The following is a 115,343-nucleotide window of genomic DNA, read 5'->3' on the forward strand; positions in this document are numbered from 1 at the left end:
TCGCGGGCTTTGACTCACTGCCTTAAGCGACCAGCTTTGTGTATTCAGCGTCAGGCTGAGCGTGAATTTCTGTTTGCCGCTGATGGCATCTAAAGGTAACAGCAGCGTCTGATCGGTAGCGCTTGCGACCGAGTAATAAGGCCCCTGATTGGCCGGGGTGCCTTTGAGTACAAAACCATCATAGCTAAAGTTGCGTACCCGATGCTTTTCCAGCAGTTCAGCGACCTTCAGCATTTCCTGCTGTGCCGTAGTCAACTCGGCACGGCGGATATAAACCTGATAACCCGGGATCGCGACCGCTGCAATAATTGCAACCATCGCAACCGTAATCATCAGTTCAATAAGGGTAAAACCCGCCCGCCCGGTACCTGCCGGATCACAGCCCGGCGCATGGACAGAACGGCCGGTAGTCGCAGCCGATGCCCTGATTTCAAATAATCGGCTGCTATTCATTACGTTCATACCAGGTCAGCGGAACCAGTTGGCGACGCATGGTATTTGCCGACAATTTACTATTTCCGATTTTATCCTTGGCATTCGGATTGAGTAACTGACGGGTCATACCATTCTTGTCATTGAGTCCAATACCTGCCCCCACCATCGATTCAACAATTCCATGTCCGGCCCCAAAACTCATCGGGCTGTCTTTTACGTCCTGTTCACAGACTCCGAAAGGCAGGCAATAACGTTGCACGGTGGTGGCCCCATTGGCTTGAATCTTACAACCATTCCCAGCAGTAGTATTTGGGTTATAGACACTGACATAGAGGCTCTTGTTCATCACCACCATTTCACCCAGAACCTTACTTCCGCTCTGGCTGCTTAAATCAGTCTCGTTGCCTTGGGCATCCAGTTCTTTTCCAATCACGCTACTGGCCTGTACATACCAGCCATTTGGCATCATGGTTCTGACTTGGGCCAGATTTTTGCCTTTTAGATCACTGGCCGTCAGCATCAGTTTAAGGTCAGCCGGTAACAGTTTCGGTGTGCTGTTATTGCCGTTGTCTTGGGCAGTGAAGTTACGGCGTACTACATCCTGATCAAAAATATTGTAAACGGTGCTGCCAGAGCTCTTGTCACTATAGGGCAGGCTACGGTTGCCTGAAGCGATACTCACCACAGCCAGAGGTTGTTCATAACCGTAGACACTAAAATTGGGAGCTTCATAGAAACGGCTACTGCTATCTTTAAACAGCATGGTGTAGCTGCCACATCCGCTATCTTTGGTTCCAAGATCCTTATTCAAATCGATCCGCCAGACTTGTCCTCCCAAATCACCAAAATAAAGATGATCAGCCAGTCCATCCCCGTCTCGATCCACTGCATTGATCCGGCTCACCACACTATATAAGTCCTTCATTTTCATGCCATGGTTGCTATCACCCGCTCCACATGATGTACTTTGGTTATCGCCCCCGGCATACCAGATCAGCTCACCCGTCTCTGCATCAAACATATACACCATACGGCCTTTGGTCGCATTTGAAAGGCTTGGAGTGATTTTTTCATACTCCATATCATAGCCGCCACCCACCACCATCACGCGTCTGGCAGCACCGTTATACATAATGCTGGTAATGGTCGGCTTAGACCAGCTCTGCCCCATAAGCGCCAAAGCGGTATTGGTGGTGGTCTTATACGTTCCGTCTGCCTGAAGGCTGATAATACGGTTGTGATCTGGATCAATATGAAATTTCAGTTTGGGCTGGTTAATATCACTCAGGTCCAGGGCATAGTAACTGCGGCCTCCCATACGCAAGCCGCCATACGCAATCTGCTTGCCTTTGGCCACAACTTTACCATCGCTTCTGATCTCGCCCACAGTCGCAACAATTTCACTGCTGGCGCTACCACTACTGAGTGCTTTCATCCCGTAGGCATATTCACTATAAATGGTCCAGGCACCATCAACGCCATACGCCATATCTGCTTTTACACCAGATGGCTTTTCCAGAAATGCCTTACTCTGTTTTGCATTTTCAAGCATTTCATTGGGCACAAATGCAAAACTTTCTTCACCGGTTTTGGCATCAACCACATGTAACATCCCTTGTGTGGTACCAAACAACATATAGTCCTTGCGTTCTTTGACACTGTTATCGGCATTAAAGACCGCTTCCTGAGTCAATTTTACCGGCGTCGAATGCAGGTTCATGCCCACTTTCCAGTTGGTCCGGTTCGCCTCTGTCAGATCTGCCGTGGTTGCCGCATTACCCACGTTATATCCCAGCACATTCATGAGCAGATAGCCTTTGTCATCTGGGCGGGCTGTTGTACCGGAGCCACATTTGACATCCAGATACGTATTGTTAATGGTCTTTAAGGCGCCCACCTCAGTGAATTGATAGGCAGTGCTATTGTCAATTTGCTGACAGTCGCGATTAACCAGAACCTTACGTTCTGTAATAACCGGCTTGGCCGGATCTGAATTATCGGTTTTATTCTTCAGATTTCTAAGTCTGGCCAGTAAGCCGCCTTTGTCCCAGTCCTGTACATCATAACTGCTTGCTGAAATATCCCAGGCATCTTTGAGTTTGTTTACCGAGTTGTCTGTTTCAACATAGTATTTTTTGAAGTTACCGATCCAGCTGGCTTTTTCAGTCGGTTCAAACATGCTTTTATAGACATCGTTACTCATCCGGTATGGGGTAAGCGGATCTTCAGGAATGGTTTGCAATCCGATCGGGTCACCATCGGTTACGCCTAAATTGTCATGAAAATCCTTGATGCTTTGCGCAATATTCTGGCTATTGGCCGCGTTATACCAGCCTCCCCCGCCAATTACGCCCCAGCGGGCCATATTCTTGATGTCTTCGGGGTTACGCGGTAATAAACGGTCTAACAGACTGGTAATACTTGTGGTCAACCCGCTTCCAATCAGGCTGTTTGGCAATAGGCCGTCCAGAAGTGAGCCTGTTGCCCCCAGCAAGTCCCTGACCGCTTTGGGTACAATCCCTGTCAGTAACTGATCCTGTGCGACATTGGTGGTTGCAATCTGGTTCAGCCCCTTGGTATCACTACTATTTTCCTGTCCGGCGATATATTGCGGAAGTTGCAGGAAAGAGCGATCCAGACCAATCACAGCGGTTTTGATCGGATTGGTTTTTAATGCCCGGATGTCTCGTGCATAGGCACCAATACATTGCCAGGTTGCAAAGTCGGTATTGTCATTTGCATTTTTATTGTTGCCTAAGGTTGTTGCCCTCAATTCTGTTGAATTACATCTGAATCCCCAATTATCATTCAAACGGCCATCCTTATATTGAATATTCAGGCTTTGGCTATTATCCAGCGAACGCGCCATTAAACGCTCTATCGCCACCTTGGTTGCATCGGACTGGCTTCCCTGTGGCTGCAACAAGGCATCGGTTAAGGTTGGGGCAATGGTTGGCACACCGCCTGCAATCACCATTAGACCATTGGCATCACATTGGGGAGCAGTAGAGGGAGCCTGATAAAAATTACCATTGCTCTTAATCAATGGATTAATTGTACTGTTATTCTTTTGGCTATCTGTAAAACCGCTATATTTCGCATTAACATCGGCACGGTATTCATAAAATATTTCTTGTTTGCCGACCTGTAAAATCCCCAGCAGATTTAATAAATTTCCATCGACCTTTTTATATCCGGAAGTATTTACTCCTAATAAACCGGCATAGTCCCAGTTATTACAGGTCATCCCGTCCGATTTCCAGCCCTTACACTCGTAATCGGTCCAGATCAGCGATATGCCGCCAATTCCCAGTAAGGCATTACGTTTTGCATACTGCCGCGCCCCCGTGCCTTTGGTGGTATTGCCTAACAAATATGCACCCGTTTCCGCATAGGTACTGGCCATCGGATTATTGCCGCCCAGTCCCAACATATTCAGTACATCGTTTAAGGCATTATTGGTATTTTCCAGATTTAATAGTTCACTTACTGCATCCAGCGGATTACTTAAGATTTTTCCGAGGGTTGCGACCACATCGTTGAGCAAGCCGCCCACCAATTTTGGCACGATGGTCAATAAACCCTGCAAATTAAACTCCCCTTTCGAGTCCATATTGGCACTGGCAATATAGTCAATCATATGCTGCCGATGGGTCTGGGTTTTACCATTATAGGTATAGACATCACTCAGTAGCTTGGGCTCAAAAACAATGGCGCCAGCACGATCATTCGCTATATGGTTATAAGGAGAAATTGATAAACCGACCATGGTGTTATCGGGAATCTGTTCCATATCTGGCAGACCCGCTTCACCTTTCTTGCCTTTCAATACATCTGTCAATGCCATCCGGACACGGGAATTTTTATCATAACAACGATAGATGCCGACGGTAGAAGAGTTGGTAATGGATTTGAGCAAGCTGATGTCGATCAGCGGATCACAGGTTTCACGAATGTACTGTTCTGCCGACAAGCCTGTTTTTACCCCTAACAGCCCATTCAGCAAATTATCCAATAGCTTGACGGTTGCATCTGTGGTCACAATCGTACAGGATTGACGCGGAAATGGATAAGCTGTGCTTGGCTGTTCAGTCTTGATCTCGGCAATAGAATCCAAAATTCCTTGCCCCTGCCCATTACCGAGTACCCCTTTTAAAATGGCCTGGTTAATCAGATCCGTGGCTTCTTTTGTGACATTGATGAGATCGGTTTGATCTGCAACCTTGATACCGAGGTTTAGGCCGTTTTTACCCAGTACATCGGTAACCCCCTGATCAACACAAAGCGGATAATCTTTCACCAAATCCAGCAGTCCTGCCCCGCCCATGCTACGAGACTGGTCCACCATCAGCATCAACCGTTTTTTATTACCGGAGGCCGGCTGATAAATCTCGATATCGCTGGCAGATGCAGCAGAGCAAAGAATGAAAATACCGGACAATACCGTACAGCTGAACCACAAGCCTTTGCCTTTATTGTTCTGTTGCTTTGCAAAGCGGTTAAGTTTCTTCATCTTGTTATTATTCATGGCATTTCTCCCTTATGAACCGGCCGGTTCAAAGTCAGACAAGAAACGATATTCTGCGACTTGTATGTTATATATCGGTTTTTCAGTATTTTGTTTAAGGCAGTTGGCTACATCATTGATGCCATTGTTGTCTATGCTTTTTGTCAGGCATCCTTTGCCCGGATCATTGTCTGCTTTAAATAACGCATCTGCGGTCAGTAGCCCCTGCATCACCGACACCACATAGACACGCAAGCGGATATTGTTTTCAGTTTTTGCACCCAGCACTTCTGTTCCACGTGATAGATCGGCAAACGGTTGGGTCGGTGTTAACTGTCTTTTGATATAAACCTGGGTCACCACCTGTTTACGGCCACTTGAGGTTTTGGACGAAGTTTCAGTACAGGCCCCGGCACCGGAGCTATTGATATTAAAAGACTGGCTATTTAGCCGGTAACCCGCTTTACTTAATGCAAAGGGATCTGCACCTGAAAAACAGAACACCAGCTCGGCATTTTTATTATTTTCATTTTTAAAGAATCCCACTATACCATTGGCAGAAGCCAGATTTTGCTGGGTATTGGGGTCTTGAAAATACATCAGGGCCGCATCGGCATTTTGTGCCAGCAAGGTCTGAATCTGGTGATTACTGACCAGTTTGAGTGAACTCACACTTTGCCGTATTGCCAGTGTCCCGATAATCGTAATCATTAACAAGATCATCAGTACTACAATCAGTGTCGCACCACGTTGAGCCTGAATCATGAGCCAGCCTCCCCATTTGTACAGGTTTTGCTTTTACTGCTATCACATCCTTCTGCAACCCAGCCCATTGCATTCCTTAAAGACACGGTCTGATTCACGACCTGACGCAAATAATTGTCCTGATAGGCGGGTGTCAGCTTGACCGAAGTCCCCAGAACCTGAAAGGGTTCCTTATTGCGTTCTTTGATAATCGACTGGTTACCTGTCTTGTCATCAGAACGTACCAGCACCCCGATCTGGATTGCATGCACATGTGGCCGGACCGTTTGCGTAATGCCATCAATATTTTTTACTGCTGCCTTTAAGGCCATATAGTTTTTGATATCGGCATAAGCCAGGGTACTGTTGGCACTGTTGAGATCACCATCCATATAGCCAAAACGTACCTGAAAGAAATCGACATTGGGTAAAATCACCTGACTGTCTTGCCAGGCAAGTTTTAAGCGATCGGTCGGTGTTTTTGCATCAAGTGCCGACGGGCTATATTGAGCCGCCTGACAGCGTAGAGACTGGCGTGCATCCTTTTCGGTTGAACCCACATAATAACGCTGTACCACAAATGTCCCGCGACTCACATCCTTACCCGAACAGTCCAGTCCGCCTTGTGGCGCCTGATAACGGATGAGCAACTGATCGTTGGTATAACCGGTCACATTGGCATTGCCAAAACTGGTGATCTGGTTATTGGCAAAACAGTCTGCACAATTCAGGTCAATTTTTTCACCGACATTGTTTGAGGTCAGTAAAATTCCGGCATACCCGATCTGGTCATTGACCGCAGGTACAGGCGAACTCAGGTTGGCTTTACGGATATCATCGACAATAAAATTCAGGCCTAGACTGGCATTGTCCTGAATATGTGCCATGGCTTTTTGCAGTTTGTAACTGGTAATTCCGGTAATAAACAGCTGTATGGCCGCTGCAACAATCAATAGCCCTAAAGTGAGCGAGATCATCAGCTCGATCAGGGTAAAGCCGGATTGGCTGTTGCTATAAGGTTTGCAGGCTGCAAGGCTTTTATCCATTTTAATAAGCCTCCAGAAACAGGCAATGTGATCCGGAAACGTAAGCCCCATCCTTGATACATGAGGCAATTCCCTTCTCTCCTGCCAGATTGGTCTCATCCCAGGCGACATAAATACATTGCCGGTTAGTGCCTGTCGGGCATTGATCTACAGCCAGGTTCATCCCGCTGTCTTTGGCTTGCAGGGCTGCATTTTGCAAATCCTGTATTGCAATCTTTTCCGGTTTATCCGCTACATTTGATACTGTGGTTGCCGGGACCTCTACCGCGGCAACCTTATATTTTCCGGCCCGGGTCGCCTGTGGATTGGCACGCATTTTCTCTGCCAGATCACGCGCAATCGTTAAGGCGATCACCTGTTTATTGGCTTCCAGACTGGAGTCCACCGCCCGCAGCTGCAAGGCCGCAAAGCCCAATACCCCGATGGCCAGTAAAACCAGGGCCACCAGTACCTCGACCAGCCCAACGCCTTGCTGTTTTAGCTTCATGGACAGGCTCCTTCCGTGACGATAGTGTCACCGATCACGCCTACCCGGATACAGTACGTCAGGCCCTGACTTGCCAGCATAAAGTCTTTTTGTGCAGCAATACTGCCATTGCTTCTGAAACTCAGGCTGGTCGCTGATGTACTGGTTTTGGATACCCCGCTTTCTAAAGCGACACTAAAAATCCGTTGTGTTTCCGTTTTGGGAATTGCAACTGCAGTTGCACAGTCTTCGATGGATAAGGAGGCCAGACATAAACCTGTACTTTGACGTAGCAAAACGGCCTGGCTTCTGGCTTCTGACACCTTCATCACCAGCTCTCGCGCCGAGGACTCCAGCTTTTGGCGGTTATACATGGTGGCAAATGAGGGTGCGGCCATTAATGCAATAATGGCTAAAACGGCGATGGTAATGATCAGTTCAACCATCGTGAATCCGGCGCAATGTCGCGCCCGGCTGTATGGATTGTGGCAAGACGATATAGCGCACTGCCCGATGTCATCATGTGCTTGTTGCATACAGTCCTCCATATGCACAAATCTTTTTGTTGTAATGTGAATCTCAGTTATTTTAAGTAAGTAAAATCAATTGATTATATAAGTGAGAGACGCATTATTTTTCGTGATTGTTTTCATGTTTAGCTATCAATTTCTACCTAAAATACACAAAAATCTACCATTAGGGGATAAAAGGTATAGAACAGCAGATAAGTGTTAATTTGATCACATTCACTTGTTATTATTGTTAATAATGTTAAATAGTTACTTCCAATTTCCCATAAAAAAAGCAAACCCCGAACAGGTTTGCTTTTTTTATCACTCCAGGAAGGTTATCGGCTTAACGGCCATCCCAGTTGCTGGTTGCAGATGGAACACATGCCCTTCCGTTGTTTTTATCAGAGCCTTTGGTCCAGCAGCGCTCTCCGCGATGGTTTAAAACCAGATGTCCGTCTCCGGTTTGCGCTCCCGTTGGAGTCGCCGTGAGCGTCCAGGTACCTGCAGTAACATTGGATAGTGCCAAAGTATATAACGCTGTCCCACCCGAAGTTGGCAGTGTCCCCGTGTGCCCAACATCAGCAATTGCGATCGGTGTGCTGCCATCGGATTTTAAAAATGTAAAATTCGCTATTCTGTAGCGTTGCAAACGTCCGGCAAGCTCGATCATATCTGCCTGCGCATCCACACGTTTGGTTCTCCGGACATAATCCTGATACGAGGGGTAAGCCACAGCCGCCAAGATTGCAACAATCGCGACCACGATCATCAATTCAATTAATGTAAATCCTGCATTTTGTTTTACCATGTTCGTTCGACTCCGGCCCCGGAACAGTCCAGGGCAATCGTGGTATCCTGCCTTTTACAGCGTAGACCATTACTGTTCAGAACAAAACTCCAGTTTTTTGCGTCAGTTGCCTGGGCACGAATGATCCAGCTCTGTCCATTAACGTCACTCGCGAAGAGCGTTTTGGTCGGATCATCACCATCTTGTACCGTGATTGTATATTTGATTGCCGAACCTGTAGCACCAGCAGGTAAAACCACCTGATTCGTGGCTGGAGACGCGTTAGGTATGGTCGAAAAGTTAATATAATTAAAATTACGGCTTTTATGTTTTTCCAGCTCTGTTGCTAGCCGCTGTACTTCTTGTTGCGCTTGAGAAGCCAGCGCCCGGCGGGCATAAACCTGATAACTCGGTATCGCTATTGCCGCCAGAATGGCGACAATTACCAGCACGATCATCAGTTCCACTAACGTAAATCCCTTCGGTGGAGTGAATCTATTGTTTAACATGACTCATTCCTACCTTGAACGTTCATACCAGCGCTGAGGAATCAGGCACATTTTACTACTGCCTGCCGAGATAACGCCATTATTTGTCATCGCGCCACGGTTACCGGTTGAAACACAGTAATTTTTATTGTTTTTTCCATCTCCTGGCCCAGGTCCACCGTTTCCGCCCCCACCACCGCATACTTGTTTGGTCGGATCACAATCAGCAGTATCATCCACAATAGCAGTGTACTGAATGCCTGCGCCTAATGAACAGCCATCCCCCGTACTACAAGGAATAGGAGGATCTCCAACTGTCTGGTTACATTGTCCGTAAGGCATACAGAACTGGTTTAAGAAACTCTCGCCTTTGACACCAGCACCACAATCCCCCGACAAACCCGGTTTACTTCCATCAAACGTCGAGACAAATAAACGATTATTTAACGCAATCGGTGTGGCAAAAACTTTAGCACTTTGCAACTTATTGGACTGGAACCGATAAAACCATCCCTTTTTGCTGTATGGAGCAACCAATGTTGTATTGTCATTTCGATTGCTTGCTTTAACTTCACCTAAATTACCATTGTCCAGATCTGCTGTCGTCACTGTTGTCGTTGTATAACTATAACCGGAATTATATAAATCACGGGCTGCTACATCTTTGTCATAAACATTATACACAGCATCATAATCATATCCTGTGGTACCCACCGTATAGTCCTTTAACGGCATACTTCTGTTTCCGCTACCAATTGAAACGACTGCAAAAGTGGTTCCTGCATAATCATAAATCGAGAACGCTGGCATCTCATAGAAACGGGGACTGGTACCTGTTGTGCCTGAGGCTTTATGTAAATTCAACAATAAACGCGGTGCTTTGGCAAAACTTGCATTTGTACTGGCTTTATTATCCAGGTCAATACGGAATAATTGCCCACCTAAATCACCAAAATAAAGGTGATCTGCCAGACCATCGCCATCACGGTCTTCGGTACGGATCTGGCTGACTACACTATATTTCAAGTCATCCGACTTTAGACCAATTACCCCAGTTGTCGTATTGGTGGCATTGGCACTGGCCCACCACAACGGCGTACCATCATCAGCATCAAACATATAGACGCCACCTCCAATCTGGTTGGTTTGATTATAGGTATCACTTTCATAACCACCATTATTGGCATTGCCATCGGTTCCACCAGCGTCATATCCTCCTCCCACGAACATCACGCGTTTGCGCTTGCCAGCCCAATTTACCCAGGCAATTGTCGGTTTTGACCAGCTCTGCCCCATTTTTGCCAGTTCAGAATATGCCTTACCTGTTGGATTAGTATTGTTATAGACTTTTCCTTCTGCCGGGGAAATATGAAACTTCAATTTAGGATCGTTTATATTTTGAAGATCTAAAGCATAATAGCTTCGTCCCCCCATGCGTAAACCACCATAAACAATTTGCTTCCCTTGCTGATTGATGCCTTTGCCAGAACCGACAGTCAAGTTACCAGAAGCATCAATCACATACTCCGTATAAGCCGTCCAAGGTCCATCAATCCCATAATAAAGATTCGCCATACCACGTGTTGTCGTATCATATTTCTGGAAGGCTTCTTTTTGGTTTTCAATCATTTCATTAGGAACAAAAGAGAATTTCTCCTCTCCTGTTTTGGCATCCACAACATGTAATAAGCCTTGGGTTGTACCAAACAGGACATAATCTTCACGGTTTTCTGAACCGACCACCCCCTTGGTATAAGTCACCTTGCCTTTATTGGTAACCAACAGTGGCGATGAATGCATCACTGCACCAATCTGGCGTAACTCAGGTGCAGTGCTAAGAGATGTAGTTGTAATCGTATCGGGTCTGGCCGGATCAACGGCGTAGCCCAACAGTAGCATCAGATAACCACGATTTGCATCATTTCGATAAGTTGTATCTGTGAGATCGGCACTTGTCACACGTCGTAAACTTGAACCCGTGATAAATGTTGTAGACGTTCCTGACCCACTGGCAACACGGTTAGTCAATAACTTACGGTTTTCTGTCGCTTCACCCGCAGCGATTTTTAATTTCAGCTGAGACCATGCACCTCCTTTTAGGGCAAACTTATTACTGCCGGGTGTATTTTCATCTGCATCCTTAATCGCCTGTTCAGAGCTTACCAGCTTAGACCACAGGTCATAGTTATCAACGATTCTTCCGGTAGTATCCGTAATTCTATTACCGCTTTTATCTTTTAAAATGCCGCCAATAACATTGTATTTTTTCAGGTTACCCGCCCAGAGTTGATACGGCTTATCAGGTGTCGGTTGAAACTGGGGAAAATAAGCCTGTTTTTGTAATACAGCAGGGTTCAAGCTATCTTTAGGAATAGTAGGTGAACCCGTCGTGACTGCAGGAATGTCGGTGCCTAACTCGCCCAGAAAAGCATTTACACTATCGACCACATCTTGAGAGCTGTTCCCCGAATACCAGCCACCTTCGCCAATAATCCCCCAATAAGCTGCTCTCTTTACATTGGTATTAATGCTTCCTAAAGCATCAATATTCTGTTGCTGGGTTTTGGTTTTGTCATAAGAGGCAACATTATTAAAGCTACTCCCAAAACCGACCACCGCTGTTTTGAATTTTAGACCGGATGGGTTCTTGCTTGGATCAAGCAGTGTTAACGCCAGTTTATTCAAACAATCATAACTATTGGTTGCATCATTGGTTCCGCTCGTTGTACAGGTGAAATCAGTCCCTTTGTCTCCTAAAGCCCCTTGTATTAATGGCAGGGAATCAATATCCCGTGTTGGATCACCATCTGTTAAGACATAGATCCCTTGCCCACTACATTTCTTAATTTCATCATTTTGGGTCAAAGAAGAAGGAATTTGATATAAGGTTTTATCTGTATTTTTTGTATCAGTCGCGGAGTAGGGGAAGCCCGTATTATTATTGGCAATACTAATCACACCAGAATAATCATAACAGGCCTGGTTCCGGTAAGAACCAGAAATATAACATGCCTTTTCAGTTATCGAGTTACCTGAAGGCACTGAATCTGATACAGTTTTCCATGTATTACAACTCGAATAGCTTGAGTTCCACGATGTACATTGCTGTACAAAAGTTTGCCAACCGTAATAATAAGAATATGCTTCATAACTGCGATAATATGGCATATCGGAAACTGTGCGATATCTTGAAGCAGTGGTCTGTCCAAGTAAATATGCCGCAGTTTCTGCGTAAGAACGTGATGTCGGCGTCCATGTGCTAGCGCTTAATCCATTAATTTTTTCAGATAAAATCTGACGTTGGGTTTTGGTTCCAATCACGGCATCCAAGCGGCGCGCAGGGACTAAAACAGCACCCGTATCATAGGCCCTACCATTCTGATAAGCACCAAGGGTAGATAAACCGATCACCTTGTCATCGCTCAGTTTGGTAATTTTCTTTGTTGCATTCCCGTTTAGTAAATCTTGCATTGCCGTTTTTAAACGGGCGATACGTTCCTGTCCCGTACCATCATATGAGCCAGATCCCCCCATACTCCCCGAAATATCCAGCATAAACATCAGGGTAATCTCACCTGACTTGGCTTCCTGATAGATATCAATATCGCTGGCTTGAGTAATACTGCTACTGACCACTCCCGTAAACAACCCTGCAATACTCATGGCAAGTAATTTTTGACGATAAAATGTGGTTTTACGATTCTGTTTCATATTTTTATTCATCTAGTTTTACTCCCCATTCAAGAGAAATTCTGCGTAATGTCGTATTCACTCACTTGCGTTGTGAAGGGCACATTTAAGCTGGTTAGACATTCTGTAACATTTTTCAAAGGATTATCTTTTACTGCCACGGCATTTTCATCAATTACAGGCGTTGTCGTTCCATCTGGAATAATGACTTCACTCATATGTTCCTGTAAGCAGTTATTAATCTCTGAACGATCAACATTGGTTAAACTTGGCATAAGTGAAACAGCAAAAACCTTGACTCGTTTCGCAGCTTCAATTTGTCCGGTTTTCTCATCCGTTCCCCGTTGACGCCCATAAAAAGGAAAACTCTGCGTTGCTGTTGAAAACTTCACCGCAACCTGCGTCATGACGGTCTTACGGCCACTGGTAAACCAGTTACCATTTGTTGTAACGGCATCACAATAACCATCCGTCCCCAGACTGTTATTAGTCGGCTTCTTCGCCCCATCTTCCCAAATCATCAGACTTGCACGATTCAAATCAAAGAAACTGGTCTGATCACCACGAAAACAAAATACCAGCTCTTTATTCTTATCATTTGCACCGCTGATATAACCAAACATTCCATTGGCACTTAAACTCTGAATCAGTTGACTCGCCTCTTCGATATTAAAAAAAGTGGCATCCGAGTTCTGCATGACTAACTGCGAGACCTGGCTATTGGTTGCAATATTCAGTCCCACCATACTTTGCCGGATCGCAAGTGTTCCGATCACGGTAATGGCCAGTAAAAAGATCAACACAACAATCAAGGTTGCGCCAGTTTGTTGCTGCCTCATTGTCCACGCTCCCCAATAACGTTACGTAAAGCAATCGTTTGCGCTACGACCTGTCTGATATATTTGGGACTACCAGCTTTTGGTTTTTTAACTGTAATCTCTTGATCAAGTACCGTAAAAACCTGGTCATCATTGATACTGTTTTCGTTATTAACAGCTTGAGCCGAGCGCGCCAATATACCGATTTGTACTGCGACAATACGAGGACGCGGAGAAGGTAGAGCCATATAATCTTTAAAGCTCATATATCTACGACTAGCCCCCGGTGCAGTCACACTATCATCTTGAATGTTGAGTAAAACTCTAAAATGATCAACACGTTTCATAATGATTTCACCGGCATCCCCATATCCGGTAATTGCCATGGCTGGAATTGGATCTCCCGGGTTGAGCGGCTTTGCCTGATCAACGGGGTAATGTCCGGCATCACACGCCAGTGCCAATGGCTGATTCGGTTCATTCTCACTTTTATTATTATCAGCCCTTAAAAAATAACGCTGAACCACAACTTGCTGCCCAAACTCCCCTCCCTTGGCGGGCTTGGTCACCGGAAAATTCAGAGCATTTCCTTCACAGTCGTATCCGCCATTCCAGATTGTCCCTGCCGGATTGAGTACATATTGCGGTATATACTGGATCACCAATTGATCACTTAAAATATCAACACCAGAGAGCTGAACATTGGCAGGAGCCAAACTGCTTCCAGACAGGAACTTGGCAGCGACATTACTGCCGCTAACTTGCCAGTAAATATTACTTAACAGTGTGCCCTGGGCATCCTTCTGGGCATTTGCTGAAGAGCTCAGTACCACTCCACCATAAGCAGTCTGATCATTAATCACTGCATTAGGGTTATTGAGATTGGCTAAACGGATATCTTGCGTTAAATAATTCAGACCAAAGTTGGCATTATCCTGTATATCAGCCACTCCCTGTTGCATGGATAAGCTTTTCTGACCGGCTAAAAATAACAGGATCGCTGCAGCTGTAATAATCAGCCCCAGTGTCAAAGAAAGCATCAGTTCAATTAATGTGAAACCTGTTTGTTTTATCATATTAGTAGGTCTCCATAATGATGCAGGTTGAGACCGGGTTATATGCACTTCCATTGGTACAATCCCCGGTACCTGTACCGTCGGTTGCACTAGAATCTCCCCAGGCAACATATATACATTGACGGTTATTGGTATTTTGACACCCCATAATATTGATGCTCATACCTAAAGAAGCAGCTCTGGCAGAGACCTGGGCAATATCAAAGTCGGCCAGCTCTTTATCCGTACAGACTGTAGCGCCTATACACGTTTTAGCCGCGGTCTTCTGTTTTACAGGATCAGATAACTCTGCCTGATAAACGCTAAATGAATTACGGTTAACCCGGATCCGTTCAGCCAGGTCTCGAGCAAGTGTTACGGCCTGTACACGGGAAGTACTCTCTGCACTAGCCTCTAGTGAACGATATTGCAAAGTCACAAAGCCGAGAACACCAATGGCAAGTACCAATAAGGCAACCAGGATTTCAACAAGGCCGATACCACGCTGATCAATTAATCGACTCATCAACATGTCCCCTCTGTTAACTGCTGAATGGTTCCCATACGTGAAATACTGACTATTTTTGACTTATCGCCAGAACTCTTGTTACAGATTTCAATACGTGTATCAGCATTGACAGGAAGACACCTTGCTGGGGTATTACCATCTAAAGCACATACCCCACCCGCCAGATTAAAATAAACAGAAGTTGTAGCCCCCGATTTTAAAATGGCTTTTCCTGCTGGCATCCAGTTCATGCGCGTACTGGTATTTGCAACTGAACCAGATGTAGAGTTGGGTTTTAATAAAACTTCTACTTCTCTTCTTTCCAGTACTGCTTTTGCTCTTGCCTGATTTAAAGTCAGAATCAATTCTTGTGTACTTTTATTAAAGTTCTGGGCAAGCATCATATTGTTAAATACGGGCGCGGCCATCATCGCAATCACCGCCAGCACCGCAATCGTCACCATCAATTCAATTAAGGTGAATCCCCGAGTTTTCCCCATTTCCCCAGCACCTAATTTTAAAAATTCACTACTCTATCTTAATTTTTATTTTTACAGAACCAATACAAAGCAGATGAGCACCAAAAAAAAACGGATGGAGTGTCATCCATCCGTTTCCAGTTCACATTTTTCTAATAAAATTAGGCCTGTATCACCTGTATACGCAACTCTTTTGGTAGACTAAAAGTGATATTTTCCTCACGTCCCTGTAGTTCTTTTGGTGGTGTTGCACCCCAATCTTGTAAACGCTGAATCACCTGTTTGATTAAAATCTCGGGTGCAGAGGCACCCGCCGTCACCCCGATTTTACTGTCTGCATTAAACCAGTCTTTTTGCAGCTGGTCGGCATTATCAACCAGATAAGCCGATTTCCCCATGCGCTCTGCCAGTTCGCGTAAACGGTTTGAATTGGATGAATTTGGCGAACCGACCACCAGCACCACATCACACTGTTCAGCCAGATCACGTACCGCATCCTGACGGTTTTGCGTGGCATAGCAAATATCGTCTTTACGCGGCCCCTGGATTTTTGGAAATTTGGTGCGTAAGGCATCAATCACTTTGGCCGTATCATCAATTGAAAGGGTCGTCTGGGTCACAAATGCCACTTTATCGGGATGGTTGACCTGCAAAGCCTCGACATCCGCTTCATCCTCAACCAGATAAATGGCACCCCCTCTGGATTTGTCATATTGTCCCATAGTCCCCTCAACCTCAGGATGACCTTCATGACCAATCAGGATGGCTTCGGTTCCTTCACGTGCGTATTTGGTAACTTCAATATGGACCTTGGTGACCAGCGGGCAGGTGGCATCAAATACTTTTAAGCCACGGCGCTCGGCTTCTTGCTGTACTGCCTTCGATACTCCATGCGCACTAAAGATGACAATCGAATCATCAGGAACCTGATCCAGTTCATCTACAAAAACCGCCCCACGCTGGCGCAGGTCATCCACCACAAACTTGTTATGTACCACTTCATGGCGGACATAAATAGGCGGGTTAAAACACTCCAGCGCCCGATTGACGATTGCTATAGCACGGTCAACACCAGCACAAAAGCCTCGTGGATTGGCCAACACGATTTCCATAACATCCTCTCTCATCAACTGAATATTTACGCCAGACTATTTCGTTTAATGGCACGCTACACTACAATAGCCAAGATATTTTATCATATTCGGGAAAAATATCATGTCGGGTCTCTTGTTTGTCGTTTCTGCTGCCTCAGGAACAGGCAAAACATCTCTGGTCAAAGCCCTACTCGATCGAGTCAGCAACCTGCACGTTTCTGTCTCACACACTACACGCGGTCAACGACCTGGTGAACTTGACGGTGTTCACTATCATTTTACCAGCAAAGAAAGCTTTTTAGCACAAGTCCAGGAAGGCGGTTTTATCGAATATGCAGAAGTATTCGGTAACTACTATGGCACCTCCCAGGCGAAAGTAAAAGAACAGCTTGCCCAGGGCCATGATGTTTTACTTGAAATTGACTGGCAGGGCGCTGAACAGGTTCGCCGTCTTTTTCCTGAATCGAAACAGATTTTTATTCTTCCACCAACCCAGTACGACTTAAGACAGCGCCTGTCGAACCGGGGTACAGATTCAGTCGATGTGATCGAGCACCGTCTAAGCTGCGCAGTGGAAGACATGCGCCACTTTGCCAGTTTCGACTATGTCATTATCAATGATGACTTCAACAAGGCCGTGCATGATCTGGAAGCCATCATCACGGCCAACCGTCTGGTGACCTCACAACAAAGCCATCGTCATCAGCAATTAATTGAAAACTTGATTACCCTTAATCGCGAATAACTTGAGTCTTGTATAAAAGCCTTTTATACTATTTAGTCTTTCAAATGTGATGTTCAAACGAGACAACTTATGGCACGTGTAACCGTTGAAGATTGTTTAGACCATGTAGATAACCGCTTCGAGTTGGTACTGGTAGCGAGTAAACGTGCACGTCAGTTAGCACGTCAAGGTATGGAACCAACTGTAGAGTGGGATAATGACAAACCAACAGTGGTTGCATTACGCGAAATCGCAGTCGGTCATGTCACCAAAGAAATTTTAAAACAACGCGACCAGGACTACCAGACATCAAACCTTGATATGGTATTGTCTACAAATTCATTAAATTTAGAAGGTTTCACTTTCTAAGTCGGATTTGCTTTGCGGAAAAGCCCATTGTGAAGACACTGGGCTTTTTTGTTTGTTGAAAATTTCAGGACAATATTGGTAAAAACAATATTCTTCATTGAAAAAATTTACGAGTTTTTATACTGAACAAATTGACAAGTTTCTCAATTTGCTTTTCATTAGGAGATAGGCGCAATATTTGGTAAGGCCTGCATTTAAACGCAGGATAAAGCCATTAGACCTGATTGATGGAAGCGGGCTTCGCCCCAAAGCCCTAGATCATGGTGCCCTTCCTCGTTGAAGTTTCAACAGATATATCTTTACTGAATTTAGGTTATAAAAGGTGTTATATGCCAGGCGAAGAGGTCAGCCAAGCCAAGCAACAGCTCAAAGTGATCATTGAAGCCTATCTTAAGGATAGTGACGTTCAACGTGTGCTTGCGGCCTGCGATTTTGCCGATTTAGCCCATAGCGGTATTACCCGTAAAAGCGGTGAACCGTACGTATTACACCCGATTGCGGTCAGTTGTATCCTCGCGCACATGCGTCTGGACGCCGATACACTGATGGCAGCCCTGTTACATGACGTGATTGAAGATACCGAATACACCAAAGATGAAATCGGCCAGAAATACGGCCCGATTGTGGCCGAACTGGTCGATGGTGTCACCAAACTTAGCCATTCCAGCGATAAAGAATATAACAAAGCCGCATCCTTCCGGAAAATTTTACAGGCGACTCTACAAGACCCGCGTGTCATTATTATTAAACTGGCTGACCGCTATCACAACATGACTACGCTGGGCGCCCTTCGTCCTGATAAACGTGCCCGTATCGCTCAGGAAACCTTTGATATTTTTGTGCCGATGGCCCGTCTGGTCGGTATGAACGAGATGGCAGATAACCTTGAGCATCTCTGCTATCAGAACCTTGACCTGGATATGTTCAATGATGTGCAAACCGCCCTGTTGGAAACCAAGCCAAAACGTTGTGAATATCAGGCCATCTGGGAACAAAAACTGACCGATCTGCTAAAACAGCTTCATTTGGCAGGCCGCATTAAAAAGAAAAACAACAATATCGAATTACTCCGGCACTTTGTCAAAAATGAAATTGACCTGAATGAGCTAAGCCATAGCCATGCCTTTGAAATTATCCTGCAAAGCATTGCAGACTGTGACCGTCTGGTTGAGGCCCTCAAGGATAATTTTCAGGTTCTTCAATATAACGACCATATCCGGCGCCCATTACCTGGCGGTAACCAGTCCTTAATGATCAAGCTGAAAGGCGAAAAAACCACGCTGTCCCTGACCATTCAAACAGAACTGATGCGTAAAGCTGCCCGTTTCGGTGTGGTACTGGGCGAAAATGCGCCGCAAGCCTGCCGTTCAGCCATTCAGGCATCAATGCAAAACCTGAATACGCTGATCGATAGCAGCTGTGCGAAAACCACATTTAGCGATCTCCTCGATTACTTGCATCAGGAAAAAATCTGGGTCTATACCCCTCATGGACAGTTACATGAGTTACCTCAAGGCGCCACTGTGGTGGATTTTGCCTACTCCGCCAGCCTGTTTCTGGGCAACCACGCGGTCGGAGCAAAAGTAGATGGCGAAATCCGTCCTTTGTCTACGCCGCTGCATAGCGGACAGGTCGTCGAGATTATTACCGATGTGCTGGCCACACCCAATCCGGACTGGCTCAGCTTCATCAATACCCAGAAAGCGCGCCGTGCCTTGCAGAATATCCTGCGAGATCAGGATATTGATGAACAGCGTCTGGTTGGACAACAGGCGCTGAACCGTGCCTTAAAACTGTTCCACCGTTCCATCAATGACCTATCGCCAACAGACTGGGTTAATGTACTGGAATGGCGACATTTAAGCAGTAAAGACACCCTGTTTGAACAGATCGCGGTTGGTGATTTACTGCCCCAGCTGGTCGCCAATCATTTATTTTCACAAGACTATCATTCTCAGCGTCGGGAAGCCTCTGACCGCCTGATCGTCGGGACAGAAGGCGTTGATGTAAAATATGCCCATTGCTGTAATCCGGTATTGGGCGATCCAATCCAGGGACATTTATCGCGACGCGGCCTGATTGTGCATCGTTCACGTTGCCGTAACTTGTTGCATGAGCAGCATCTGCATCCGGAAAATATCATGCCATTAAACTGGCAATCTGAAGAAATCGATGATGTCCGTTTCAGTGCCTACCTGTGCATTCATATGGAAATGAACGATGAACAGATCTCAGACCTGATCTATCAATGCCGTAAGGCCAAAACAGGGGTAGAGATGGTTCATTCCCAAGAGCAGAAAACCTATGTCAATATTGTGGTCAGCAACCGTAACCAGATTGCCCAGATCATTCGTGACCTGCGCATGCATTTTGGTTTCCCGCGTATCGAACGCCTGAACATGCCTATCGTACAACCTGAAGTCGCCAAGGTCGCAAACGCCAATTAGGCTATATCCGGATGTGCAGCCCTCATTTAAAGCCAGCGGTACCATAAAACTCAGCAATAGCAGCAAACGATCGCGACTTCACAGTATTCAGCGCTTTCGTAGTGGCACTTTTGTGTTAAAGTCTCATTGTTTAAGATAGACCATATGACTTAGGAGAGCTTAATGTCACGTCAAGTTATTCATACTGAACACGCCCCTGCTGCTATCGGAACATATTCTCAGGCAATTCTTGTTGGCAATACGCTCTATCTTTCAGGCCAGATCGGTTTAGATCCGTACAGTATGGAACTTGTAGAAGGCATTGAAGCGCAAATCCGCCGTGTATTCGACAACCTGAAGGCGGTATGTACTGCGGCGGGCGGTAGTCTGGCAGATATTGCCAAACTGAATATCTTTTTGACTGACCTGTCGCATTTTCAACTGGTGAACCAGATCATGGGCGAATATTTTGCACAACCTTATCCTGCACGTGCAGCATTGGGTGTAGCTAGCCTGCCAAAAGGTGCTTTAGTTGAAATGGATGGCATTGTGATCATCCCGTAATATTTTCTTAATCAAATTCAAATAGCTAAAATAAATTTAAAGTCCAGATGATGGATACCACTTGCGTAGAATGCTGACCAGCACTCAGATTTCCGCTCAAGTGGTATTTTTTTATTCAAATTCCCAATAGATTTAGCCCCGACATCAGAATGAAATTCATTGACAAACGATAACAATTATCAATAATATCAATTATCGCATTTATATTTGTGGATCACTCCCATGTATGTCTGTTTATGTCGTGGAATTACAGATCAGGATATCAAGGATGCTGTTGCAAACGGCGCTGAGAGCTATCGTGAAATCCGTGAGCTACTCGACCTGGGTACATGTTGTGGTCGTTGTGCTCCTGAAGCACGTGCAATCATCAGCGAAGAGCTTGCCGAAATTGCAGCACGCATCTCGATTGCAGCCTGATCTATTTTAAATATTATTTCTCGATTCAACTGATCTGTTACGACTCCACCGCTTCTTGCAGAACCCCAAAAGTTCCTCATCCAGCGGTTTTTTTATGGATACTCTCCCCCCTTCCAATCAGATCCTAAAGTGCCTGTAGCATTTCTTATGATTGTGATTTTCATTTGCCGTTCTATAAATTACTCGCCAGAATATTATTTGTTGATTAATATAATATAAATTGCCTTATCGACTAGGGCATCGACATGTGGTGTTTTTGGAGTAAACGCAATGAAAGGCAATCGTGAAGTTATCAATCAACTGAATCAGGTGCTTTACCACCATTTAACTGCCATCAATCAATATTTCTTACACTCCCGTATGTTTAATGACTGGGGCATTGAGCAATTGGGTTCGGCTGAATATAAAGAATCAATCCGCCAGATGAAACATGCGGATAAAATCATTGAGCGTATCCTGTTTCTGGAAGGCTTACCGAATTTACAGCATCTGGGCAAACTCTATATTGGCCAGCATACCGAAGAAGTCTTAAATTGCGATATTCGCAAGGTTAAAGAGAATATTGAAGCGCTCAAGCAAGCCGTTGAACTTGCTGAAATCCAGCAGGATTATGTGACCCGTGACCTGGTACAGGAAATTTTAGAGAAAGAAGAAGAATATTGGGACTGGCTCGATACACAACTTGATCTGGTTGAAAATGTCGGCATTGAAAATTATATTCAAAGCCAACTCTAAACAGATTTAAAGCCACAATTTTTCTGGCTTTAACCCTAAAAAAAGCCCTATATAGGGCTTTTTTTATTTTGTGCGATTATTCAGTTCGATAACTTCCGCCAGACTCAGCTTTTGCTGATACAGACTTTGCAATAAAAAGAGCTGTTGCTCGGCCTCACTCATCTTATGATTATAAGCGAGTAATTGCGCATATTTTTTCAGGTTATACGGCGTCGCTTTATTCCTGACCATGGCATCAATCTGCTTGAGATCAGCATCAGACATTAAGGTTTGAGGTTGCAATGCAATCCAGTCAAGGCGTTGCTGAAACTGGCTCAACAGTAAAATTCTAGAACTTCCCAAAATTTCAGTGGTGGGCTGCTGTTTTTTAAAGATCTGCCGACTATGCTGCTGAAACAGCTTGTAATCTCTCCAGACCAGTAACATCATCACCACAGCAAGCAACCAGATCAAACGAATCACATTTTTATATAAGGTGATGCCTTTCAGATTTGGCGTTTGTGCCTGAATTAGTCCCAGCAAGAAGCCCATGGGCAGCAAGAAATAGGCATAACGTTGCGGAAACTCCAGCATGGCATGTATCAGGATTGCAGATACCATTAAAATGGCAATGACAGAGGTGGTGTCCTTGGCATTTCGGTCTAGCCAGAACAACCAGGCGGCCATATAAGCAATGATCAGGCCACCTAAAGGTAAGCCATTCCATACCAGAATATCTAGAAGCACATTGTGGGCACTGATTACCCATTCAAGATTAGGGTGCAAATTAAAAACGCTTATCTGGGCAATACTGGTCTGATTCCAGCCATAGCCAAACCATGGTTGTTGCTGCAATGCCAACAACATTTGTGTCCAGATTTCAAAACGCAGATAGCCTGAGCTGGCGCGTTCTACCAAGCTGTTGGTTTGTACCAGCTCTGAACCGGATAAGGTTTGAATAAGGCCTTCAATGGCAGGTAAACCCCAAGCAGCAAGGATAAAAAAGCCTGCACACCAGCACAATAATAGAGGAAACTTGAAACGCGGTTGCTGCCTGTATTGTTTATAGCCCCAGTAAAACAGGACAAAGAGACAGACCACCCACGGAGTTCTGGACTGGCTTAAGGCAATGCTAAATAAAATCAGCAAACTGGCAGGAACGAGATACCAAGCAGATATCCTGTTTTTTTCATAAAGATATAATGCGCCCAGCAAGCCCATAATCAGAAAGGTCGCCAAATGGTTGGGCTGACCAAAATTGGCATAAGGGCGATCCCCTTTTAGTTGCATGACCCCATTCATTACTCCTCCAAGCCCACACCATTGTAGAATTGCCATCACACTACAAATGATGGAAACACCCAGCACCAGCTTGGAAAACTCACGCATGATCAGTTCACGGTTTTCAGGCTTGAGAGATAGGTTAAAGCCCAGCACAATCATGAACCAGAAGGCAAATACATAAACCGAGCTTAAAAGAGCGACACTGAAATCATTGACCAGCCCAAAACCCCACTGAATCAAAGGGACAATGATTACCGGAGCTATTAAAAGCTGAGGACGGGCAACCTGAATTTTTTTATTGAGGAAAATCGCCAGTAACGCCAAAGCGGCGCCAAAAGCGGCCAGATCACCAGAAAAAGTCACCCAGGGATAGGTATGGAACGGGGAGAGCCAGGCAAAACTGATCAAAATGCCGGCCAGAAAAAAGCATATAAATTGCATACTTTGTACATGTAAAAAAGGCTTAGGAGATTATATCGCTAAGCCTTAACCGACAAATCAAATATAAGATAAAAACTACAATTTACTTCCACGGACGTAAGTCGACAATCTTCACCACTTCGCCTGTTTCTTTGTTAATGAGAACGGTCATATCAACAGCATTTGCTTCCCAAAGAACAAAAGCTATGACTTTAGGATAACACACTAGACGAAATACTAACCACGCTAAATCGCATGGAGAAACCATTCAAAACCTAAAGAATCATATTCAAATAAAAAAAATTCCTTTTTGCATCCACACTAATAAATTTAGTAATAGTTAATAAATAAAATCATTCTTATAATTTTTATTTTTCCAGTAAGTCATTATATGAAACATCAATCCCATACAGAATATTTAAAATTTTTAATTGTCTATCTGCCTCATCCTTGTAGCCATTAAATGCTAGTAATTGTGCGTATTTATGAATATCATAGGGTTTGAGGTAAGTTTTTACCATCTTTTCTCCTAACATTAGTTTCTCTGGAGAAACTTTCATTTTAGGGTATAATGCTAGCCATTTAGCACGATCATCAAAAAAATCAAAAAAGTATAAATGATAGGGTAATTTAACCTCATCTCTTAAATCACCCATAGCATGTAAACGGCCTGAAAATAAATTATCTTCTATTTTCAAATATTCCTTAAAAATTACAGCCCCTAAAAAAAAACTACTAAAGAATATAAATACGATTAAAATTTGATTTAAAAATATAAATTTATTTTCACTTTTTAATAAAACACCAAAAATCAAACCAATTGGCATTAAAAAATATGAAAAATACAGAGGGAATTCTAAAAAACTATGGATCAACACTGATGACACAACCAAAAATAAAAAAATATCTCCAACACCTTCTATACTAAAATAAGCCCTAACATATAAATAGACAAAATAACTAGAAATTAAAAAACCTAATGGTATACCACACCAAACCAATATATCTAATATTAAGTTATGCGAGCTTGTCGCCCACTCTTTTCCAGGAAATTGATCAATAACTTCAAATTGTGCAGCTGTCGTCTGATTCCATCCATATCCAAACCAAGGTTTCTGTAAAATTGCATGAAAAATTTGATTCCAAATTTTAAACCTTTCATAACCACTGGATACTCTTTCCACTATTGAACCAGTATCTATTATATTAAAATATTGGCCAATAAATTCGTTTATTAAGGGCAAAATAAAAATACATAAAACAAAAAAAGTACCTCCTGCCAATAGATTTATTTTCGAAATCCTCATATTATATTTTTTATTTATGAGAAACAAAAAAATCGAAGAAAATAAAATAATTAACCATGCCGTTCTCGACTGTGTTAATGCAATTGAAAAATAAAAAATAGAACATAGAACATAAAAAAGACCCTTACCGATCTTCTTATTTTCAAAAAAATGCCAACAAGAAAAAAGACCCGTACATAAAAAAGTTGCCAAATGGTTTGGTTGAGCCATATTTGCATAGGGTCTAGAACCTACCAAATTCATAATAAATCCAGAATCCTTAGATAGACCCAACCACTGTATAATTGCAAAAAAACTTGAAAGTATACTAATACTTAAGAAAAATGCAGCTAAAAAAAGTTTAATATCTATTATATTATTTATTTTTAAATTATACCCCAATACAATCATTAATAAAAAGAATAATAAGTATATAAAAGAAAAAAAAGCATTAAAAAAGAAAAAAACATAACCCAAAGAAAATTGAATTAATGGAATAAGTAAAATTAAAAATAATGGAAGAATAATTCTAGGAACTTCTATTTTTATTTTAAATAAAAATGGAAGCAAAGTCAGGCAACCTATAAAACAAAAAAATTCTGAAAAAAAGCCCACCAAAGGTAAAGCATGTACAGGATTTAAGATCGACAAGGTAAAAAATAAGAATGAAATTGTAATCAATGGGCGATATGATATATACATTCTATTAAAATTCCATTTTTCAAAAACTAACATAAAAAAGTTATATTTAAATCTATGCTTATTATATCTCAAAATTTAAAATTAATTACGACAATTTGCAGGTACGTATCTAGCATTATTTGTAAGATCATCAACCGAACAAACCCAAGTTATTTGATTCTGTGCAACTGTTCCAGCTGATATAGGTATACTATTTTCTGCTCCATCATATGGTGTTAACTTTAGTTTTATATTTTTCACCTTTGCAGTATAAGTAATCACTATTTCTCCATTATTAATATTAGGTGTAATACTTGTAACATTTGTAGTTGCCGTAAAGAAACTAGGAATCCCTAATGTTAAATTAGATGCACCATTGCTCGCATTTTCTACAACTATTGTTTTATAAGGAAACGCTAAATTCAGCCCTTCTGTTACTTTAGCACGTATCATATAGTCCTGATATGCTGGAATTGCTATAATAGCCAAGATACCAATAATCGCAACTACTATAATTAATTCAATTAGTGTAAAACCTTTTGCAGCTTCCATTTGTTCATTCTCCCATTTATCATTACTTTAATAAACAAGAATCATGCCAAATTACAAATATATGTTTTTTATAATTTTTATATATTAAAAAATACTTCCAAGGCACAAAAAGACCTTTTTCGTCACTTTATGAACTTAATATTACTTATAAAAATGCCAGCTATAAAAGCTGGCATTTTCATTCTAAAAATAAATTAGATACGGCAATTTGCAGGAACGTATTTAGAATTAGCCGCACTATCTACTGCACAAACCCAAGTAATTTGATTTACAGGAACTTTGTTATTAGCAATTGCGTTACCATTTTCTGCACCATCTTTTGGTGTTAAAGTAATTACTACATCTTTTACCGTAGGTTGATAAGTAATTGTAATAACACCAGTTGTTGCCGCTGCCACAATAGATTTTACATTTTTCGTTGCAACAAAGTTAGGAACACCAAGAGTTAAATCAGATGCAGCATTACCCGCATTTTCAGCAATCACTGTTTTGTAAGAAGATGCCAAGTTTAAACCTTCCGTTACTTTAGAACGAACGATGTAATCCTGATACGCAGGAATCGCAATTGCCGCCAAAATACCAATGATCGCCACAACGATCATCAATTCGATAAGAGTAAAACCCTTTTGCATTGATTTCATAACATTTCTCCAATGGATATTTTTATAAGCTTTTTTCAGCTACTTAGTATTTAGCATGTTTTATGCCAGTCCTTAGCTTAGCCAATTTTACTCTAAAAAAACAGGGACTTAAAAAAAATTCATGTTGGCTAAAAGCAGCGCAATTTAGACATTTTAAGAAAAAAAATGACAATTAGCGTCAGCTTTAATGCTTTATTATGCGTTTTTCTAGATATCAAATTTGATTATTTTCGAATTGTATTTAAATTGAGCGACCTGAATCACACAATATTTATCTGAATTATTTTTTTATTTTTGTTGCCGTTTATCGGAAGCCTGTAGAAAAGCTTGCTATCCAGAAAACCAACTATACAGACTCGTCTGCACAATAATTTATTTTTTCTAAAATAACAAGCATGATTTTGATGTTAAATTAAAAGCCGGCTCTAATTTAAAATGATCGGTTCGTTTGGTAGTTCATTGTGGTCATTTACATCAGATTTTACATAATACTGATCCAGAATCTGTCCGATCTCGGCAACACCCTGGGTGACTGCATGTAGATATTGCTTCTGAGCCAGCAACAGCACCATACTTTGACAAATCCTATGCCAGGTTTCGGTTTGGGTCGCGTTCTTCAATCCCCGATCAATCACGATTTCAACTTTACGTTCGCACAGGTTCAAATACAGCAGCACGCCACTATTTAGCTCAGTATCCCAGACACCGAGCTCAGCAAAGAGCTGCTGTGCCCGTAAGCGGGTATTCTGATGATAGGCTTGCGAACAGGGAATGTGCCCTTCAATCACCACCTGAATCTCACCCACATGGCCCTTTTCTGCCTGCTGTACCGCTTTGGCAATCTCGGACCGGTCCTGCTTGCTAAAATAACGATGAGCAGATGAAACATAGAGAAAATGCCTGAACCAGCGTTTTACACTCGGTTGCACATGATCATCCAGTTTCGGCTGGGTAATAATCTGTGTTGTATCTGTCTTTGTTACCATGAGCCTGATGCTCCTCCCCCACCAAAGCTACCGCCGCCGCCGCTATAACCACCGCCGCCGCCAAAACCTCCACCTCCGCCACCGCCGCCGCGCCCGCTGCCAGACAAGAACATCTGGAAAATCAGTTGTGCAAGTGAAGTAATCAGTAAAAAGAAAATTCCCACACCGAGCAGCAAGCTCATGACCAGCCCGGCTCCATTGACCAGCCCTGCAGCAGTTGCCGCCACTGCTGCTGTTGAGGCACTCAAACGGTTACCCACAATAAATGAGCCAATCACACCTGCAATCAGGATAAACAGGGCCATGGTCAAGGTATTTTCCCTGGCCTGCTGTGCGTGTAAGGCTTGCTCATGGCGTTCTTTCAACTCTTGTGCTGCCTGTTGTGCAACTTCAGGGTCCAGGTTCACAATACGGCTAATTTCGTCCAGACCGGCTGAAATCCCTTGCGCGTATTGTCCCTGTTTAAAAGCAGGCGTAATCTGATTGCGGATAATCCGGCTGAGGACCAGATCAGGCAGCACCCCTTCCAGACCATAACCGGTCAGAATCTGGATTTTGCGGTCATTGACTGCAATTGCCATCAACAGCCCATTATCACGTTTTGCCGAGCCCAGTTGCCACTTTTCTCCGGCACGTAATGCAAAATCGAAAATCGCTTCCTGACCCGTGGTCGGCACGATAATCACACCCACTTGGGCCTTGCCCTGCTGGTAAAGACTCAGGATTTTCTGGTTAAGTTGCTGTAATTCTGCATCACTTAAGATTTTGGCCTGATCAATCACCGGCTGGTTTAAACTCGGCAAGTCACGGATAGACTCACCCTCGGCCATGTCATCGGCGACTTTAGGCAATACTGATGTTTCAGTATTCGTGCTGCTTGCAGGTGCGGTTTTATTGGTTTGCTGTTCCTGAATAATTTTACCTGCAACCACCAGATCACTCTGATCTGTTGCGGTTGCAACCTCGGCCCAGACCGTATGTTGAAAACAAAGTGTGGCAAAAAGCAGTAATAGCCCAGCTAAAACAGGCTGTGTTCGCTTCTGCTGTAACGCTCCAGACATACGGTCACTCCCCACCATTCAAAAACAATTTCAAAACTTAGTTAAATGAAACTGTTGGTGCTTGTTGAGCAGACTGCTCCGCCTTGAAGTTTTCTTTGGTTTTCATACCAATTACTTTAGCCGTCAAGGCCTGAGGGAACTGGCGTACATAGCCATTGTAGTCCTGAACCGTGGTAATATAACGGTTACGGGCAACTGCAATACGGTTTTCGGTCCCTTCAAGCTGGGCCTGCAAGTCACGGAACTGTTCATTGGCCTTCAGGTCAGGATAATTTTCCGATACGGCAATCAGACGTGACAATGCACCGGTCAGCTGGCTTTGAGCCTGTTGGTATTTTTCAAATAACGCAGGGTCTTCCAGTACTTCCTTGTCAACTTTTAAGCCCGCCACATTTGAACGTGCCTGTGTCACTTCCGTGAGCACCTGTTCTTCATGTTTGGCATAGCCTTTCACCACATTGACCAGATTCGGTACCAGGTCAGCACGGCGTTGATATTGGTTCTGTACCTCAGACCAGGAAGCATTCACCGCTTCATCTTTCACCTGTAAAGTGTTATAGCCGCAGCCTGTAAACAGAAGTGTGCTAGCCAATACAGTTGCGAGTGCAGTTTGTTTCATAACTTTCATAAAAATTTATCCTCAAGTTTTTCTTTATATTTTTGCGATAGTTCATTGTAATGGGATTTTTTGCTGGCTGTGTAACATTTATTAAATTTGCTTGATGACTCTTTAAATAAAAAAAGCATTACCCCCACTTGTTGAGTAATGCCATGCTAAGCAAACCTTTGGAAAAACCATATTTATTAACTGTAAAGCCGTGAAGCAGCCTCCTCCTGAAAACTTGCCATACCGTATTCATCTGCCATGCGTGCTTTCCAGTAATTGACCAGCACCGTGTAATCATGTTTGGCCGGATGAAAATCGGCTCTATAATAAGACAGATACTCGGGAACAAGTTGCACCAGCATTTTGGCAAGCAAATACACCCCAAACAGGTTGCCTCCCACTTTTGGCAGACTTTTCCATTTGTCCTGCCAGATCAGCCGGGAAGTCGCATAAAAAGTCAGGCTGGCAAAGCCTGTAGTGACACTACGCATCAGCAGACGGCGAATCCGGTCATCACCATAGACGTGCTGATAAACGTCAAAAGCGACGGAACGATGCTCAATTTCCTCAATCGCATGCCACACCCACAGTTTCATGGCATCTTCATCCAGTGTACTGAGGATTTCCGGATGTTTCAGGATATAGCCGCCTAACATGGCAGTAAAGTGCTCAAAGGCACAGGTCAGCGCCAGTTGTAATTTGGGATGGATGTTCCGGAGCAAGTCATCGCGCTGCGCCAGCCATGCCTGAAAGCGGTCAAGGTTATAATCATCCCGTCGCCATGCATCATTAAATTCGGTATGCGCTTTGGAGTGCATGGCCTCTTGCCCGATAAAAGCAGCGATTTGTGCCTGTAATTGCGGGTCTTGAACTTTATCCCTGACATTACGCACGCTATTGACGAAATACTGCTCACCAATCGGGAAAGTAGAAGAAAGTGCAGTCAGCAGATGCGACATGACGGGGGAATTGGCAAAATAATGCCGTTTGATTTTGGCAGGATTAAACTGTAAGCGACGTACGGTAATCCCCAATGCCTTGGGGCGATTTAAATAGCTTTTTTCCACCTTCACATTTGCAAGTGCCATTGTGATTACCTTGTGCATATTCGGGATCTGGTTCGAGTATTGCGCCGGACACCCGGCTCGGACAGGGCAAAAAAGCTTAGAAAGTTTGCCAAAACTACCAAAATGACCAGTGGAAAAAACAAAGCCTGCATCAAGCAGGCTGTGTTTAAACGATATTTATGCAGGCAGAGTTAGACCCCGAGATAATCCAGAATGCCTTCCGCAGCTTGTCGGCCTTCCCAGATGGCAGTAACCACCAGGTCAGAACCCCGCACCATATCGCCACCTGCAAAGATTTTTGGATTTGAGGTCTGGAACTTGAACTGTTGCTGTTCAGCCGCAATCACACGACCAGAACCATCCAGACTCACATTGGCATGACCGAACCAGTCTGCCGGACTTGGACGGAAACCAAAAGCAAGCAAGACCGCATCTGCTGGCAAGATTTCTTCAGAGCCCGGAATCGGTTCCGGACTGCGGCGGCCACGGCTGTCCGGCTCACCCATTTGTGTGGTGACCACTTTAACCCCCGTCACTTTGCCATTTTCACCCACAATTTCAACAGGCTGACGGTTGAACAGGAATTTCACTCCCTCTTCATAGGCATTTTTAACCTCACGTGCAGAACCCGGCATGTTGCTTTCATCACGACGATAGGCACAGGTCACATCATGTGCACCCTGGCGTAATGAAGTCCGGTTACAGTCCATCGCTGTATCGCCACCACCCAGCACGATGACTTTTTTGCCATCCACACTGATGTATTCGCTCGGGTCTTTTTCCCAGCCCTGACAACGGTTCACATTTGCAATCAGGAAATCCAGTGCATCATATACGCCATCGAGCTCTTCACCCGGGAAACCGCCTTTCATATAGGTGTAGGTGCCCATTCCCATAAACACGGCATCGTATTCGGCAAGTAACTGCTCAATGGTAACATCCACACCAATCTCGGTATTTAAACGGAACTCGATGCCCATACCGGTAAAAATTTCGCGACGACGTTTCATCACATCTTTTTCCATTTTAAATTCTGGAATACCGAATGTGAGCAGGCCACCAATTTCAGGACGCTTATCAAAGACGACCGGTTTGACACCACCACGTGCCAGAATATCTGCACAGCCCAACCCAGCCGGGCCGGCGCCGATGATCGCCACTTTTTTATTGGTCCATTTGACGCTGGACATATCTGGACGCCAGCCCAGTGCAAAGGCAGTATCGTTGATATATTTTTCAGCATTACCAATAGTTACGGCACCAAAACCATCGTTTAAGGTACAGGCCCCTTCACATAGACGGTCCTGCGGGCAGACACGGCCACACACTTCCGGCAAGGTATTGGTTTGATGGCAAAGCTCGGCCGCCTGGAAAATCTGGCCTTCTGCAATCAGTTTTAACCAGTTTGGAATGTAGTTATGTACCGGACATTTCCATTCACAATAGGGATTACCGCAACCTAAACAGCGGTGGGTCTGGTTAGCAGCCACTTCTGCAGTAAAAGGTTTATAAATTTCCACAAACTCTGCTTTGCGGACAGTAATATCTTTTTTCTCTGGATCTTGACGTGCTACATCCAGAAATTGAAAGTCATTATTGAGGCGTTCTGCCATGTCTCTCTCCGTGGGTAGGCGCAGCGATGTCCTTCATCTTTCTGCGCCAGCCTATGTCTTTGCAGTCGTGGAATTATTGTGGATCGGCTTGAGTTGTTTTTAAAAGCGTTTGCAAATTAGCAGCTTTTGGTTTTACAAGCCAGAACTTACGGCTATAGAAGTCAAACTCGTTACGGATCTTGTATGCCCAGGCACTACCCGTTTCCTTGATATGTTCATCCAGGATACGTAACAGGTTTTCCTTGTGATCTTCCATCGACTCGGTAGAGATACGGTTCAGGTCAATCAGTTCATGGTTGTAGTAGTCTACAAAGTCATTATCCAGATCAAGGACATAGGCAAAACCGCCAGTCATGCCCGCACCGAAGTTATGCCCGACTTTACCCAATACCGTTACTACACCGCCAGTCATGTATTCACAGCAGTGATCGCCTGCACCTTCAATGACAGCAAATGCACCCGAGTTACGAACAGCAAAACGCTCGCCCGCGGTCCCGGCAGCAAATAACTTACCACCCGTTGCACCGTATAAGCAGGTGTTCCCGATAATGGCCGTATTTTGGGTCTGGAATGGTGAACCTTTTGGTGGGAAGATCGAGACACGACCGCCCGCCATGCCTTTACCGACATAGTCGTTGGCATCACCCTCAAGCTTGATATGCAGACCGCCTGCATTCCATACCCCCAGTGACTGGCCAGCCGTACCTTCCAGATTCATGATGACAGGACTGTTTTCCATGCCAAGGTTGCCATAGCGACGGGCAATTTCACCCGAGATACGCGCACCGATCGAACGGTCGCAGTTACCGACAGTGAAGTTGAATGAACCACCTGTACCCGCTTCAATTGCCGGCAACATTTCTGCCACCATCTGTTCTGCAAGAACACCTTTATCAAATGGTGCATTGCCCTGAACCTGACAATATTGCGCCTTACCTTCGGCAGCAGGATGTGAAGTCAATAGTGCACTCAGGTCAAGATGGGCATGTTTGTCGGTTTCGCCCGGCAACACTTCAAGCAAATCTACACGGCCAATCAGGTCTTTCAATGAAGCAACACCTAATGCAGCTAGCCACTCACGGGTTTCTTCTGCAATAAACTTGAAGAAGTTGATCAGCATTTCAGGTTCACCAATATAGTGTTCCTGACGTAAATGATCTTGCTGTGTTGCAACGCCGGTTGCACAGTTGTTCAAGTGACAGATACGCAGGTATTTACACCCCAGAGCAATCATTGGAGTAGAACCGAAACCAAAGCTTTCTGCACCTAAAATCGCAGCCTTGATCACATCCAGACCGGTTTTCAGGCCACCATCGGTCTGTACACGCACCTTGCCACGCAGGTCATTGACACGTAAGGCCTGATGCGCTTCGCTAAGACCCAGTTCCCACGGTGAACCCGCATGGTGAATCGATGACAGTGGGGATGCCGCTGTACCACCGTCATAACCAGAAATGGTAATGAAGTCGGCATAAGCTTTTGCAACACCCGCAGCAATGGTACCCACTCCCGGCTCAGAGACCAGCTTGACCGATACCATGGCCTGAGGATTGACCTGTTTCAAGTCAAAGATCAACTGTGATAAGTCTTCAATCGAATAAATATCATGGTGTGGTGGTGGTGAAATCAGGGTCACACCTGGCACCGAGTAACGTAAACGGGCAATCAGGCCATTGACCTTACCACCCGGTAACTGGCCACCCTCACCCGGTTTTGCACCTTGGGCTACCTTGATCTGCAACACTTCAGCAGAGGTCAGGTAAGCAGGCGTTACCCCAAAACGACCTGATGCAATCTGCTTGATTTTGGAGTTACGAATCGTGCCATAACGCGCAGGGTCTTCACCACCCTCACCCGAGTTGGAACGGCCACCAATGGTATTCATGGCAATCGCAATTGCTTCATGTGCTTCTGGTGATAATGCACCTAAAGACATACCCGCAGAGTCAAAACGTGGCAGGATGTCTTCAATACTTTCAACCTGATCCAGCGCAATGGCTTCTGTGGTTTTTAACTTGAATAAATCACGGATGGTCGCCACTGGACGGTTATTTACCAGTTCTGCGTATGCTTTAAAATCCTGATATTGGCCTGAACGTACCGCTTTATGCAAGGCATTGATTACGTCTGGATTAAACGCGTGGTACTCTTTACCAAAGACAAACTTGAGCAAACCACCTTGATCAATCGGCTTGCGGTTCTGCCAGGCAGTCGTTGCCAATTTCTTCTGGTCATTTTCCAGATCGGCAAAGGTTGCTCCCTGAATACGGCTCGGTACGCCAAGGAAACATTTGTCCACGACTTCTGAAGATAACCCTACCGCTTCAAATAGCTGACCGCCACGATAAGAAGCAACAGTCGAGATACCCATTTTAGACAGTACTTTCAGCAAGCCTTTCTCAATCCCTTTACGGAAGTTGGCCTGTGCCTGAATCGGGTCGCCAAGCAACTCGCCTTTTGCAACCAGATCATTGATCACATCATAAGCAAGATATGGATAGACTGCAGTGGCACCAAAGCCTAGTAATACCGCAAACTGATGTGGATCACGGGCAAAACCGGTTTCGACCAGAATGTTGGCATCGGTACGTAGACCCGTTTTAATCAGATGGTGATGCACAGCTCCAGTTGCCAATGCAGCATTTGCAGGCAAGAACCCTTCACGGAAGTTTTTATCGGTTAATACAATTAACGTTTTCCCATCGCGAACCGCTTGCGCCGATTCCTCACAGATCCGCTCAATTGCCGCCTGTAAGCCTTCGGCTTCAGCATAGTTCAGGTCAATATCCACCACGCCATAGCCTTCACGCTCTTTTTCCACATCGCGAAGCTGCTGCATTTTTGAATTTGACAACACCGGACTGGAAATGATGATACGGTCGGCATGTTCCGGGCCTTGCTCAAACACATTCTGTTCACGACCTAAACAGGTTTCCAGCGACATCACGATCGATTCACGTAATGGATCGATTGGCGGGTTGGTCACCTGAGCAAACTGCTGGCGGAAATAGTCAGACACATGACGTACCTGACGGGACAACACCGCCATTGGAGTATCATCACCCATTGAGCCAACCGCTTCCTGACCGCTTTCTGCGATTGGACGTAATAGCTGGTCACGCTCTTCAAATGTCACCATAAACATTTTTTGTGCCGCTTTCAGCTTGTCGCCTGTCAGACCCTGATCGACCAGTTGCTCTTCAAGCTGTGGATTGGCCTGTAAACGGATCGCATGATCACGCAACCATTCGCGATATGGGCGCATGTTTTTAAGGTGATTGCTGACATCTTTGGTATCTAGTACCTTGCCTGTCAAGGTATCGACAACCAAGATTTGACCCGGACCGACACGGCCTTTGGATACTACATCTTCCGGCTCGTAGCCCCATACCCCGATTTCTGATGCCAGGGTAATGTAATCATTCTTGGTGATGACCCAGCGCGCTGGACGCAAGCCATTACGGTCAAGCATACAGATTGCATGACGACCATCCTGAATTACCAGACCAGCCGGGCCATCCCATGCTTCCATATGCTTTGAGTTAAATTCGTAGAAAGCACGCAGGTCGGCATCCAGTGTTTCCACGTTTTGCCATGCAGGCGGTACCAGCATGCGTAGCGCACGGAACAGGTCCATGCCACCACCGACTAGGATTTCAAGCATGTTATCCAGACTGGATGAATCCGAACCGGTCCGGTTAACGATCGGGTTGAGCTCGGTTAAGCCCGGCAATAACGGGTTTGCAAATTTCGGGGTACGTGCCAAGGCCCAGTTACGGTTTGCAGTAATGGTATTGATCTCACCATTGTGCGCAAGGTAACGGAAAGGCTGGGCCAAAGGCCAGCGTGGCAAGGTATTGGTCGAAAAGCGTTGGTGGAACACCACAATATGTGATTTCAGGCGCTCATCAGCCAGGTCGGTATAGAAGTCAGCAATGGCTGCCGGCATCATCAGGCCTTTATAGCTGATCACGGTCGAGCAAAGTGTGGTCACATAGAAAGAAGGATCATTTTGTAATTGTTGTTCGGCACGACGGCGCGCCAGAAACAGCTTACGGTTAAACTCAATCTCGGTTACCCCCATCGGGCAGTTTACAATGACCTGTTCAAACACAGGCAGAGATTGAAGCGCAATTTCACCGAGTACATCATTATTGGTCGGGACAACACGCCAGGCCAGCACACGTAAGCCATCTGACTCGATTTCTTTGGTTAAAATATTTTTAGAATGTTGCGCCAATGCCGGATCAGTATTTAAAAATACCGTACCTACAGCAAAAATTTCACTGAGTGTAATATCACTGAGTTTTTTTGCTTCATCACGGAAAAATTGCTTTGGCATCGCCAATAACAATCCGCACCCATCTCCTGTCTTGCCATCTGCGGCAATACCACCACGGTGCGTCATGCAACTTAAACTGTGAATCGCAGTTTCGACCAGATGATGGCTTGACTCACCCTTCATATGGGCAATCAGACCAAAACCACAGTTATCCTTAAACTCGTCAGGCTGATATAAACCTTGAGCGGGAGCTACAGTATTAGGCGATGGCATGTGCATAGCGTACCCTTCTTTCAACATGGCTCTTTCGAGCAACAAACATTCAATTCATTTTCTGCGATATTGCCGATCAACTCATTTAAAGTTCAATGCTTCGCGAAAACATTTTTACAGGCGGATTTGCAATATACGCCTTTCTTTTGCAAGAAACAGCGCACTTCGCCTTCTAAAGTGTTTTCAGTTATTACACCCTCAAAAAAGTTTGTAAAGCACAAAAACTTTCCATTTCACTAAAAGAATGAATCAATTAGTGCCAAAAGGGGCAATGAGCAGACAAATTAGCACCACAACAATGCAAAAAACATGCCATGAGAAATAGGATTTACTAAATCGTTAAAAAAATTAAAATAACTTTAAATTATAAGGAGCAAAGCGTTTGCTCCCTTAAATAAATTGCACCAAAAAACACCATGCTGCTATAAAAAGAATCACCTTTGCACAGTTTTAGTGCAGCATCAGTTGAACGGGTCGCTGACTTCCCGTTTGCCAGAATCAGAATTTTCTTTTACTTTTTCAGTACTTGGAGGATTTGCTGGCGCAGATTGGCTTTGTTTCACATTTACCACATTGCCTTGTGCATCACGTTGAGTCACTGTCGTTTTTACGGTCGTGGAAGGATTGGCAGGACGCGTGCCCGTTACGGGTGCCCTGTTGGTCAACAGCAAGGTTTCATCGACTTTAGGCAAGGCCGCAGGTCGTAACTGGACTGCATACAGCTGATTGGTGGCAGACTTCATTTCATCAGAGCCCAAATCGTTGACAAAGTCTGCGTATCCAGTCAGTTGCTGCGCTTTAGGCTTGACCGACTCAGGCAGTACCAGATTGAGCTGTGCGAACTGGCGTGTGGCTTCTTCTGCACTCGACGAGAGCCCATAGGTTAAAACATATTGTTCGGCCTGCTCCTCACCACTCAGACGGAAGTAGACAAACTTTCTGCGATCGGCACGGTTTAACAGGAAATTTTTTACAATGGCTTCATCTGAGCTACGGAAAATTTCCGTGGTCCATTGCCGCTGGTTTTCTTTAATATATTTGGTGCCACGAAATTCAGGTGCATGCTCATTGGATACAACCACACGCGTGGTCAAATCCAGGGGCTTCACCTCATCCGAGAGTGCCCCCAAATGTGCAGTGGCCGCAACCTTTTCGGGCTGGATCTGAACCTGCGCTTCCGTTTCAGTCGGCTGTTGCTCTTTTACCAGCGCCTTGGTGTCGGTAACACCCCAGAATATCAATGCAGCAATTAAACAAACCAGCGCAAAAACGAGCCAGCTATATTGTTGAATATTTTGCCAAATTGATCGTGACACAGCCATGCTTTACCCAAATGATTAATTATGCAGATTGATTTTCAAGAATAGATTGTTTCATTAGCTCAACATCAAAATCTTTGGTAATCACCGCCTGCCCCAAGTTTTTCAAGAGCACCAGACGTAACTGACCATTTAAGACTTTTTTATCGTGCGACATATAAGCCAAGAACTCATCTAATGGAATTTTTGGACATGATATCGGTAAATGGGCCCGCTGAATGATATTTTTTGTACGTTGCACATCTTCGGCTGAAATCCAGCCTAAACGGTGCGATAAATCTGCTGCCATCACCATACCGGTCGCCACTGCTTCACCATGTAACCATGTGCCGTAGCCCAGATAAGATTCGATCGCATGTCCAAAGGTATGCCCAAGATTTAGCAAGGCGCGTTCACCCTGCTCCTTTTCGTCATTGGCCACAATCCGTGCTTTATGTGCACATGAACGATAAACCGCTTCTGCCAGCAGATTGGCATCCCGTCCGATCAGCGCATCCATGTTTTGCTCTAACCAGACCAGAAAATCGGCATCACCCAGTAAAGCGTATTTAATGACTTCCGATAACCCTGCAGACAATTCGCGGTCAGGTAAAGTCTCCAGTTGTGCCATATCGGCCAGTACCACTTGCGGCTGCTGGAAAGCCCCCAGCATGTTCTTGCCCAGCGGATGATTAATACCGGTCTTGCCCCCGACACTGGAGTCAACCTGGGACAGCAAGGTGGTCGGTACCTGCACAAAATACACGCCACGCTGGAAACAGGCCGAGGCAAACCCGGCCATGTCACCAATCACGCCACCGCCCAGGGCCAGTACGGTACAATCGCGGTTAAAGCCCGCTTCCAGCAACGCATCAAAAATAAGGTTTAAATGCTGGAGATCCTTATATTGTTCGCCATCTGGCAGGATACATTGTGCAACCTGTTTATCCAGTGCGATCAGGGCTTCCCGATAATGTTCCAGATACAAAGGCGCGACCGTCGAGTTTGAAACCAGCATCACTTGCCGGCCATGCAAATACGGCGCAAGCAATTGTTTTGGATCTAAATGACTACCAATAAAGATTGGATAACGGCGATCACCCAACTCAACATGTAACGTTTGCATAATGACAACCAACTAGCGATTACTTAACTTTTTTAGATAAAATGACGTGCAGGATACGTTGCGCCAGATCGCGTGCAGCCCCTTGATTTGTTTCAATGATATGATGGGCAACTTCACGGTACAAAGGATCGCGCAGGGCCAACAGGTCACGCAATTTCTGCTCTGGATTTTCAACTTGTAATAAAGGGCGATTTTTATCGCGATAGGTTCGCTGTAGCTGCAATTCTACAGGAGTATAAAGATAGACAACGATACCTCGCTGTTTCAGAAATTCCCTGTTTTTCTCCTGAGTAACTGCACCACCGCCAGTGGCCAGTACCAGTAAAGGGCGGGAGGTCAGGTCGTTTAATACATTGGTCTCGCGTAACCGAAATCCGACTTCACCTTCTTTTTCAAAAATCCATGGAATTGTGGCACCTGTTTTACGTTCGATTTCATGATCACTGTCAATAAAATCACGGCCTAACAATTCTGCCAGATGCCGACCAACTGTTGTTTTTCCTGCCCCCATTGGCCCTACCAAATAAATATTTGGTAGGGTATTAAACGCTTTGCTTGGCAACGCGCCACCTATATGAATTGCGATTATTGAAAATATATTAATGATTTCTGGTCAAAGTGTCATTAACAATTCTCGGCGTAATAAAAATAAGTAGTTCACGTTTATTGTCGGTTTTCAGGTCACGACGGAACAGGCGGCCCACATAAGGCAAGTCGCCAAGAAATGGGACTTTTGTCTGGGAACTGATATTTTCCTGTTCAAAAATCCCGCCAAGTACCACGGTTTCACCATTGTCGACCAGCACGTTGGTATCGATCTGGTTTTTATTGATGGTAAGCTGGCCTGTCGGTGTTGGCGTACTTTGCGAGTCCTTGGTAATGTTCAGTTTCATCATCACCTTACCGTCAGGTGTAATGCTTGGTGTCACGTCCAGACTCAAAGTGGCATCAATAAATTCGGTTTTAGGTACGGCATTGGCACCTCCCCCAGTCGATGAGGTATACGGAATTTTCTTACCCGATTCGATTTTTGCAGGTTGCTTGTCAGCCGTCATGACTTTCGGTGTCGAGATCACTTCACCATAACCATCGGCCTGTACTGCAGAGAGCTCCAGATCCAGCATAAAGTCGGAAAGGCTGATCAGGCCGAAAGCAATCCGGCTGGCTCCGGGAGTAACTGCCCCCAAGTCCACATTCAGGTTATCCGGGCGTTCAATTTCATATTTCCAGCCCCCTGTTTCACTGTCTTTTTCCGGTTTTCTCAGATTCCATAAAGTTTTATCGCTCCCCCCCACCAACAGGTCATTATTCTTGGTGATCCCCTGTGACAGGATACCCCATTTTACCCCCATCTCTTTGGTAAAATCGGTGCTGGCACTGACAATACGCGCCTCGATCATCACCTGTTTCACCGATACATCGAGCAGGTCAACCATTTTACGGATCTGGTCAATTTTCTGTGAGGTGTCATTTACAATCAGGGTATTGGTTCGCGGGTCAATCGAGATGGTTCCTCTCGGGCTCAACAAACCACCCGACAAGGTATCATTGCTGACTGAATTGGAAGAATTGCCATTATTGGTATTGGCATTTTTCCCTTGGGTAATCAGCTTTTCAATATCAGCTGCTTTGGCATAACTCAAGGTAATATATTCGGTTTGCAGCGGTGCCAGCTTCACACTTTGTGCCTGTGCCTTAGCTTCTTCTTCCTCGGCCTTGATCAGTTCTGAAACCGGTGCAATCCAGATCACATTGCCGTTACGGCGTTTATCCAGATTCTTGGTTTTCAGCACGATATCCAGTGCCTGATCCCACGGTACATCTTTAAGGCGCAAGGTAATATTGCCCTGTACCGTGTCTGCTGCCACCATATTGATGCCGGTAAAGTCTGCCAGCAACTGCAGCACACGGCGCACTTCAATATCCTGGAAATCAAGAGAAATCTTATTGCCGGTATAGGCCTGAGTCTTGGCCTTGGTCGGCGACTTGTCTTCAGGACGCTTCAGACTGATGGTCAGCTTGTTCTCAGCCTGATAGGCCATATATTCATAACTGCCGGCAGACTGGATGGTCACCACGCCATTGCCTTTGTCATTATAGGCATCAATACTCGCCACCGGGGTTGCAAAGTCATTGGTGTTGAGGCGACGGGCCAAGTGTGCCGGGATTTTATTGCCCATGGTACGCACAACAATTTTACTGCCCTGCTGTTGCACATCAACAGGGGTGTTATTGCCTAACAAATCAATGACGACCAGACCTTCACCCTGGTTCCCACGCTGGAAACCGATGTTGGAAATCCCCTGCTGTACCTGACGAACTGCGGCAACAGGCGTTGTCATCGCCGGCTTGGCCGAATTGATTTTCAGTACAAAGGTATTGCCTTCAACACGGGTGGTAAATGCCCCGGCATCTTTTAAGTTGACAATCACACGGGAACGCTGATCATCGGCAGCAACATCAACAGAACTTGCCTCATTGGTCGACACCGGGATAGAGCTCTGTTTCAAGCTTTGCTGTGCCTTGTCAAAATCCAGAATCAAACGGGAAGGTTGCTCAAGCTGGTAAGCCTGAGGCTGTGGCGGCAAACCATTAAACATGATCCGGATTTCTGTGCCCTGTTCAGCCAGGTTCATCGGTACAATATTGGTCATGCTGACTTGTGCCGATGCCACCTGCATCACCGCAAGTGTAATCGCAGCCATAGAAAATTGACGGAATGCATGATTCATGGTCTTCGCTTCCCCAAATAAAGAATCTTTAAACTGTTTTTTCATTGTTATTCCCTTAATATCTTATGGTGCCGGTCCAATCAGGACCAGTGTCCGAGGTCGTTCAACATAACCTTCTCGGCCATCCGGTACGATTTCCACCAAGTCGATCTGAGTCGGGCTGATTTTAATGATGCGCCCCTGATTCATGCCCAGATAGTTCCCAACCTGCACCCGTTCAATCTGCCCATCCGGTGTTTGAATCAGGGCGATGGTTGCATTGGTTCTGCCGCGCATACTGCCCTTCATGTTTAATGACTCAAGGGCATAACTCTCCAAGGGCTGTGGCTGGCGGTTAAAGTTCGGATAAACCCGCTTGCCGGCCATAATCTTTAACTCTGCGGCCAGGGAGCTTGGCATGAACGGACTTTTCAGCTGATGTGCCGAATAGTTAAATAACGGCACAGGCGTGAACACCGGCGCAGGCTCGATGGGTAAAGGCGGCTGGTTGCGGATTTCCGCCATCTTCTGGTTGACGGCATCAATACGTGAATCGCATCCCACCAATCCCAGTCCGATCAGCAGGCTAAGGAGTAATTTATAATTATTCATGGCTTACTTTCCTCCTGTAGCAGGTGGCGTATTGGTCGCTGTCGCTGCAACAGCATTGGCCTGATCATCTGCGCCAACATAACGATAGGTCTTGGCTTTTACCGTATAGTTCACTACCGGAATATCAGATTTTTTCTGGGTATCTTCTTTGGCCTCAACCGTAAAGTCATGCAAGGTCACAATACGGGGTAAAGCCGCAATACCGGTTACAAATGCTCCGAATGCATGGTAATCCCCGGTAGCTTCGATACTGATCGGCTGCTCGATGAAGAACTCCTGTTTGACTTCATTTTCCAGACGGATATTCTTGAATTTCAGTCCCGAATTTACCCCGGTCAGGTTTATATCCTCAACCAGACTTGGAATTTCCGTTTCTTTTGGCAACTGTTCTAGCTGCTGGTTGAAGTTCGCTTCCATTTCCTGCAACTGGGCCTGATATTGTTGCAGGTTTCTTAACTTGGAATCTTTTTCCCGGAACTCGTTGAGCAGGCTTTGTTCTTGTGCCTGTGCATTTTCAATGGCTTCAAGCTGGGACTTGATCACGACAAAATAGCCCAGTGCCACTACCGCCAGAAATACAAAAATCCAGCAGGTAATCTTGACCGACAACGGCCAGCTGCCATAGTTATTCATATCCAGCGTATTGAATTGCTGGAAGAACTGCTCGACAGACATTTTCTTTTTCTTTACAGCAACGGTGTCTTGATTCAATTCATCTTGGTTCATTTCGCTGTCCCCACTGCTACTGCCACTGATGCTGCTTGTTCTGATGTCGGTGCAGCTTCAGCCGTTGTACCAATCTCGCCCAAATCGACAGTGACAATGAAACTGCCATAATTTTCCTCAATGCGAGGAACCAGCGAACTTGCGGCCTTATCCTTGTTTTTATCTTCATCTACTGCCAGGAACGAGTTCATGAAGGCATTACGATACCAAGGTGAAGCCTCCAGATTACGTAATAGCTCCGCCACGGTATTCGGGCTTTCCGCCTTACCTTCAATGGTGAACTTGTCACCGCTACGGGTAAACTTGGTGAGGTACATGGTCGGTGGCGTGACACGGACCAGCTCGTCCACCAGCCGCACAGTCACCGGACGCTGCCCTTGCAAGCCCTGAATCAGCTTCATGCGCTCAATGATGGCATTACGGCGTTCCTGCAAGCCATCCAGTGCTTTGAGCTGGGTATCCAGATTCTGGTTGGTACTCACAATCAGCTGGTTGGCCTGTTCCTGATCACTGAGTTTATGGTCAAAGTACATCCATCCTGAAAAAACCGATGCCACCCCTAATGCAGCAACCCCGACACAAAAAGCGATAAACTGTTTCTTTCTTTGTTCTCTTAGCTCATCACGCCAAGGGAGTAAGTTAATTTTTGCCATTAATCAAAACTCCTCATTGCCAAACCGCATGCCACCATCAATGAAGAGGCATCATTTTCAATTTTTTTAATATCAATTTGGGGAGAAAAACCCATCTGTAAAAATGGATTGGCAATGGTCACCCGGTAACCGAGCTTTTGTTGTAATAGCTTGGCCAGGCCCGGAATATTGGCATTCCCGCCAGCAAGCAAAATATGGTCAATCTCATTAAACTGAGAAGATGAAAAGAAGAACTGCAGTGAACGCGCAGCTTGCTGCACCACAGCATCAAGGAAAGGTTCAAGTACCTCGGTATCGTAGTCATCCGGCAAGGTGCGTTCCTTTTTGGCACGACCGGCTTCCTCAAAAGACAGACCATAGCGGCTCTGTACATCCTGAGTCAGCTGACGCCCACCAAAGACCTGCTCACGGGTATAGATAATCTTGCCTTTTTGCATCACCGACAGGGTGGTCATGGTATGCCCGATGTCCAGAATACCAACCGTATTGGCGCCCATCGGCAAGGTATCGGCAAAGACGCTGAAAGCCCGCTCCATGGCGTAGCTTTCCACTTCTGCAATTTTTGCAGTGAGACCTGCCAGTTCCAGAACTTCAACCCGTGTGTCGACATTTTCTGTCCGGGTAGCTACCAGCAGCACATTGACCCGGTTTACATTGGCCAAACGGTCAGGCAGGACTTCAAAATCCAGGCTCACTTCGTCTAGCGGGAACGGAATATATTGCTCAGCATCCATGCGGATCTGAACTTCACGTTCTTCATCCGACATGTCGGCATCCATTTCGATGATCTTGTTAATGACCATAGATGTCGGCACAGCAATGGCGACATTGGTGGTATGGGGGTTGGCAAGATTCACCACCCGCTCAAGCGCATCCCCCACTGCCTCCGGGTTCAGAATGCTTTTTTCCACTACACTATTTTCTGGTAATGGCATCACCGCATAACTTTCAACCCAATATCTACCGTTCTTTACAGAGAGCTCCAATAACTTAACAGTTGTCGAACTAATATCGACACCTACTAACCCCTTATTTGGTTTACGATATAACCTGAGCACAGTATTTTCCTATTATTTTTTTATCCCCAAAAATACAACATACTAATTTTGTTTTGGTCTTTAATTGATACGGATACAATAACTCATCTAACAATCCGCATGTCTAAAGGATATACTGACCACAATTAGTTTGCCATTCGCTCTTATTAAAACTTACTTATTATGAAAAAGCTATCCAGTTCTGGTATTGTTCGCCCATTTTTTTTGATCGTTATTATTATCTTAGTCTCACTTCCAATGGGATTTTATGGCATGTATCTCTATCTCGCGCCATCACTGCCAGATATGAGTTCATTAAAAAAAGCGCCTTTATTGAAACCATTGCAAGTCTATACGGCAGATAATAAGTTGATTGCGGAATATGGCGGGAAATTATCAATTCCTGTTAAGTACGAGCAGATCCCCCCGACCTTCATCCATGGTTTTCTCGCTGCAGAAGACTCCTCCTTCTTTGAGCATAATGGCATCAGTTTTAAAGGCTTAGGGCGAGCTTTAACTGAATCTGTTACGGGTTCTGATGTCCAGACTGGGGGCTCGACCATTACCATGCAGGTTGCGAAAAACTATTATCTAAGTCCGGACCGGACGCTCAGACGTAAACTGACTGAAGTTTTTCTGGCAAGAAAGATTGAGCAAAACCTGACCAAACAGGAAATTCTGACGGCCTATGTCAACAAGATCTTCCTGGGTAAGAATGCTTACGGTATTGCAGCGGCAGCACGCATTTACTACAACAAGAACCTGAATGAGCTGACTACGGCACAAATGGCCATGATTGCCGGATTGCCAAAAGCACCATCAAAATATAACCCGGTCGTCAATCCGGACCGTGCGCTTGAGCGTCGCAACTGGATTTTAGGTCGTATGCTGCAACTGGGCTATATCAACCAGAACCAATATCAACAGGCCGTGGCAGAGCCGATCAACCTGAACATGGTCGACCGTTCGGTCAGCAATGTGTTTCCTTATGTTGGCGAAATGGTACGTTCCGAGCTGGTTGAGCATTTTGGCGAGCAGGCCATTGATTCAGGCTACAAGGTATATACCACCATTGACAGTAATCGTCAGCGCTATGCCGAACAGGCCATTCAGAACGGCCTGGAAGCCTATGACCGTCGACATGGCTGGCGTGGTCCGGAGGCGCATGACAAGCCGCTAAAACAGTTTATCGCCTATGCCAATACCTATCCGGCACAGGTCACCAAGGTCAACAGCAACTCGTTTGAGGCCTTGATGCAAGATGGTTCGACCGTGACCGTCAACTGGTCAGGCATGTCCTGGGTACGTCCATACCGCAATGCCAACAGTGTTGGCGGTGCTCCTTCCAATGCTTCACAAATTGTTAAAGTCAAAGATATCGTGCGTTTACGCCCCAATGAAGGCAAAACCGCATGGTCACTGGTACAGGTACCAAAAGTACAGGGCCAGCTGATTGCGATTAATCCGAATGATGGTGCAATTGAAGCCGTTGTAGGCGGATATAATTTTTACCAGTCTAAATTCAACCGTGCCTTACAGGGCTGGAGACAACCCGGCTCGACCATTAAACCTTTTGTGTATGCGCTGGCTCTAGAACGTGGCATGACCCCCTACAGCATGGTGAATGACAGTCCGATTACCATCGGCAAGTGGTCACCAAGAAATGCCGATGGCCGTTACCTTGGCATGATCCCGTTACGTCGTGCACTGTATTTGTCGCGTAACTCTGTTTCGGTGCGTTTACTGCAGAATGTCGGCATTGAGCGTACCCGCCAGCTGTTTATGGATTTCGGTTTGCAGGATGACCAGATTCCTCGCAACTATACCATTGCCCTCGGGACACCACAGGTATTGCCAGTACAAATGGCCACAGGCTACGCTACCTTTGCCAACGGTGGTTATCGTATCCAGCCTCACTTCATCACCCGCATTGAAGATGCATCAGGCAAAGTGATTTATGAAGCAAAACCTGAATATGCCTGCATTCCATGTATTAGCAGCCCAACCAAGGCTGCCGGGCAGCAAGATGCCGAAACAGCAAAAAAAGCAGATACCAAGGAAATCACCAATGCAACTTTAGATGAAGCAAATGCAGCATCTGAGGTGCAGATGACAGCTGCCAATGCTGAACCGGCCAGCAAGCCAAATGGAGATTACCGTCAGGCACAACGTATTTTAAAATCAAGCTCGGCTTATGACATGGCAAATATCTTGCGTGATGTGATCCAGCATGGTACCGGACGTGCGGCGATGAAAATAGGTCGTGATGACCTGGGCGGTAAAACCGGAACCACCAATGATGCCAAAGATGCCTGGTTCGCCGGCTTCAATGGCAAACTTGTTGCTGTGGCCTGGGTCGGCTTTGACCAGCCACGCACGTTGGGACGTCGCGAATATGGGGGTGTTGCAGCCCTGCCGATCTGGACCAGCTTTATGGGTCAGTCTTTAAAAGACACACCATCGGCCTGGGTTCGTCTGGACAAGGAAGCTAAAGACCCGATTTCTCGCGACAAGTTACAGATCCAGCAAAGTGAAGACAAAAAAGAATATCGTGCTTCACCACCACTGGCTCGTCCACTGTACCGTCCGGCGCCACCGCCACCGGTACGTTCAACACAGAATGACTTCTCCGACCTGCCTGGTACACCCGCACCGGCCCCTGTCGAAGAGCGCCCGATTGTTCCGGCCAAAAAGCAGCCTCCGGCAATGGGCTCAAATCATCCGACACCTGCCCCAGCGCCTCAAAAAGAGCGTGACGGGATTGAGAATCTGATTAACCAGATTCAATAAGCAAAAAAAGAAGCCATCAGATTGATGGCTTCTTTTTTTGCTTGAATAAATAAATTTGAAAGGCTGCTGTCACTGTAAATTGTGGGGCCAGCTCCAGTCGTTTTCGCCGTTCCGGATTGGCCTTATACGCATATGGCGTCATGGCAATCAGGTTTTTTAAAGCCTGCTGATCCAGTGACAGGGTACTTTCTACCACCTGTTCCTGCACAAGCTCGAAGCGGGATGCCAGTTGCGCTACAAACTTCTGGGGTTCATGCAGGTTCACCTGTTCAAACAGGGCCTCACGTAAATCGTATAGATGCCGTGGTGCAGGTGTCACCACGATCAGGTGTCCATCCTGTTGCAGTACCCGCATGATTTCCTCTTGAGGAATGGGGCTAAACAGACTGGTACACAGATCAATCGACTGGTCCTGAACAGGCAAGGTCGCCCCGGTCCCCACCACCCAGGTCACTTTTGAGTTAAGCCTGGCTGCCCGCTGTACTGCCGTCTTGGCAATATCGACCCCGATACACTGCTCTGTATGAGCCTGCATGGCACTGGTGTAATAACCTTCGCCACAACCAATATCCAATACCGCTTTCGGCTTGAGTTGTTGTAAAAGACTCACAACCGCCTGTTGTAAAGGCTGATAAAAGCCGGCTTGCAAAAACTCGCGACGCGCCAGCACAGACTCCGGTGTATCGCCCGGTGACTTGCTATGTTTATGCTGCACCACATGTAAATTGACATAGCCCTGTTTTGCGACATCATAATGGTGTCCATGCTCACAACGCCATGAGTTCTCCACCAAATTCAATGATTGGCGACAAACAGGACACATCAACAAACTCATCTATTTTCTCCAGACATAAAAAAAGCTGGTCAACACCAGCTTCTTTCTTGAATCTTGGTTTAACGTAATTTTAAGGTCATTAAGCCTAACACGACCAGGAAGATCGTGATAATCCAGAAACGGATGACCACCTGGGTTTCTTTCCAGCCCTGCTTTTCATAATGGTGATGCAAAGGCGCCATCAGGAACACACGCTTGTTACGCATCCGCAATGACCCGATCTGCAAGAACACAGAAATGGCTTCCATCACAAAGACACCGCCCATAATCGCAAATACGATTTCCTGACGCACCATCACCGCAATGGTACCGAGCATCGCACCAAGTGCCAAGGCCCCCACATCACCCATAAAGACTTGTGCCGGATGCGCATTGTACCAGAGGAAAGCCAGACCGGCACCGACCATTGCCGAACAGATCACCACCAGCTCAGAGGTATATTTGACATAAGGAATATGCAGATATTCGGCAAAACGGATATCACCCGATAAATAAGCAAATACCCCAAGGCCAGCGGCCACCATGACAATCGGCATAATCGCCAGACCATCAAGACCATCGGTCAGGTTCACTGCATTCGATGCGCCGTTAATCACCAGATAAGTAAAGACAATAAAGGCCAGACCTAACGGAACCACAGACAATGGAATCGAGAGATTCTTAAAGAACGGAATCAGCAGATCCAGCATATTTGCAGTATGTTCTGCGCTATCTTGCTGTTTGGCAATCACATATAACGCAATACCAGCCCCTAGAGATGCCACCGAAGTCCAGAAAAACTTCTTACGTGCAGGTAAACCGGCATTGTCTTTATAACGCACCTTGATCCAGTCATCGGCCCAGCCCACAGCCCCAAACACCACCATCACGCCGAGCACAATCCAGACGTAAGGATTGGACAAATCTGCCCAGAGTAGCGTACTGATCCCGATAGAGAGCAGGATGAGAATCCCCCCCATGGTTGGGGTTCCCATTTTTTTGGCATGGTTTTCCGGTGCAAAAGAGCTTACTGCCTGACCATATTTTAATGCTTGTAATTTACGAATCATGACCGGGCCTAATGCCAGTCCGATTGTCAGGGCAGTCAGCAAGCTCAACAAAGAGCGTAATGTTAAATAACGAACAACCTGAAACGAACTGTTATAGTCCGCCAGTTGCTCAAATAACCATAACAACATTTAAATTTTCTCCATCAAGTCAGCCATCAACGTTTCCATATGGGTATAACGAGACCCTTTGAACAGGAAACTCATTGACTGGGGTTGATGTGTTTGGACTAAATTAATTAAAAACGGCAACGCCTCAGCCTGGGTAGCAAAGGCATGTAATTTTTCCGAATGGGAGGCACCCTGCTGTGCTGCGGTTGCAAACTCGCCGACCACCACCAGTTTTTCCAGCGGCAAGGCCGACAGGTCACGCCCAAGGTCATGATGTTCTTGCCAGCTGCTGTCACCTAACTCACCAATATCGCCCATCACCATGACTTTCAGACCTTGTTGCTGGAGCAGAACCTGTGCTGCTGCACGCATGGAAGTCGGATTGGCATTGTAGGTATCGTCAATAAACAGGTGCTGCTGATGCTGAATAAAGTTCAGACGACCTTTGGCACCTTGGGCTTGTTCCAGGCCTTCAACAATATCGTCCAGTGCAATACCGATGGCCAGGGCAAAGGCAGTGGCTGCCGTGGCGTTCTGTACATTATGCGCGCCAGCAAATGGCAAGTTCACGGAGCGGACACCTTGCGGGGTATGCAAGTCAAACTGTGCCGATTGAGGATGAAGCTGGATATCGGTCGCAAAAATATCCCCGCCTTCACCAAAGCTCAGTATGTGGTGAGGCTGGGCATGATCACGAATGGTGACTGCAAAATCATCCTGCGCTGGCACGATCGCAGTACCTTGCGGCAAAATATGGGCATAGATTTCCGATTTGGCACGGCAAATACCTTCACGACCACCAAACTCGCCCAGATGCGCTGTACCGATATTCAAGATACCCGCGACATGCGGCTGCACCAGATTTGAGGTGTAATCAATTTCACCCTGATGGCTGGCTCCTAGCTCCATCACGGCATAGTGGTGTTCCCGACGCAGTTCCAGCAACATCATCGGCACACCCAGATCATTATTCAGGTTGCCACGGGTAATCAGGGTCGGTGCCAAACGCGACAAAATACTGCCCAGCATTTCCTTGGTCGTGGTTTTACCGCTACTGCCCGTCAGGGCAATCACTTTCAGCTGCGGGTTCTGCTGACGGCGATAGGCTCCCAGATGCCCCAACGCCAGACGTGTGTCTTTTACAACAAGCTGGGCAATGTTGGCATCGACCGGCCGCTCTACAATGGCAAGCTGACAGCCCTGAGCAGCGACTTGCGCGACAAAATCGTGGGCGTCAAAACGCTCGCCTTTTAAAGCCAGAAAGGCATCTCCCATCTCAGCATGACGTGAATCGGTCAGGATACGCTTGATTTCACCCTGCGCTATATTGTGCTGGTACCACTCCCCTTGGGTGGCCTGTTGTAATTGTTCTGCTGTCCACGCTTCTAATGGAACAGTACTGGTTGTTGAGGTATGCATGGTTTTTTATTTACCTTTTCACTCTATTGCGCAGGATAAGCAGAATGTACAGAATGCGACTGGGCAGCAATGGCTGACTGCACTTCAACCACATCATCAAACCAGTGACGGACACCGTCGATTTCCTGATAGTTTTCATGGCCTTTGCCTGCAATCACCACGATATCACCCGGCTGGGCCTGTGCTACGGCAAATTTAATCGCTTCACGGCGGTCATGGATTTCGTGCATTTCATGGGCCGTAAAATCAATACCCTGCTTCATATCAGTAAAGATCTGTTCAGGGTTTTCAGTTCGCGGATTGTCCGAGGTCAGCAAGACCGGATTGGCATGGTCCAGTGCTGCCTGTGTCATGAGTGGACGTTTGCCACGGTCGCGGTCCCCACCACAACCAAACACCGCCCAGAGCTTTCCGGTCACATGGCGCTTCAAGGTGGTCAATACCTGTACCAGCGCATCAGGAGTATGTGCATAATCCACCACAAATAGACGCTCGCCATCCTGAATCACCTGCATACGCCCGGGTGCACCCTGTAGCTGTGGCACAAAACGCACCAGATCTGCCAGGGCAAAACCTGCCGATTCGGCAGCAATCAGGCTGGCCAGCAAGTTCTCCACATTAAAATGCCCCAGCAGCGGGCTCTGTACCGGATATTGTCCGGTTGGCGCCATCAGGGTAAAACTTGCTCCGCTTAAACGGTACTGCAAGTCGGCAATATGATAATCCGCGGTCTTTTGTGTCAAAGAATAGGTCAGGATTTCAGGTTGAGAGGGATTGGCTCTGGCGGCATCCAGCATGATCGGGGCATGCGCGTCATCCAGATTTATCACTACTGTTTTCAGGCTGGCAAATTTGAAAAGTAGTGCTTTTGCTTCAGCATAGGCTTGCAGCGTACCGTGATAATCCAGATGATCACGGCTTAAATTACTATACACGGCGATTTCAAGCGCACAGCCATTCAGACGCCCTTGCTCCAGACCATGTGAACTGGCTTCCAGTGCGACAAAACCCGCACCTTGCTTGGCATAAGCATGCAGCGCATGTTGCAATTGCAAGGCATCTAGCGTGGTATGCGTTGACGGGGTCAAGTTGGGCAGAATCCCGTTGCCGGTGGTGCCCATCACGGCACAGCCCTGACCTTGTGAACTAATCAGCTCGGCAATCAGGCGAGAAATGGTGGTTTTGCCATTGGTTCCGGTCACTGCAATGCCACGCAACGGCTGCACCGGATCAACGGCCTGCAAATACTGCTTTTGCCATTCGCCCATGTGATAGCGCACTTGCGGACAGACCCATTCACTGGCCAGCCCCAAAGCCGTTTCACTAATCACCGCCAATGCTCCTGCATCCAGCGCATTCTGGGCAAACTGGCGTGTTTTTTCTGGCTGACTATAACTGCTCAGGGCAATAAAGATTTGCCCCGGTCCTACCTTACGGCTGTCCAGACTAAACCCCTGAAAAGGTTGGGTATACCAAGCCGCATCTATGCTGATCGGATGTATCTGCTGAAAACTAATCGACATAATCTACCTACGGATTGGACTTTATAGAAGTATCAAGTGGTTTATCTAATGGGACATTGAGCAGGCGTAAAGATTCCTGCATGATGCGTGCAAACACGGGAGCGGCAACCAGACCGCCGTAATAGCGGCCTTGCGGGTTTTCCACCACGACAATGACTGCCAGACGCGGATCGCTGATCGGTGCAACCCCGGCAAACAGGGCACGGTATTCACTGTTGGAGTAGCCTTTACGGTCGGCACGCAGTTTATGTGCCGTCCCGGTTTTACCACCCACACGATAACCCGGAATCACCGCCTGCTTGGCTGTACCGCCCGGCATGGTCACCTGCTCAAGCATGTTCAATACCTGATCGGCAATTTTAGGGGCCAGCACTTGCGTACCTTCTGGTGCCTTGTCCAGCTTGCGCAGGCTTAATGGCATTTGCACACCATGATTGGCCAACATGGCATAACCTTGCGCCACCTGTAAAATGGTCGCATTCAGGCCATAACCATAGGCCATGGTTCCCAGCTGGGACGGGTTCAGCTTGTTGCCTGAATAAAGCAGGCCCGCACTTTCACCCGGGAATTTGACGGCTGAACGATGTCCAAAGCCGGCCCGTCTAAAGAATGATGGAACCGTATCCTTCGGTAGAGACAAGGCAATCTTGGCTGAACCGACGTTTGACGATTTGATAATCACACCAGAAACCGTCAGGGCGCCATAGTTATGCGTATCACGGATAGTATGCCAGCCTAAACGCATTGAACCCGGTGAGGTATTGACGATGGTATTCGGGGTATATTTCCCGCTCTCCAACGCCGCAGCGATTGTAAACGGTTTCATGGTCGAGCCAGGCTCAAACATGTCAATCGCCCCGCGGTTACGCATGGCATCCTTGTTGTTTAACCCATTCTTGTCATTCGGGTTATATGATGGCCAACTGGTCATCGCCAGGATTTCACCGGTCTTGACATCGACTGCAATCGCGGTAGCCGAACGAGCGTTATTGGCAACACCCGCTGCGGTCAGTTCACGATACATGATATATTGCAGACGCGAGTCGATACTCAGGGTAATATTTTCACCTGACTCAACTTCTTTGATGACTTCAGAAACCTTAAGACGGTTACCTTTTTTATCCCGGATGATTTTTTGTTCGCCATCGACACCGGACAACTGTTTATTCAGTTGCATTTCCAGACCTTCGATGCCCACCCCTTCACTATTGGTCAGACCGATAATCTGTGCATTGGGCTGAGGTTGCGGATAGTAACGCTTATAACTTTTCTCGGCGTACACTCCCTGAAAGTTACGCTTGATAATCAGGTCAGCCTGTTGTGGCGGGATTTCTTTTTGTAATACCAGATAACGTGAACGCGGACGGGCCTGCATCTGTTTCTTCAAATCTGCACGGTCAACACCGACTGCATCGGCCAGTTCATCCAGATTCAGGTTTTTATCAGGCAACTGGCGTTTTAGTTTCCGGTTATTCGGGTCTTTTTTCAGTTCAGCAGTAATTTCGTCATACTGCTGTTTGGTTTCCCAGTAATCTCTCGGGTCGATCACGATTTTCATGATCGGGGTACTAATTGCCAAAGGCACGCCATGACGGTCACTGATCACGCCACGCATGGCCTCCAGACGTTCGGTACGCAAAATATTGGCATTGGCCTTATTCTGTAAAAAGTCCTTATTGACCACCTGGACATAAAAAGCACGCGCAACCAATACAACAAAGCAAAGGAGTACCGTGCCCCAAAGCAAATAAAATCGCCACATGTCCAAAGCGAGGGTGGGTCTTTCAGAAATTGACTGCTGTTTTTTTCGTATTGGTTTACTTCGCTTATCTGCCATACAGCATGCCTTATTTATCTTGCTTTGAAGTCATAGGTAAAGAAATCACTACAGTTTGTGTAGCGGGTGGTGAGAACATACGTAGTTGTGTCACGGCCCGAGAACCAATCTGCGCAGTGGCGCCGAAAGTCTGCTGCTCGATCAGCAGGCGTCCCCACTCGGCATTCAGATCATCCCTTTCGCGCATATAGGCACTCAAGTCACGATAATCATGACGATATTCAAAGACCTGAAATACCACCATCATTGCACTGGTAAATACCAAGGCAACCAGCACAGCATAAACAACAACTTTTTTCAGTCCTTTCTTGCTGCTAGGTAAAACATCATCATTTTTGTTGTTCATGATCAGCCTTTCTGCTCTAAACGCTCCGCCACACGCAGCCATGCGCTACGTGAGCGAGGATTTGCTTTTACTTCTGCTTCACTCGCACGGATACGAGCAACTTTCTTTAACCGTCGGGTATCGACCTGAGCTTGCGGCATGCCCCAGCCCGAGTCTTCAGCCAGACTCGATTCTTTTTGAATGAATTGCTTGATTAAACGGTCTTCCAGGGAGTGAAAACTAATCACAGCCAGTTGTCCTGCCGGTTTCAACAAGGCAACAGCTTGCGGCAAAAAGGACTCGATATCATCAAGCTCTTTGTTAATCGCAATCCGGATGGCCTGAAAAGTACGCGTTGCAGGATGCTTATGCTTTTCCCATTTTGGATGTGCCGTTTTCACGATTTCAGCAAGTTGTGCCGTGGTGGTAATTGCACCCGCCAGTTTAATCGCTTTGGCAATACGGCGGCTATAACGTTCTTCACCATATTGGTAAATAATGTTTGCAAGCTTTTCTTCTTCGATTTCAAGTAGCCATTCTGCCGCCGTCGGGCCTTGTGTATTATCCATACGCATGTCCAGCGGCCCGTCTTGCATAAAGCTAAAACCACGTTCTGCCTGATCCAGTTGAGGCGATGATACCCCGAGGTCAGCCATAATGCCGTCGACTTCAGTAATGCCGATCCGGGCAAGCTCCGCCTGAATGTCGGCAAAGCTGGCATGAATAATTTTAAAGCGCGGATCTTGTTGTTCTAATTGTGCAGCAACTTCAAGTGCTTGCGGATCTTTATCAAAGGCATAGACGCGTGCATCAGCGTCCAGTTTAGACAATAACAATCGGGTATGCCCGCCACGACCAAAGGTCGCATCGACAAAAATACCGGTATCGCGGCCTGCCAGTACGCCATCAACGGTTTCATGAAGTAAGACAGAAATGTGCGACATAAGAAATGAATCAACAGCTAAAAATGTAACTGCACATTATCACCTTGTTTTACGCCAGTACCAAACGACTTTTTGTAGAGAATTCTTAACTTTTCATAGATAAAACCGTTTTCTTGCCATTTTTCACTCAACAAAAAAGCAAATACCCAAAGGTATTTGCTGGCCGGTACAGGATGATCAGGTTACAGGTTCTTGATTTAAGGCCTTTCGGCATAAATCTGGTCAAAAACCGCACCATTCACAAAGTGAGTTTTTTGCGCTTTTGCCCATCCTCCAAATACCTCGTTAATGCTGAACAATTTAACTTTCGGGAACTGTTTTGCATATTTGGCTGCCACCTGAGGATTGCGTGGACGGAAATAATGTTTTGCTGCCAGTTCCTGACCGAGCGGCGAATAAAGAAAGTTCAAATAGCCACGTGCCAGTTGCCGGTTGCCATTCTTATCTACGGTTTTATCCACGATGGCCACTGAAGGCTCCGCCAGAATGGAAATGGAAGGATAGACAATTTCAAATTTATCTTTACCCAGTCCTTGGGTTGCCAATAAGGCTTCATTCTCCCAGGACAGCAATACATCCCCGATACCACGCTCGGCAAAGGTGGTCAGGGAACCACGTGCACCAGAGTCAAGAACCTTGACATTTTGATAGAGCTTTTTCACCAGCTCACGGGCTTTGGCATCATTTCCACCCGGCTGTTTCAAGGCATAGCCCCAAGCCGATAAGTAGATCCAGCGCGGTGCGCCACCCGTTTTCGGATTTGGGGTAATGATTTCCACGCCCTGTCTGGTTAAGTCATTCCAGTCACGGATATTTTTAGGATTGCCTTTGCGCACCAGAAACACCACTGTTGAAGTATAAGGTGCTGAATTATCCCGGAACTGTTTTTGCCAGTCTTTACGGATCAGTCCGGCATTGGCAATTTCATCAATATCATTGGCCAGCGCCAAGGTCACCACATCCGCCTGCAAACCATCAATCACGGAACGTGCCTGCTTACCCGAGCCGCCATGTGACTGCTTGAACTCGACCACCTGCCCCGTACGCTTTTGCCAGTACTGGCCAAAGGCCTGATTGTATTCCTGATAAAATTCACGCGTCGGGTCGTAAGACACGTTTAAAAAAGACGTCGCGGCTTGCGCCACCCCATTTAAACCCAAAGCCAATAATGCTGCTGCAATTACTGTTTTCATTGTTTATTTATCCAGTCCACCCCGTTTGTAATCACTATATTGTTTTAAAAACTTTTTACAATCATAAGGTTATATCAATAAATTTATTGCTTTTCTGTTTTTACGATAAGCCTGAAAATATATGAATTATATTGAATGAATAGCAACAGATACCGCCATGAAAAATGAGAAAAATTATCATTCTCCACTTTTTCTACACATTTGCTTGCTAAATTTCGCTTGTATACAAAGTAGCCGTATTGCTATAAAAAGTAGATAGGGATGTGTCAAATTTTAAGATTTTTGTAAAAAGTGTGACATAGTTCTACTTTTTTATTAAGATTTATGTTTAAATCGTATTATTAAAGCAATACTATAGTTGTTTGGTTAGTCTTTTAGACTCAAAGTATGAGGGGGAATGTTAGCAATGCCAACATTAAAATTGAAGAAAACAGTATATATAGGTCTATTTTTAGTGTGTTCTGTTCAGGCCGGACATGCAGCAGCCATTAAAGAAAGCAATAACATAAAAACGCTTGATAAAGCATCTTCCAGCCTGATCGTCAAAGCACTGGATCAGCAAAAACGTAATACCAGCATGCTACCGTCAACAGATGACGAGTTAAAAATGCTGAATACGCTTCGTACCACGCCAACCCAGACTTTTTTTGCAAGTCAGCATGAGCGTTTTTCACGTTTCGTTCAAACCATATTCCAGCCGCATACCTCCTAATTTTTAAATATGTGCCCCTCACATGTTTAAATGAAGCCTAGTCATGGTGTGACTAGGCTTTTTCGTTATAATAGTTTCAATTTTAATTTTAGCTCCGATCATTTATGAAAGTCCGTACCCGTATTGCCCCGTCCCCTACAGGTTTTCCACATGTAGGCACCGCGTATATCGCATTGTTTAACTTGTGTTTTGCCAAACAGCATGGCGGTGAATTCATTTTACGTATTGAAGATACGGACCAGCTGCGTTCTACTCCAGAGTCTGAAAAAATGATTCTGGACTCGTTGCGCTGGCTGGGTCTGAACTGGTCTGAAGGCCCGGATGTGGGCGGCCCGCATGCACCTTACCGCCAGTCGGAACGGATGGACATTTATAAGCAATACGCGCTTGAGCTGGTTGAAAAAGGCCATGCATTCTACTGTTTTGCAACTGCTGAAGAACTGGACCAGATGCGTGCAGAACAACAGGCCCGTGGCGAAACACCCAAATATGACGGTCGTGGCTTGAAGCTATCTCAGGAAGAAGTCCAACGCCGTCTGGCTGCAGGTGAACCTCATGTCATCCGCATGAAAGTACCGGAAGAAGGGATTTGCAAAATCAATGACCTGCTGCGTGGTGAAGTCGAGATTCCGTGGGCACAGGTCGACATGCAGGTGCTGTTAAAAACCGATGGCCTGCCAACCTATCACCTTGCCAATGTAGTCGATGACCATTTAATGGAAATCACCCATGTATTACGCGGTGAAGAGTGGTTACCTTCGGCACCGAAGCACCAGTTGCTGTACCAGTATTTCGGTTGGGAGATGCCAACCCTGTGCCACATGCCGTTATTGCGTAATCCGGATAAGTCAAAACTGTCTAAACGTAAAAATCCAACCTCAATCAACTATTATCGCGACATCGGTGTCTTGCCGGAAGCCTTGTTGAACTATCTGGGTCGCATGGGCTGGTCGATGCCGGATGAGCGTGAAATCTTTACATTACAGGACATGATTGAAAATTTTGACGTTCAACGTGTTTCTCTTGGCGGCCCGATCTTTGATGTTGAAAAACTGAACTGGCTCAACGGTCAATGGATTAAAAACCTGACCCCGGGACAGTTGTTAGACCGCCTGTTGGCCTGGAAAAGTGACCGTCAGACACTTGAAGATATCGCAGCGGCCATCCAGCCCCGCATCAACCTGCTTTCAGAAGCCGTGAACTGGGCAGGTTTCTACTTCAACCACATGCCGCACATCAGCAAGGAACAGTTTGAAAGCAAGAAACTGACTGAAGAACAGGTGCGTCAAAGCCTGCAGTTTGCCATCTGGCGCCTGGAAAGCCAGTTTACCTGGAATAACGACACGGTCAGCCAGACCCTGATGGATCTGGCCAGCCAGATGGAAATCAAACTGCGTGACTTCATGCCGGCGTTCTTCATTGCAATTGCAGGCTCAACCAGTTCAACCCCGGTGATGCAGGCCATAGTCACTCTTGGCCCGGATCTGACTTTTGCCCGCCTGCGCCATGCCCTCGACCTTGTAGGTGCGCCAAGCAAGAAAGAGCTGAAAGTCTGGGAAAAGCTGAATGAATCACTCAAATTGCCGAAAAATGATGCAAATAGTGAAACTTAATTCAGTTTAGTGATTGACGTGTGAGCGCATTCCCCCTAATATTGCGCTCACACACTCCGGGGTCATAGCTCAGTTGGTAGAGCGCTACAATGGCATTGTAGAGGTCAGCAGTTCGATCCTGCTTGGCTCCACCATAACTTCGTATTGTGTTGCCTCATCTGTCCCTATCGTCTAGAGGCCTAGGACATCGCCCTTTCACGGCGGTAACCGGGGTTCGAATCCCCGTAGGGACGCCATATTCCATACATCAATAATTATATTTTTCTGACAATCTTGCCTCAAGCAGATTGCACATTTTCGAATTTTCCATAAAATAGCCGCTTCTCTATGCTTGGACAAATTGTCGTATGCAATCTTCCAACTCAAATGCGAACACAGAACCAAAAACGCTGAAGCGTGCCATGAGCACCCGCCATTTAGTCATGCTGTCTTTAGGTGGGGCTATTGGTACCGGCCTATTTTTGGGTTCTGGTGAAGTTATCGCTCAAACTGGGCCAATTGGTGCAATTATCGCCTATATTCTGGGTGGCCTGATTGCCTATATGGTCATGCTCTGCTTAGGTGAGCTTGCAGTACATATGCCTGTTGCCGGTTCTTTTGGTGCATACGCTCAAAAATATATTGGTCCAGGCACGGGTTACATGATCTCTTGGGTCTACTGGCTCACCTGGACCGCCACCCTCGGCACCGAATTTACCGCGGCTGCCCTGCTCATGCAGGAATGGTTCCCGCATATTTCCATGTGGATCTGGACCATCATCTTTGCTGTGACCATCCTCGGCCTGAACCTCACCTCGACCCGCATGTTTGCAGAGTCTGAGTTCTGGCTGGCACTGGTCAAGGTTGTAACCGTTATTGCCTTTATTATTCTGGGACTGTTGGCCATTTTTGGCCTGATTCCGTTCCATGGTTACGAGTCGGCTCCCCTGTTTCACAACCTGACTGCCCATGGCTGGTTCCCGCAAGGCCTTATTCCCATCTTCACCACCATGCTGATCGTGAACTTTGCCTTCTCGGGTACCGAACTCATCGGTGTTGCGGCGGGTGAAACCAAAGATCCTGCTGAAAATGTACCAAAGGCCATCAATGCAGCCATCTGGCGCCTGTTGATTTTCTTTGTGGGTACCATCATTGTGATCAGTGCCTTATTGCCGTTCCAGATTGCAGGCTTGGGCGGTGAAGGCGTGAGCAGCAGTCCATTCGTCACGGTGTTTAACTACATTGGTATTCCTTATGCCGATGATATTATCCGTTTCGTGATTATTACCGCACTGCTTTCTGCCGCAAACTCGGGGCTTTATGCAGCCTCGCGCATGATGTGGTCTCTGTCGGATCAACGTCAGCTGCCAAGCATCTTCTCGCGCCTGTCAAAAAGCGGCACACCTGTGATTGCATTGGTCGTCACCATGTTTGGTGCGATTCCGGGCCTGTTATCAGAACACTTTGCACCGGAAACCATTTTCAAGAATTTGCTTGGCGTGGCGGCATTCACCATGGTGATTGTATGGATGAGTATCTGCTGGAGCCAGTTTAACTTTAGACGCCAGTGGTATAAAGCCGGCCATAGCGCAAAAGATTTAAAGTTTGCGGCGCCGTTTTATCCGATTGTACCGATCTTGGGTTTCATCTTCTGTCTGATTACCGGTTTAAGCATGGCAGCTGACCCAGAGATGCAGGCAGGCTTTATTGGCTGTTTACTGTTCATTGCCGCCTGTTACTTGAGTCATTACATTTTCTATCGCCATCGCAACTGATCAGGTCATATAAAAAATGCAGCTTTAGCTGCATTTTTTATGCCGGTACAAAACCCACGATGGGCACTTAACTGCTTATTTTTGATTATTTATTCCACAATGCGCCTTATTTTTAAACACTCATTCAATTTTTTTAATTTTTATTGAGAAAAGTGTTTGACACCCTACCCGATTCACCCTAATATACGCCCACCTCTGAAACGTCCCTATCGTCTAGAGGCCTAGGACATCGCCCTTTCACGGCGGTAACCGGGGTTCGAATCCCCGTAGGGACGCCACTAAATTCGAGGAAATGCAAGACTTTAACGCCTTGCTAAGAATTTAGGCTTACAAGCGCTATGTTTTATAGGCTGTAAGTAAACTTCCTCCGATAAGTCCCTATCGTCTAGAGGCCTAGGACATCGCCCTTTCACGGCGGTAACCGGGGTTCGAATCCCCGTAGGGACGCCAAATTCTAAAAAGCCACTGCATTGACAGTGGCTTTTTGCTTCTCTGCTGTTGATATTGTTTTCTCAATCGGTCCCAATCCCGACCTGCACTTCCAGCCGGCCAGACTGCACGCGTAAACCGCGAATCTCAAACTGGTCCACCAGTTGCTGTACCAGCTCACGGCTTTCCTGCAAAATATTCAAGCCCGGCAAAATACTGAAATCGGTCAGACTGAGCAGTTTATCGACCATCCACGAACGGTTATTGATGAAATCAATAAAACCGGCTTCTTCCAGATCGATATACCACAAGCGATGCCCTTCTTTCTGGATGCCCGGCACATCACGGATCAGGTGATTGATCAGGAACGGAATCGGCAGGGAGTTGATCAGTTCAAAGCTGACATTGCCGACACGGCGTGCCGCCCAGTTGGTCAGGGTACCTCCATGCCGGATTTGCAGGTCCAGATGTTCATCGACCTGGCGTAAGCGTAAATATTTTTCCTGCCCGATCCGGCATTCCAGTACATTAAATTCAAGTGAAAGCCGGTATAAGAAACGATGGTAATGTCCATCCAGATCAATATGAAACCGGTCATTGCCGCATTCAATCCTGATATCATCAATTTCGGAGCGGTCCATGCGCTTGCGAATCTGGTTATTGAGCAGCATTTCCGGCAAGTATAAGGTCAGGCTACTTCGGCCCAGTGAGGTTCTGGCCATGGCCAGAGCGACCTGTCGTGCGGCTTCGCTGGTTTCCGAAACCATATCACGAACGGTATTGCGCACGCCTTCTACACCACGCCGGGTATGATGCGTCACCTGATCCAGTGCATCTAGCGCAGCATCTGCCACGCCCGCAATATTCCGTGAGGTATCACTGGCAAATTCAACTGCATCCTGTGCATGTTGCAAGGTCTTATTGATGAGTCGACGTGATAATGATGGTTTCACAGCAGAGCGCTCTGTATCTGCCGGCATAATATCGAACATCGCCTTTTTATCATCTTGTCGGTTCAAGATGTTCTCCCTCTTCCCTTTCTTACTGGCTCATAGCTGATGAGCAACGATCTGCGTTCTAAACTTATCTGTCGTTTTTCTGTAGATTAGCATGCCCGCCCCTACAAATTGCGTATTTTTGTTGCACAGTTTCAATTTATTCTGCCGGCCTGTGATGACCTGCTAATCCGTCTCTTTATGGCCGGATCTGGCTTGCTCAAGCTGGCCTGAACGGAGGCTCTTGTACTGTGCCAGTGCCTGCTCAAGCGCTTGTACCCAAGCCTGTGCAGAAGCTCCTCCCAAGTGGGGCAGCTCGCGTAACGCCACCCAGGCCACCTGCATTTGGACAAAACGGTTGCCTGTCTGCAATCTGGAATGCATCCAGCCAGCAAGCGCCTGTGCCCGTTTCTGCACTTCAAACTGGATGGCAAATAAACCGCTATTGCATGCCGTTGCAGCCGACTGCAAACATAACTGACGTATCTGCGTGGTCAGTTGTGTCTGTTGCTCAAGATAAGGAGATAATTGTTCTGCATAGAACCACTCGGCAAAGGCAAGCATCTGTTCCACCACCCGATCATGCTGGGCATAGAGAAGCGCACGCTGCGGATGCTGCTTGTCTATGCGTCCTTCTCCCAGATATGTCATCCATCCCTGCTGCAAAATGAACTGGATAGTTTCACTTTGCGGCACATGCTGTTGAGGTACTGCGAGCCGGGCAAGCTTCTCTAAGACCTGCTCCGCTGGCGCAGGTTGCAGCAGCCACTCCAGAATTGCAGGCTGCTGTTGTATGCCCTGCCATAAAGTCTCAAGCAAGGCCGGCTGCTGCCGCAGACTGATCACGCATGCTTGCTCAACATACGCCTGTAAAGCCTGATATAGCCTCCCGGGGGCCAGTCCTCCGTTACAGCTTGACCCGGTTAAAAGCCGGGGCGCACTGGCAATGACCTGCGCGCTAAAAGGCAAGTCGTATTCCCGGCCACCCCATAGACCATTTAATGATTGCCCCAAAGTGTTTAAGCCACGCCCAAGCTCTGCCACCAGACTGGTCGCTGTTGCCCGCGTTTGTAAAATGGCTTCCGGCAAAATCAGGTCCACGGCCTGTTGCAGGATGCGGTCATAGGCTTTCTGGTCGAGTGGTTTCTGATAACGTATCAGTAAGTCCAGCGCATACTCGACATCACTGACCCAAGGCCGGTATTCAGGCTGATTGCGTTTTAGCAAACATTCGATATACGCATAAAAAGCCACTTCACTGAAGTGTGTCGCTTGTGCAGCTGCCCATTCAAAATATTCAATCGCTGGCGTATATTGCCCTGCACCCGCATAAGCACTGGCCAGGGCATTGGCATGCCGGACACTCGGTTGGTACTGGTGCAAATGATGGAGTAAATCAATTTTTGGCTGCCGGTCCAGACATTGTTCCAGCTGACGTAAATAACCGTTGATGTGTTGCTGCGTTGGCTGTGTTTGCACATAAGTAAGCCGATATCTCAGGCATTGCTCATACCAGCCATATTTGCGCGCATGCGTGCTGTAGGCAGTGATGAACTCGTCCTCAATCAGCCGGATCAGCTGTATGGCACAGGCGATATCTTCATCGTGCGCATGCCGGAACTTCCATTGTCTGGGCAAGCTCACCTGCAAGAGACGCAATAAAAAACCGGCACTCAGGTCAGGTCGTTCCGAGGTCACCAGTATTAATTTATCCTGTGTCGACAGATGGCTTTCTCCCTTCTGGATACGGGATAAACGTAACTTTAAAATTTTGGTGGGTAACATGCGTATCCTTGTGCATTCGTCAACCAACTTAGCCTGCAAATTAGCATGACTGGAAAGACTTTTGCGAACAGCTTTAGACGAGCTGTCGTTTTCGGCAAGATCACCAAAACCGCTGAAACAGGCAAGATGTTTCAACTCATCAATCAGTAAAGTTATGTATTTGAATCACTCAGGATTTTTGCTTTTGCATAATTTTCGCTAAAATAGCCAAAACACTATAGGAAACTTTTATGCAATACCGCTGCCCTAAATGTCAAAGCGTGAAAATTATGCCTGTCAGCCAGGGTGCAAACGGCCCTCGCCCCAACGTACCCAAAAGTCTGGTACTTTTAGTCCCTGCCATTTTTATTTTATTGATCTTGGTACTGATCAGCATCGGGATGTGGATTTTCGGTAATGGTGCCGGACAAGGCCTGCAAATCGCGACAGTGGTGGTCTTTGCTGTGTGTGTAATTGCAGGGGTTTTATTCTGGCGTGACCTGCCGGACTTTAAAATTTCAATGCAGGCCTTCATGCAGGCACAAAAGCACTGGAAATGCCGTGACTGCAATCATGAATGGCAGAATTAATCATTAGCCAGAATCCGTCGTTTTTTTATTTTTAATAAATTAAAAAATAAATAGTTACAACGGAGTCATGTTGAGTTCTCATCCTATTTTAGGATTAACCTTCGGTTCGACCTGAGAAGCGTTTAAAGCTTCGCAAGTATTTCGGGATGAAGAGCGCGCCTCCACAAGGGCAACCACCTTGCGCAGCTGCGCTCCTCATGCAAAACCTGTTCACTTCTTGCATTTAAATATAAATATTGCAAAAACCGTCCATTGCATATTCTATTCAGGTTGTAGATGACTCTTCCAAGTTTCATATCTTATGCTAGGTTTAGGTCAATTATCCCTAAATGACCCTTCACATCAGCTTAATGCTGATGTGAATGTCCATGTGTTGCTTCGTCAGCATGTGGATGGGTATGCTGGCAATGCATTGCCGCATCATCCTCAATTTGCAAGGTCACCTCGGCAATACCATGTTCATGTGACAGCATTTCGGTTGCAGCACGATGTAACTGGTTGCGGTCTGCATCCGGTGCAAACAGGTGCACGGTCAGGTGAATATTCTTTGAGGTAATCGCCCATACCTTTAACTGGTGAATACTTTCCACCCCATCGAGTGCCAGCAAGTCACTGCGTAGTTTTTCTATATCCACTTCTTCCGGGACACCTTCCAGCAGGATATTGATACTTTGCTTGAGTAGAATCCAGGTTCTTGGCAGTACCCAGAAACCGATTGCTACCGCAATCAGGGTATCGACCCAGTACCAGTTGGTGAAATAGATAATCACTGCGCCAATAATCACCCCGATAGACCCCAGGGCATCACTCAGCACCTCCAGATAAGCGCCTTTCATGTTCAGGCTTTCAGAAGCACTCGACATCAGGATCTTCATCGAGATCAGGTTAATCACCAGACCAATCGAGGCCACCACCAGCATGCCCACACTCTGGATTTCAGGCGGCTGGGTAAAGCGCTGATAGGCTTCGTAAAGAATATACATCGCCACAAAAAACAGCATCGAGGCATTGAACAATGCTGCCAGTATTTCAAAGCGCTGATAGCCAAAGGTGCGCTTATTGTCTGCTGGACGTTTGGCAATCTGGATCGCGGCCAGTGCAATCGCCAGTGCGGCGGCATCGGTAAACATATGCGCTGCATCAGAGAGTAAGGCCAGACTCTGGGTGATTAAACCGGCCACAAATTCAACAATCAGAAATGTTGTGGTCAGTACCAATGCTATGGTGAGTTTTTTGGCATTACCTTCAGTAACAACTGCATGACTATGGTCATGCCCTTGATGCCCACTCATGTTGGACTCCTTATAATTTTTAAATTCAACTTTCTTTCTACACTATCTCAAATCAGCGCTGAATATGATGAGTGAAGTGCAACGAATTGTCCGAAAATCTTTCGCTATCCGGTCTCTAACCTGTATTTACGCTTGTGGTGGCGGCACGAATGCCGCCGTTGGACTATCTTGCGCTGCGTGCAAGAAAATCCAGTCCCCCACGGGTAAATACCTGATTATTGTTCAGAGGGCTTTTCATTCATCCAGCGATAGACCACCGGCAAAATCAGCAAGGTCAGCAAGGTCGAAGAAATAATCCCGCCAATTACTACTGTCGCCAGTGGACGCTGGACTTCAGCGCCCGTACCGGTGGCAATCGCCATGGGAATAAAGCCCAGTGACGCGACACAGGCTGTCATCAGTACCGGACGCAAGCGCAATACCGCGCCATGCCAGGTGGCATAATGAATATCAAACTGTTCTCTCAGCTCCTTGATAAAGCTCAGCATCACCAGACCGTTCAATACCGCAACGCCCGACAGGGCAATAAAACCGACCCCTGCCGACATGGACAAGGGAATATCGCGTAACCACAGCGCCACCAAACCACCCGACAGGGCAAATGGCACGCCACTAAAGACCAGCAAGCTGTCTTTAACGTTATTGAACACGGCCATCAGCAGAATAAAGATCATCAGCAAGGCCAGTGGCACCACGATCTGCATTCTGGCTTTTGCCGAAGCCAGATTTTCAAATTGTCCGCCATAACCGAGCCAGTAACCGCTTGGTAATTTTTGCTGGGCCAGTTTCAGCTGCATCTCAGCCACAAATGAGCCGAGATCACGGTCGCGGACATTGGTCGTCACCACCACACGGCGCTTGCCATTTTCACGGCTCACCTGTGCCAGTCCCAGGATATTCTCCACTTTGGCTACGTCTTGCAGTTTGATCAGACCACCATTTGGCAGCTGAATCGGCAACAGGGCCAGTTGCTGTGGCGTACGCATGACATCATCCAGACGCAGCACAAAATCAAACCGGCGGTCGCCCTGCAAAATCTGCCCGACACTCTGTCCGCCTATACTGGCCGCCACCAGATCCTGTATCGATTTGACCGTTAAGCCATATTGCGCAGCCAGGGCATGGTCAATATCGACATTGAGCAGGGGCAAGCCATCGGTCTGCTCGACTTTGACTTCGCTGGCTCCCGGAATGGTTCTCAGGGTTTGAGCAACTTTCTCAGCCTCCTGGTTCAGCACCTGCATATCATCGCCAAAAATTTTGACGCCGATATCACTGCGCACCCCTGAAATCAGCTCATTGAAACGCAGCTCAATCGGTTGCGAAAACTCGCTGTTATTTCCCGGGATTTTTTCCACATAGGCCAGCATCCGGGTGCGCAGTTCATCAATGCTTTCCGATTGATCCGGCCACTGCTCACGAGGCTTTAACAGCACCACGGCATCAGAAATATTCGGTGGCATCACATCGGTTGCCACTTCAGCCGTCCCGGTACGGGCAAAGATCGCCTTGATTTCAGGGAATGCTGCCATAAGCTGTTTTTCAACACTTTCCTGAATCTTGAGTGACTCCTCAATTCCGGTACTTGGCGCACGCATCAACTGCAACGCAAAATCACCTTCACTGAGCTGAGGTGCAAATTCACTCCCGACACGCGTCCCAATCGCAGCCGTTAACATCAAGATCGTTACGGCTCCCGCCAGTACCACATAACGCAGGGCATAGGCGCGATCAAGAAGTGTTTCATAATTGCGTTTCAGGGCCGCCATCCAGCGACTTTCCTTCTCCTTCACCTCACCTGTGACAAACAGTGCCACCGCTGCCGGAACAAAGGTCACCGATAAAATGATGGCGCCAATCAATGCAAGCACCACGGTCATGGCCATAGGGTGGAACATTTTCGCTTCCACGCCTGCGAGGGCAAAGATCGGTAAGTACACCACCATGATGATGATCTGGCCAAAAATCAGCGGACGCCTCGCCTGCTTGGCTGCCAGAAATACTTCGGTGAAACGTTCGGAACGGGTCAGTAAGCGGCCTTTATGATGCTGTGCTTCGGCCAGCCGTCGGATACAGTTTTCCACAATCACCACGGCCCCATCCACGATAATCCCGAAATCCAGTGCGCCCAGACTCATCAGGTTGGCACTGATTTTCTGTTCGGCCATGCCTGTCAGGGTAAACAGCATAGACAACGGGATGATACAGGCCGTAATCAATGCAGCTCGGAAGTTGCCGAGGAACACAAACAGGATCACAATCACCAGAATTGCGCCTTCAATCAGGTTCTTGGCTACGGTCTTGATGGCTTTGTCCACCAGAACACTCCGGTCATACACCGTTTCAACCACCACGCCTTCTGGCAAGGAACGCTTGATTTCCTGCATCTTGCGATCTAAGGACTGAGCGACAGATTTACTGTTTTCACCCATCATCATCATGGCGATGCCAAGAACGGTTTCTTGCCCGTTATAGGTCGCACCACCAGTTCTGAGATCATGGCCAATCGACACTGTTGCCACATCGGCCACCCGGATCGGCAGACCGTTTTTGGTACTGACCGTGACATTTTCAATATCCTGCAATGTCTTGAGCATGCCCGGAATACGGACTGTGAGCTGCTGGCCATTTTCCTCAATAAAGCCTGCCCCACGGTTTTCATTGTTTTCAGACAATACGGTTTGCAACTCGCTCAGAGGGATTTGCAATTGCTGTAACCGTTTCAGATCAGGTGCCACCACATAGGTCTTGTTATAACCACCAATGCTGTTGATTTCGGCGACACCGGGCACCCGTTGCAATTGAGGACGGACAATCCAGTCCTGAATTTCACGCAGGTCCATGGCCTGATACGGCGAGCCATCTGCCTTTTTAGCATCCGGTTCGGCCTTGACCACCCATTGATAAATCTCTCCCAAGCCTGTAGAGATCGGTGACATTTGCGGCTCAATCCCGTCGGGCAAGGCACTTTTTGCTTCCTGCAAGCGCTGGTTGATCAGCTGACGCGCCCAGTAGATATCGGTGCCATCTTTAAAAATCACCGTAACCTGTGACAGGCCATAACGCGAGATTGAACGGGTTTGCTCCAGATCCGGAATTCCGGACATAGCATTTTCAATCGGATAGGTAATCCGTTGCTCCACCTCAGGGGCAGTGAATCCCCCTGCCTGACTGTTAATTTGTACCTGAACATTGGTAATGTCAGGCACGGCATCAATCGAAAGCTTCTGATAGCTATAAATCCCGACCCCGATCCAGGCCAGCACAAACAGCATTACCCAGATCGCGTTGCGAATCGCAAACTGGATCAGCCGGTCAAACAGGCTTTCCGCAGGGGGAAGCCCTAAATCCTGCTTAGTGTCCATGCTCAGCCTCTCCCTTCTCCATTTCGGATTTCAGAAGGAAACTGCCCTGACTGACATATTGCTGTTTTTCAGTCAGACCAGACCGGATTTCTACCCACTGCCCATCACTCGAGTAATTGCCCAGCTGTACCGGGGTCGGAGTAAAATGCCATTGTCCCTGTTCTGGCTTGGCTACAAAAACCGTGGCTTTGCCTTCGATCTGCTGGATCGCCGCTTTGGCCACACGTAGCACAGGTTTCGGGTCTGCCCCTTGTAACAGCACATTGACCATCAGGTTAGGCCGCAGTTCTTTAGCCGGTGTCAGGACTTTGGCACGCACTTGCAAACGGCCGGTCTGTGTATCGGCTGCTGTAGTTAAGCTCTGGATTTGCGCCTTAAAGGTGTTGCTGGTTTGCAACGACTTAAATTCGATCTGCTGATCTGGCTGGACATTGATGTGATCGACGCTTGGTAAGATAAATTCAATCCAGAGCCGATCCAGCTGATCGATCACAAACAGTTGTTTATCTGGGGTAATCTGCTCGCCCACCACAATATCTTTCAGGCTGACAATCCCGCTTAACGGTGCAGTCAGCACATAGCGCCCCTTGCTACCACTGGATGCCCCCAAGGCAGACAACCGGTTTCGTGCAGCCTGTACCTGAATCTGGGCTTGCCGGTAAGCATTATAAGCCCGCTGATAATCCTGACGTGCCGACACCCCCTGTTCCCAGAGCTGCTTTTCACGCTGGTAATCTTGCTGCGCCAGCGTCAGGGCTTCCTGGGCAATGCTTAAACTGGCTTGCTGATCGACCAGTTCCGGAATAAACAGGGTAGCAAGTACCTGCCCCTTCTTCACCTGCTCACCCAGTGCCGCATTGACACTTTCCACCCGTCCGGCAAAGGTGGCAGACACATGCGCCTGCTGATCGGTATTCGGCACCAGCTTGGCCGGATAAGCATATTGTTGTGACACCGCTCCGACACCCACCTGCGCCAGTTTCACACCATATTCGGTCATCTGTTTCGGGGTCAGGTTAAGACTGCCTTCCTCGGTTTCACTGTCATGCCCCGTTTCACCTTCGGCATGGGCATGCTCCTCTGATGCAGCATCGCTCGCTGTTTTGTTTTTTCCCGTAAAAAATAAAACAGCACTGAGTATGGCACCCACAGCGATCACCAGAATGACCCAGAACCACTGTTGCTTAGATTGATTTGTCGACATTATTCTGCTCCTCCAACAGTGGCAAGGCCATTGGTTTCTTTCCAAAGGGTCTGATTGATCTGGCTCAAGGCATCACTGGCGCTGACTACACCCGGTTCAACACCCAGGGCCAGGCTTTCTGCCTCAATCTGTTTCTGCCATGCACTTTTAAGTAACTGCACTTTATTCAAGCGTTGCTCTTGCAGTTGCATGGTGGCTTGCTGCACGTCGGTAATGGCATATTTGCCAGCTTTAAAACCGAGCAGCATTTTCGCCTGTACGGTTTCAGACAATGGAATTTGCCGCTGGTTGACCAGATCAAACTGCTGTTTCAGGCCAGCCAGTTCTGCAGTTAAAGTCTGAATGGCATTCAGGTTCTGCTGCTTATAGAACTGTTGCTGCTTCACCAGTAGCTCCTGCTTGGCGTTGGCTATGCGTAATGAATATTGCTGACGATTGAAAATGTTTAATGGAATCTCGACCCCAAGCCTGAACTTGTTATCGGTCGAACGGGGTTCTGCCGTTTTACTCTGCACCATCCCCAAATTGACGGTCGGATTTGGTCGATTAGAGACTTTTAAATAATCAATATTGGCCTTCTGGCGTGCAATATCGAGCTGGATTGCGCGCTCAAACAGATTGTTCTGCATATAGGTCTGTAAATCCTGCTGTTGCGGCCAGACGTTGCTGGCCTGAACAGAGAAGCGGTTGTCGGTACTGCCCCACAAATTGGCCAGTTGCCGTTTTGCTGTCGCCAGCGCCAGTTCGGTTTGCTGGAATAAACGCTGATTTTCAATATGGGACATGAGCGTACGGTCCAGATCAACCTGTGCAATACTGCCGGCCTGCAGTCTTAACCGTGTTGCATCCAGAGTGGCCTGACTGGTTTTGAGCTGGGCCTGAACAACATCATGCTCCATTTCAAGCACCACCACTTGTGACCACAGATATTTCACCACCAATTCGAGCTGGGCATCGTATAACGCCTGATTCAGCCCCACCTGAGTCGCTTCAACATCTGCCAGTCTGACCGCTGCACGGCGCTGGCCGAATACATCCAGCTTCTGTGACAGGCCAAATTCCAGCTCCTGGTCTTTACCCGACCGGAACTCGGTCTGCTGAACCGAAAGGCTTGGATTTGCCCATAAAGCAGCCTGTTTTATATTGGCTTCGGCAATGCCTTGCCGGGTTTGCCAGACACCGATAGCGGCCTGATGCTGTTTTACATCTTGCAGGATCTGTTCAAGACCCAGATGTCGCTGCCCAAGCTGAGCCGAAGCATGAGAGACATCAGGCAAGGACGCTGCCGCTGCTGCTTGACTAAAGAGTACAGTGGTGAGCGCAATCGCCAGCACTGCCCCTTTTAATGACGCTGTAGGCGTATACCGATTAAATGCATGTTGCTGAACTGCACCGATACGCCGGTTTAAATTTAAAGACATATAAAGCCCCGCAAATAATAAGGTTACGGTGGGCTATTTTTTGGCTACCCCACCTATAGCGGGGTCAATACAGGGGGCGGATTTAAACCGGAGAGATGGGGAGACTGGTAAGAGTTGGACCAGTGATATTGTTGCTGGGCAATGTGTATCTGTAATACAGGCTCATCCAGTTGCTGCTGGGCTTCGGTCACTACCACATGAAAACAGGAAGGCAAATGATCATGGTGATCTTGCAAACTTGAAGGCATCGGCAAATCGGATGCATCCGGGTCAGCAGGCACCGAATGGGCAGCAGGCTCGGCCTGTGCTGGCACATGATGTCCAAAATGATTGAGGGAACTGTACTCGCCCGGCTTTTCATGCGCACAAAATGCCGCTGCCACATTCCAGAAACCCTGAAACATGAACAAACCCAGCAAGACGGTAATGAAAATGGCAGAACGATGCAAAGTTTTCTCTTTAGATAAAAATTGCGCGCATGAACTATAGCAAGTAAAGCCGATGTAATAAAATTACATGTCCGGATTTCGCCATAAAATCCCGGCTGAAGAGGCACCCAGCAAGCGACAGGACATCTGAAAAAGCAGGCAACAGTCCGGCTGCCCGGACTGCCTCCTTTATGCTTAAAACAACTTATTTACACTTTTGATGCGGCCGCTGGTGCTCAATCTTGTTTTCCAGCCTGGCTTTGGCCTGTTGCTGGGACTGCAAGTTTTTTTCCAGAAACAGCAAGCCACCATCAGCACTGGCCCAGCTTGCTGAAAATGATAAAACCAAAAAACATACGGCTGTATTTAATTTAAAAGACATAACATTCACCTGATTTAATCTATTGCTTCATATTCCGTTTCCGTCAACGAGAAATGGAGCACGGGTGAATTCATCTTCAATCAACGCCTGATGCCAAAGCACTGTTCCAGAGGTGTGGAATATCTCCGGAAGCGACCATTTATCCAGACAGGTCAACATCTGGCAAAAGTTTGATCAAGGACAAATAACCCATTGAAATAGATATATTTCCAGTGAGTTTTTTTGGGCTACCTCACTTATAGCGAGGTCAAGATCGGCGGCGGATTTGATCCGGACAAATGCGGGGACTGGTATAGATTAGACCAGTCATAGTGATGTTCGACCTCATGCGCACGCACAACAGGGGTATGCCACTGCTGCTGTGTCTGCATCACCATCACATAGGAACAGGACGGTAAATGGTCATGATGATCTTGCAAGTTTAAAGAGGCGGCGACATCCGTATCTGCTTCAACAGCAGAAGATGAATGCGTTGCGGAAACATGACGCTTTTCAGGGGCGTGATGCCCAAAATGCTTGAGCTCACTATACTGGCCCGACTTTTCATGCGCGCAGAAAGCCGCTGCCACATTCCAGAACCCTTGGAACATGAACAAGCTTAACAGCAGGGTCACAAAAATGAGCGGACGTTGCAACAGCACACCATTACAGTAAATTGCACAAAGCCACTATAGCAGGCGATACCGATGTAATAAAATTACAAAACGGTTTTCAGTTCATTCAGACCTGATTTAAAACATTTTTCAGATACATTGATAATAATCATTTTCTAATGCGGGTATTTTATGTCTAGAACATTTGCAATTTTACTGCTGGCAACGGGGCTGAGCCTCAGCGGCTGTGCAACCAGCATGCTTTCATCGGCCCTGCCCAATGAAACGACTCAGGTGCAAACCAGTACCCTCAAAAATGACCGCATTATTGCCCTCGGACAGGCCATACAGAACCAGCAAAACCAGGGACTGGTCTTTATTGGTCAGGACTTTAACTACCTCATGACTGATGGTAGTGACCAGTTGCTTAAACTGCTTCATGCCATTCCGGCAAAAGATCGCAGTTTTACCAACCCGACGCCACTGGTGCTAACCATGGAGGGTGCAAGCCAGTTTCGGGGTGTGCTTACGATCCAGTATAATACCCGTATGGGCGATCTGAGCCAGAAACAGAAAGAACTGCTGAAATCTCTGGGATTTAGACAAAATCTTGATCTGATGCAAACCCAGCAAAGCAATGCATATCCTTCGGTCAGTGTGTTCTTCAAGGGCCAGCTTTATCAGGCACTTGATCACCAGAAAATCCAGCAGAAACTTCCCGAGCCTTACCCGGTTAGCTTACAGCAGGAAACCAGCATCACCACCAAGCACCCTTTTAAGCGGGCAACCCGCAAGGTGCTTTACCCGCTGGCCATGACCTTTGATGTGATTACCATCGGGCCGCTGTTAATCTGGTCTGATCTGCACGGTGACTTTAATAAATAGATACAAAATCGGGTTTTAGCCGCCGATAGCGGTTGATCCTTGGCCAGGCCAGGATTAACCGCGTTTTCACTGCCGGGGCATACATAAATAGAACAATAGCCGCAAAGAAAGAACTTATATTAAAAACATAATAATGAAAAACTTAGCTTAAGGAGTTGCCTGTATGAAGATTGCAAATATCAAACAGCGGTTACATTCCTATTGTTCTGACCTGGCTCAACCTCATCCCCTGTCCGACTCTGAGCAGGAAATCCATAAAGCCGAATTGTTTCAGGCCCTCGCCCATCATGAGCATGCACTCGATGCCCATCCATTTATTTCGTCCAATGACCGCAATGCTGTCTGGTATTTTCTGCGTGCAGCCTTACGGGGGCATCATGAAGCGGCCTTCAAGCTCGGAGAAAGCTATTTGCATGGTGATCTGGGACTGGATAAGGACTATAAGAAAGCACAATACTGGCTGGAACGGGCCGTAGCGCTGGGGCATCCTGAAGCAAAAGCGCATTTGTATACAGCCTTTAGCGAACTGGCTTTTTCATAAATAAAAAAACCAGCTGGGCAGCTGGTTTTTTTTAATCTACAGGAATTAACCCGTAATTTTTTTGTACTTGGTGCGTTTTTGCACGGCATCTTCGCCTAAACGAGACTGGCGATACGCTTCGTATTCTGCATAGTTACCTGTGTAGAATTCTGGCTGCTCGTTTTCAAACGACAAGATATGCGTTGCAATACGGTCAAGGAACCAACGGTCATGCGATACCACCATGACGGTACCCGGGAACACCAGAATGGCATCCTCAAGCGCACGTAATGTTTCGATATCCAGGTCGTTTGATGGCTCATCCAGCAAGATCACGTTTGCACCTTGCTGCAAGATTTTTGCAAGTTGCAGACGGTTACGCTCACCACCAGACAATTCACCAACGCGTTTTTGCTGGTCCTGGCCTTTGAAGTTAAAACGGCCAATATAGGCACGTGATGCAATTTCGTAATCACCGACACGCAGGATATCAAGACCGCCAGACACTTCTTCCCAAACGGTTTTGTTGTTATCCAGAGTGTCACGGATCTGACCCACGTAAGCCACTTTAACCGACTCACCTAAAGTCACAGTACCGGTATCCGGTTGCTGCTCGCCAGTCATCATACGGAACAAGGTGGTTTTACCCGCACCATTTGGCCCTACAATCCCCACGATCGCTGTAGGCGGTACAGTGAAGGTCAGGTTTTCATACAGCAGACGGCCATCGAATGATTTGCTGATCCCTTCCACTTCCACCACTTTGTTACCCAGACGTGGGCCAGGTGGAATGTAGATTTCAGATGTTTCATTACGTTGCTGGAATTCTTTCGAGTTAAGCTCTTCAAAACGCTCCATACGCGCCTTGTTTTTCTTTTGCTGGCCTTTGGCATTTGAACGAACCCATTCAAGTTCTTTTTTCAATGCTTTAGCAAAAGATTCTTCTTGTTTCTGTTCCTGCTCTAGACGGGCATTCTTCTGTTCCAGCCAAGAAGAATAGTTACCCTGATAAGGAATACCATGCCCACGGTCAAGCTCAAGAATCCACTCGGCTACATTATCGAGGAAGTAACGGTCATGCGTAATCGCCACGATGGTGCCCGGGAAGTCCTTCAAGAAACGTTCTAGCCAAGACACCGATTCGGCATCAAGATGGTTCGTCGGTTCGTCAAGAAGCAACATGTCCGGCTTAGACAGCAACAGACGGCACAATGCTACACGGCGGCGTTCACCCCCTGAAAGCTTGGTTACGTCTGCATCCCACGCTGGCAGGTTCAAAGCACCGGCAGCGATTTCAAGCTGGTTGTTCAGGTTGTGCGCATCCCATGCATGGATGATGGCTTCGAGTTTCTCTTGCTCTTTTGCAAGCGCGTCAAAATCTGCATCCGGTTCAGCATATTCGGCAAACACCTGATCAAGGCGTTCTAAGGCGTCAAGTGCTTCACGTACACCATCTTCAACGTTCCCACGAACATCTTTGCTCGGATCAAGTGGCGGCTCCTGTTCCAGATAACCGATCTTGATTCCTGGTTGTGCACGAGCTTCACCTGAGAAATCTTTATCTACGCCAGCCATAATACGGAGTAGGGTTGACTTACCTGCACCGTTCAAACCAAGCACACCAATTTTTGCGCCTGGGAAAAATGATAAAGAGATGTCTTTTAAGATTTCGCGCTTCGGCGGAACCATTTTCGACACTCGGTTCATCGTATAAATATATTGGGCCACGCAGGACTCCTCAATTGAAAAACCAGTACATCGCAAATAAGCGAAAAAATAATCTGGCATATTATACGCTGAATCCCCCCTGACTTGAAGTTAAGTTGGCATTTGTTTGGCTTCTATAAAAAATTTTCTTTTTCAAGACATGACTGCATCAGCACTTTTCTGTCCGCCAGCAAATCTGGGCCGCTCCGCAACCGTGCTGCTATATCACTAAAAATGCTATCCAGTTCAAATTTTACGCATCCGGCTGGATAAAATATGCGCTAGACTCGGGCAATATTTAACTCACGTAGATGATGACATCATGACTTATAAAGACGAAACACTCGCCATTCATGCAGGATACTCCCCCGAAGCCACCACCAAGGCCGTGGCCGTGCCGATCTATCAGACCACTTCTTATGCCTTTGACAATACGCAGCATGGGGCAGACCTGTTTGACCTCAAGGTGCAGGGCAATATCTATACCCGGATCATGAACCCGACCACGGCCGTACTGGAACAGCGCATTGCCGCACTGGAAGGTGGCATTGCTGCGCTGGCGCTAGCGTCGGGTATGGCCGCAATTACCTATGCAATCCAGACCATTGCCGAAGCAGGTGACAACATTGCCTCGGTCTCTACCTTGTACGGCGGAACCTATAACTTATTTGCCCATACCTTACCAAAGCAAGGCATTGAGGTCCGTTTCTTTGACGGTCAGAATCCGGAGGCATTACGCCAGCTCATTAATGATCAAACCAAACTGGTCTTTGTAGAGTCGATCGGTAACCCGCTCGGCAATATTATCGACCTTGAAGCGATTGTCAGCATTGCCCATGAATATGGTGTGCCGGTGATCGTGGACAATACCGTGGCAACCCCTGCCCTGCTCAAGCCTTTCGAGTTTGGTGCCGATATCGTGATTCATTCACTGACCAAATACATTGGCGGGCATGGCAACAGCATTGGCGGAATCATTGTAGATAGCGGCAAATTTCCTTGGGGGCAATATCCTGAACGTTTCCGGGCGCTGAATACCCCAGACCCGAGCTATCATGGCGTCAATTATGTCGAGGCCTTGGGAGCTGCAGCCTACATTGCCCGTGCCCGTGTCGTGCCATTACGCAATACCGGCGCGGCCATTAGTCCGCTGAGTGTATTCCTGATCCTGCAAGGACTGGAAACTTTAAATCTGCGCATGGAACGTCATACGGAAAATGCCATCAAGATTGCTGAATATTTAAAACAGCATCCAAAAGTAAAATGGGTCAATTATGCCGGACTGAAAGACCATCCTCAGCATCATCTGGCGCAAAAGTATGTGAAAGGTAAACCTTCTGCCATCCTGTCTTTCGGGGTCAAAGATGGCCTGCAAGGCGGTACCCGTTTTATTGATGCCTTGCAGCTGTTTACCCGTCTGGTCAATATCGGCGATGCCAAGAGCCTGGCCTGCCACCCTGCCACCACCACCCACCGTCAGCTCAATGCAGAAGAGCTCAAGTCAGCAGGGGTCAGTGAAGATTTGGTACGTCTGTCGATCGGGATTGAACATGTGGATGACCTGATTGCCGACCTCGAACAGGCCCTTGCCCAGGTTTAATTTTAATGACTTTTTCAGGCCCCGTAACAGGGGCCTGTTTTTTGTGCAAAACTAAAAAAATATGCTTGCTTTTTCAACTAATACAAGACTTTGTTTTAGAGCTTTTACTCTAAAAAAGGCATTATTTTTCAATTATTTACACTAGACAAACAAAAAAGATCGGTTAATATTAGACCAAAATAAATTGCAGTGTTAAGCACAATAGGACAGCATTGCACACAACAGCATGATTCGTGATGAATGTAGGATACTTACATGAATGCAAAACTCAAAAAACTTTTCCAGCAAAAAGTCGACGGTAAAACAATTATTGTCACTGGTGCATCAAGTGGTATTGGTTTAACGGTTTCAAAATACCTTGCGCAGGCAGGTGCCCATGTCTTACTGATTGCTCGCACCAAAGAGAAGTTGGATGAGGTCAAGGCAGAGATTGAAGCTGCAGGCGGCAAGGCCTCAGTTTTCCCATGTGATCTTAACGAGATGGAATCGATTGACGCCGTTTCAAAAGAAATCCTGGCAGCAGTCGATCATATCGATATCCTGATAAACAATGCCGGACGTTCGATCCGTCGTGCCGTACACGAGTCGGTTGACCGTTTCCATGACTTTGAACGCACCATGCAGCTCAACTACTTCGGTGCTGTACGTCTGGTACTGAATATCCTGCCCCACATGATGCAACGCAAAGATGGCCAGATCATCAATATCAGCTCGATTGGTGTACTGGCCAATGCCACCCGCTTCTCGGCCTATGTGGCATCAAAAGCGGCACTGGATGCCTTTAGCCGCTGTCTGTCCGCCGAAGTACGTTCGCATAAAATTGCGATTACCTCTATTTATATGCCTCTGGTTCGTACTCCCATGATTGCACCAACCAAAATTTATAAATATGTACCAACCCTTTCACCCGAAGAAGCTGCCGACCTGATTGCTTATGCGATTGTGAAAAAACCAAAGAAAATCGCCACCAATCTGGGCCGCCTTGCATCAATTACCTATGCCATTGCACCGGATATCAACAATATCCTGATGTCAATTGGCTATAACCTGTTCCCGAGCTCAACCGCTTCGGTCGGTAAACAGGAAAAGCTGAACCTGATCCAGCGTGCCTATGCACGCCTGTTCCCAGGGGAGCACTGGTAATCGTTGAACCGGTCCTAAAAAAACAGCCAGTCTTATGACTGGCTGTTTTTTTTACATCGCTCTAGTTCTCGCTGGCCTGACGGACCCAGTCCGTGCTTTTACGAATCGCGCCCTCGAGATCACCGGTTGCGATCTGCCAGCGCTGTTTAAACTGTTGTAAAACGGCTTGCTGCAACGTTTCGGTTCTGAGGAAATCTAACATTTCCGTCGACATTTCCAGCCTGTTCGCCAGCCATGGCCACTTTAACATCAATTTTAATAGGCGAACCGGCACATGCCATGTGGGTGCCTTGACCTGTAACTGCGCTGCAATCATGCCAGTCAATTGCGGCAAAGCAAGATGATGTTCGCTGACCACCAGCATGGCCTGATTAACCAGAGCCTGATCTATCGCAGCTTTCACCATGATCTGGCATAAATCATCGACACGGATTAAGGGCAAATAATGCCGTGACGTTGCTGGCAGTGCATGCATTTTCTGGCGTTTCAGCAAATCAATCATGTGGGCAATCGGCTGGTTTAACGGAATTTCACCCGAGACATCATCGCCTAAAACAGTTGCCGGATGGATAATGGTCCAGTCTATGGACTGGCGCTGCGCAGCCTGTATCCATGCAAAGTGGGCTTCTATCTTGGAGGCCTCATAGGCCCCCAGCTTGCGGTAAACCGATAACCAGTCAGTCTGGTCAGGCTGTGCAAGACAAACCCCGGCCTGCTGTAAATGACCGGACAAGGTCAGCATATATCCCGACAGATGTACCGCCCGTTTCAACGCACAATGCTGATGGACACAGCTCAGTAAATTTAAAGCCCCTTCGACATTGACCGTGCGGGCTTGCTGCATATCCAGATTCCAGGCAAACACGGCACTGCTATTATATAAGGTATCGACCGATTTCAGCCTGTCCCAATCCTCGGGCTGGATGGCTAGATTTGCCTGCGTCACATCTGCCTGAATAAACGTCAGTTGTTGCAGGGAAACCTTTTTTTGTTCCAGCCATCGCGTCAGTGCCTGTTGCTGCTCGAGCGGATGACGAATCAGGGCAAAAACCCGATGGCCCTGTTGCAGCAGCTCCAGCAGCAGATAGCGACCAATAAATCCGGTTGCGCCTGCAACCAGTGCAACTTGCTTATGTTGTTGATTTTTTAAATTATGATTGTGCATTTGATCTACCTGTTTGATTGAAGGTAGGCACAGGCTAAAGGATGGAGTACACTCCATGGTCAAGGGGGAGCTACGCAACTTTTTAAAAATAATAACAGGAGGCCTGACGTGTTGATTGGAGAACTGGCAAAACAGACCGCTTTAAGCCGGGATACCATCCGCTTTTATGAAAAAATGCAGCTGATCCAGTCCATGACCTGCAATAATGGCTATAAGGATTATCCGGAACAGACTGTGCAACAATTGCAACTGATCCGTACGGCCAAAAATCTGGGCTTCGCACTAAATGAAATTAAACAGATACTGGCCATGACTGTACAAGATGAAATTCCTGCGGCCCAAGTGCAGGCCATTCTTCAAGAAAAGTTGCAGCAGATAGATAAGAAAATTGCCCAGCTGCATCAAATCAGAACCATGCTGCATCAATTTGCGCAGGCAGAACCGTGCCCGCTGCGAATAGATCACCCCATTCCTTCTCTGGATTGATCCTTTACTCAAGCAGCACTCAAGATAGAAGGTTGCCGCTAGTCTGTGGTTCAGGCAAATGTCTGCATGGCGATCTGGACTCTCCTGATAACAGCCATGCCATTTCTAAATGCCCGGGTATAAGCCACTCTTTCTCTACAATGCAGCATGTGTATAAGAACAGACTTATCCACAGCTTTGCTGTTTTATTCACCGCATGGGTCTGTGGATGGTTAATCGGATACCCTGCGCAACGATCACAACAGCTTGACGCCGGGTGAGTGTAAACGGCGCTTGAGCTTGCCAGTCGTGATAAAAATAAAAATGCTGTTCTGCACTTGCTTACAATCTGTTTACATTACAGCCGTGCTCCTTTTCAGCTCAACTGTCGAAGTTCCCTACCCAATCACTTGCTTTTCAAAAGATTAAAAGCTGTACGTTGACTATTCTGACACTCTATATCTGTCAATGGCTTAGCTTCAAAACCCGTTTCCAGCAGGACACTCAAAAGGTATTTATAAAAAGCATACAAAATAGTGTCATTTTCATGCTTCTTTAGCGGTATATAACATTCTGTAAAGATTCAGTTACAGAATCTTGCTTGGTTGAAAAGGAACGTATATGAGTCAAATATATAGCAAGGAAGAAAGAAAAAGCCGCATTAAGGGTATTGTGGGTGCGGCATCAGGGAACCTGGTTGAATGGTTTGATTTCTATATTTATGCCGTCTTTGCGGCTTATTTTACGCATGCATTAACGGCTCCGGATATGGAACCGACCACCAAGGCGATTTATGTGTGGGGGGTGTTTGCAGCCAGCTTCTTTATGCGACCAATCGGTAGCTGGTTATTTGGCCGCATTGCTGACCGTCATGGCCGTAAACAGTCCATGGTAATTTCAATTTGCCTGATGGCACTGAGTTCATTCCTATTTGCAGCCCTGCCGACCTATGATCAGGTCGGGATGTGGGCTCCGTTTCTGCTGCTGATGGTTCGCTTGCTACAGGGCCTTTCGGTCGGTGGTGAATATGGTGCCGTTGCAACCTATATGAGTGAACTGGGGCTGAAAGGCCAACGCGGTTTCTTTGCCTCATTTCAATATGTCACCTTGTCCGGCGGTCAGCTACTCGCCAGCTTGCTCGGGGTGATCCTGCTCGGCTTTATGAGTGAACAGCAACTGAATGATGGTGGCTGGCGTATCCCCTTTGTGATTGGGGGTATTGCCGCTTTGCTGTCTTTAGCCGCACGTAGCCGTCTGGAAGAAACCTTGTCACATGAAGATGCTAAACGTGAAGAATCCGGTAGTCTGGTTGCCCTGCTGAAACAGCACTGGAAAACCTTCTTGCTGGTGGTGGGCTATACTTCGGCAGGTTCACTGACCTTCTATGTAGTGACCGTCTATTCTAAGACTTACCTGACCAACATCGGTATGGATGGCAAGACCGTCGGTTTCATCATGACCACTGCGCTATTTGTATTTATGCTGGCCCAGCCATTCTTTGGCATGCTTTCAGACCGGATTGGCCGTCGTGCATCCATGCTGGCTTTCAGTTTGCTCAGTGCCATCTTTATCTATCCGGTGATGGTCACAGGCATGCGTAATTTTGCCGACTCGCCTGTCATTATTACCCTGTTACTGATTTTCCTGATGATGCTGCTAAGCTTCTACACCTCGATCAGTGGTCTGGTCAAAGCCGAAATGTTCCCTCCACATGTGCGTGCCTTAGGTGTCGGTTTCTCTTATGCCGTCGGTAATGCCTTGTTTGGTGGTTCAGCCCCTTCGGTGGCGTTGCTATTTAAAGATGCCGGTATTGAAAATATCTTCTTTATTTATGTGATTATCATGCTGATGATCTGTTTCTTCTGTAGCTGGGCCTTACCGAAAAAGCCTGAATATCTGGAACATGATCACTAAATACATTCAAACTTAACCAGCAAAACCACTTTTGTTCAGGCAAAAGTGGTTTTTTATGATGTATTTATTACACATCAGGTTTTCACTCCGGCCTCTGGAGCAAAGCCCTTTAAGATTGCAAGCACCAGATTCATCAAGCAGCCGGTAAAGGCACGACTGCCCTGATGGTCCTGATCTGTCCGCTCTGCTATACCTGCCCAACCCGATACTTTTTGATCTACTTTTCAACAAAAATATCCTTTCATTGGCAACTTTTACTGAATAAAAATGTCCTATTTCGCCTATTTATTCATCGTTCCGTTTAATTTTTCTTCTTTATTTTAATTTTAAATTAAGTTTTTATGCATAATGGTCAGCGCTTGATTTTTTTATTTTTGATGTATTTTTAACATTTTTTTATGGCAAGAAGTTACAACTTAAGGGAGTAAATAATGCTTACGCTGATAGGTATTCTAATTATTGTGACGATTGTCGTGCTACTCATGTCTGGTAAAACCAGTCCCATTGTAGCGATGTCAGTTGTCCCACTGATTGGCGCTTTAATTGCAGGCTTTTCTATTGGCGAGATTTCAGGCTTCTTTGAGGCCGGGCTATTAAAAGTCAGCAAAGTGGCCACCATGTTTTTATTTGCCATTTTGTTTTTTAGTATTTTAAAAGAGTTGCATGTCTTTGATCCGATGATCCGAAGCATGGTGCGTATGACACGCGGTAATGTTGTCATTGTTGCTGTAATGACCACACTCATTGCAGCGATTGTCCATCTGGATGGTTCGGGGGCCGCTACTTTTCTGATTATTATTCCCGCATTACTTCCACTGTACCGTAAACTGGGGATGAGTCCCTACCTGATGCTACTGCTCATGGCCGGCAGTATGGGGGTGATGAACATGGTGCCATGGGGTGGCCCATTAGGCCGTGCTTCAGCTGTGACCGGCATTGAAGCTGCAGAACTGTGGCGTAGCCTGATTCCTGTGCAGGTAATGGGTATCCTTGGAATGATGGGCTTTGCCGTATTGATGGGATTGCGTGAAAAAAAACGTATTCTGGCAGCACAGGCCCTCGGCACCACACCTTTTGAACAAGACTGCATGGCAGCAGATATGGCTGAAGATCTACAAGAACAGGTCAAACCGCAAAAATTCTGGTTTAACATCGGTCTGGTGGTGGTTGCTGTCATCTGTCTGGCATTTGGCCTGTTCTCGGCACCCTATGTCTTTATGATTGCCTTATCGCTGGTATTACTGCTGAACTTCCCGAAACCGAGAGAGCAAATGGCCGTGATCAGCCGTCATGCCCCACAGGCCCTAAGCATGGTTGCGATTATTTTTGCTGCCGGCGCTTTTCTGGGCATTCTCTCCGAATCGGGCATGTTGAAATCTATCGCTCTGGATCTGATTCATATTTTACCGAGTACCTGGGTCGGTAGCCTGCATATTCTGGTCGGGATGCTGGGGGTTCCGATGGACCTGTTTACCAGTACCGATGCCTATTATTTTGCCTTGCTGCCGATTGTGCATGAGGTGACCTCCACAGCTGGCGTGACCGCAGACTCGGTGGTTTATGCCATGGCAATTGGCAATAACGCCGGTACCTTCGTTAGCCCATTTTCACCAGCAACATGGCTGGCCATGGGGCTTGCAGGTACAGACATGGGACGTCACTTACGTTATTCATTTGGCTGGATCTGGCTATTTAGTTTCTTCACCTTAGGTGTTGGTTTCTTGCTCGGTCTTTATTAATCTTTGCCAAAATAAAAAGAGCATACTCAGGTATGCTTTTTTTATGTCTTATAAATTTTTATCGTGAGCAGAACAATGCCTAGAGCTGCTGCTTTAATAATTCCTCTAACCAATCAATAAAATCCTGAAAATATTGAGGACGATACTGGCGATCCGTCAATAAAAGATTGACCGGTAATTGCAAGTCTGGAACCCCGACAAATACACGCTTTAACCGTCCTTGCTGTACATACGGCGCCGCATCAAATTCAGGAATCTGAATCATTCCGCAGCCTGCCAGACCAGCCTGAAGATAGGCTTCGGTATCTTCAACCAGTAACCGATACGGTAGCTTGACCTGCTGGTCGCGAAACAGCAAGTCACTGTATTCACGATAGTGCCTGCCAACGTGATAATCCACCACATAATGCTGCTGAAGCTCCTCAAAGCTTTTAGGTTCACCAAATTCGGCTAGATAAGCAGGTGCTGCCAGTGTCCAGATATGGGTTTGTGTGATAGGCCTGATCAGCAGATATTGATCCTGTATCTGTCCCACCCGCAGCACACAATCGAGTTGCTGTTCAATCAGGTTGGAAAAATCATCATTGCTGTTGACCAGTACCTTAACCCTAGGATAACGCTGATAAAAAGAAGCTAAATGCGGAATCAACAGCTGAGTGGCCAAGCGTTTCGGCATACCAATGCTGATCTTGCCCTCCTGACGACGCAGCTGCGGCTTAAAGCGGTTCAGTTCCTTGAGCTGTGTTACCAGACGCATGGCTTCCTGATAAAACATGCTTCCCTCATGGGTTAAAGCAACTTTACGAGTGGTGCGATAGAACAGCAGTACTTCATATTCTTTTTCAAGTGCCTGTATGGCATAGCTTACATTGGAACGTGGCAAACCCAGTTGCAGTGCAGCTTGTGCAAAAGATTGCTTCTCTGCCACCAGACAAAAAATTTTTAAACGCTCGATCTTGTCCATTTTTATTATTCAACTTTATTGCACAATCAGTTCAATACTAACAACTATTTCAAACAAATAAATTCAACTAGCATGGTTTTCATACATAACAATGAGGAAATAGAGATGTCTCAACATGATCTACAAGGAAAAACCGTATTGATTACAGGTGGCGCCAAAAATCTGGGCGGCCTGATTGCCCGCAAGTTTGCCGAACAGGGTGCCAACTTGCTCATCCACTACAATAGTACAGCCACACAGGCAGATGCCGAAGAAACCTTAAAAGCGGTACAGGCCTTCGGGGCCAAAGCGGTTCTGATACAGGCCGATTTAACGGATATCCGGAATATTGAAGCGCTGTTTGTGCAAGCCAAAGCAGAATTTGGTGGCGTTGATATTGCCATCAATACCGTCGGTCGCGTACTGAAAAAACCGTATCTGGAGACGACTGAACAGGAATTTGACGGGATGAATGATATCAATAACAAGATTGCCTATTTCTTCATTCAGTCTGCAGGCCGTCATCTCAATCCACACGGAAAAATCTGTAGCATTGTGACCAGCTTGCTGGCGGCCTATACCGGTCTCTATTCCACCTATGAAGGTTTGAAAGCACCGGTGGAACATTACACGCGTGCCGCCTCCAAGGAGTTTGGTGAACGTGGCATTTCAGTGACTGCAGTTGCGCCGGGCCCGATGGATACACCATTTTTCTATGCTCAGGAAGCACCAGAGGCCGTGGCCTACCATCAATCTGCTTCCGCCTTAGGTGGACTGACCAAGATTGAAGATATTGAAGCACTGGTGCGCTTTCTGGTGACCGATGGCTGGTGGATTACAGGACAGACCATTTTCGCCAATGGCGGTTATACCACCCGTTAGTTGCAAAACCAAAGGCTTGGGCATTTTATTGAACAGCCCAAGCTTTTAATGCAACCAGAACACCAAGCCATAAAAACAGGCCAGACTCAGCACAATGGTCAGCAAGGTATGCTTGACCTTGTAGGCAATCACGATGGTCAGTAGCGTCGCCAGAAAATAAGGATTGAGCAAGGTACTACGGAAAGCCCCCTGCTCATCCATAAATACAATCGGCGTGGCAATTGCGCTCAATAAACACGGCGCAGAATACTGCAAGGATTGCTGGAACCATTTCGGCAAGCGTAATGGAATATTCGGTTCCAGCAGCATATAACGATTCATGAACACCACGATGGCCAGAATAACCAGCAAAAACCAGCTCATGCCGCACGCTCCCGCAAGTTCTGCAAACAGGTCGCAGTTAACATGCCAATCACTCCCGCCAGAATGGCAGCACTTTTAATGCCCAGACTCAGGAAAATGACGGTCAGCATGACAGAGACCAGCACACCGACCAGTGTATTCAGGTTCTTGATAAAGGGAATCACGATGGCGATAAAGGTCGCAACAATAGAGAAATCGAGATGATACTGATCCAGATTGGGCACCGATGAGGCAAGCACAACACCACAAATGCTAAACACAACCCAGCACAGATAAAAACAGCTGCCAGCACCCAGCAGGTAATAAATATAATGCTGCTGTTTTTTAATGCTGACTGCAAACAGCTCATCGGTCAGTAGAAAACCCAGCATTAAGCGATGCTTCAATGGCTGTCTGGAAATATCGTCACGTAAGTATAAGGCATACAAATAATGCTGGGTGGTGATTAAAAACACTGAAATGATGATGGTTAAAGCAGGCGTGCCTGCCATCACCAGCCCCAGTGTCATTAACTGCGCTGCACCGGCAAAAACCAGTGCCGACATGGCAATCGCCTGCAAGCTGGTCAGTCCGGCCTGAATCGCCATGGAACCTGCCAGCAGCCCCCACGGCAGGACGGCAAGACATAAAGGCAATATCTTGATTACACCATTTAAGAATGCCTGAGATGCGTTCGTTGAACGCTCCTCAATGCTGGTTTCACTAAACATCAACTTCACAATTTTTCATCAAAGATAAAGCAGACTATGCCAAAAACAGCTCAAACAAAATTGTATAAAATTGCTGTTTTATTTGAGACAGGCAATATATCCGCCGGGTGTAATGCCAAAGGTCTGGCGGAAATGACGGCTAAAATGGCTCTGGTCTGAAAAACCGCACTGCTGTGACACTTCCGACAGGTTGAGGCCTTGTCTTAACAGTTTTTGCGATTTCTGCAACCGTGCCTGTACCAGCCATGCATGCGGTGACAACCCGACATGTTTTTTAAATTGTCTCAAAAAATGCCACTGGCTCAGATTGGCCATTTCTGCCAGCTCGGCCAAGGAAAACTCTTGCTCAGGCATCGTTGCCATCAGTTCTTTAATATTAAGGATTCGCTGTTTGGCATTGCTCAGGTCAGCCACCTGCGGTTTGACCTGACTGTATTTGGATACCAGCCATGCAATCGTTGACAGGAACAAGGTCTGTTTTAACAGGGTATTGTTCGGCTGTTCCAGTAAATCAAACAAGAGGCGGAATTGCTGGGCCAGACCTTCATCATGCAATACCGCCTCCCTGAACCACGGCGCAGTACCATGTACCGTGGTCACATCCCGGGTGAGTTCATAGAATACTTCCGGAGTTGGATAGATCGCACGATAGCGCCAGCCGGTATCTACCGCCGAAGAACCGGTATGCACTTCATCGGCATTGACCAGAATGATATCACCTTGGGGTGCCACATGATTGCCACCGGTACGATAAAAGCGCTGTGCCCCTTCTTCAATGACACCGATGCAAAAACCTTCATGAACATGTCGTGAAAACTCCTGCTGATAGTAACTCGCTTTCAGCATTTCCAGTCCACCCAGTTCTTGCAGGTGTAAGTAATCGACTTGTTCGCGAGGTCTACGTGACATCACGACCTCCTTTGAATTTTTTGCATCATGTCAGGTTAGCGTGATTGCATCCAATTTATAGAATAAAATTGCTGTTTATACCGGCTATTCTACGCCCATGACAGCCTTAGGTCAGGGTTTATTCTGCTTTTCAGCAAATAAACACCTTATCCGGTATATGCCATCGATTGATCAGGGCAACAATGAAAAAGCGCCTGACAACAGGCGCTTTTTAGATGAAGCATCAACGATCCAGAAACTCGACCTGTCCGGTCTTCACATCATAAATTGCCCCGACTATTGCAATTTCGCCTCGGTCCAGCAGGTCTTTCAATACCGGACTATGCGCGGTAATGTATTGAATATTGTAATGCACATTCATTGCCGTGACCTGATTGATAAAAGCCTGACTTAAATCACGCGGTTGCATAATGTCATAGACACTATCGACTGAATGCATCAACGGCCCCAGTACATACTGGATATGCGGCATCTCTTGCACATCAGAAACCCGTTTCTGCTGTAAACGTAACTGGCAGGCACTGCTAACCGCACCACAATCGGTATGTCCCAACACCAGAATCACCTTGGAACCTTTGGCCTGACAGGCAAACTCAAGCGAACCCAGTACTTTCTGCCCCGCAATATTTCCTGCAATCCTTAAACTGAATAAATCGCCAATCCCGACATCAAAGATCATCTCGGTCGGTGCACGCGAATCCATACAGCCCAATACCGCGGCAATCGGGTGTTGTCCTTCATCTGCAGTGACCCGGATCTGGCGATAAACATCCCGTTGCAGACGTTCATTTTTGACAAACCGCTCATTGCCTTCTTTGAGCAAGGTGATGACCTGTTGCGGGCTGAGTTTGCGTTGCAGTTCCCGGGTACTGATATAAATATCCAGCGCGGCTTCATCGACATCCTGATAATGTTGCTTAAATCCGATCAGTTTTAGGTCGATCTGACGCTTACTGGCAGTTTCATTTTGGTAGTCCTGAATCACTTGATAAATATCGGGATCAATCGAATCACACTGGGTTGCATCAATAATCAGCTGCTGGTGCTTATGCACATGCTCCAAGGCTGAAATCAATGCAGAACGGTTCAGAAAGGTCACTTGTGAAGGCAGTTCAATCCGGGTCACGATGCCATGCAAATGCTTCTCTTTATAGACCCGCACGCCTTTATTAAAATTACCATACAGAATAAATCCACTACTGGTCAGCAAGCCGATCACGATGCCCGTCAACAGATCTGTCAGTAAAATTGCAACCAGCGTAATAATAAACGGCAAGAACTGCTTCCAGCCTTTTTGATATAACTGTTTGAATAATTTGGGATGCGTGAGTTTAAAACCCGTCACAATCAGGATGGCAGCCAGCGCAGACAATGGAATCATGTTCATCAGTGGCACGAAGAACAAAATTGCCAGCAACAGGAGGACGCCATGAAAAATGGTGGAACATTTGCTACGTGCACCGGTATTGGCATTGACTGAACTACGCACAATCACCGATGTCACCGGCATCCCACCAATTAAACCCGATATGATATTGCCTGCTCCTTGCGCCCATAGTTCACGATTGGGTGGAGATGATCTTTTTTGTGGATCCAGTTTATCTGCTGCTTCCAGATTGAGTAAGGTTTCCAGGGAGGCTACGATGGCCAAAGTGGCCGCACCAGTGTAAATCAATGGCTCGGCCAGATAACTAAAGTCAGGAAAAACCAGTACCTCCTGAGGTGCCTTCAGGATATTGGGTAACTGAATCAGGTTATCGCTTTGTACTGCCCACGGCGAACCGATACTGATTAAAATAAAATTGAGACCTGCAGCCAGTACAACTGCAATCAGGGCCGAGGGTAAGACCAGCTTTTTAAGGGGGCTGCTATCCCAGGCCAGAATCAGAAATAAACTGAGCAGACCAATCAAGGCCGCGCCCAGATCAAAATGCTGAACCAAGGCACTCGGTGGACTGGTCCACAACAGGTCCCAAGAGAAGTTGGACAAGCCAAATAAATAAGGGAGCTGGGTCACAATCAGAATTGCGCCAATGGCCGCCAGTAAGCCCAGAATCACATTATTGGGAATAAAATTCGCAAAAAATCCTAATTTAAATAATCCAAATAAAATCTGTAGCATCCCGGCAAAGACAATACACAATAAAAAGGCGGCATAATTGCCGCCTAATTGATCCAGTTGCACCAGAATGACTGCAGTCAGTCCTGCTGCCGGACCTGAAACGCTAATGTGCGAGCCACTCAGCAGCCCGACAATAATACCGCCAACAATTCCGGCAATAATGCCTGAAATAATCGGTGCTCCAGAGGCTAACGCAATCCCGAGACATAAAGGCAAAGCCACGAGAAAAACCACAACTCCGGAGAGCAGGTCATTTAAATGGAATCTATTTTTCAGTGCTAAACTTGTCATGAAGTAACCATTTATAATAAAAAAATAATTAATTTTTACTGCCTGAAAGCGTTTTCCCTACTTCAAGGCTTGAATAATATTGTCGGACAAAATGCAAGGTTTAAATTCTGGTTACGTTATAACGTTGTATATTTATTTATCGTTTTCAGCCTATTTTTGTTGATCTTAAGATTCGCCTCATCTTGCTTCTGCGCAGACATCAGCTCTACCGTAAATCGGCTGGCAAATGAAAAAAACAGCAATAAAAAAACCTCCCGAAAGAGGTTTTTTAGCAATTATAAATTTATTTAGACCCTTTAATCCCGGCCTGTAATAACAAGGCACCTAAACCACCAATCTTTTGCTCTTGAGGTTTTTCAGTTTTTGGCTTGTTCTGTTGCGGACGCTTAAAGTCACCTTCTTTACGTGGAGGACGCTGGCCTTGTGGCTTACGCTCTGAACGTTCAGTACGCTCTTGTGGTGCACGTTGTGGACGTGAAGCTTTCGCTGGCGCAGAACCTTCTGCACGCATGCTCAGGTTGACACGGTTACGCTCTACATCGACCTGCATGATACGAACCTGTACGATCTGGCCCGGTTTCACCACTTTATGCGGATCAGACACAAATTCATTGGCCAGTTCAGAAATATGTACCAGACCATCCTGATGCACACCGACATCCACGAAGGCACCGAAATTGGTTACATTGGTCACCACACCTTCAAGCTGCATGCCTTCGGTCAGTTGCGCCACTTCAGTGATATCTTCACGGAACTTGGCCGTACGGAATTCCGGACGCGGATCACGGCCCGGTTTTTCCAGTTCAGCTAAAACGTCCTGAATGGTTGGCAAACCAAACTTGTCATCAACAAATTCATCTGCCTTCACTTGGCGGATGATTTCCGTATTGCCGATAATATCTTTTACGGTTGTCGCCTTGGCTGCCACAATCTTTTCTACCAGACCATAACTTTCAGGGTGAACCGCAGAAGCATCCAATGGCTCCGAGCCATTTTGAACACGTAAGAAACCTGCTGACTGTTCAAAGGTACGCTCACCTAAACGAGGAACTTTCTTCAAGGCCTGACGGTTATCAAAACGTCCATTTTCCTTCCGGTATTCCACAATTTGCTGTGCAATCGCCTTATTCAGACCGGCAATATATGCCAGAATTGCCGGAGAAGCGGTATTGACATCGACACCGACCGCATTCACACAGTCTTCAACCACTGCATCGAGTGTTTTGGCCAGACCGGCCTGGTTGACATCATGTTGGTACTGACCCACCCCGATCGACTTCGGATCAATCTTGACCAGTTCAGCCAGCGGGTCCTGTAAACGGCGGGCAATTGACACCGCTCCACGAATCGATACATCAAGTTCTGGAAGTTCCTGTGCAGCCAGCTCGCTTGCAGAATAAACCGATGCCCCTGCTTCACTGACAGTCACGCGGGTCAGTTTCAAATCGGTATTGGCTGCCATCATCTCGGCAACCACGGCTTCGGTTTCACGGCTTGCCGTGCCGTTGCCGATCGCAATAAGTTCCACGTGGAACTCTCGGCAAAGACGGGCCAGCTCGGCAATCGAACCTTCTTTATCTTCTTTCGGGGCAAAAGGATAAATGGTGCTATGCGCCAGCACATCACCGGCCTCGCTCACTACCGCCAGCTTCACGCCGGTACGGATACCCGGGTCAACTCCCAGGGTGGTACGGCTGCCGGCTGGTGCAGAAAGTAATAAATGACGCAGGTTTTCAGCAAACACTTCCATGGCTTCTGCTTCAGCAGCAAGACGCTTATCGGTCAATAGTGAATGTTCAATCTGTGGACGAACCTTGCCCAGCCAGAACAGTCTGGCTGTCTGTTTCAAATAATCCTGACGGCTTTGTGGTTGAATTTGTTCAAGATTATATTCCGTCTCGATACGCGCCAGCGGTGCCTCATCTTCACCATCAACTTTCAGGCCCAGCACATTTTCCTGACGGCCACGTAACATCGCCAGTAAACGATGGGAAGGCACTTTATTGAGATTTTCTGAAAACTCAAAATAATCACGGAATTTCTTGCCGACTTCCTTTTTCTCTTCAGAAGCAACCGTACTCTTGAGTACCGCAGTTTTGGCAAAAGTCTGCTTTAACTCGGTGGTCAGGGCAATATTTTGCGCCCAGTCATCAATCAGGATGTGCTGAACCGCATCCAGCTGGCTTTCCAGATCCGGATAATCGGCGTGGCTAAAGCCTGCCAGTGCTTCTGCCGGATCGACCTGCTCTGCCATGATTTTTTCAGCAATCGGGCCTAAACCAGCTTCTTTGGCTTTAAATGACTTGCTGGTACGTTTTGGACGATAAGGCGCATAAATTTCTTCTAATGCATTTTTGGTTTCAGCCGCATTGACTCGTGCCAACAGGTCTTCGCTCAGTTTATCTTGTTCTTGTAAAGATTGAATGACCTTTTCACGACGCTCGTATAAATCACGCAAATAGGTTAAACGTGTATCGAGCTGACGTAATTGCGTATCGTCCAAGCCTTGCGTGACTTCTTTACGGTAACGTGCAATAAAAGGAACGCTAGCACCTTCATCAATTAAACGAATAGCAGCTTCTACTTGGTTTGGACGTACGGCAAGTTCATTTGCCAACTGCTGAACTAAGTCAGTCATCGTGATTGATTCCACAAGGGTTAAGTCTAAAAGCACTGATTATAAAGTTCATGGCTATAAAATCCACCATTGTTTTTTTGAATATTGTGTTTTAGTCCTGTATGAATTTTATTCATGCCCCCTTGCCAAAGGATATGGCTGCACAGGCCTGCTCAAAATTACGGGGCACAAACTTTTATGCAAATCTGGCCATATTTTTAAAATACCGGGATTTTTCCGGCTAAATATTGATAAATAGATTGATTGTCATATTTTTGCCTGTATATATTTGGTATCTATCTCTTGATTTTATTGGCAATATTTGTTGCTTTATAACATAGCCAAAACTGTGCAATGAATCGTATACTCGAAGGTCTATTGATATTTCACACTCGCATTGCATAAAGACGATGACAATAAACGATAAAGGAGCACAATCATGAGTTTAGTTGTACCTGCTGAATCGACGGAAACCGTACACCATGAGACAGACCGGGTCGAACGCATTTTAGTGGTCGATGACGATGTGCGCTTGCGTACGCTTTTACAACGCTTCCTCGAAGACAAGGGTTTCGTGGTAAAAACTGCTCATGATGCAACACAAATGGATCGTTTGCTGCAACGTGAACTGTTCTCTTTAATCGTGCTCGACTTTATGCTTCCTGTAGAAGATGGCTTGAGTATCTGTCGTCGTTTGCGCCAATCCAGTATCGATACCCCGATTATCATGCTGACCGCACGTGGTAGTGATTCTGACCGTATTGCCGGTCTGGAAGCCGGTGCAGATGACTATTTGCCAAAACCGTTTAACCCGAATGAATTGCTGGCCCGTATCCGTGCGGTATTGCGCCGTCAGGTGCGTGAAGTACCGGGAGCACCAAGCCAGCAGGTTGAAGTGGTCAGCTTTGGCCCGTGGTCTCTTGATCTCTCGACACGTACCCTGACCCGTGAAGGCCAGGTGGTGACCCTGACCACAGGCGAATTTGCTGTCCTGAAAGCACTGGTACAGCACCCACGTGAACCCCTCACCCGTGACAAGCTGATGAATCTGGCACGTGGCCGTGAATGGGGCGCAATGGAGCGCTCAATTGATGTACAGGTTTCCCGCTTACGTCGTTTGATTGAAGACAATCCGGCCCGTGCACGCTATATCCAGACTGTATGGGGCGTGGGCTATGTATTTGTTCCAGATGGCGCAGAGTAAGCCCGGGAAATTAAACCTTGAAACTTGAACCCATCGATCCACAAGAATTTACCGAGTTCGCGGCTTATTCCGAAAGGCCCCGAACCAAATGGGAACGTTTTCTAGACAAGATCAAACCACGTTCTGCGGCCATGCGCACCACCATTCTGGTTCTGTTCATGGTATTTTTCAGCCTGTTCATGTCCTTGTGGTTCTTTTGGCGGACGCTATATCTTCCCGAATTGCAGCAGCATGCCCGCTATCTGGCAATTGAGCTGGAACTGGTCAACAATCCGGATATCCGTATTCTGCATCGCGACAATGAAGTCGATGTGGATACCTGGCTTAAAAACCGGATCGGGATTGAATATATTACCGATCCCAAAGAATTCCCCCGGGTGGAAGATAAATTTCTGGCAGAGTTATTTACCAACCAGATTGAAGAAAAACTGGCAAAAGAGCTGGGTGTCAAAGATGTAACGGTTTACTTTAAGTTTAAACCGATTCCGCGTATCTGGATTCAGACCCCTGAAATGAACGGGAACTGGGTCAGGGAACCTCTTAAAACCTACACCAACTACAGTGTTGAGCTGATTGCTGGCTGGCTGTTTGGTGTGCCGATTGTCTCGTCCATCATTATTTTGATACTGGTTCGCCAAATGAACCGGCCTTTACGTCGCTTGCAGAATGCGGCCAACAATTATAGTAAAACCGGGAAAGCTCCCTATCTCGATACCAATCATGGCCCGCTGGAAATCCGTCAGGTCAATCAGGCCTTTAACCACATGGTGTATACGCTGGAACAGACCGAGCGTGACCGTCAGATCATGCTGGCAGGTATTTCCCATGATTTGCGTACACCTCTGACACGTATCCGCCTCACCGCTGAAATGTTACCTGACGAGTTCTTTCGTGAAGGCCTGACCTATGACGTCGATGACATGGATGCGATTCTGAACCAGTTCATTTCCTATATGCGCGACGGCTCTGATGAGGAACTGACCGATACCAATATCAATACCCTGTTGCAGGAACTGGTGGTGCAGTTCAAGCCACTCGACATCCGGTTCGAGGCTCAGGAGCTGCCAGTCATTGCAGCACGCAGCCTGTCGCTCAAACGCCTGATTGCCAACCTGATCAACAATGCCAAACGTTACGGCGCAGAGCCGATTGAACTGTCTGCCAGTCATGTCGATGACCATATCCTGATTACCGTAGCCGATCATGGTGAGGGGATTCCGCCAGATCAGGTGGAAGAACTGATGCAACCTTTTGTACGCGGTAATTCTGCCCGTACCATTCAGGGCAGCGGTCTGGGTCTGGCCATTGTCAAACGTATCGTGGATATTCATCAGGGGCAGATCAGTATCCGCAATCGCGAGCAAGGCGGACTGGAGGTGGTGATTTCCTTGCCGATCCCGACGGCAGCCCCGACTGAACCGCAAAACAACCCGATCCACAAGATCAAACAGACCATTACTGGACATTTCTAGACCAGCTTGCCACATCAGCAGCCGAGCGGCGGCTGATATCGACTAAAGTCGCCTATTTAACCGGTATAAATCTGGCGACTTTCTGGCCATTCAGTACACTCAAAAAAATCGGTTGCAATGGTTTTTTATGGTTTTTTTCCGTATAAATTCAAACAGCTATACCAGCCTGCAAAAATACCCCGAAATACAGGTGAATAAAGCGTATGCAGCTGTATTAGACCTTAGCCTTATTTCAATTCACTTTTCATGTTTTAGCGCTAAAATCCATAGCCAATGAAAAGCAAAATTGAGAATGGAAGATGTCTTTAAGTCGTATTCGCCTTGCCGCTCTACACGACAAAGTGATGAGTGCAGAACAGGCTGCCAGCTTTATTCAAAATGATATGACGGTTGGTATGAGTGGTTTTACCCGTGCAGGTGAAGCCAAAGCTGTACCACAGGCACTGGTTGAACAGGCCAAGAAAAACCCGTTAAAAATCACGTTAATTACCGGCGCCAGTCTCGGCAATGACTTAGACAAACAATTGACAGAAGCCGGTGTACTGGCGCGTCGTATGCCCTTCCAGGTGGACAACACCTTACGCCGTGCCATTAACAACGGCGAAGTGATGTTTATTGACCAGCATTTGTCCGAAACGGTTGAACAAATGCGTAACCAGCAGCTGAAACGTCCGGATGTTGCAGTAATTGAAGCCATTGCAATTACCGAAGACGGCCATATCGTACCGACAACATCAGTCGGTAACTCTGCCAGCTTCGCAATTTTTGCAGAAAAAGTGATTGTTGAAATCAATACTTCGCTCAGCGAAAACTTTGAAGGTCTGCACGATATTTATATCCCGACCTATCGCCCGACACGTACCCCATTACCCTTGACCAAAGTGGATGACCGCATCGGCTCAACCGCAATTCCGATCGATCCGGCCAAGATCGTCGGTATCGTGTTCAATGACACGGCAGATTCACCATCGACCGTCACACCGCCTGATGCTGAAACCCAGGGGATTGCCAACCATCTGATTAAGTTCTTTGAAAAAGAAGTGGCTGAAGGCCGCCTGGCCAAGAACCTGGGGCCATTACAGGCAGGGATCGGTTCAATTGCCAATGCCGTTTTAACAGGCCTTAAAGATTCAAACTTTGAAGATCTGGTGATGTATTCAGAAGTGCTGCAAGACTGTACCTTTGAATTGATTGATGCTGGCAAAATGAAGTTTGCTTCAGGCAGCTCTATTACCTTATCGGCAAAATGCGGCGAACGTGTATTCGGCAATCTGGAAAAATACAAAGACAAACTGGTATTACGTCCGCAGGAAATCTCGAACCATCCTGAAATCGTCCGTCGTCTGGGCATTATCGGGATTAATACGGCGCTCGAATTCGACATTTACGGCAACGTAAACTCGACCCATGTTTGTGGCACCAAAATGATGAACGGTATCGGTGGTTCAGGTGACTTTGCCCGTAACGCACATCTTGCCATCTTCGTGACCAAATCCATTGCCAAAGGCGGTGATATTTCTTCAATCGTACCAATGGTCAGCCATGTCGACCATAATGAACACGATGTCGATATTCTGGTAACCGAAGTCGGCCTGGCAGACTTACGCGGTCTGGCACCACGTGAACGTGCCCGTGTCATTATCGACAACTGTGTCCATCCGCTTTATCAAGCTGCACTCAACGATTATTTTGACCGTGCCTGCGAACGCGGCGGCCATACCCCTCACCTCCTTCGTGAGGCCCTGTCGTGGCATGCCAACTTTGAAGAAACCGGTCACATGCTCGCCCGTACCGAGGTAGCCAAATCGGCTTAATCGTCACTGCTTTTCATGACAAAGCATGCTTCGGCATGCTTTTTTGTTTTTCAGGCTTTTAAACGATTTGCCGCCCTACTCTCAGCAAGAGCGGAAAGGTCACCCGCATCGGCTGCCGGATCAGCAGGATATCCTGTAAATCGGCCAGCGCACTGACCCGCATGTGATCTTGATAATGTTTGACTGCAGACCAGGTATTGAGATAATCCCAGAGCTGCTGTCCGGTCCAGCCGAGTTCAATCTGAAACTGCGGCATCGCGATCTCTTCAAAAGGAAACGGGATGGTCTGGTAATGCTCATCAATATAGTGTCGCTCTGCGTCCCAGTAGCCTTTTAGGGTCTGATGGTAGAGCTGTTGCAGCCGATCATTTAAAAACGCATCCTCAAGTGTTAACAGGCCATAACCAATCACTGCAATCACACCATCTGCTTTGAGTGTACGTTTCACTTCTGCATAGAATTTTTCAAAGTCAAACCAGTGAATCGCCTGCGCAACGGTAATCAGGTCAAAATACTGATCGGGAAAACTGCACTGTTCCGCGGCTTGCTGCACATAGCGGACATTACTCAAGGCTGGCGCCTGATCAAGCTGGTTCTGACTCAGGTCAGTGGCAATCACCTGTTGAAAATACGGCGCAATCAGCCGGGTTAATTGCCCTGATCCCGCCCCACAGTCCCATGCACAGTCAAAACTTTTGAGCTGCCTAATCAGGCTGTCTATGAGCGATTGTGGATAAGTCGGTCGCGCCTGTTGATAAAGTTCACTTTGCGCCGAAAATAAATCTTTCATGCGATGTTATTCTTCATTTTTCTATTTGGCTTCAATATAACAAAATATTGGCGCAATAAAAAAAGCCTCAAACTTTCGTTTGAGGCTTTTTGAATATGGTGGCGAGACCCAGGATCGAACTGGGGACACACGGATTTTCAATCCGTTGCTCTACCAACTGAGCTATCACGCCAATGGGGTGTATTAAGCCGTATCTCGACAGAATAGTCAATCATTATCATGCACTTTTGATTTGATTGCCCATTTTTCAGGCAACCCTTTTTGAGGCCAAAAAAAATCCCTGATGGGATCAGGGATTGAAAATACAAATTTATGGTGGCGAGACCCAGGATCGAACTGGGGACACACGGATTTTCAATCCGTTGCTCTACCAACTGAGCTATCACGCCAAAGTGGGCGTATTAAACAATGTTTGCCCATGCCCGTCAAGCATATTTGCAGATTTTTCGTTTAAGCGCTTAATTTTGCTGCAAAGTCTGCATCCCGATCCGCATTTTAGATTTTCCCCAGATGCGACAGGCAACGGTGAATGGCACCACAACCCGGCTCAAACTGTTTCACCCCCTGCGCTTCTTCCATACGGCAGACCTCTTCAACCAGCCGTTCTGCCACACCACGGCCACGATTGGCCGGATGGACCACAATATATTCCAGAACCCGGCTTTCACCTTGTCCTGTTGCCCAGATTGCACCTATAATTTTGGTGTTAAATTCAGCAGTATAAACTGTGGTATATTGCTGTAGATTTTGTTCAAGTTGTTCCATTGCATCTTGCCCGTCACCAAACTCTGGGCTGGTATCGTAAAGTCGCTCGAGCTGAGTACGAATCCCTGAATCTTCCAGAGAACTGTAAGCATGTACGGTAATAGGCATTGATTAACCCTCCTGAGCAAACTATGATGCTGTCACTTTTTCGTCACAGCGAAACTATTGGTTTTTAATTCAATCATTTTTGACGTTTTTTGAGGAACGTGTCCATGACGCAACGTATCAGTGAAGTGGTAAGAAATACCAACGAAACAAAAATTCGGGTTCGTCTCAATCTCGATGGTACTGGTCAGGGCACACTCAACACTGGAGTTCCATTTTTAGACCATATGATTGATCAAATCAAGCGTCATGGTCTATTTGATATCGACATCCATTGTGACGGCGACCTGGAGATTGACGATCATCATACCGTGGAAGACTGCGGAATCACACTTGGGCAAGCCTTTGCACAAGCGCTGGGTGATAAAAAGGGCCTGCGTCGTTATGGTCATTTCTATGCACCTTTGGACGAAGCACTGTCTCGTGTCGTGGTGGATTTGTCGGGTCGCCCGGGGCTGTTTATGGACATTCCATTTACCCGCGCCCGCATCGGGACATTCGATGTCGATTTATTCTCGGAATTTTTCCAGGGCTTCGTCAACCATGCATTGATGACCCTGCATATTGATAACCTGAAAGGCAAAAACAGCCATCACCAGATTGAAAGTGTGTTCAAGGCTCTCGCACGTGCCTTGCGTATGGCCTGTGAAATTGATCCGCGCGCAGAAAATACCATTGCCTCAACCAAAGGTAGCCTGTAATGACCCGTATTGCGTTACTTGATTATGGCATGGGCAACCTGCACTCTGCCGCAAAAGCATTAGAACATGTCGGTGCCACAGTAGATGTCACCAATGATCCCAAACTAGTTGCCAAGGCAGACAAGATTGTTTTCCCGGGTGTAGGCGCCATGCGTGACTGCATGCAAGGTATGCGTGAAGCAGGTATTGATGAAGTGGTCCGTCAGGCTGCCTTTAACAAACCGGTACTGGCAATCTGTGTCGGCATGCAAGCCCTGCTACAAAGCTCCGAAGAAAACGGGGGCGTCGCTGCACTCGGTATTTTTGATGGGGTTGTTAAACATTTCCCGGAAATCGACAATCTCAAAGTCCCGCATATGGGCTGGAATCAGGTCCATCAGCTTGATCCGGATCATCCTATGTGGAACAACATCGAACAGGATGCACGTTTCTACTTTGTGCATAGCTATTATGTTGAGCCAGGCGATTCGGCAATCGTTGCAGCGACCTGTGATTATGGCGTGAACTTCTGTACAGCCATTCATAAAGACAATTTGTTTGCAACCCAGTTCCACCCGGAAAAAAGTCATACGGCAGGTTTACAACTGCTCAAGAACTTCGTGGAATGGAACATCTAGTTACCCTGACTTAAAAAAATCGCCATGTCATGTGGCGATTTTTATTACCGATAAAAAATAATTCAAACGACGAAGAATGATGTTACAGCCTGTTTCTAAAAATTTATTAAATCCGCTTAATCCGCAGGGACGTTTTGGCCGCTTATCTTATCTGGCCTGGCAAACTGTCATTTTCCTGATCATGATTCCGCTCAACATTTATCTTAGCTATGAAATGTTTCAGATCGGCCTAGATGAACCCTATAGACGCACAGACTTTCTGGCTTTATTTTTATTTGTGACCCTGGCACTGTTTGTGGTCTATAGCAGTATCATTTTTGCCATACGGCGCCTGCACGACTGTAACCGTTCAGGCTGGTGGGCACTGCTGCTGACCCTACCTTATCTGAATATCTTGACCCTGTTGTATCTGCTACTGGCCCCTGGGCATCAGCAGCCCAATCGTTATGGACTTCCGCACCCGACTGCCATCTGGGAGAAAATCATGGCCTATATCGGCTTAAGTTTAATGCTGATATTATCGGTTCTGATATTTCTGGTCACCACCAAAAGTCCTGTACTGTTCCATTAACCGGGTTTCAGGGTTTGCATTATTCCCCTAGCCTTCTCCTCTCAGATCAGCATCTCTACTTTTTTGGTTTTCTAGCTTATGATCAGGGGCGATAGAACAATTTAAATAAACAGAAAAATGACACTGTCCGAGGTTTACATGACGACATCCAGTCCCACCCATGATTCCGTTTTGAATGCAAAAGGCCGTTTTGGACGTCTTGCCTATGCGGCATGGTCCCTTCTGAGTGCTATTGTGCTCTGTGCCGTCATTTTTATACTGGCCTTTATTGGCAACTTATTTACAGGCAATACCCCGCAGGCAGATGATTATCCTGTTCTCATCATTCTTTTATTCTTGATCAGCTACCTGCTCCTGATCTACTTTTCCTTTGTATTTACCATACGGCGACTGCATGACCGTAACCAGTCCGGCTGGCTGTCGTTACTGATGCTGGTGCCACTGCTCAACGTTATCATGATGCTGTATTTATTCTGCGCCAAAGGCACGGATGGCGTGAATAAATTTGGCCCGGTACGCGCCACGGCCCCTTGGGAAAAAGTGCTGGGCTGGATCTATATCATTCTCATTCCGCTACTGATCATTGTTGCCCTGGTCGGCAATACGGTACCTGCCTATCAGCAATACCTGCAGCGTAGCCAGCAGACCGGATCACTATAGTCTCTATAAGCAGTTTGGCCATCTCAACATGACCAGGTGATTGTGTCTGGCTTTTGCATTTGGATAAAAGCGTTTAAGCTGGGCCAAATCACCCGGGCTTAAACGCAGATGAACACCCCTCAACCTACAGCAGTGCCCTTAAGCAAAGAACAGATACGTGGCTTGCCGGCCTTTGAAAATCTTCCGTCAGAGAAAATCATGGTCATCCAGACTCTGCAACAATGTCTGGCATTGCAACAGCAACTCAGCTCGATACCGGTCTTTGGTTTTGACAGTGAATCGAAACCAACCTTTAAAGTCGGGGAACAATCGACCGGCCCTCATGTTATCCAGCTTGCAACTCACGATAGCGCCTATGTATTTCAGGTCAGTGCCGAAATTCTGGATTTTTTAAAACCGATTTTAGAAAATACGCGACAACTGAAAGTCGGCTTTGGCCTCAACAATGATGCCCATATTTTCCGTCGCAGAGGCATCCAGCCCGCATCACTGATTGAACTTTCCAAAAGTTTTGCAAGTTTTGGCTATCGCAGCCAGGTCGGTGTACAAACCGCGATCGCACTGCTGTTCCAGCGTTATCTTGCCAAGAGTAAAAAGATCAGCACTTCAAACTGGGCCGTTAAACAGCTCAGCCCGCAGCAAACCGGTTATGCCGCAGCCGATGCTTATGCCGCCTTTTTGGTTTTTGAACAGTTGTACCAGCAACACCGATTCACACCACAATTACAACAACAAATCATGAAAATACTTGAAGGTTCAACAGACAAGGCTTAGAGATTGATCAATACTTTGCTAATATACAGCCTGTTGAAAATTCATGAATGCATGGCGCGGTGCGTTTTCAGGAACCACCTTGGCCGCACATATGGAGCAACATTCAACAAGCCCGAATAATTTAAACTCCATGATGACGCAAGGAGCGGTGTATGCTAATCATCCCAGCAATTGACCTGAAAGATGGTAAATGTGTCCGTTTAAAACAAGGACGTATGGAAGACGATACTGTTTTCTCTGATGACCCTGTGGCAACTGCACAGCATTGGGTGGATGAAGGCGCACGTCGTTTGCATCTGGTTGACTTAAATGGTGCCTTTGCCGGTACCCCCATTCATAAACCTGTGGTAGAAGCCATTGTACGGGCCCAGCCCGAACTGCCGATCCAGATTGGTGGAGGCATCCGTTCACTTGAAACCATCGAGCATTATCTAGAAGCAGGTGTTTCTTTTGTCATTATCGGGACCAAAGCCGTCAAGGAGCCCGAGTTTGTAGAAGAAGCCTGTAAGCGTTTTGCAGGCCGTATTATTGTCGGCATCGATGCCATGAATGGCATGGTGGCCACCGATGGCTGGGCCAATATTACCGATGTCAAGGCCACCGATCTGGCCAAGCGTTTTGCCGATGCCGGTGTATCCAGCATTGTCTATACCGATATTGCCCGTGATGGCATGATGCAAGGTGTTAACGTCGAGCAGACGGTTAATCTGGCAGACTATTCCGGCTTACCGGTGATTGCTTCTGGTGGCGTGACCAATCTGGATGATGTCCGTAACTTAAAAGGCCAAAAAGGCATTTTAGGGGCGATTACAGGTCGTGCCATTTATGAGGGTACCTTGAACCTGCGTGAAGCACAGTTATTGCTGGATGAAGACAACCGTCTTTAATGTGGTATAAAAAAAGAAGTTATCTGTCCAGATAACTTCTTTTGATTTAATACAGTACATGACGCATGAATTTTAATGGCTGTATGCCCCGATTGGCATAAGCATAGCGCACCGAACTTTCAAATAAAATAGTATCGCCCGCCTGCACAACGCGTGTTTCCTGTGCAAACTCCAGCGTTAGCTCGCCTTCAAGTACATAAATCAGTTCGCGCCAGCCCTGCTGGTCCGCTTCGGCATGATAGACCTCACCGACAGCCAGCGACCAGGTCCATAACTCAACCTGAGTAGACACCGGAACCGAGGCCAGCAGTGTGGCATGACTGTCCGGGTTTTGCCCTTGCCAGGCCAGGCTGTTTACCACTGCGGCTGCACCCAGTTCAGGCGCACTCACCATACGTCTAAAATCAATTCCCAGTACAGCTGCAATTGCATCCAGTTTTGCCAGACTGATATTGACCTGACCTGTTTCTAAAGCGGCAATGGTACGGCGACTGACCCCTGCCCGGTCTGCCAGTTGCTGCTGGCTTAATTGGCGCAGATCCCGAAAATGCCGGATATTTTTACCCACATGTTCCAGTACAGCATCAGTTTGGCTCATAAATCACAATAACATCAATCTCAGTTTGAGCAATATATTGCACAAGGGCAGTAATTAAAGCAATATGTGCAATATACTGCACTTTGCACAGGATGGCTCATGTGACCTCACTCGCTCAATCTCCTAAAGCGGCACAATCTGCCCTCATTTTTATTACCATGATCTGGGGCGGTACATTTTTAGCCGTACAATATGCACTTAACTTTAGTACCCCGATGTTTTTTGTCGGTTGCCGCTTTGCCGTGGCCGCCTTGGCCATTTTTATACTTTCATTGCAGTCGATGCGTGGCCTCACCTTGAAGGAAACACTGGCCGGAGTTGCCATTGGCCTGATGATTGCAATTGGCTATGGAACCCAGACCATTGCCCTGCAAAGCATTCTAAGTAGTGAATCGGCCTTTCTGACAGCCTTATATGTGCCGCTGGTTCCTGTCCTGATGTGGGTGATTTTCCAGAAACGTCCCTCACTGATGACCTGGCTGGGCACAGCGCTGGCCTTTACCGGACTGGTATGTTTAACCGGTAACGGCTTCTCCGGCATTGATTTGAATTATGGGCAAATGTTGACGCTGGTGTGTGCCTTTGTGATAGCACTTGAGATCATCCTGATCGGTTATTTTGCCGGGAAAGTCAACTTGCGACGAGTGACCGTGGTGCAGCTGATGGTTGCTTCGATCCTGTCCTTTGCCAGTATGCCCTTGGTCGGTGAGCACAGTATTCCACCGTTTTCGTGGGGACTGGTCATCATTGCAACAGCTTTGGGACTGGCCAGTGCCCTCATCCAGTTTGTCATGAACTGGGCCCAGCGCATGGTCGATCCGGCCCGTGCTGCCATTATCTATGCCGGAGAACCGGTATGGGCGGGTGTCATCGGACGCATTGCAGGTGAACGCTTGCCACTCATTGCCTTATTCGGCGGCCTGCTGGTGGTGCTCGGGGTTCTGGTCAGTGAATTAAAATTCAAGTTGTTTGACAATAAAAAAGAGCGCTAATGCGCTCTGTTTCAGTTACTGTGGCGGTTCTTTCTTTTTGAGCAGCATACAGGGCTGGTAATACTCAACCGTAGGCAGCGGATCATAAAATGGATGTAACAGCGCTTTCCACTGCTGATAGGCTGCCGACTTGCGGAACCCTTCGGTATGATGCTCAATACTGTCCCAGAAAATCATTAAAATATAACGACCATCAGCTTGTGTATGCTTGATCAGCTGTACTGCATTTAAGCCGTCCATCGGATAGATAACCGCTTTGGCCTGCTGAAAAGCCGCTTCAAAAGCACGATCCTGTTCAGGTCTAATCTTCAGGTAAACATGTTCAATAATCATCCATCCACCCTAGTCATACATCGGTTTATTGCCATATAAACAAAATAGACCATGCAGGTTGCGGTAAACCGTCCAGGCCCCGACTGTAAATACACAGGCCAAACCGGTAAAAAACAGCAGGGAGGCATGATCATCCGATAACTGAAAACCCAATTCCCGGTTAAAAAGTGCCAGTGCAAGGATTCCCACAGTCAGTATATTCCACAGACAGCCCCACCAGAACGTCCGGATTTGCCAGCTAAAATGGCTCTCCAGCAAGCTATTCCTGACCGCTTTACGTTTCACATGGTTCAGTACCAAAGCAATGACCGCGAGCAAATTGCCCGTAAAAACTGAAATAATATAAAACAGATATAACACATAAGTCAGATGACGGTTCGCCTTCTGATCTGCAACATGATTCATGATGACCCTTATTACTATGATTTTTCTTAGTTTTTCAATTACAGTAAAATTATAAAAATATAACGTGCAACCTAACTGTTGTTCTAAAAATAAAGGTTGATTAAAACAGCTTAATCAACCTTCTGAAGCTTATGACGGGTACACCGGCTTGTTGTCATTCAAGGCAATCAGGCCGCGAATGGCACGATAGACAATCCAGATCCACGCACCAAAAATCACTGCAAAGGCAAAGGTGGTGGCTGAAATCGCCACACCGGCAAAGGCTGCCCCATTATCGCCAGTCAGGAACAGGAACGAGAACGGAATAAAGGCAATAATATTCCAGGCCAGATACCACCAGAATGTGCGGATCTGCCAGGTAAAGTGGCTTTCAAAAATCGAGCCTTTTACATCATCACGTTTGACATAATTAATGATCAGGGCAACGATCGCCAATAAACCAACCGTAAAAATCGCAAGGATATAAAGCACATACAGAACCAGCGTCAAGGTACGGTTTGGGTCCTGATCAATGGAATAGTTCATTTTTATTTATCTCCAGTAGTCAGCTCCACTCAAGCTCAATAAAACACATTGAGCGGAGAAATTAACCAACATATCAACAATATATTGAAGACTATGGTACAGAAATAAATCTTGCGAAACGGTTGTTTTTGTGTTTTATGTCTCAGTTTTTGCTGGGCCAGCCAGGCAGCGCACCATCCGCCCAAAGCATCTACAATATGCAGGGTCTGTTCCGGAATACGCCGGTTGCCCAGTTGTGCCGCTTCTTTATCCTGAGCATAAAGCCAATAGCTGAGCACATTCATCAGGCTGACAAATAACAAGGTATATGGCGGCAGCAATTTACTGAAACTGCCGATCACCATAAAGACAATATAGATCACAATTGCAATCTGCATGGCCGACCAGCGCTGAACGCCTGCTGGCTTGACCGGTCTGGCTTTATGCTCAAATACCTGCGATGCCTTTAAATACACGGCTTGCTGAGCGCGGTAACGACCGCGCTCATCCAGTATGACCCCATATTCCAGCGCGCAGCCGATAATCGGCCGCGGACCTGTACGGGCAAAGTCTTTAATGTGAATAAAAACACGTTGTTTTTGCGAGTCATTGGGCTGGATAAAGCCATAACCTTTTTCGTCAAACCATTCCACTAAACGGCCTTGATCGCGCATGATAAGTTCCTAAGCTGTGATGCGTTGTAAACGGTCTTGCAACATCATGCGCATTTCCAGTGGATCTTTTTGCAAGATATCATCACCGGTACGGCCCTGCTCGGCATTTTTCTGTGCCACCTGCAAACGCATGCTCCAGAAACGGCAGGCCGCCATCGCCAGGAAAATATTCAGGCAGGCCAACTCGTCTGCGGTCAGTGGACGAATGCTTTGATAGGCAGCAAGAAAGGCATCGGCCTTGGCCTGATCCAGATGGGCTTGCGGATAGGCGGTACAGAAGTCATTGATGCTGATTGCAATATCAAATAACCATTCGTCCTGATTCAATTCATAAAAATCAAGGATGCCCTGCAACTGATCGCCTTCAAACAAGGTATTGTCTCTAAACAGATCTGAATGAATAAAACCGGCAGGACGGTCTGGATGTTGCCGGGTAATCTGTGCAAACTGCTGAAAAACCTGTGCCAGTAAAGCCTGGTCTTCGGCATTCATTTGTGGCTTAAGCTGTGCAGCCACATCCGACCAGTATTGATGATTCCGGTTAAAATCTCGTTGCAAAGGGAAATCCTGCAAGGCCAGATGCAATCTTGCCTGTGCCTGTGCTATCGCCTGAACTTGTACAATGCTGGCATCTTCAGGATGTTCTCCCATCAGGCGCGGTGCAATTTGTGCCGGCTTATCGGCAATGCTGTGAATCGCCTGCCCACTATGCTTTAACGGCACCGCTACAGGCACACCGGCCTGACCCAGACAGTCCAGCACAGGTACCAGTTCTCCTGCCCCTTCAGCATCTAACTCTTCAAACACCGTTAAAACATAGTGTTGCTGTGATTGATCCACCAAAAAATAATTGGTGTTCTGAATACCGCCTTGGATTGGAATCAGCTCAATCACTGCCAGCCCATAGGGTTCGGCAAAGGCTTGAACTTCTTCTAAACTCAACGGGGTATAAACCGACATGGAAAACCTGCAAAAAATAGCTGTGAAGTTTGATAGAATACCTGTTCCCTCCATGAAGGTGTAGCACCCCTTTCTTTATTGGCGATTTTTTGGAAAATTTTATGCTCGCAAAACGTATTATCCCTTGCTTAGATGTTGATAATGGTCGAGTCGTCAAAGGCGTTCAATTCCTTGATATTCGTGATGCAGGTGACCCGGTCGAGGTGGCGCGTCGTTATAACGAACAAGGTGCCGATGAAATCACCTTTTTAGATATTACTGCTACCCATCATGGACGCGACACCACGTATCGTACCGTAGAGCGTATGGCCGAAAGCGTGTTTGTACCGTTAACGGTCGGTGGTGGTGTCCGTAAAGTGGAAGATATCCGTTTATTGCTGAATGCCGGTGCCGATAAAGTCAGTATTAACTCGGCAGCGGTATTTACCCCCGAATTTGTGCAGGAAGCCTCACAGCGTTTTGGTGCTCAATGTATCGTGGTGGCGATTGATGCCAAAAAAACCGGCGAGAACAAGTGGGAAATATTCACCCACGGTGGCCGTAAACCGACCGGCATCGACGCGATTGAGTGGGCCGTAAAAATGGCTGACTTTGGTGCAGGCGAACTGCTGATTACCAGCATGGATGCCGATGGAACCAAAGCAGGCTATGACCTTGCCCTGATGCGCCAGATTAACGACCGTGTCAATATTCCCACCATCGCCTCTGGCGGCGTAGGCAATTTACAGCATCTGGCCGATGGTATTTTAAAAGGCGGTGCCGATGCGGTACTGGCAGCGTCCATTTTCCACTTTGGCCAGCATACCATTCCGGAAGCCAAACAATACCTTGCAGCACAAGGCATTGAAATGCGTCTCTGATTGATCCCCGATACAGAAATGAACCTCTCAGATGAGAGGTTTTTTTATTGAAAGCTTTTTTGCAGGCAAAAAAAAACCTTGCCAGGCAAGGTAGAGAAATTGCGTTATACAACGCCAGAGGGTAAAAGATGCATCTGTATTTCGGGCAAAATAAATAACCGAATATTTGGCCCGAGCTCAATGAGCGCTTCAGTCTATCGAAATATTGACATTAAAAATCAGTTTTATTGACTATCTGCAACATGTTGCCCTGCTGTTCAATGCAGATGGCCCGCGTTGCGCAGCGAGGTTCAATTTAAGCCACCGCTTCCTGCTGCTGCACTGTTTCAGGTGCATCCGTCACAGAAGCAACCCGTTTAGGCTGTTGTTCTACCCATTTCACAGGAAAAACAGCTTCAACAGCTTGGGTCAGGACCTGAGACAATACTGCTGGCAATGGCAGCCCCAGCGGATTGGCCTCTTTTAAATCTGCAGATGAGACCACACGGGTTCCCATCACATAATCAAACCATGGCCGGGTCACACACCAGTTGGCATCCTGATTGGAATTCATATGATGATCATAATGCCAGGGAATGGTTCGTCTGGCCCAATCGGGTTCCAGATGTGCACGGCGATGCACATAGTAATAATTGCCTGCACTATACAGCGCGGCCAGAGCCATGCCCTTGGAAACAGGATAAAACGCGATACTCGCCACGCCAGCGACCGCGGCCAGCGACATGATCTCGTTACGTGTACGCCAATGGGCCACACCTTCTACATAACAATCATCCGAGAATTGCTGCTTGCGCACTTCACGATGATGCGCCCAGTGTGATTCCATGCTTTTGGGCACAGGACTATAGCGTGGCTGGCCCGGACGATGTACACCGTGCAAAATATACTTATGTGCAAACCATTCAAATGCATTGGCCATCGCCAACCCTGCAATAAATCCCTTGATCATGGATTCCTCCACATGTTGCCTTATTTTTATTCAGGATATAAATTTTTATAGGCGAAGTATTGACGATACGCTATAGTTATATTGACAAAACACGACAAGATCACAGGCGGACAGGATGTCGCAATTCAGGCACTATGCAGGCTCTGTTTTTGGTGGTTTGGGACATTTATTAACGGCTTACTGCGAGGCCAAAAACCTTCCCGTTCCCGAACAGCTCCAACGTATTCAACATCAGGAGCGCTTTGACTATGTGATCTGGCGCGACCTGCTGGAACAGCTTTATCAATTACAGCCCAGAACAGGACTGGGGCTGGAGATTGCCGAATATGTGCAACCCAAACATCTGGGCATTATTGCCTATCTGGCCCTGTCCTGTGAAAACCTGGGCGAAGCCTTAGCGCGTTATCATGACTTTCACCGCCTGATCTATGATGGCAGTCCCCTAGTGGTCGAATTCAGTCCTCCCTATGCCTCGATCCGCTGGGAAGCCCCCGAACCGCATCCGACCCAGTTAACCGATGAAATCGCCATTGCCCTGATGGTGCAGTTCCTGAAACTGTTTATGTCCAAAGATAGCGTGCATTTGCATGAAGTGCATTTCATCAATGCCGCCCCAAAACAGACCGGCATTTATGAGCAGTATTTCCGTTGCAAGGTACGCTTTGGCCAGCCCAAAACACAACTGCTATTGCCGGTCAGCGAAGCCTTGAAACCGCTCAAGACCGGCGACCATACCTTGCAGCAATTGCTGCTACAGCAAGCACAGGCGCTACTGGATCAGTTGCCAAACTCTACCCAGCTTGATCAGCGCTTACAGCATGCCATTCTGACCGGCCTGCAAAAAAACCAATACCAGCTCGATGTGATCGCCGAAAAACTCGGTCTTTCGGTACGCCAGTTGCAGCGTCATTTACAACAACAAGGCACCACTTTTCAGCAGCGGGTACAACAGGTCCGCTTTATGCTGGCGACTGAATATCTCAAAGATCCGCATCTGAGTTTGCAGGAAATCGCGCTACTGCTGTGCTATTCAGAACAAAGCGCATTTCAGCGGGCTTTCAAGCTCTGGACAGGTCAAACCCCGCAACAGTGGCGAAACAACAACACAACTTACAATTCTTAATAAAACTATTCAGGAACTAACGGTTTCACAACTGATCGTTTTCATTGCACGTTTTATACAAGAGCCTATATACCTTTGTGAATCGTTTCACACTTTTTCATAAGGTTTAAACATATCCAGCATAAGTTTTTGGATGTTTGCTTTTTTATTTTTTTAAGACTTGTTTGGTGATAACAATGAACAAATATCTAGCAGAATTTCTTGGTACCTTTTGGCTTGTTTTTGGTGGTTGTGGTAGTGCAGTGCTTGCAGCAGCATTTCCAGAGCTTGGGATCGGCTTTCTTGGTGTAGCACTTGCCTTTGGTTTGACTGTTTTAACCGGTGCCTATGCATTTGGCCATATTTCAGGTGGTCACTTTAACCCTGCTGTCAGTGTAGGTTTATGGGTTGGCGGCCGTTTTGATGCCAAAGATCTGGTGCCTTATATTATTTCCCAGGTCATCGGTGGTGCACTTGCGGCATTTGTGCTGTACATCATTGTGCAGGGTCAGGCAGGCTTTGCCGGTACCGGTGGTTTCGCGACCAACGGTTATGGCGAGCTTTCTCCAAACCACTTTTCTGTGGCATCTGCTTTCCTGATTGAAGTAGTGCTTACAGCTTTCTTCCTGATCGTGATCATGGGGGCAACCGACCGCCGTGCACCTGCCGGCTTTGCACCAATAGCGATTGGTCTGGCCCTGACCCTGATCCACCTGATCAGTATTCCTGTTACCAATACTTCAGTAAACCCTGCACGTAGTACCGCAGTGGCTTTGTTTGCTGAAACTGCGGCGCTTAGCCAGTTGTGGTTATTCTGGGTTGCGCCAATCCTTGGTGCCATCATCGGTGCGGTGATCTATAAAGTCGTGGGCAGCGAGAAAAACTAAGCACACTACCCCACATAAAAAAACAGCCGCTAGCGGCTGTTTTTTTATTACAGGAATGGATTTTCAACCTCCTGCTCCTGCTGGCGTTCAATCTGTTCGGGCAATGGCTGTTTCTCCAGGGCCGCCACCACCTCATTCACAAAGCTCTGCAAGGCCTTGGCGGTTTTTAAACCTGCCTGATCTTTGGTGATTTGCAGGTTGCCATACAGGCTGACACAGTCGACCTGATTTTCCAGCGTCAGGTCATAAATCGCTGATGACTCATCACCATGTTCAAAAGGCTTAAACATTTTTCCCTCTCGTTATTGTTGTCTCATACACAACATGAGCCAAGCACTGCAGCTTTGCAAGTATTTCTTAGCGCAACATTTGTAAGAAATACTGTACCAGGGCATTGACCAGTTGCTGAATGAGTGCCTGTTTGGTCTCTTCATCAATCTGCGGGAATTTGCTGTCCGCAACCGCACCGGATTGTGAATTAAATTGACGTTGCTGCGCCTGAATGGCATCAGTCTTGGCCTCTTCTGCACATTGGCTTTGCCCATCCCAATGTGAATAGCTGATGTCCTTATTTGGCTTCACCTGTTGTGCTGACAAGGGAAGCTGATAAACATTACGTTTCTGCTGTTCGGTCAATTGCGGGAACAAGTTGATCCCGAGTTTTTCTTCCAGATAGCAAACGCTCACCACTTTAACCTGAAGCGAATTGTTATTCGGGGCGTAGTACGCACCAATAATGCCCTGCTTCGGCAAATATACCGCTTTATAGACAGCCGTCGGGACAATCACCCCTTTACCAATGGTTTTCAGGCGCTTGCCCTCAAATACCGGTCCGGTCAGCACATAGGCATCTTTATGCTGTTTGGTGACCATGGAACGCACCGCTTCTTCCAGTTTACGCCAGACTTCCTGATTGTTCTTGGGTGCTTGCGGTACCATATTGGCCAGGGAGAAACTGTCATACTGTGCAGCAGTGGTACTCATATCCCCGTTCGGTGCCATATGCCCCCGGTCATAGCCCGAACCGCGATAGTCCGATAACAGGGCGCGGTGGGCCAGTTGTACCCGGGTTTCTTCGTGGAAATTATCTTCACGTTTGATTTTGACACTTAAACGTTCCGGCGTGAGATATTCAGCTGACCAGAGCGGTGTTTTGGAGATGCCCGAATACATCACATTGAAGTCATTAAAACACAGGGCGTAGCTGTCTTTTTTCAGGCTGTCCTTGCTTAATAACGGCGGGACATCACGATAGAACTGCTTTAGGCAACCGCTGTGACTGGACTGAAACGGGATCAGTTTTGAAATCTTTTCATTGCCAAATGCAATCGCAAAACTTCCCGTTGCGACCACAGCCAGCATAATCTTTCCAACATTCTGGCTCAAAAAAGCAAATGGTGATTTTCCCTTTCTGGTTGGTTTCTTCGCCATAACTACATCAAAATCAATACGAACAGGAAGCTTAACAACTCAAAAGCCCGCTGTATATTGAGTTTCAGCCCAGAGCGACACTTTATGTCGCAATTATGTACACTTGCACGACAGACAACAAAAAAGGCACTTTAAAGTGCCTTTTAGGTAGTTTCGAGCTAAATCTCAATCTGGCTACCCAGTTCGACCACACGGTTGGTCGGGATCTGGTAAAAATCACTCACCGGACTGGTATTACGCTGCATCGAGATAAACAGCTTTTCACGCCAAGGCGACATGCCATCACCCACCGTATGCACAATACGGTCTCGTGAAATAAAGAAGCTCATCTGCATCATATCAAATTCAAAATCGAGCTGTTTATAGGCCTGTTCCAGCGCGCTCGGGATATTGGGCTGGTCCTTGAAGCCATAATAGACATAGATACGATAAAAATGCTCGTCCAGCTTTTCTATTTTCAGGCGATCGGCATCGGCCACATACGGAATATCCTGCGTATACACCGTCAACATGACATTGCGCTCATGCAGCACCTTATTGTGCTTGATGTTATGTAACATCGCATGCGGCACAATATTCGGGGTACCGGTCAGGAAAATCGCTTCGCCTGGCACAAAATGGGTTTCCTTGCTCATGCCAATACTTTTAATAAACAATTCAATCGGCAAGGCATTGGTTTCCATACGGGTATACACGATTTCACGGCCACGTTTCCAGGTCATTAAAATACTATATACCACCACACCGATCAGGATCGGCACCCAGCCGCCTGAAAGGATTTTTAAGGAGGTCGATCCCACGAAAATCAAATCGATAAACAGGAAAGGACCGGCAAATAACGCCACTTTCCATAACGGCCAGCGCCACACCCCATAGGCCAGCGTCGAAATCAGGATGGTACCGCAGAGCATGGTCATGGTCACGGCGACCCCATAGGCACTGGCCAGTTCGGCACTGCTTTCAAACAGTAGAATCAGGATCACCACCGAGATAAACAACACCCAGTTAATGAAAGGCAAATAGATCTGGCCCTGCTCTACATCCGAAGTATGGTGTACGGTTAAGCGCGGCAGATAGCGTAACTGCATCGCCTGATTGGCCATCGAGAACACACCGGTAATCACGGCCTGAGAGGCAATCACTGCTGCGGCAGTAGCCAGTCCGATCATCGGGAATAAGGCCCAGTCAGGAACCAGCAGGTAGAACGGGTTTTCAATCGCTTTGGCATCACGTAACAGTAACGCGCCCTGCCCGGCATAGTTAAGCAGCAAGCACGGCAACACTACGATAAACCAGGCCAGCTTGATCGGCATACGTCCAAAATGGCCCATATCGGCATACAGGGCTTCTCCACCGGTCATGGTCAGGATCACCGCTCCCATGGTAATAAAAGCGACTGTCGGCTGGTCATAAATAAAATGCAGCGCCCAGTAGGGATTGACCATCATCAGCACATAAGGAGTCTGGATAATACTCCACAGACCAATCAGGCCAATAGACACAAACCACAGCAAAGTAATCGGGCCAAAGAATTTACCCATGGTGGCGGTACCATGGCGTTGCACCAGAAATAGCGCCGTTAAAATTCCGAGCGCAATCGGAACCAGCCAGCGGTCTAAAGCTGGCGTCACCAGGCTGAGGCCTTCAATTGCAGACAGAACCGAAATGGCCGGTGTGATAATGCCATCACCAAAGAATAGCGATGCCCCGATAAAACCGAGTGCGATCAGAAAGATTTTATTCTTGTTACTAAACACGGTAGAGCGCAGGTTCAATGCCAGCAGGGACATGATCCCGCCTTCACCATTGTTGTCTGCACGCATGATCATCGAGACATATTTAAAACTGATGGTCAGGTTCATGCACCAGAAGATCAGTGACAGGATGCCGAGGATTGAACCCTCACTGATATCCACATGTCCTGTGACAAAGCATTGCCGTATCGCATAGAGCGGACTGGTCCCAATGTCTCCAAATACCACCCCTAAT

101 protein-coding genes and 6 tRNA genes (2 of these 107 only partly in view) are annotated in these 115,343 nt (G+C 46.9%); 36 read left to right on the top strand and 71 right to left on the bottom strand.

Annotation, left to right across the window (positions count from 1 at the left end; all coding sequences use genetic code 11):
* From OC23_RS17060 to ispH, 14 genes are all read right to left on the bottom strand, one after another.
* Positions 1 to 462 carry the 5' portion of a type IV pilin protein gene (locus OC23_RS17060; RefSeq protein ID WP_038346178.1) on the bottom strand. It extends 102 nt beyond the left edge of the window, so 462 of the gene's 564 nt are visible here — the first part of the coding sequence; the start codon lies at positions 460 to 462; its stop codon lies off the left edge, out of view.
* A complete protein-coding gene (locus OC23_RS17065) occupies positions 446 to 4,963 on the bottom strand; it encodes a PilC/PilY family type IV pilus protein (protein WP_038346179.1) in 4,518 nt (1,505 codons plus the stop codon). Before OC23_RS17065 ends, OC23_RS17060 begins: the two co-directional genes overlap by 17 nt.
* A gap of 12 nt (positions 4,964 to 4,975) precedes the next feature.
* Positions 4,976 to 5,707, bottom strand: a complete 732-nt coding sequence (locus tag OC23_RS17070; RefSeq protein ID WP_038346180.1) for a PilX N-terminal domain-containing pilus assembly protein — start codon at positions 5,705 to 5,707, stop codon at positions 4,976 to 4,978.
* On the bottom strand, positions 5,704 to 6,732 hold the full coding sequence (locus OC23_RS17075) for a PilW family protein (protein WP_038346181.1): 1,029 nt from the start codon (positions 6,730 to 6,732) through the stop codon (positions 5,704 to 5,706). Before OC23_RS17075 ends, OC23_RS17070 begins: the two co-directional genes overlap by 4 nt.
* 1 nt (position 6,733) lies before the next feature.
* The gene (gene pilV / locus OC23_RS17080; RefSeq protein ID WP_038346182.1) at positions 6,734 to 7,219 is read right to left on the bottom strand and encodes a type IV pilus modification protein PilV; all 486 of its coding nucleotides are present in this window, start codon (positions 7,217 to 7,219) and stop codon (positions 6,734 to 6,736) included.
* Positions 7,216 to 7,734: a GspH/FimT family pseudopilin gene (locus OC23_RS17085; RefSeq protein WP_038346183.1), complete on the bottom strand. Its 519-nt coding sequence runs from the start codon at positions 7,732 to 7,734 to the stop codon at positions 7,216 to 7,218. The genes pilV (OC23_RS17080) and OC23_RS17085 overlap by 4 nt, the downstream gene beginning before the upstream one ends.
* A 319-nt stretch (positions 7,735 to 8,053) precedes the next feature.
* A complete protein-coding gene (locus OC23_RS17090; RefSeq protein WP_038346184.1) occupies positions 8,054 to 8,518 on the bottom strand; it encodes a type IV pilin protein in 465 nt (154 codons plus the stop codon).
* A complete protein-coding gene (locus OC23_RS17095) occupies positions 8,512 to 9,006 on the bottom strand; it encodes a type IV pilin protein (protein WP_038346185.1) in 495 nt (164 codons plus the stop codon). Before OC23_RS17095 ends, OC23_RS17090 begins: the two co-directional genes overlap by 7 nt.
* Positions 9,007 to 9,015: 9 nt before the next feature.
* Positions 9,016 to 12,696 carry a PilC/PilY family type IV pilus protein gene (locus tag OC23_RS17100; protein WP_038346453.1) on the bottom strand — a complete coding sequence of 1,227 codons (3,681 nt, stop codon included), beginning with the start codon at positions 12,694 to 12,696 and terminating at the stop codon, positions 9,016 to 9,018.
* A gap of 29 nt (positions 12,697 to 12,725) precedes the next feature.
* A complete protein-coding gene (locus OC23_RS17105) occupies positions 12,726 to 13,514 on the bottom strand; it encodes a pilus assembly PilX N-terminal domain-containing protein (RefSeq protein WP_038346186.1) in 789 nt (262 codons plus the stop codon).
* Complete coding sequence (locus tag OC23_RS17110) at positions 13,511 to 14,569, bottom strand: PilW family protein (RefSeq protein WP_038346187.1); 1,059 nt, start codon at positions 14,567 to 14,569, stop codon at positions 13,511 to 13,513. The genes OC23_RS17105 and OC23_RS17110 overlap by 4 nt, the downstream gene beginning before the upstream one ends.
* Before the next feature lies 1 nt (position 14,570).
* Positions 14,571 to 15,074 carry a type IV pilus modification protein PilV gene (gene pilV, locus OC23_RS17115; RefSeq protein ID WP_171194820.1) on the bottom strand — a complete coding sequence of 168 codons (504 nt, stop codon included), beginning with the start codon at positions 15,072 to 15,074 and terminating at the stop codon, positions 14,571 to 14,573.
* A complete protein-coding gene (locus OC23_RS17120) occupies positions 15,074 to 15,556 on the bottom strand; it encodes a Tfp pilus assembly protein FimT/FimU (protein ID WP_038346190.1) in 483 nt (160 codons plus the stop codon). Before OC23_RS17120 ends, pilV (OC23_RS17115) begins: the two co-directional genes overlap by 1 nt.
* Positions 15,557 to 15,696: 140 nt before the next feature.
* Entirely contained in the window at positions 15,697 to 16,647 is a 951-nt protein-coding gene (gene ispH / locus OC23_RS17125; RefSeq protein ID WP_038346191.1) for a 4-hydroxy-3-methylbut-2-enyl diphosphate reductase, read from the bottom strand.
* A gap of 103 nt (positions 16,648 to 16,750) precedes the next feature.
* On the opposite strand from ispH, the gene gmk reads away from it, so the two are divergent.
* The 6 genes from gmk to bfr all read left to right on the top strand — a co-directional run bounded on the left by gmk (position 16,751) and on the right by bfr (position 21,864).
* Positions 16,751 to 17,374 carry a guanylate kinase gene (gmk, locus tag OC23_RS17130; RefSeq protein WP_038346192.1) on the top strand — a complete coding sequence of 208 codons (624 nt, stop codon included), beginning with the start codon at positions 16,751 to 16,753 and terminating at the stop codon, positions 17,372 to 17,374.
* Between the two features lie 69 nt (positions 17,375 to 17,443).
* A complete protein-coding gene (gene rpoZ / locus OC23_RS17135; RefSeq protein WP_004657467.1) occupies positions 17,444 to 17,722 on the top strand; it encodes a DNA-directed RNA polymerase subunit omega in 279 nt (92 codons plus the stop codon).
* A gap of 329 nt (positions 17,723 to 18,051) precedes the next feature.
* The gene (locus tag OC23_RS17140) at positions 18,052 to 20,169 is read left to right on the top strand and encodes a RelA/SpoT family protein (protein ID WP_038346193.1); all 2,118 of its coding nucleotides are present in this window, start codon (positions 18,052 to 18,054) and stop codon (positions 20,167 to 20,169) included.
* Between the two features lie 162 nt (positions 20,170 to 20,331).
* On the top strand, positions 20,332 to 20,712 hold the full coding sequence (locus OC23_RS17145; RefSeq protein WP_004657462.1) for a RidA family protein: 381 nt from the start codon (positions 20,332 to 20,334) through the stop codon (positions 20,710 to 20,712).
* A gap of 222 nt (positions 20,713 to 20,934) precedes the next feature.
* Complete coding sequence (locus OC23_RS17150; protein ID WP_038346194.1) at positions 20,935 to 21,129, top strand: bacterioferritin-associated ferredoxin; 195 nt, start codon at positions 20,935 to 20,937, stop codon at positions 21,127 to 21,129.
* Positions 21,130 to 21,399: 270 nt separating this feature from the next.
* Positions 21,400 to 21,864, top strand: a complete 465-nt coding sequence (gene bfr, locus OC23_RS17155; protein WP_038346195.1) for a heteropolymeric bacterioferritin subunit Bfr — start codon at positions 21,400 to 21,402, stop codon at positions 21,862 to 21,864.
* Between the two features lie 63 nt (positions 21,865 to 21,927).
* Here the strand turns inward: bfr and OC23_RS17160 are convergent, their stop codons facing one another.
* The 18 genes from OC23_RS17160 to OC23_RS17250 all read right to left on the bottom strand — a co-directional run bounded on the left by OC23_RS17160 (position 21,928) and on the right by OC23_RS17250 (position 44,780).
* Complete coding sequence (locus OC23_RS17160; RefSeq protein ID WP_038346196.1) at positions 21,928 to 23,568, bottom strand: PglL family O-oligosaccharyltransferase; 1,641 nt, start codon at positions 23,566 to 23,568, stop codon at positions 21,928 to 21,930.
* A gap of 347 nt (positions 23,569 to 23,915) precedes the next feature.
* Positions 23,916 to 25,568, bottom strand: a complete 1,653-nt coding sequence (locus OC23_RS17165) for a PglL family O-oligosaccharyltransferase (protein WP_038346197.1) — start codon at positions 25,566 to 25,568, stop codon at positions 23,916 to 23,918.
* A 48-nt stretch (positions 25,569 to 25,616) separates the two neighbouring features.
* Positions 25,617 to 26,066 carry a pilin gene (locus OC23_RS17170; protein WP_005238387.1) on the bottom strand — a complete coding sequence of 150 codons (450 nt, stop codon included), beginning with the start codon at positions 26,064 to 26,066 and terminating at the stop codon, positions 25,617 to 25,619.
* A 194-nt stretch (positions 26,067 to 26,260) separates the two neighbouring features.
* Positions 26,261 to 26,698 (bottom strand): pilin, encoded by a 438-nt coding sequence (locus tag OC23_RS17180; protein ID WP_413772410.1) that lies wholly within the window; start codon positions 26,696 to 26,698, stop codon positions 26,261 to 26,263.
* A 434-nt stretch (positions 26,699 to 27,132) separates the two neighbouring features.
* Entirely contained in the window at positions 27,133 to 27,693 is a 561-nt protein-coding gene (locus OC23_RS17185) for a TPM domain-containing protein (RefSeq protein ID WP_038346199.1), read from the bottom strand.
* Positions 27,687 to 28,754, bottom strand: coding sequence for a TPM domain-containing protein (locus OC23_RS19595; RefSeq protein ID WP_038346200.1), 1,068 nt, complete (start codon positions 28,752 to 28,754; stop codon positions 27,687 to 27,689). The genes OC23_RS17185 and OC23_RS19595 overlap by 7 nt, the downstream gene beginning before the upstream one ends.
* A 37-nt stretch (positions 28,755 to 28,791) precedes the next feature.
* Positions 28,792 to 29,382, bottom strand: coding sequence for a LemA family protein (locus OC23_RS17195; protein WP_005227639.1), 591 nt, complete (start codon positions 29,380 to 29,382; stop codon positions 28,792 to 28,794).
* Between the two features lie 176 nt (positions 29,383 to 29,558).
* Entirely contained in the window at positions 29,559 to 30,449 is an 891-nt protein-coding gene (locus OC23_RS17200; protein ID WP_038346201.1) for a metal-dependent hydrolase, read from the bottom strand.
* 170 nt (positions 30,450 to 30,619) lie between these two features.
* The gene (locus OC23_RS17205; RefSeq protein WP_038346202.1) at positions 30,620 to 32,041 is read right to left on the bottom strand and encodes an FAD-dependent oxidoreductase; all 1,422 of its coding nucleotides are present in this window, start codon (positions 32,039 to 32,041) and stop codon (positions 30,620 to 30,622) included.
* Positions 32,042 to 32,114: 73 nt separating this feature from the next.
* Positions 32,115 to 36,596, bottom strand: a complete 4,482-nt coding sequence (gltB, locus tag OC23_RS17210) for a glutamate synthase large subunit (RefSeq protein WP_171194821.1) — start codon at positions 36,594 to 36,596, stop codon at positions 32,115 to 32,117.
* Between the two features lie 461 nt (positions 36,597 to 37,057).
* Positions 37,058 to 37,918, bottom strand: a complete 861-nt coding sequence (locus tag OC23_RS17215; RefSeq protein WP_038346204.1) for a hypothetical protein — start codon at positions 37,916 to 37,918, stop codon at positions 37,058 to 37,060.
* Positions 37,919 to 37,937: 19 nt separating this feature from the next.
* Positions 37,938 to 39,020: a 3-dehydroquinate synthase gene (gene aroB, locus OC23_RS17220; protein WP_038346205.1), complete on the bottom strand. Its 1,083-nt coding sequence runs from the start codon at positions 39,018 to 39,020 to the stop codon at positions 37,938 to 37,940.
* 19 nt (positions 39,021 to 39,039) lie between these two features.
* Positions 39,040 to 39,609, bottom strand: a complete 570-nt coding sequence (gene aroK, locus OC23_RS17225; RefSeq protein WP_152607857.1) for a shikimate kinase AroK — start codon at positions 39,607 to 39,609, stop codon at positions 39,040 to 39,042.
* Between the two features lie 10 nt (positions 39,610 to 39,619).
* Entirely contained in the window at positions 39,620 to 41,752 is a 2,133-nt protein-coding gene (gene pilQ, locus OC23_RS17230) for a type IV pilus secretin PilQ family protein (RefSeq protein WP_161792309.1), read from the bottom strand.
* A 63-nt stretch (positions 41,753 to 41,815) separates the two neighbouring features.
* A complete protein-coding gene (locus tag OC23_RS17235) occupies positions 41,816 to 42,343 on the bottom strand; it encodes a pilus assembly protein PilP (RefSeq protein ID WP_038346208.1) in 528 nt (175 codons plus the stop codon).
* Between the two features lie 3 nt (positions 42,344 to 42,346).
* The gene (locus OC23_RS17240) at positions 42,347 to 43,069 is read right to left on the bottom strand and encodes a type 4a pilus biogenesis protein PilO (RefSeq protein ID WP_038346209.1); all 723 of its coding nucleotides are present in this window, start codon (positions 43,067 to 43,069) and stop codon (positions 42,347 to 42,349) included.
* Positions 43,066 to 43,722 carry a PilN domain-containing protein gene (locus tag OC23_RS17245; protein WP_038346210.1) on the bottom strand — a complete coding sequence of 219 codons (657 nt, stop codon included), beginning with the start codon at positions 43,720 to 43,722 and terminating at the stop codon, positions 43,066 to 43,068. The genes OC23_RS17240 and OC23_RS17245 overlap by 4 nt, the downstream gene beginning before the upstream one ends.
* Positions 43,722 to 44,780, bottom strand: coding sequence for a pilus assembly protein PilM (locus tag OC23_RS17250; protein WP_038346211.1), 1,059 nt, complete (start codon positions 44,778 to 44,780; stop codon positions 43,722 to 43,724). The genes OC23_RS17245 and OC23_RS17250 overlap by 1 nt, the downstream gene beginning before the upstream one ends.
* 162 nt (positions 44,781 to 44,942) lie before the next feature.
* Here OC23_RS17250 and ponA point away from each other — a divergent pair, with 162 nt between their 5' ends.
* Positions 44,943 to 47,549, top strand: coding sequence for a penicillin-binding protein PBP1a (gene ponA / locus OC23_RS17255; protein WP_081407341.1), 2,607 nt, complete (start codon positions 44,943 to 44,945; stop codon positions 47,547 to 47,549).
* A gap of 16 nt (positions 47,550 to 47,565) precedes the next feature.
* Here ponA and OC23_RS17260 read toward each other — a convergent pair whose 3' ends face one another.
* From OC23_RS17260 to OC23_RS17295, 8 genes are all read right to left on the bottom strand, one after another.
* Positions 47,566 to 48,384, bottom strand: a complete 819-nt coding sequence (locus OC23_RS17260; RefSeq protein WP_038346214.1) for a methyltransferase — start codon at positions 48,382 to 48,384, stop codon at positions 47,566 to 47,568.
* A 59-nt stretch (positions 48,385 to 48,443) separates the two neighbouring features.
* The gene (mraY, locus tag OC23_RS17265) at positions 48,444 to 49,562 is read right to left on the bottom strand and encodes a phospho-N-acetylmuramoyl-pentapeptide-transferase (RefSeq protein WP_038346215.1); all 1,119 of its coding nucleotides are present in this window, start codon (positions 49,560 to 49,562) and stop codon (positions 48,444 to 48,446) included.
* Complete coding sequence (locus tag OC23_RS17270) at positions 49,563 to 50,960, bottom strand: UDP-N-acetylmuramoyl-tripeptide--D-alanyl-D-alanine ligase (protein WP_038346216.1); 1,398 nt, start codon at positions 50,958 to 50,960, stop codon at positions 49,563 to 49,565.
* Between the two features lie 23 nt (positions 50,961 to 50,983).
* Positions 50,984 to 52,483: a UDP-N-acetylmuramoyl-L-alanyl-D-glutamate--2,6-diaminopimelate ligase gene (locus OC23_RS17275; RefSeq protein ID WP_038346217.1), complete on the bottom strand. Its 1,500-nt coding sequence runs from the start codon at positions 52,481 to 52,483 to the stop codon at positions 50,984 to 50,986.
* A gap of 7 nt (positions 52,484 to 52,490) precedes the next feature.
* Positions 52,491 to 54,320, bottom strand: a complete 1,830-nt coding sequence (gene ftsI, locus OC23_RS17280) for a penicillin-binding protein PBP3 (protein WP_038346218.1) — start codon at positions 54,318 to 54,320, stop codon at positions 52,491 to 52,493.
* Between the two features lie 10 nt (positions 54,321 to 54,330).
* Positions 54,331 to 54,666, bottom strand: a complete 336-nt coding sequence (locus OC23_RS17285; RefSeq protein WP_038346219.1) for a cell division protein FtsL — start codon at positions 54,664 to 54,666, stop codon at positions 54,331 to 54,333.
* A gap of 2 nt (positions 54,667 to 54,668) precedes the next feature.
* Complete coding sequence (gene rsmH, locus OC23_RS17290) at positions 54,669 to 55,589, bottom strand: 16S rRNA (cytosine(1402)-N(4))-methyltransferase RsmH (RefSeq protein WP_038346220.1); 921 nt, start codon at positions 55,587 to 55,589, stop codon at positions 54,669 to 54,671.
* Positions 55,590 to 55,786: 197 nt separating this feature from the next.
* Positions 55,787 to 56,782 (bottom strand): sulfate ABC transporter substrate-binding protein, encoded by a 996-nt coding sequence (locus tag OC23_RS17295; protein ID WP_038346221.1) that lies wholly within the window; start codon positions 56,780 to 56,782, stop codon positions 55,787 to 55,789.
* 406 nt (positions 56,783 to 57,188) lie between these two features.
* On the opposite strand from OC23_RS17295, the gene OC23_RS17300 reads away from it, so the two are divergent.
* The 7 genes from OC23_RS17300 to OC23_RS17330 all read left to right on the top strand — a co-directional run bounded on the left by OC23_RS17300 (position 57,189) and on the right by OC23_RS17330 (position 61,311).
* Positions 57,189 to 57,494 carry a hypothetical protein gene (locus tag OC23_RS17300; protein ID WP_038346454.1) on the top strand — a complete coding sequence of 102 codons (306 nt, stop codon included), beginning with the start codon at positions 57,189 to 57,191 and terminating at the stop codon, positions 57,492 to 57,494.
* A 104-nt stretch (positions 57,495 to 57,598) separates the two neighbouring features.
* A complete protein-coding gene (gene gltX / locus OC23_RS17305) occupies positions 57,599 to 59,107 on the top strand; it encodes a glutamate--tRNA ligase (RefSeq protein WP_038346222.1) in 1,509 nt (502 codons plus the stop codon).
* A 58-nt stretch (positions 59,108 to 59,165) separates the two neighbouring features.
* Positions 59,166 to 59,241: transfer RNA gene (locus tag OC23_RS17310), tRNA-Ala, on the top strand.
* A gap of 26 nt (positions 59,242 to 59,267) precedes the next feature.
* A tRNA-Glu gene (locus OC23_RS17315) sits at positions 59,268 to 59,343 on the top strand.
* 111 nt (positions 59,344 to 59,454) lie between these two features.
* Positions 59,455 to 60,861 carry an amino acid permease gene (locus OC23_RS17320; protein WP_038346223.1) on the top strand — a complete coding sequence of 469 codons (1,407 nt, stop codon included), beginning with the start codon at positions 59,455 to 59,457 and terminating at the stop codon, positions 60,859 to 60,861.
* 202 nt (positions 60,862 to 61,063) lie between these two features.
* Positions 61,064 to 61,139: transfer RNA gene (locus tag OC23_RS17325), tRNA-Glu, on the top strand.
* Between the two features lie 96 nt (positions 61,140 to 61,235).
* A tRNA-Glu gene (locus OC23_RS17330) sits at positions 61,236 to 61,311 on the top strand.
* 62 nt (positions 61,312 to 61,373) lie between these two features.
* Here OC23_RS17330 and OC23_RS17335 read toward each other — a convergent pair.
* Together OC23_RS17335 and OC23_RS17340 are read right to left on the bottom strand one after the other, a co-directional pair.
* The gene (locus OC23_RS17335) at positions 61,374 to 62,309 is read right to left on the bottom strand and encodes a hypothetical protein (RefSeq protein ID WP_038346224.1); all 936 of its coding nucleotides are present in this window, start codon (positions 62,307 to 62,309) and stop codon (positions 61,374 to 61,376) included.
* Between the two features lie 162 nt (positions 62,310 to 62,471).
* The gene (locus OC23_RS17340; RefSeq protein WP_038346225.1) at positions 62,472 to 64,070 is read right to left on the bottom strand and encodes a hypothetical protein; all 1,599 of its coding nucleotides are present in this window, start codon (positions 64,068 to 64,070) and stop codon (positions 62,472 to 62,474) included.
* A 230-nt stretch (positions 64,071 to 64,300) separates the two neighbouring features.
* Between OC23_RS17340 and OC23_RS17345 the strand changes: the two genes are divergently transcribed.
* Complete coding sequence (locus OC23_RS17345) at positions 64,301 to 64,639, top strand: hypothetical protein (RefSeq protein ID WP_038346226.1); 339 nt, start codon at positions 64,301 to 64,303, stop codon at positions 64,637 to 64,639.
* Between the two features lie 347 nt (positions 64,640 to 64,986).
* Here OC23_RS17345 and OC23_RS17350 read toward each other — a convergent pair whose 3' ends face one another.
* The 7 genes from OC23_RS17350 to OC23_RS17375 all read right to left on the bottom strand — a co-directional run bounded on the left by OC23_RS17350 (position 64,987) and on the right by OC23_RS17375 (position 73,366).
* Positions 64,987 to 65,931: a cation diffusion facilitator family transporter gene (locus OC23_RS17350; protein WP_038346227.1), complete on the bottom strand. Its 945-nt coding sequence runs from the start codon at positions 65,929 to 65,931 to the stop codon at positions 64,987 to 64,989.
* A 215-nt stretch (positions 65,932 to 66,146) separates the two neighbouring features.
* The gene (locus tag OC23_RS17355) at positions 66,147 to 69,296 is read right to left on the bottom strand and encodes an efflux RND transporter permease subunit (protein WP_038346228.1); all 3,150 of its coding nucleotides are present in this window, start codon (positions 69,294 to 69,296) and stop codon (positions 66,147 to 66,149) included.
* Entirely contained in the window at positions 69,286 to 70,500 is a 1,215-nt protein-coding gene (locus tag OC23_RS17360; RefSeq protein WP_038346229.1) for an efflux RND transporter periplasmic adaptor subunit, read from the bottom strand. The genes OC23_RS17355 and OC23_RS17360 overlap by 11 nt, the downstream gene beginning before the upstream one ends.
* Positions 70,500 to 71,921 (bottom strand): TolC family protein, encoded by a 1,422-nt coding sequence (locus OC23_RS17365; protein ID WP_038346230.1) that lies wholly within the window; start codon positions 71,919 to 71,921, stop codon positions 70,500 to 70,502. Before OC23_RS17365 ends, OC23_RS17360 begins: the two co-directional genes overlap by 1 nt.
* Positions 71,922 to 71,974: 53 nt before the next feature.
* Entirely contained in the window at positions 71,975 to 72,370 is a 396-nt protein-coding gene (locus tag OC23_RS17370; protein WP_201773441.1) for a cation efflux protein, CzcI-like, read from the bottom strand.
* A gap of 184 nt (positions 72,371 to 72,554) precedes the next feature.
* Positions 72,555 to 72,731 carry a hypothetical protein gene (locus OC23_RS19330; RefSeq protein ID WP_171194822.1) on the bottom strand — a complete coding sequence of 59 codons (177 nt, stop codon included), beginning with the start codon at positions 72,729 to 72,731 and terminating at the stop codon, positions 72,555 to 72,557.
* Positions 72,732 to 72,967: 236 nt separating this feature from the next.
* Positions 72,968 to 73,366 (bottom strand): cation efflux protein, CzcI-like, encoded by a 399-nt coding sequence (locus tag OC23_RS17375; protein ID WP_201773442.1) that lies wholly within the window; start codon positions 73,364 to 73,366, stop codon positions 72,968 to 72,970.
* 150 nt (positions 73,367 to 73,516) lie between these two features.
* On the opposite strand from OC23_RS17375, the gene OC23_RS17380 reads away from it, so the two are divergent.
* A complete protein-coding gene (locus OC23_RS17380) occupies positions 73,517 to 74,209 on the top strand; it encodes a hypothetical protein (protein ID WP_038346231.1) in 693 nt (230 codons plus the stop codon).
* A gap of 163 nt (positions 74,210 to 74,372) precedes the next feature.
* Positions 74,373 to 74,750 (top strand): tetratricopeptide repeat protein, encoded by a 378-nt coding sequence (locus OC23_RS17385; protein WP_038346232.1) that lies wholly within the window; start codon positions 74,373 to 74,375, stop codon positions 74,748 to 74,750.
* A gap of 45 nt (positions 74,751 to 74,795) precedes the next feature.
* Here the strand turns inward: OC23_RS17385 and ettA are convergent, their stop codons facing one another.
* Positions 74,796 to 76,457, bottom strand: a complete 1,662-nt coding sequence (ettA, locus tag OC23_RS17390; protein WP_038346233.1) for an energy-dependent translational throttle protein EttA — start codon at positions 76,455 to 76,457, stop codon at positions 74,796 to 74,798.
* Between the two features lie 301 nt (positions 76,458 to 76,758).
* Between ettA and OC23_RS17395 the strand changes: the two genes are divergently transcribed.
* Together OC23_RS17395 and OC23_RS17400 are read left to right on the top strand one after the other, a co-directional pair.
* Positions 76,759 to 78,036, top strand: a complete 1,278-nt coding sequence (locus OC23_RS17395) for an O-acetylhomoserine aminocarboxypropyltransferase/cysteine synthase family protein (RefSeq protein WP_038346234.1) — start codon at positions 76,759 to 76,761, stop codon at positions 78,034 to 78,036.
* A 255-nt stretch (positions 78,037 to 78,291) separates the two neighbouring features.
* The gene (locus OC23_RS17400; RefSeq protein ID WP_038346235.1) at positions 78,292 to 79,179 is read left to right on the top strand and encodes an SDR family NAD(P)-dependent oxidoreductase; all 888 of its coding nucleotides are present in this window, start codon (positions 78,292 to 78,294) and stop codon (positions 79,177 to 79,179) included.
* A gap of 61 nt (positions 79,180 to 79,240) precedes the next feature.
* Here the strand turns inward: OC23_RS17400 and OC23_RS17405 are convergent, their stop codons facing one another.
* A complete protein-coding gene (locus OC23_RS17405) occupies positions 79,241 to 80,344 on the bottom strand; it encodes an SDR family oxidoreductase (protein WP_038346236.1) in 1,104 nt (367 codons plus the stop codon).
* A gap of 108 nt (positions 80,345 to 80,452) precedes the next feature.
* Here OC23_RS17405 and OC23_RS17410 point away from each other — a divergent pair, with 108 nt between their 5' ends.
* From OC23_RS17410 to OC23_RS17420, 3 genes are all read left to right on the top strand, one after another.
* A complete protein-coding gene (locus OC23_RS17410) occupies positions 80,453 to 80,830 on the top strand; it encodes a MerR family DNA-binding protein (RefSeq protein ID WP_038346237.1) in 378 nt (125 codons plus the stop codon).
* Positions 80,831 to 81,430: 600 nt separating this feature from the next.
* A complete protein-coding gene (locus OC23_RS17415) occupies positions 81,431 to 82,723 on the top strand; it encodes an MFS transporter (protein WP_038346238.1) in 1,293 nt (430 codons plus the stop codon).
* 431 nt (positions 82,724 to 83,154) lie between these two features.
* Complete coding sequence (locus OC23_RS17420) at positions 83,155 to 84,462, top strand: CitMHS family transporter (RefSeq protein WP_038346239.1); 1,308 nt, start codon at positions 83,155 to 83,157, stop codon at positions 84,460 to 84,462.
* Between the two features lie 79 nt (positions 84,463 to 84,541).
* Here OC23_RS17420 and OC23_RS17425 read toward each other — a convergent pair whose 3' ends face one another.
* Complete coding sequence (locus tag OC23_RS17425) at positions 84,542 to 85,426, bottom strand: LysR family transcriptional regulator (RefSeq protein WP_038346240.1); 885 nt, start codon at positions 85,424 to 85,426, stop codon at positions 84,542 to 84,544.
* Between the two features lie 105 nt (positions 85,427 to 85,531).
* On the opposite strand from OC23_RS17425, the gene OC23_RS17430 reads away from it, so the two are divergent.
* Positions 85,532 to 86,287, top strand: a complete 756-nt coding sequence (locus tag OC23_RS17430) for an SDR family oxidoreductase (RefSeq protein WP_038346241.1) — start codon at positions 85,532 to 85,534, stop codon at positions 86,285 to 86,287.
* Between the two features lie 45 nt (positions 86,288 to 86,332).
* On the opposite strand, the gene OC23_RS17435 is transcribed toward OC23_RS17430, so the two are convergent.
* From OC23_RS17435 to OC23_RS17455, 5 genes are all read right to left on the bottom strand, one after another.
* A complete protein-coding gene (locus tag OC23_RS17435) occupies positions 86,333 to 86,650 on the bottom strand; it encodes an AzlD domain-containing protein (RefSeq protein WP_038346242.1) in 318 nt (105 codons plus the stop codon).
* Entirely contained in the window at positions 86,647 to 87,360 is a 714-nt protein-coding gene (locus OC23_RS17440; RefSeq protein ID WP_038346243.1) for an AzlC family ABC transporter permease, read from the bottom strand. Before OC23_RS17440 ends, OC23_RS17435 begins: the two co-directional genes overlap by 4 nt.
* Before the next feature lie 78 nt (positions 87,361 to 87,438).
* Positions 87,439 to 88,269, bottom strand: coding sequence for an AraC family transcriptional regulator (locus OC23_RS17445; RefSeq protein ID WP_038346244.1), 831 nt, complete (start codon positions 88,267 to 88,269; stop codon positions 87,439 to 87,441).
* 223 nt (positions 88,270 to 88,492) lie between these two features.
* A complete protein-coding gene (locus tag OC23_RS17450) occupies positions 88,493 to 90,682 on the bottom strand; it encodes a bifunctional SulP family inorganic anion transporter/carbonic anhydrase (RefSeq protein ID WP_038346245.1) in 2,190 nt (729 codons plus the stop codon).
* Between the two features lie 283 nt (positions 90,683 to 90,965).
* Positions 90,966 to 93,320: a Tex family protein gene (locus tag OC23_RS17455; RefSeq protein WP_038346246.1), complete on the bottom strand. Its 2,355-nt coding sequence runs from the start codon at positions 93,318 to 93,320 to the stop codon at positions 90,966 to 90,968.
* 418 nt (positions 93,321 to 93,738) lie between these two features.
* On the opposite strand from OC23_RS17455, the gene ompR reads away from it, so the two are divergent.
* The 3 genes from ompR to OC23_RS17470 all read left to right on the top strand — a co-directional run bounded on the left by ompR (position 93,739) and on the right by OC23_RS17470 (position 97,789).
* A complete protein-coding gene (ompR, locus tag OC23_RS17460; RefSeq protein ID WP_038346247.1) occupies positions 93,739 to 94,503 on the top strand; it encodes a two-component system response regulator OmpR in 765 nt (254 codons plus the stop codon).
* 17 nt (positions 94,504 to 94,520) lie between these two features.
* Positions 94,521 to 95,975, top strand: coding sequence for an ATP-binding protein (locus OC23_RS17465; protein WP_038346248.1), 1,455 nt, complete (start codon positions 94,521 to 94,523; stop codon positions 95,973 to 95,975).
* Between the two features lie 299 nt (positions 95,976 to 96,274).
* Positions 96,275 to 97,789, top strand: coding sequence for an acetyl-CoA hydrolase/transferase family protein (locus tag OC23_RS17470; RefSeq protein ID WP_038346249.1), 1,515 nt, complete (start codon positions 96,275 to 96,277; stop codon positions 97,787 to 97,789).
* A gap of 58 nt (positions 97,790 to 97,847) precedes the next feature.
* Here OC23_RS17470 and OC23_RS17475 read toward each other — a convergent pair whose 3' ends face one another.
* From OC23_RS17475 to OC23_RS17490, 4 genes are all read right to left on the bottom strand, one after another.
* Positions 97,848 to 98,579 (bottom strand): class I SAM-dependent methyltransferase, encoded by a 732-nt coding sequence (locus OC23_RS17475; RefSeq protein WP_038346250.1) that lies wholly within the window; start codon positions 98,577 to 98,579, stop codon positions 97,848 to 97,850.
* 96 nt (positions 98,580 to 98,675) lie between these two features.
* Positions 98,676 to 98,751, bottom strand: a tRNA-Phe gene (locus OC23_RS17480).
* A 141-nt stretch (positions 98,752 to 98,892) separates the two neighbouring features.
* Positions 98,893 to 98,968 (bottom strand) — tRNA-Phe (locus OC23_RS17485).
* 106 nt (positions 98,969 to 99,074) lie between these two features.
* Positions 99,075 to 99,452, bottom strand: coding sequence for a GNAT family N-acetyltransferase (locus OC23_RS17490; RefSeq protein ID WP_038346251.1), 378 nt, complete (start codon positions 99,450 to 99,452; stop codon positions 99,075 to 99,077).
* A 104-nt stretch (positions 99,453 to 99,556) separates the two neighbouring features.
* Here OC23_RS17490 and hisB point away from each other — a divergent pair, with 104 nt between their 5' ends.
* The 6 genes from hisB (at position 99,557) to hisA (ending at position 103,659) form a co-directional block, all read left to right on the top strand.
* Positions 99,557 to 100,150, top strand: a complete 594-nt coding sequence (gene hisB, locus OC23_RS17495) for an imidazoleglycerol-phosphate dehydratase HisB (protein WP_000194096.1) — start codon at positions 99,557 to 99,559, stop codon at positions 100,148 to 100,150.
* Positions 100,150 to 100,767, top strand: a complete 618-nt coding sequence (hisH, locus tag OC23_RS17500) for an imidazole glycerol phosphate synthase subunit HisH (protein WP_038346252.1) — start codon at positions 100,150 to 100,152, stop codon at positions 100,765 to 100,767. Before hisB ends, hisH begins: the two co-directional genes overlap by 1 nt.
* Positions 100,768 to 100,843: 76 nt before the next feature.
* Complete coding sequence (locus OC23_RS17505; protein ID WP_038346253.1) at positions 100,844 to 101,338, top strand: DUF805 domain-containing protein; 495 nt, start codon at positions 100,844 to 100,846, stop codon at positions 101,336 to 101,338.
* A 138-nt stretch (positions 101,339 to 101,476) separates the two neighbouring features.
* Positions 101,477 to 101,998, top strand: coding sequence for a DUF805 domain-containing protein (locus OC23_RS17510; protein ID WP_038346254.1), 522 nt, complete (start codon positions 101,477 to 101,479; stop codon positions 101,996 to 101,998).
* Between the two features lie 108 nt (positions 101,999 to 102,106).
* Positions 102,107 to 102,772, top strand: coding sequence for a 3'-5' exonuclease (locus tag OC23_RS17515; protein ID WP_038346255.1), 666 nt, complete (start codon positions 102,107 to 102,109; stop codon positions 102,770 to 102,772).
* 152 nt (positions 102,773 to 102,924) lie between these two features.
* Positions 102,925 to 103,659, top strand: coding sequence for a 1-(5-phosphoribosyl)-5-[(5-phosphoribosylamino)methylideneamino]imidazole-4-carboxamide isomerase (gene hisA, locus OC23_RS17520; RefSeq protein WP_004776138.1), 735 nt, complete (start codon positions 102,925 to 102,927; stop codon positions 103,657 to 103,659).
* A gap of 46 nt (positions 103,660 to 103,705) precedes the next feature.
* On the opposite strand, the gene OC23_RS17525 is transcribed toward hisA, so the two are convergent.
* On the bottom strand, positions 103,706 to 104,257 hold the full coding sequence (locus tag OC23_RS17525; protein ID WP_038346256.1) for a helix-turn-helix domain-containing protein: 552 nt from the start codon (positions 104,255 to 104,257) through the stop codon (positions 103,706 to 103,708).
* Between the two features lie 92 nt (positions 104,258 to 104,349).
* Between OC23_RS17525 and OC23_RS17530 the strand changes: the two genes are divergently transcribed.
* Complete coding sequence (locus OC23_RS17530) at positions 104,350 to 105,249, top strand: DMT family transporter (RefSeq protein ID WP_161792307.1); 900 nt, start codon at positions 104,350 to 104,352, stop codon at positions 105,247 to 105,249.
* A 15-nt stretch (positions 105,250 to 105,264) separates the two neighbouring features.
* Here the strand turns inward: OC23_RS17530 and OC23_RS17535 are convergent, their stop codons facing one another.
* The 5 genes from OC23_RS17535 to OC23_RS17555 all read right to left on the bottom strand — a co-directional run bounded on the left by OC23_RS17535 (position 105,265) and on the right by OC23_RS17555 (position 108,125).
* Positions 105,265 to 105,582, bottom strand: a complete 318-nt coding sequence (locus OC23_RS17535; protein ID WP_038346258.1) for an antibiotic biosynthesis monooxygenase family protein — start codon at positions 105,580 to 105,582, stop codon at positions 105,265 to 105,267.
* A gap of 9 nt (positions 105,583 to 105,591) precedes the next feature.
* Positions 105,592 to 105,987 carry a DUF4870 family protein gene (locus OC23_RS17540; RefSeq protein ID WP_038346259.1) on the bottom strand — a complete coding sequence of 132 codons (396 nt, stop codon included), beginning with the start codon at positions 105,985 to 105,987 and terminating at the stop codon, positions 105,592 to 105,594.
* A 129-nt stretch (positions 105,988 to 106,116) separates the two neighbouring features.
* The gene (locus OC23_RS17545) at positions 106,117 to 106,512 is read right to left on the bottom strand and encodes a DUF4870 family protein (RefSeq protein WP_038346260.1); all 396 of its coding nucleotides are present in this window, start codon (positions 106,510 to 106,512) and stop codon (positions 106,117 to 106,119) included.
* 35 nt (positions 106,513 to 106,547) lie between these two features.
* Entirely contained in the window at positions 106,548 to 107,165 is a 618-nt protein-coding gene (locus tag OC23_RS17550; protein ID WP_038346261.1) for a DUF1294 domain-containing protein, read from the bottom strand.
* A 9-nt stretch (positions 107,166 to 107,174) separates the two neighbouring features.
* Positions 107,175 to 108,125: a homoserine kinase gene (locus OC23_RS17555; protein ID WP_038346262.1), complete on the bottom strand. Its 951-nt coding sequence runs from the start codon at positions 108,123 to 108,125 to the stop codon at positions 107,175 to 107,177.
* A gap of 101 nt (positions 108,126 to 108,226) precedes the next feature.
* Here OC23_RS17555 and hisF point away from each other — a divergent pair, with 101 nt between their 5' ends.
* Positions 108,227 to 108,985, top strand: coding sequence for an imidazole glycerol phosphate synthase subunit HisF (gene hisF / locus OC23_RS17560; RefSeq protein ID WP_038346263.1), 759 nt, complete (start codon positions 108,227 to 108,229; stop codon positions 108,983 to 108,985).
* A 295-nt stretch (positions 108,986 to 109,280) separates the two neighbouring features.
* Here hisF and OC23_RS17565 read toward each other — a convergent pair whose 3' ends face one another.
* Complete coding sequence (locus OC23_RS17565) at positions 109,281 to 109,934, bottom strand: sterol desaturase family protein (RefSeq protein WP_038346264.1); 654 nt, start codon at positions 109,932 to 109,934, stop codon at positions 109,281 to 109,283.
* Positions 109,935 to 110,049: 115 nt separating this feature from the next.
* Here OC23_RS17565 and OC23_RS17570 point away from each other — a divergent pair, with 115 nt between their 5' ends.
* Complete coding sequence (locus OC23_RS17570; protein ID WP_038346265.1) at positions 110,050 to 111,057, top strand: AraC family transcriptional regulator; 1,008 nt, start codon at positions 110,050 to 110,052, stop codon at positions 111,055 to 111,057.
* Positions 111,058 to 111,233: 176 nt separating this feature from the next.
* Positions 111,234 to 111,923, top strand: coding sequence for an aquaporin Z (aqpZ, locus tag OC23_RS17575; protein WP_038346266.1), 690 nt, complete (start codon positions 111,234 to 111,236; stop codon positions 111,921 to 111,923).
* Positions 111,924 to 111,970: 47 nt separating this feature from the next.
* Here aqpZ and OC23_RS17580 read toward each other — a convergent pair whose 3' ends face one another.
* The 3 genes from OC23_RS17580 to OC23_RS17590 all read right to left on the bottom strand — a co-directional run.
* A complete protein-coding gene (locus OC23_RS17580; protein ID WP_038346267.1) occupies positions 111,971 to 112,213 on the bottom strand; it encodes a hypothetical protein in 243 nt (80 codons plus the stop codon).
* Positions 112,214 to 112,280: 67 nt separating this feature from the next.
* Positions 112,281 to 113,354, bottom strand: coding sequence for a DNA/RNA non-specific endonuclease (locus OC23_RS17585; protein WP_038346268.1), 1,074 nt, complete (start codon positions 113,352 to 113,354; stop codon positions 112,281 to 112,283).
* A gap of 158 nt (positions 113,355 to 113,512) precedes the next feature.
* Positions 113,513 to 115,343 carry the 3' portion of a potassium transporter Kup gene (locus OC23_RS17590; RefSeq protein ID WP_038346269.1) on the bottom strand. 50 nt of this gene lie beyond the right edge of the window, so 1,831 of the gene's 1,881 nt are visible here — the last part of the coding sequence; the start codon falls outside the window, past its right edge; it ends in the stop codon at positions 113,513 to 113,515.

Source organism: Acinetobacter sp. A47 (assembly GCF_000805455.1).
In the GTDB taxonomy this organism is placed as follows: Bacteria; Pseudomonadota; Gammaproteobacteria; order Pseudomonadales; family Moraxellaceae; genus Acinetobacter.

Bases quoted from the DNA above. Each gene is read 5' to 3' on its own strand.
- OC23_RS17065 (WP_038346179.1), bottom strand. From the start codon at position 4,963: ATGAATAATAACAAGATGAAGAAACTTAACCGCTTTGCAAAGCAACAG.
- OC23_RS17070 (WP_038346180.1), bottom strand. From the start codon at position 5,707: ATGATTCAGGCTCAACGTGGTGCGACACTGATTGTAGTACTGATGATC.
- OC23_RS17075 (WP_038346181.1), bottom strand. From the start codon at position 6,732: ATGGATAAAAGCCTTGCAGCCTGCAAACCTTATAGCAACAGCCAATCC.
- pilV (WP_038346182.1), bottom strand. From the start codon at position 7,219: ATGAAGCTAAAACAGCAAGGCGTTGGGCTGGTCGAGGTACTGGTGGCC.
- OC23_RS17085 (WP_038346183.1), bottom strand. From the start codon at position 7,734: ATGCAACAAGCACATGATGACATCGGGCAGTGCGCTATATCGTCTTGC.
- OC23_RS17090 (WP_038346184.1), bottom strand. From the start codon at position 8,518: ATGGTAAAACAAAATGCAGGATTTACATTAATTGAATTGATGATCGTG.
- OC23_RS17095 (WP_038346185.1), bottom strand. From the start codon at position 9,006: ATGTTAAACAATAGATTCACTCCACCGAAGGGATTTACGTTAGTGGAA.
- OC23_RS17100 (WP_038346453.1), bottom strand. From the start codon at position 12,696: ATGAAACAGAATCGTAAAACCACATTTTATCGTCAAAAATTACTTGCC.
- OC23_RS17105 (WP_038346186.1), bottom strand. From the start codon at position 13,514: ATGAGGCAGCAACAAACTGGCGCAACCTTGATTGTTGTGTTGATCTTT.
- OC23_RS17110 (WP_038346187.1), bottom strand. From the start codon at position 14,569: ATGATAAAACAAACAGGTTTCACATTAATTGAACTGATGCTTTCTTTG.
- pilV (WP_171194820.1), bottom strand. From the start codon at position 15,074: ATGAGTCGATTAATTGATCAGCGTGGTATCGGCCTTGTTGAAATCCTG.
- OC23_RS17120 (WP_038346190.1), bottom strand. From the start codon at position 15,556: ATGGGGAAAACTCGGGGATTCACCTTAATTGAATTGATGGTGACGATT.
- ispH (WP_038346191.1), bottom strand. From the start codon at position 16,647: ATGGAAATCGTGTTGGCCAATCCACGAGGCTTTTGTGCTGGTGTTGAC.
- gmk (WP_038346192.1), top strand. From the start codon at position 16,751: ATGTCGGGTCTCTTGTTTGTCGTTTCTGCTGCCTCAGGAACAGGCAAA.
- rpoZ (WP_004657467.1), top strand. From the start codon at position 17,444: ATGGCACGTGTAACCGTTGAAGATTGTTTAGACCATGTAGATAACCGC.
- OC23_RS17140 (WP_038346193.1), top strand. From the start codon at position 18,052: ATGCCAGGCGAAGAGGTCAGCCAAGCCAAGCAACAGCTCAAAGTGATC.
- OC23_RS17145 (WP_004657462.1), top strand. From the start codon at position 20,332: ATGTCACGTCAAGTTATTCATACTGAACACGCCCCTGCTGCTATCGGA.
- OC23_RS17150 (WP_038346194.1), top strand. From the start codon at position 20,935: ATGTATGTCTGTTTATGTCGTGGAATTACAGATCAGGATATCAAGGAT.
- bfr (WP_038346195.1), top strand. From the start codon at position 21,400: ATGAAAGGCAATCGTGAAGTTATCAATCAACTGAATCAGGTGCTTTAC.
- OC23_RS17160 (WP_038346196.1), bottom strand. From the start codon at position 23,568: ATGCAATTTATATGCTTTTTTCTGGCCGGCATTTTGATCAGTTTTGCC.
- OC23_RS17165 (WP_038346197.1), bottom strand. From the start codon at position 25,568: ATGTTAGTTTTTGAAAAATGGAATTTTAATAGAATGTATATATCATAT.
- OC23_RS17170 (WP_005238387.1), bottom strand. From the start codon at position 26,066: ATGGAAGCTGCAAAAGGTTTTACACTAATTGAATTAATTATAGTAGTT.
- OC23_RS17180 (WP_413772410.1), bottom strand. From the start codon at position 26,698: ATGCAAAAGGGTTTTACTCTTATCGAATTGATGATCGTTGTGGCGATC.
- OC23_RS17185 (WP_038346199.1), bottom strand. From the start codon at position 27,693: ATGGTAACAAAGACAGATACAACACAGATTATTACCCAGCCGAAACTG.
- OC23_RS19595 (WP_038346200.1), bottom strand. From the start codon at position 28,754: ATGTCTGGAGCGTTACAGCAGAAGCGAACACAGCCTGTTTTAGCTGGG.
- OC23_RS17195 (WP_005227639.1), bottom strand. From the start codon at position 29,382: ATGAAAGTTATGAAACAAACTGCACTCGCAACTGTATTGGCTAGCACA.
- OC23_RS17200 (WP_038346201.1), bottom strand. From the start codon at position 30,449: ATGGCACTTGCAAATGTGAAGGTGGAAAAAAGCTATTTAAATCGCCCC.
- OC23_RS17205 (WP_038346202.1), bottom strand. From the start codon at position 32,041: ATGGCAGAACGCCTCAATAATGACTTTCAATTTCTGGATGTAGCACGT.
- gltB (WP_171194821.1), bottom strand. From the start codon at position 36,596: ATGCCATCGCCTAATACTGTAGCTCCCGCTCAAGGTTTATATCAGCCT.
- OC23_RS17215 (WP_038346204.1), bottom strand. From the start codon at position 37,918: ATGGCTGTGTCACGATCAATTTGGCAAAATATTCAACAATATAGCTGG.
- aroB (WP_038346205.1), bottom strand. From the start codon at position 39,020: ATGCAAACGTTACATGTTGAGTTGGGTGATCGCCGTTATCCAATCTTT.
- pilQ (WP_161792309.1), bottom strand. From the start codon at position 41,752: ATGAATCATGCATTCCGTCAATTTTCTATGGCTGCGATTACACTTGCG.
- OC23_RS17235 (WP_038346208.1), bottom strand. From the start codon at position 42,343: ATGAATAATTATAAATTACTCCTTAGCCTGCTGATCGGACTGGGATTG.
- OC23_RS17240 (WP_038346209.1), bottom strand. From the start codon at position 43,069: ATGAACCAAGATGAATTGAATCAAGACACCGTTGCTGTAAAGAAAAAG.
- OC23_RS17245 (WP_038346210.1), bottom strand. From the start codon at position 43,722: ATGGCAAAAATTAACTTACTCCCTTGGCGTGATGAGCTAAGAGAACAA.
- ponA (WP_081407341.1), top strand. From the start codon at position 44,943: ATGAAAAAGCTATCCAGTTCTGGTATTGTTCGCCCATTTTTTTTGATC.
- OC23_RS17260 (WP_038346214.1), bottom strand. From the start codon at position 48,384: ATGAGTTTGTTGATGTGTCCTGTTTGTCGCCAATCATTGAATTTGGTG.
- mraY (WP_038346215.1), bottom strand. From the start codon at position 49,562: ATGTTGTTATGGTTATTTGAGCAACTGGCGGACTATAACAGTTCGTTT.
- OC23_RS17270 (WP_038346216.1), bottom strand. From the start codon at position 50,960: ATGCATACCTCAACAACCAGTACTGTTCCATTAGAAGCGTGGACAGCA.
- OC23_RS17275 (WP_038346217.1), bottom strand. From the start codon at position 52,483: ATGTCGATTAGTTTTCAGCAGATACATCCGATCAGCATAGATGCGGCT.
- ftsI (WP_038346218.1), bottom strand. From the start codon at position 54,320: ATGGCAGATAAGCGAAGTAAACCAATACGAAAAAAACAGCAGTCAATT.
- OC23_RS17285 (WP_038346219.1), bottom strand. From the start codon at position 54,666: ATGAACAACAAAAATGATGATGTTTTACCTAGCAGCAAGAAAGGACTG.
- rsmH (WP_038346220.1), bottom strand. From the start codon at position 55,589: ATGTCGCACATTTCTGTCTTACTTCATGAAACCGTTGATGGCGTACTG.
- OC23_RS17295 (WP_038346221.1), bottom strand. From the start codon at position 56,782: ATGAAAACAGTAATTGCAGCAGCATTATTGGCTTTGGGTTTAAATGGG.
- OC23_RS17300 (WP_038346454.1), top strand. From the start codon at position 57,189: ATGCCAACATTAAAATTGAAGAAAACAGTATATATAGGTCTATTTTTA.
- gltX (WP_038346222.1), top strand. From the start codon at position 57,599: ATGAAAGTCCGTACCCGTATTGCCCCGTCCCCTACAGGTTTTCCACAT.
- OC23_RS17320 (WP_038346223.1), top strand. From the start codon at position 59,455: ATGCAATCTTCCAACTCAAATGCGAACACAGAACCAAAAACGCTGAAG.
- OC23_RS17340 (WP_038346225.1), bottom strand. From the start codon at position 64,070: ATGTTACCCACCAAAATTTTAAAGTTACGTTTATCCCGTATCCAGAAG.
- OC23_RS17345 (WP_038346226.1), top strand. From the start codon at position 64,301: ATGCAATACCGCTGCCCTAAATGTCAAAGCGTGAAAATTATGCCTGTC.
- OC23_RS17350 (WP_038346227.1), bottom strand. From the start codon at position 65,931: ATGAGTGGGCATCAAGGGCATGACCATAGTCATGCAGTTGTTACTGAA.
- OC23_RS17355 (WP_038346228.1), bottom strand. From the start codon at position 69,296: ATGGACACTAAGCAGGATTTAGGGCTTCCCCCTGCGGAAAGCCTGTTT.
- OC23_RS17360 (WP_038346229.1), bottom strand. From the start codon at position 70,500: ATGTCGACAAATCAATCTAAGCAACAGTGGTTCTGGGTCATTCTGGTG.
- OC23_RS17365 (WP_038346230.1), bottom strand. From the start codon at position 71,921: ATGTCTTTAAATTTAAACCGGCGTATCGGTGCAGTTCAGCAACATGCA.
- OC23_RS19330 (WP_171194822.1), bottom strand. From the start codon at position 72,731: ATGTCTTTTAAATTAAATACAGCCGTATGTTTTTTGGTTTTATCATTT.
- OC23_RS17380 (WP_038346231.1), top strand. From the start codon at position 73,517: ATGTCTAGAACATTTGCAATTTTACTGCTGGCAACGGGGCTGAGCCTC.
- OC23_RS17385 (WP_038346232.1), top strand. From the start codon at position 74,373: ATGAAGATTGCAAATATCAAACAGCGGTTACATTCCTATTGTTCTGAC.
- OC23_RS17395 (WP_038346234.1), top strand. From the start codon at position 76,759: ATGACTTATAAAGACGAAACACTCGCCATTCATGCAGGATACTCCCCC.
- OC23_RS17400 (WP_038346235.1), top strand. From the start codon at position 78,292: ATGAATGCAAAACTCAAAAAACTTTTCCAGCAAAAAGTCGACGGTAAA.
- OC23_RS17405 (WP_038346236.1), bottom strand. From the start codon at position 80,344: ATGCACAATCATAATTTAAAAAATCAACAACATAAGCAAGTTGCACTG.
- OC23_RS17415 (WP_038346238.1), top strand. From the start codon at position 81,431: ATGAGTCAAATATATAGCAAGGAAGAAAGAAAAAGCCGCATTAAGGGT.
- OC23_RS17420 (WP_038346239.1), top strand. From the start codon at position 83,155: ATGCTTACGCTGATAGGTATTCTAATTATTGTGACGATTGTCGTGCTA.
- OC23_RS17425 (WP_038346240.1), bottom strand. From the start codon at position 85,426: ATGGACAAGATCGAGCGTTTAAAAATTTTTTGTCTGGTGGCAGAGAAG.
- OC23_RS17430 (WP_038346241.1), top strand. From the start codon at position 85,532: ATGTCTCAACATGATCTACAAGGAAAAACCGTATTGATTACAGGTGGC.
- OC23_RS17435 (WP_038346242.1), bottom strand. From the start codon at position 86,650: ATGAGCTGGTTTTTGCTGGTTATTCTGGCCATCGTGGTGTTCATGAAT.
- OC23_RS17440 (WP_038346243.1), bottom strand. From the start codon at position 87,360: ATGTTTAGTGAAACCAGCATTGAGGAGCGTTCAACGAACGCATCTCAG.
- OC23_RS17445 (WP_038346244.1), bottom strand. From the start codon at position 88,269: ATGTCACGTAGACCTCGCGAACAAGTCGATTACTTACACCTGCAAGAA.
- OC23_RS17450 (WP_038346245.1), bottom strand. From the start codon at position 90,682: ATGACAAGTTTAGCACTGAAAAATAGATTCCATTTAAATGACCTGCTC.
- OC23_RS17455 (WP_038346246.1), bottom strand. From the start codon at position 93,320: ATGACTGACTTAGTTCAGCAGTTGGCAAATGAACTTGCCGTACGTCCA.
- ompR (WP_038346247.1), top strand. From the start codon at position 93,739: ATGAGTTTAGTTGTACCTGCTGAATCGACGGAAACCGTACACCATGAG.
- OC23_RS17470 (WP_038346249.1), top strand. From the start codon at position 96,275: ATGTCTTTAAGTCGTATTCGCCTTGCCGCTCTACACGACAAAGTGATG.
- OC23_RS17475 (WP_038346250.1), bottom strand. From the start codon at position 98,579: ATGAAAGATTTATTTTCGGCGCAAAGTGAACTTTATCAACAGGCGCGA.
- OC23_RS17490 (WP_038346251.1), bottom strand. From the start codon at position 99,452: ATGCCTATTACCGTACATGCTTACAGTTCTCTGGAAGATTCAGGGATT.
- hisB (WP_000194096.1), top strand. From the start codon at position 99,557: ATGACGCAACGTATCAGTGAAGTGGTAAGAAATACCAACGAAACAAAA.
- hisH (WP_038346252.1), top strand. From the start codon at position 100,150: ATGACCCGTATTGCGTTACTTGATTATGGCATGGGCAACCTGCACTCT.
- OC23_RS17505 (WP_038346253.1), top strand. From the start codon at position 100,844: ATGATGTTACAGCCTGTTTCTAAAAATTTATTAAATCCGCTTAATCCG.
- OC23_RS17510 (WP_038346254.1), top strand. From the start codon at position 101,477: ATGACGACATCCAGTCCCACCCATGATTCCGTTTTGAATGCAAAAGGC.
- OC23_RS17515 (WP_038346255.1), top strand. From the start codon at position 102,107: ATGAACACCCCTCAACCTACAGCAGTGCCCTTAAGCAAAGAACAGATA.
- hisA (WP_004776138.1), top strand. From the start codon at position 102,925: ATGCTAATCATCCCAGCAATTGACCTGAAAGATGGTAAATGTGTCCGT.
- OC23_RS17525 (WP_038346256.1), bottom strand. From the start codon at position 104,257: ATGAGCCAAACTGATGCTGTACTGGAACATGTGGGTAAAAATATCCGG.
- OC23_RS17530 (WP_161792307.1), top strand. From the start codon at position 104,350: ATGGCTCATGTGACCTCACTCGCTCAATCTCCTAAAGCGGCACAATCT.
- OC23_RS17535 (WP_038346258.1), bottom strand. From the start codon at position 105,582: ATGATTATTGAACATGTTTACCTGAAGATTAGACCTGAACAGGATCGT.
- OC23_RS17540 (WP_038346259.1), bottom strand. From the start codon at position 105,987: ATGAATCATGTTGCAGATCAGAAGGCGAACCGTCATCTGACTTATGTG.
- OC23_RS17545 (WP_038346260.1), bottom strand. From the start codon at position 106,512: ATGAACTATTCCATTGATCAGGACCCAAACCGTACCTTGACGCTGGTT.
- OC23_RS17550 (WP_038346261.1), bottom strand. From the start codon at position 107,165: ATGCGCGATCAAGGCCGTTTAGTGGAATGGTTTGACGAAAAAGGTTAT.
- OC23_RS17555 (WP_038346262.1), bottom strand. From the start codon at position 108,125: ATGTCGGTTTATACCCCGTTGAGTTTAGAAGAAGTTCAAGCCTTTGCC.
- hisF (WP_038346263.1), top strand. From the start codon at position 108,227: ATGCTCGCAAAACGTATTATCCCTTGCTTAGATGTTGATAATGGTCGA.
- OC23_RS17565 (WP_038346264.1), bottom strand. From the start codon at position 109,934: ATGATCAAGGGATTTATTGCAGGGTTGGCGATGGCCAATGCATTTGAA.
- OC23_RS17570 (WP_038346265.1), top strand. From the start codon at position 110,050: ATGTCGCAATTCAGGCACTATGCAGGCTCTGTTTTTGGTGGTTTGGGA.
- aqpZ (WP_038346266.1), top strand. From the start codon at position 111,234: ATGAACAAATATCTAGCAGAATTTCTTGGTACCTTTTGGCTTGTTTTT.
- OC23_RS17580 (WP_038346267.1), bottom strand. From the start codon at position 112,213: ATGTTTAAGCCTTTTGAACATGGTGATGAGTCATCAGCGATTTATGAC.
- OC23_RS17585 (WP_038346268.1), bottom strand. From the start codon at position 113,354: ATGGCGAAGAAACCAACCAGAAAGGGAAAATCACCATTTGCTTTTTTG.